This is a genomic window from Brevundimonas sp. (assembly GCF_035626975.1).
Taxonomy (GTDB): domain Bacteria; phylum Pseudomonadota; class Alphaproteobacteria; order Caulobacterales; family Caulobacteraceae; genus Brevundimonas.
This window is the reverse complement of sequence record NZ_DASPMQ010000054.1, coordinates 1-90,060: the sequence shown is the minus strand read 5'-3', so window position 1 is coordinate 90,060 and position 90,060 is coordinate 1. Positions and strand designations below refer to the sequence as shown.

General features: G+C 70.2%; 91 protein-coding genes, 1 tRNA gene and 1 riboswitch. Of the genes, 35 read left to right on the top strand and 57 right to left on the bottom strand.

The genetic code is table 11. The features are described 5' to 3' along the window. A partial coding sequence (locus VEB62_RS13905; protein ID WP_324800855.1) for an error-prone DNA polymerase occupies positions 1-2,069 on the top strand: 2,069 nt, incomplete at its 5' end. On the opposite strand, the gene VEB62_RS13900 is transcribed toward VEB62_RS13905, so the two are convergent. From VEB62_RS13900 to VEB62_RS13870, 7 genes are all read right to left on the bottom strand, one after another. Then, the gene (locus VEB62_RS13900) at positions 2,063-2,248 is read right to left on the bottom strand and encodes a hypothetical protein (RefSeq protein ID WP_324800852.1); all 186 of its coding nucleotides are present in this window, start codon (positions 2,246-2,248) and stop codon (positions 2,063-2,065) included. The two genes, VEB62_RS13905 and VEB62_RS13900, sit on opposite strands and share 7 nt — an antisense overlap. Beyond that, the gene (hppD, locus tag VEB62_RS13895; protein ID WP_324800849.1) at positions 2,241-3,341 is read right to left on the bottom strand and encodes a 4-hydroxyphenylpyruvate dioxygenase; all 1,101 of its coding nucleotides are present in this window, start codon (positions 3,339-3,341) and stop codon (positions 2,241-2,243) included. The genes VEB62_RS13900 and hppD overlap by 8 nt, the downstream gene beginning before the upstream one ends. A 98-nt stretch (positions 3,342-3,439) precedes the next feature. Beyond that, positions 3,440-3,853 (bottom strand): DUF6766 family protein, encoded by a 414-nt coding sequence (locus VEB62_RS13890; protein WP_324800847.1) that lies wholly within the window; start codon positions 3,851-3,853, stop codon positions 3,440-3,442. Between the two features lie 46 nt (positions 3,854-3,899). Then, positions 3,900-4,136, bottom strand: coding sequence for a hypothetical protein (locus VEB62_RS13885; protein ID WP_324800845.1), 237 nt, complete (start codon positions 4,134-4,136; stop codon positions 3,900-3,902). Positions 4,137-4,309: 173 nt separating this feature from the next. Then, a complete protein-coding gene (locus VEB62_RS13880) occupies positions 4,310-4,882 on the bottom strand; it encodes a hypothetical protein (protein WP_324800843.1) in 573 nt (190 codons plus the stop codon). 357 nt (positions 4,883-5,239) lie between these two features. Then, on the bottom strand, positions 5,240-6,055 hold the full coding sequence (locus VEB62_RS13875; RefSeq protein WP_324800839.1) for a DUF2461 domain-containing protein: 816 nt from the start codon (positions 6,053-6,055) through the stop codon (positions 5,240-5,242). A 168-nt stretch (positions 6,056-6,223) separates the two neighbouring features. After that, positions 6,224-6,835, bottom strand: coding sequence for a hypothetical protein (locus tag VEB62_RS13870; RefSeq protein WP_324800836.1), 612 nt, complete (start codon positions 6,833-6,835; stop codon positions 6,224-6,226). Between the two features lie 292 nt (positions 6,836-7,127). Between VEB62_RS13870 and VEB62_RS13865 the strand changes: the two genes are divergently transcribed. The 5 genes from VEB62_RS13865 to VEB62_RS13845 all read left to right on the top strand — a co-directional run bounded on the left by VEB62_RS13865 (position 7,128) and on the right by VEB62_RS13845 (position 10,534). Continuing rightward, positions 7,128-7,805: a DsbA family oxidoreductase gene (locus VEB62_RS13865; RefSeq protein WP_324800833.1), complete on the top strand. Its 678-nt coding sequence runs from the start codon at positions 7,128-7,130 to the stop codon at positions 7,803-7,805. 386 nt (positions 7,806-8,191) lie between these two features. Further along, on the top strand, positions 8,192-8,599 hold the full coding sequence (locus VEB62_RS13860; RefSeq protein WP_324800830.1) for a hypothetical protein: 408 nt from the start codon (positions 8,192-8,194) through the stop codon (positions 8,597-8,599). Further along, complete coding sequence (locus VEB62_RS13855) at positions 8,596-9,090, top strand: ImmA/IrrE family metallo-endopeptidase (RefSeq protein ID WP_324800827.1); 495 nt, start codon at positions 8,596-8,598, stop codon at positions 9,088-9,090. The genes VEB62_RS13860 and VEB62_RS13855 overlap by 4 nt, the downstream gene beginning before the upstream one ends. A 139-nt stretch (positions 9,091-9,229) precedes the next feature. Beyond that, the gene (locus tag VEB62_RS13850; RefSeq protein ID WP_324800824.1) at positions 9,230-9,733 is read left to right on the top strand and encodes a Panacea domain-containing protein; all 504 of its coding nucleotides are present in this window, start codon (positions 9,230-9,232) and stop codon (positions 9,731-9,733) included. 126 nt (positions 9,734-9,859) lie between these two features. Continuing rightward, entirely contained in the window at positions 9,860-10,534 is a 675-nt protein-coding gene (locus VEB62_RS13845; RefSeq protein WP_324800821.1) for a hypothetical protein, read from the top strand. A 4-nt stretch (positions 10,535-10,538) separates the two neighbouring features. Here VEB62_RS13845 and thiC read toward each other — a convergent pair whose 3' ends face one another. After that, positions 10,539-12,368 carry a phosphomethylpyrimidine synthase ThiC gene (gene thiC, locus VEB62_RS13840; RefSeq protein WP_324800864.1) on the bottom strand — a complete coding sequence of 610 codons (1,830 nt, stop codon included), beginning with the start codon at positions 12,366-12,368 and terminating at the stop codon, positions 10,539-10,541. Between the two features lie 135 nt (positions 12,369-12,503). Next, positions 12,504-12,612: riboswitch (TPP riboswitch) on the bottom strand. A gap of 53 nt (positions 12,613-12,665) precedes the next feature. On the opposite strand from thiC, the gene VEB62_RS13835 reads away from it, so the two are divergent. Continuing rightward, entirely contained in the window at positions 12,666-13,136 is a 471-nt protein-coding gene (locus tag VEB62_RS13835; protein ID WP_324800819.1) for a GNAT family N-acetyltransferase, read from the top strand. Here VEB62_RS13835 and VEB62_RS13830 read toward each other — a convergent pair. Genes VEB62_RS13830 through VEB62_RS13820 form a run of 3 tightly spaced genes read right to left on the bottom strand, consistent with a single transcriptional unit; the run spans position 13,109 to position 14,992 of the window. Next, the gene (locus VEB62_RS13830; protein ID WP_324800817.1) at positions 13,109-13,492 is read right to left on the bottom strand and encodes a hypothetical protein; all 384 of its coding nucleotides are present in this window, start codon (positions 13,490-13,492) and stop codon (positions 13,109-13,111) included. The two genes, VEB62_RS13835 and VEB62_RS13830, sit on opposite strands and share 28 nt — an antisense overlap. A gap of 2 nt (positions 13,493-13,494) precedes the next feature. Next, positions 13,495-14,319, bottom strand: a complete 825-nt coding sequence (locus tag VEB62_RS13825; protein WP_324800815.1) for a TIGR02587 family membrane protein — start codon at positions 14,317-14,319, stop codon at positions 13,495-13,497. A 40-nt stretch (positions 14,320-14,359) separates the two neighbouring features. Beyond that, complete coding sequence (locus tag VEB62_RS13820) at positions 14,360-14,992, bottom strand: TetR/AcrR family transcriptional regulator (RefSeq protein WP_324800813.1); 633 nt, start codon at positions 14,990-14,992, stop codon at positions 14,360-14,362. Positions 14,993-15,409: 417 nt separating this feature from the next. Here VEB62_RS13820 and cuyA point away from each other — a divergent pair, with 417 nt between their 5' ends. Beyond that, positions 15,410-16,420, top strand: coding sequence for a D-cysteate sulfo-lyase (gene cuyA / locus VEB62_RS13815; RefSeq protein ID WP_324800811.1), 1,011 nt, complete (start codon positions 15,410-15,412; stop codon positions 16,418-16,420). A 116-nt stretch (positions 16,421-16,536) separates the two neighbouring features. On the opposite strand, the gene VEB62_RS13810 is transcribed toward cuyA, so the two are convergent. Beyond that, positions 16,537-17,271: a Crp/Fnr family transcriptional regulator gene (locus tag VEB62_RS13810; RefSeq protein ID WP_324800809.1), complete on the bottom strand. Its 735-nt coding sequence runs from the start codon at positions 17,269-17,271 to the stop codon at positions 16,537-16,539. A 211-nt stretch (positions 17,272-17,482) separates the two neighbouring features. Here VEB62_RS13810 and VEB62_RS13805 point away from each other — a divergent pair, with 211 nt between their 5' ends. After that, entirely contained in the window at positions 17,483-17,671 is a 189-nt protein-coding gene (locus tag VEB62_RS13805; protein ID WP_324800808.1) for a hypothetical protein, read from the top strand. Positions 17,672-17,803: 132 nt separating this feature from the next. Continuing rightward, the gene (locus tag VEB62_RS13800; RefSeq protein ID WP_324800805.1) at positions 17,804-18,868 is read left to right on the top strand and encodes a sensor histidine kinase; all 1,065 of its coding nucleotides are present in this window, start codon (positions 17,804-17,806) and stop codon (positions 18,866-18,868) included. Positions 18,869-18,922: 54 nt separating this feature from the next. Here the strand turns inward: VEB62_RS13800 and VEB62_RS13795 are convergent, their stop codons facing one another. Further along, entirely contained in the window at positions 18,923-20,683 is a 1,761-nt protein-coding gene (locus VEB62_RS13795; RefSeq protein ID WP_324800803.1) for an ATP-binding protein, read from the bottom strand. 181 nt (positions 20,684-20,864) lie between these two features. Here VEB62_RS13795 and cuyB point away from each other — a divergent pair, with 181 nt between their 5' ends. The 4 genes from cuyB (at position 20,865) to VEB62_RS13775 (ending at position 24,000) form a co-directional block, all read left to right on the top strand. Beyond that, positions 20,865-21,527, top strand: coding sequence for a cysteate racemase (gene cuyB / locus VEB62_RS13790; RefSeq protein WP_324800800.1), 663 nt, complete (start codon positions 20,865-20,867; stop codon positions 21,525-21,527). Positions 21,528-21,595: 68 nt separating this feature from the next. Continuing rightward, entirely contained in the window at positions 21,596-22,126 is a 531-nt protein-coding gene (locus VEB62_RS13785; RefSeq protein ID WP_324800798.1) for a Rid family hydrolase, read from the top strand. Positions 22,127-22,169: 43 nt separating this feature from the next. Beyond that, positions 22,170-23,102, top strand: a complete 933-nt coding sequence (locus VEB62_RS13780; protein ID WP_324800795.1) for a nucleoside hydrolase — start codon at positions 22,170-22,172, stop codon at positions 23,100-23,102. 55 nt (positions 23,103-23,157) lie between these two features. Further along, positions 23,158-24,000 carry a ribokinase gene (locus tag VEB62_RS13775; RefSeq protein ID WP_324800792.1) on the top strand — a complete coding sequence of 281 codons (843 nt, stop codon included), beginning with the start codon at positions 23,158-23,160 and terminating at the stop codon, positions 23,998-24,000. Here the strand turns inward: VEB62_RS13775 and VEB62_RS13770 are convergent. From VEB62_RS13770 to VEB62_RS13760, 3 genes are all read right to left on the bottom strand, one after another. Continuing rightward, a complete protein-coding gene (locus VEB62_RS13770) occupies positions 23,997-24,668 on the bottom strand; it encodes a bifunctional 4-hydroxy-2-oxoglutarate aldolase/2-dehydro-3-deoxy-phosphogluconate aldolase (protein WP_324800790.1) in 672 nt (223 codons plus the stop codon). The two genes, VEB62_RS13775 and VEB62_RS13770, sit on opposite strands and share 4 nt — an antisense overlap. 167 nt (positions 24,669-24,835) lie before the next feature. Then, positions 24,836-26,140, bottom strand: coding sequence for a cation:proton antiporter (locus tag VEB62_RS13765; protein ID WP_324800788.1), 1,305 nt, complete (start codon positions 26,138-26,140; stop codon positions 24,836-24,838). A gap of 109 nt (positions 26,141-26,249) precedes the next feature. After that, on the bottom strand, positions 26,250-27,071 hold the full coding sequence (locus VEB62_RS13760; protein WP_324800785.1) for an alpha/beta hydrolase: 822 nt from the start codon (positions 27,069-27,071) through the stop codon (positions 26,250-26,252). 48 nt (positions 27,072-27,119) lie between these two features. Between VEB62_RS13760 and VEB62_RS13755 the strand changes: the two genes are divergently transcribed. The 7 genes from VEB62_RS13755 to VEB62_RS13725 all read left to right on the top strand — a co-directional run bounded on the left by VEB62_RS13755 (position 27,120) and on the right by VEB62_RS13725 (position 32,632). Next, the gene (locus VEB62_RS13755; protein ID WP_324800781.1) at positions 27,120-27,374 is read left to right on the top strand and encodes an Lrp/AsnC ligand binding domain-containing protein; all 255 of its coding nucleotides are present in this window, start codon (positions 27,120-27,122) and stop codon (positions 27,372-27,374) included. Between the two features lie 67 nt (positions 27,375-27,441). Then, positions 27,442-28,626 (top strand): acyl-CoA dehydrogenase family protein, encoded by a 1,185-nt coding sequence (locus VEB62_RS13750; RefSeq protein ID WP_324800778.1) that lies wholly within the window; start codon positions 27,442-27,444, stop codon positions 28,624-28,626. Between the two features lie 2 nt (positions 28,627-28,628). Further along, entirely contained in the window at positions 28,629-29,747 is a 1,119-nt protein-coding gene (locus tag VEB62_RS13745; RefSeq protein ID WP_324800775.1) for an acyl-CoA dehydrogenase family protein, read from the top strand. A 12-nt stretch (positions 29,748-29,759) separates the two neighbouring features. Continuing rightward, on the top strand, positions 29,760-30,116 hold the full coding sequence (locus tag VEB62_RS13740) for a hypothetical protein (RefSeq protein WP_324800772.1): 357 nt from the start codon (positions 29,760-29,762) through the stop codon (positions 30,114-30,116). Between the two features lie 57 nt (positions 30,117-30,173). Next, entirely contained in the window at positions 30,174-31,472 is a 1,299-nt protein-coding gene (hmgA, locus tag VEB62_RS13735) for a homogentisate 1,2-dioxygenase (protein ID WP_324800769.1), read from the top strand. Beyond that, positions 31,469-31,858: a hypothetical protein gene (locus VEB62_RS13730; RefSeq protein WP_324800767.1), complete on the top strand. Its 390-nt coding sequence runs from the start codon at positions 31,469-31,471 to the stop codon at positions 31,856-31,858. The genes hmgA and VEB62_RS13730 overlap by 4 nt, the downstream gene beginning before the upstream one ends. 39 nt (positions 31,859-31,897) lie before the next feature. Continuing rightward, entirely contained in the window at positions 31,898-32,632 is a 735-nt protein-coding gene (locus tag VEB62_RS13725) for a DUF1295 domain-containing protein (protein ID WP_324800764.1), read from the top strand. A gap of 49 nt (positions 32,633-32,681) precedes the next feature. Here VEB62_RS13725 and VEB62_RS13720 read toward each other — a convergent pair whose 3' ends face one another. The 13 genes from VEB62_RS13720 to VEB62_RS13660 form a co-directional block, all read right to left on the bottom strand. Then, positions 32,682-32,942, bottom strand: coding sequence for a hypothetical protein (locus VEB62_RS13720; protein ID WP_324800761.1), 261 nt, complete (start codon positions 32,940-32,942; stop codon positions 32,682-32,684). Between the two features lie 86 nt (positions 32,943-33,028). Continuing rightward, the gene (glk, locus tag VEB62_RS13715) at positions 33,029-34,006 is read right to left on the bottom strand and encodes a glucokinase (protein WP_324800759.1); all 978 of its coding nucleotides are present in this window, start codon (positions 34,004-34,006) and stop codon (positions 33,029-33,031) included. A 52-nt stretch (positions 34,007-34,058) separates the two neighbouring features. Next, a complete protein-coding gene (gene edd, locus VEB62_RS13710) occupies positions 34,059-35,948 on the bottom strand; it encodes a phosphogluconate dehydratase (protein WP_324800757.1) in 1,890 nt (629 codons plus the stop codon). Then, entirely contained in the window at positions 35,948-36,655 is a 708-nt protein-coding gene (gene pgl / locus VEB62_RS13705; protein ID WP_324800755.1) for a 6-phosphogluconolactonase, read from the bottom strand. Before pgl ends, edd begins: the two co-directional genes overlap by 1 nt. Then, positions 36,648-38,108, bottom strand: a complete 1,461-nt coding sequence (zwf, locus tag VEB62_RS13700) for a glucose-6-phosphate dehydrogenase (RefSeq protein ID WP_324800752.1) — start codon at positions 38,106-38,108, stop codon at positions 36,648-36,650. The genes pgl and zwf overlap by 8 nt, the downstream gene beginning before the upstream one ends. A 26-nt stretch (positions 38,109-38,134) precedes the next feature. Beyond that, positions 38,135-38,761, bottom strand: a complete 627-nt coding sequence (hisIE, locus tag VEB62_RS13695; protein ID WP_324800749.1) for a bifunctional phosphoribosyl-AMP cyclohydrolase/phosphoribosyl-ATP diphosphatase HisIE — start codon at positions 38,759-38,761, stop codon at positions 38,135-38,137. After that, a complete protein-coding gene (hisF, locus tag VEB62_RS13690) occupies positions 38,758-39,525 on the bottom strand; it encodes an imidazole glycerol phosphate synthase subunit HisF (protein WP_324800746.1) in 768 nt (255 codons plus the stop codon). Before hisF ends, hisIE begins: the two co-directional genes overlap by 4 nt. Continuing rightward, a complete protein-coding gene (hisA, locus tag VEB62_RS13685) occupies positions 39,522-40,256 on the bottom strand; it encodes a 1-(5-phosphoribosyl)-5-[(5-phosphoribosylamino)methylideneamino]imidazole-4-carboxamide isomerase (protein WP_324800743.1) in 735 nt (244 codons plus the stop codon). The genes hisF and hisA overlap by 4 nt, the downstream gene beginning before the upstream one ends. Further along, a complete protein-coding gene (gene hisH / locus VEB62_RS13680) occupies positions 40,253-40,855 on the bottom strand; it encodes an imidazole glycerol phosphate synthase subunit HisH (RefSeq protein WP_324800741.1) in 603 nt (200 codons plus the stop codon). Before hisH ends, hisA begins: the two co-directional genes overlap by 4 nt. Next, positions 40,852-42,291 (bottom strand): imidazoleglycerol-phosphate dehydratase HisB, encoded by a 1,440-nt coding sequence (gene hisB, locus VEB62_RS13675; protein WP_324800738.1) that lies wholly within the window; start codon positions 42,289-42,291, stop codon positions 40,852-40,854. Before hisB ends, hisH begins: the two co-directional genes overlap by 4 nt. Beyond that, positions 42,288-43,595 carry a histidinol dehydrogenase gene (gene hisD / locus VEB62_RS13670; protein WP_324800736.1) on the bottom strand — a complete coding sequence of 436 codons (1,308 nt, stop codon included), beginning with the start codon at positions 43,593-43,595 and terminating at the stop codon, positions 42,288-42,290. Before hisD ends, hisB begins: the two co-directional genes overlap by 4 nt. Next, on the bottom strand, positions 43,595-44,476 hold the full coding sequence (gene hisG / locus VEB62_RS13665) for an ATP phosphoribosyltransferase (RefSeq protein ID WP_324800733.1): 882 nt from the start codon (positions 44,474-44,476) through the stop codon (positions 43,595-43,597). Before hisG ends, hisD begins: the two co-directional genes overlap by 1 nt. A gap of 9 nt (positions 44,477-44,485) precedes the next feature. After that, positions 44,486-44,812 (bottom strand): YerC/YecD family TrpR-related protein, encoded by a 327-nt coding sequence (locus VEB62_RS13660; protein ID WP_324800731.1) that lies wholly within the window; start codon positions 44,810-44,812, stop codon positions 44,486-44,488. Positions 44,813-44,892: 80 nt separating this feature from the next. On the opposite strand from VEB62_RS13660, the gene VEB62_RS13655 reads away from it, so the two are divergent. After that, positions 44,893-46,101 (top strand): NAD(P)/FAD-dependent oxidoreductase, encoded by a 1,209-nt coding sequence (locus VEB62_RS13655; protein WP_324800728.1) that lies wholly within the window; start codon positions 44,893-44,895, stop codon positions 46,099-46,101. Between the two features lie 7 nt (positions 46,102-46,108). Here VEB62_RS13655 and VEB62_RS13650 read toward each other — a convergent pair whose 3' ends face one another. Next, on the bottom strand, positions 46,109-47,458 hold the full coding sequence (locus VEB62_RS13650; RefSeq protein ID WP_324800725.1) for a putative bifunctional diguanylate cyclase/phosphodiesterase: 1,350 nt from the start codon (positions 47,456-47,458) through the stop codon (positions 46,109-46,111). A gap of 132 nt (positions 47,459-47,590) precedes the next feature. Between VEB62_RS13650 and VEB62_RS13645 the strand changes: the two genes are divergently transcribed. Next, positions 47,591-49,933, top strand: coding sequence for a TonB-dependent receptor (locus VEB62_RS13645; protein WP_324800722.1), 2,343 nt, complete (start codon positions 47,591-47,593; stop codon positions 49,931-49,933). An 8-nt stretch (positions 49,934-49,941) separates the two neighbouring features. Further along, positions 49,942-50,619, top strand: coding sequence for a Fe2+-dependent dioxygenase (locus VEB62_RS13640; protein WP_324800720.1), 678 nt, complete (start codon positions 49,942-49,944; stop codon positions 50,617-50,619). A 121-nt stretch (positions 50,620-50,740) separates the two neighbouring features. Here VEB62_RS13640 and VEB62_RS13635 read toward each other — a convergent pair whose 3' ends face one another. The 7 genes from VEB62_RS13635 to VEB62_RS13605 form a co-directional block, all read right to left on the bottom strand. Beyond that, complete coding sequence (locus VEB62_RS13635) at positions 50,741-52,114, bottom strand: sulfite reductase subunit alpha (protein ID WP_324800717.1); 1,374 nt, start codon at positions 52,112-52,114, stop codon at positions 50,741-50,743. Continuing rightward, positions 52,111-53,124 carry an FAD:protein FMN transferase gene (locus VEB62_RS13630; protein WP_324800714.1) on the bottom strand — a complete coding sequence of 338 codons (1,014 nt, stop codon included), beginning with the start codon at positions 53,122-53,124 and terminating at the stop codon, positions 52,111-52,113. The genes VEB62_RS13635 and VEB62_RS13630 overlap by 4 nt, the downstream gene beginning before the upstream one ends. 74 nt (positions 53,125-53,198) lie before the next feature. Next, positions 53,199-53,999: a DUF4198 domain-containing protein gene (locus VEB62_RS13625; protein WP_324800712.1), complete on the bottom strand. Its 801-nt coding sequence runs from the start codon at positions 53,997-53,999 to the stop codon at positions 53,199-53,201. An 11-nt stretch (positions 54,000-54,010) separates the two neighbouring features. Then, positions 54,011-54,517, bottom strand: coding sequence for a DUF2271 domain-containing protein (locus VEB62_RS13620; RefSeq protein WP_324800710.1), 507 nt, complete (start codon positions 54,515-54,517; stop codon positions 54,011-54,013). 17 nt (positions 54,518-54,534) lie between these two features. Then, complete coding sequence (locus tag VEB62_RS13615; RefSeq protein ID WP_324800707.1) at positions 54,535-55,185, bottom strand: PepSY-associated TM helix domain-containing protein; 651 nt, start codon at positions 55,183-55,185, stop codon at positions 54,535-54,537. Positions 55,186-55,369: 184 nt separating this feature from the next. After that, positions 55,370-57,382 carry a TonB-dependent receptor gene (locus VEB62_RS13610; protein WP_324800705.1) on the bottom strand — a complete coding sequence of 671 codons (2,013 nt, stop codon included), beginning with the start codon at positions 57,380-57,382 and terminating at the stop codon, positions 55,370-55,372. Beyond that, positions 57,379-58,788 (bottom strand): UDP-N-acetylmuramate--L-alanine ligase, encoded by a 1,410-nt coding sequence (locus VEB62_RS13605; RefSeq protein WP_324800702.1) that lies wholly within the window; start codon positions 58,786-58,788, stop codon positions 57,379-57,381. The genes VEB62_RS13610 and VEB62_RS13605 overlap by 4 nt, the downstream gene beginning before the upstream one ends. A 42-nt stretch (positions 58,789-58,830) precedes the next feature. On the opposite strand from VEB62_RS13605, the gene VEB62_RS13600 reads away from it, so the two are divergent. From VEB62_RS13600 to VEB62_RS13590, 3 genes are read left to right on the top strand one after another with little or no spacing between them, the layout of a single operon-like run. Beyond that, on the top strand, positions 58,831-59,415 hold the full coding sequence (locus VEB62_RS13600) for an isochorismatase family protein (protein WP_324800699.1): 585 nt from the start codon (positions 58,831-58,833) through the stop codon (positions 59,413-59,415). Continuing rightward, on the top strand, positions 59,412-60,233 hold the full coding sequence (locus VEB62_RS13595; RefSeq protein WP_324800696.1) for an LD-carboxypeptidase: 822 nt from the start codon (positions 59,412-59,414) through the stop codon (positions 60,231-60,233). Before VEB62_RS13600 ends, VEB62_RS13595 begins: the two co-directional genes overlap by 4 nt. A 55-nt stretch (positions 60,234-60,288) precedes the next feature. Beyond that, complete coding sequence (locus VEB62_RS13590) at positions 60,289-61,236, top strand: aspartyl protease family protein (protein WP_324800694.1); 948 nt, start codon at positions 60,289-60,291, stop codon at positions 61,234-61,236. A gap of 4 nt (positions 61,237-61,240) precedes the next feature. On the opposite strand, the gene VEB62_RS13585 is transcribed toward VEB62_RS13590, so the two are convergent. The 7 genes from VEB62_RS13585 to VEB62_RS13555 all read right to left on the bottom strand — a co-directional run bounded on the left by VEB62_RS13585 (position 61,241) and on the right by VEB62_RS13555 (position 67,194). Next, complete coding sequence (locus VEB62_RS13585) at positions 61,241-62,482, bottom strand: glutamate-5-semialdehyde dehydrogenase (RefSeq protein WP_324800861.1); 1,242 nt, start codon at positions 62,480-62,482, stop codon at positions 61,241-61,243. Positions 62,483-62,499: 17 nt separating this feature from the next. Further along, positions 62,500-63,633, bottom strand: a complete 1,134-nt coding sequence (proB, locus tag VEB62_RS13580; RefSeq protein ID WP_324800691.1) for a glutamate 5-kinase — start codon at positions 63,631-63,633, stop codon at positions 62,500-62,502. Positions 63,634-63,672: 39 nt separating this feature from the next. Continuing rightward, the gene (gene ypfJ, locus VEB62_RS13575; protein WP_324800688.1) at positions 63,673-64,521 is read right to left on the bottom strand and encodes a KPN_02809 family neutral zinc metallopeptidase; all 849 of its coding nucleotides are present in this window, start codon (positions 64,519-64,521) and stop codon (positions 63,673-63,675) included. A 77-nt stretch (positions 64,522-64,598) separates the two neighbouring features. Further along, a complete protein-coding gene (locus VEB62_RS13570) occupies positions 64,599-64,982 on the bottom strand; it encodes a hypothetical protein (RefSeq protein ID WP_324800685.1) in 384 nt (127 codons plus the stop codon). A 49-nt stretch (positions 64,983-65,031) separates the two neighbouring features. Continuing rightward, positions 65,032-65,691, bottom strand: coding sequence for a class I SAM-dependent methyltransferase (locus VEB62_RS13565; RefSeq protein ID WP_324800683.1), 660 nt, complete (start codon positions 65,689-65,691; stop codon positions 65,032-65,034). A gap of 11 nt (positions 65,692-65,702) precedes the next feature. After that, complete coding sequence (locus VEB62_RS13560) at positions 65,703-66,248, bottom strand: hypothetical protein (RefSeq protein WP_324800680.1); 546 nt, start codon at positions 66,246-66,248, stop codon at positions 65,703-65,705. A gap of 4 nt (positions 66,249-66,252) precedes the next feature. Beyond that, positions 66,253-67,194 carry a fatty acid desaturase family protein gene (locus tag VEB62_RS13555; RefSeq protein WP_324800677.1) on the bottom strand — a complete coding sequence of 314 codons (942 nt, stop codon included), beginning with the start codon at positions 67,192-67,194 and terminating at the stop codon, positions 66,253-66,255. Between the two features lie 136 nt (positions 67,195-67,330). On the opposite strand from VEB62_RS13555, the gene VEB62_RS13550 reads away from it, so the two are divergent. The 3 genes from VEB62_RS13550 to VEB62_RS13540 are packed head-to-tail and all read left to right on the top strand — an operon-like array spanning position 67,331 to position 68,903. Continuing rightward, the gene (locus VEB62_RS13550) at positions 67,331-67,735 is read left to right on the top strand and encodes a hypothetical protein (RefSeq protein ID WP_324800675.1); all 405 of its coding nucleotides are present in this window, start codon (positions 67,331-67,333) and stop codon (positions 67,733-67,735) included. After that, on the top strand, positions 67,732-67,929 hold the full coding sequence (locus VEB62_RS13545) for a helix-turn-helix transcriptional regulator (protein ID WP_092306123.1): 198 nt from the start codon (positions 67,732-67,734) through the stop codon (positions 67,927-67,929). Before VEB62_RS13550 ends, VEB62_RS13545 begins: the two co-directional genes overlap by 4 nt. Positions 67,930-67,958: 29 nt before the next feature. Further along, positions 67,959-68,903: an alpha/beta fold hydrolase gene (locus VEB62_RS13540; protein ID WP_324800668.1), complete on the top strand. Its 945-nt coding sequence runs from the start codon at positions 67,959-67,961 to the stop codon at positions 68,901-68,903. On the opposite strand, the gene VEB62_RS13535 is transcribed toward VEB62_RS13540, so the two are convergent. The 4 genes from VEB62_RS13535 to VEB62_RS13520 all read right to left on the bottom strand — a co-directional run bounded on the left by VEB62_RS13535 (position 68,900) and on the right by VEB62_RS13520 (position 74,651). Next, the gene (locus VEB62_RS13535) at positions 68,900-69,769 is read right to left on the bottom strand and encodes a PdaC/RsiV family protein (RefSeq protein WP_324800666.1); all 870 of its coding nucleotides are present in this window, start codon (positions 69,767-69,769) and stop codon (positions 68,900-68,902) included. The two genes, VEB62_RS13540 and VEB62_RS13535, sit on opposite strands and share 4 nt — an antisense overlap. A gap of 11 nt (positions 69,770-69,780) precedes the next feature. Continuing rightward, positions 69,781-70,794, bottom strand: coding sequence for a UbiA family prenyltransferase (locus tag VEB62_RS13530; protein ID WP_324800663.1), 1,014 nt, complete (start codon positions 70,792-70,794; stop codon positions 69,781-69,783). Positions 70,795-71,376: 582 nt separating this feature from the next. Beyond that, positions 71,377-73,326 carry a M1 family metallopeptidase gene (locus tag VEB62_RS13525; protein WP_324800660.1) on the bottom strand — a complete coding sequence of 650 codons (1,950 nt, stop codon included), beginning with the start codon at positions 73,324-73,326 and terminating at the stop codon, positions 71,377-71,379. A gap of 65 nt (positions 73,327-73,391) precedes the next feature. After that, positions 73,392-74,651, bottom strand: coding sequence for a multidrug effflux MFS transporter (locus VEB62_RS13520; protein ID WP_324800657.1), 1,260 nt, complete (start codon positions 74,649-74,651; stop codon positions 73,392-73,394). Between the two features lie 137 nt (positions 74,652-74,788). Between VEB62_RS13520 and arsC the strand changes: the two genes are divergently transcribed. Then, positions 74,789-75,220: an arsenate reductase (glutaredoxin) gene (arsC, locus tag VEB62_RS13515; protein ID WP_324800654.1), complete on the top strand. Its 432-nt coding sequence runs from the start codon at positions 74,789-74,791 to the stop codon at positions 75,218-75,220. Positions 75,221-75,232: 12 nt separating this feature from the next. On the opposite strand, the gene VEB62_RS13510 is transcribed toward arsC, so the two are convergent. After that, a tRNA-Leu gene (locus tag VEB62_RS13510) sits at positions 75,233-75,317 on the bottom strand. Between the two features lie 219 nt (positions 75,318-75,536). Between VEB62_RS13510 and VEB62_RS13505 the strand changes: the two genes are divergently transcribed. Beyond that, positions 75,537-76,577, top strand: coding sequence for a S41 family peptidase (locus VEB62_RS13505; RefSeq protein WP_324800651.1), 1,041 nt, complete (start codon positions 75,537-75,539; stop codon positions 76,575-76,577). On the opposite strand, the gene VEB62_RS13500 is transcribed toward VEB62_RS13505, so the two are convergent. The 5 genes from VEB62_RS13500 to VEB62_RS13480 form a co-directional block, all read right to left on the bottom strand. Beyond that, the gene (locus tag VEB62_RS13500) at positions 76,574-77,581 is read right to left on the bottom strand and encodes a fumarylacetoacetate hydrolase family protein (RefSeq protein WP_324800649.1); all 1,008 of its coding nucleotides are present in this window, start codon (positions 77,579-77,581) and stop codon (positions 76,574-76,576) included. The genes VEB62_RS13505 and VEB62_RS13500 overlap by 4 nt on opposite strands. A 46-nt stretch (positions 77,582-77,627) precedes the next feature. Further along, positions 77,628-78,332, bottom strand: coding sequence for a hypothetical protein (locus tag VEB62_RS13495; protein WP_324800646.1), 705 nt, complete (start codon positions 78,330-78,332; stop codon positions 77,628-77,630). Between the two features lie 226 nt (positions 78,333-78,558). Further along, positions 78,559-78,831, bottom strand: coding sequence for a hypothetical protein (locus VEB62_RS13490; protein ID WP_324800643.1), 273 nt, complete (start codon positions 78,829-78,831; stop codon positions 78,559-78,561). Further along, a complete protein-coding gene (locus VEB62_RS13485) occupies positions 78,822-79,301 on the bottom strand; it encodes a methyltransferase family protein (protein WP_324800641.1) in 480 nt (159 codons plus the stop codon). Before VEB62_RS13485 ends, VEB62_RS13490 begins: the two co-directional genes overlap by 10 nt. Further along, the gene (locus tag VEB62_RS13480; protein ID WP_324800858.1) at positions 79,298-80,362 is read right to left on the bottom strand and encodes an isoaspartyl peptidase/L-asparaginase family protein; all 1,065 of its coding nucleotides are present in this window, start codon (positions 80,360-80,362) and stop codon (positions 79,298-79,300) included. The genes VEB62_RS13485 and VEB62_RS13480 overlap by 4 nt, the downstream gene beginning before the upstream one ends. Positions 80,363-80,625: 263 nt before the next feature. Here VEB62_RS13480 and VEB62_RS13475 point away from each other — a divergent pair, with 263 nt between their 5' ends. After that, the gene (locus VEB62_RS13475) at positions 80,626-82,569 is read left to right on the top strand and encodes a peptide MFS transporter (protein WP_324800638.1); all 1,944 of its coding nucleotides are present in this window, start codon (positions 80,626-80,628) and stop codon (positions 82,567-82,569) included. A 126-nt stretch (positions 82,570-82,695) separates the two neighbouring features. On the opposite strand, the gene VEB62_RS13470 is transcribed toward VEB62_RS13475, so the two are convergent. The 3 genes from VEB62_RS13470 to VEB62_RS13460 all read right to left on the bottom strand — a co-directional run bounded on the left by VEB62_RS13470 (position 82,696) and on the right by VEB62_RS13460 (position 86,151). After that, positions 82,696-84,795 carry a TonB-dependent receptor plug domain-containing protein gene (locus VEB62_RS13470; protein ID WP_324800636.1) on the bottom strand — a complete coding sequence of 700 codons (2,100 nt, stop codon included), beginning with the start codon at positions 84,793-84,795 and terminating at the stop codon, positions 82,696-82,698. Positions 84,796-84,918: 123 nt separating this feature from the next. Beyond that, positions 84,919-85,290, bottom strand: a complete 372-nt coding sequence (locus VEB62_RS13465) for a helix-turn-helix domain-containing protein (protein ID WP_324800633.1) — start codon at positions 85,288-85,290, stop codon at positions 84,919-84,921. 90 nt (positions 85,291-85,380) lie between these two features. Then, positions 85,381-86,151, bottom strand: coding sequence for a prepilin peptidase (locus VEB62_RS13460; RefSeq protein ID WP_324800630.1), 771 nt, complete (start codon positions 86,149-86,151; stop codon positions 85,381-85,383). 282 nt (positions 86,152-86,433) lie between these two features. On the opposite strand from VEB62_RS13460, the gene VEB62_RS13455 reads away from it, so the two are divergent. Beyond that, positions 86,434-87,939 carry a beta-helix domain-containing protein gene (locus VEB62_RS13455; protein ID WP_324800628.1) on the top strand — a complete coding sequence of 502 codons (1,506 nt, stop codon included), beginning with the start codon at positions 86,434-86,436 and terminating at the stop codon, positions 87,937-87,939. Between the two features lie 79 nt (positions 87,940-88,018). After that, the coding region (locus VEB62_RS13450) for a TonB-dependent receptor domain-containing protein (RefSeq protein ID WP_324800625.1) at positions 88,019-90,060 on the top strand (2,042 nt) is incomplete at its 3' end.

The following is a 90,060-nucleotide window of genomic DNA, read 5'->3' as shown; positions in this document are numbered from 1 at the left end:
TCATCCAGTGGATCTACGAGACCTACGGGCGCGCGCGCGCCGGCCTCTGCGCCACGGTGATCCATTACCGCCCGCGCATGGCGATCCGCGAGGTGGGCAAGGCCATGGGGCTGACCGAGGACGTCACCGCCCGCATGGCCGACACCGTCTGGGGTTCGTGGGGCGACGGGGTGAAGGGCGAGCACGTCGACCGGACGGGCCTCAGCCGCGACGACGCCCGCATGCGGCTGGCGCTGGAGCTGACGGCGGAACTGATCAAATTCCCCCGCCATCTGAGCCAGCATGTCGGCGGCTATGTGCTGAGCCAGACGCCCCTGCTCGAAATCGTGCCGATCGGCAACGCGGCCATGCCGGACCGGACCTTCATCGAATGGGACAAGGACGACATCGATTTCCTCAGACTGATGAAGGTCGACGTGCTCGCGCTGGGCATGCTGACGGCGCTGAGGCGCGGCTTCGACCTGATCTCCGAAAGCTACGGGGAGCGGTTCGAGCTGCACACGGTCCCGCAGGGCGACCCCCGGGTCTATGAAATGCTGCAGCGGGCCGACTCGGTGGGGGTCTTCCAGGTCGAGAGCCGGGCCCAGATGTCCATGCTGCCGCGGCTGAGGCCGGAGACCTTCTACGATCTGGTGGTCGAGGTCGCGATCGTACGGCCGGGCCCGATCCAGGGCGGCATGGTCCATCCCTATCTGAAGCGCCGGGCGGAACGGCGCGCGGCGGAGGCGAAGGGGCTGCCCTACGAGATCGATTTTCCCCATCCCTCGCCCGAGCACGGCGACAGGGACGAGCTGAGGCGGGTGCTGCACAAGACGCTGGGCGTGCCCCTGTTCCAGGAACAGGCCATGCGGATCGCCATGGAGGCGGCGAAGTATTCCCCGGCCGAGGCGAACAACCTCAGGCGGGCCATGGCGACCTTCCGGCACATGGGCACGATCCATGAGCACGAGGAGAAGTTCGTCGGACGGATGATCACGCGGGGCTACGACCCCGACTTCGCGCGCAGCTGTTTCGAGCAGATCAAGGGGTTCGGCGAATACGGCTTCCCGGAGAGCCACGCCTGCTCGTTCGCCCTGCTGGTCTACATTTCGTCCTGGATGAAGCATCACTATCCGGAGGTGTTCACGGCCGCGCTGCTGAACAGCCAGCCGATGGGCTTCTATGCGCCGGCGCAGCTGGTCCGGGACGCTCGCGAGCACGGCGTCGAGGTGCGCCATCCGGACGTCAACGCCAGCGACTGGGACGCCTCGCTGGAGCCTCGCGAAGGGGAGGTTCGCCACGCCCTGCGGCTGGGGATGCGTTCAATCGACGGGTTCCGCGAGGAGTGGGCGGAGCGGATCATGGAGATTCGGGAAGACGGCGCCTTCGCCGATCTGGAGGACCTGCGGGTGCGGGTCAGGCTGCCGCCGGCGGCGCTCGACCGGTTGGCCGAGGCGGACGCCTACGGCTCGCTGGATCTGACGCGCCGGCAGGGGCTGTGGGCGGCCCGGGGCGCGCCGCCGGCGGCGTCGGCACCGCTGTTCGAGGCCATGGGACTGGACGAGGCGGACGGCCGTCCACCGGGGGCCCTCCCCCGGCTTTCGGCGTCGGAAGAGGTGGTCGGCGACTACCAGACCATCCGGCTGTCGTTGAAGGGGCATCCAGTGGCCTTCCTGAGAGAGCGGCTGGCTCAGGCGGGCGTGATGACGGCGAAGGCCTATGACGGTCTGCCGGACGGCCGGCGGGTCCAGGTCGGCGGGGTGGTGCTGGTGCGGCAGCGTCCCGGGACGGCCAGGGGCGTCTGTTTCATGACCATCGAGGACGAGACCGGCATCGCCAATCTGGTGCTGTGGGAGACGGTGTTCGAGCGGTTCCGGCCGACGGCGATGGGCGCGCGGATGGTGGTGGCGAAAGGGCGGGTGCAGAGCGCCGAGGGGGTGACCCATCTGGTCGTCGAGGAGCTGGTCGACTGGACGCCGATGCTGGGCCAGCTGACCCCCGACCGGGCGCCGGGCTCGGCCCATGAGCCGGTCCGGGGACGGCACCCGCGGGACGTGAGGGTCCTGCCGGGGTCACGCGACTTTCACTGACCGCGGTGGCGCCGCCACACCCATAGCCGGTAGGCGAGGATCGGTGCGAAGCCGCCGATCAGGGCCGCGACCAGCACGGTCCAGAAGTCGCCGCCCAGGCCATAGCGACCGACCGCCGCCCCGACCCCGGCCGCAAGCGGCGGACCGAGGTACGGCAGCCACGCCGGGGGCCTACGCATCCACCTGGATGACGCCGCGCCGGATCTGGTCCAGCTCGATGGAGTCGAACAGGGCCTGGAAATTGCCCTCGCCGAAGGCCTGGTTGCCCTTGCGCTGGATGATCTCGAAGAAGATCGGGCCGAAGGTGTCCTGGGTGAAGATCTGCAGCAGCAGGCCCTCTTCATCCGAGCCGTCGATCAGGATGCGGTTCTTGCGCATCCGCTCCACGTCCTCGCCGTGGTTGGGCAGGCGTTTGTCGATCAGCTCGAAATAGGTCTCGATGGTGTCCTGGAAGGGGATGCCGCGACGCTTCAGCTCCTCGACGGTCTCGAAGATGTCGTCGGTGGCCAAGGCGATGTGCTGGATGCCCTCGCCGTTGTAGCGGCGCAGGAACTCCTCGATCTGGCTGTTCTCGTCCTGGCTTTCGTTGAGCGGAATGCGGATGGCGCGGTCGGGGGCGATCATGGCCTGGGAGAACAGGCCGGTCGCCTTGCCCTTGATGTCGAAATACTTCTGCTCCTCGAAGGCGAAGACGTCGCCGTAGAAGCCCGACCAGGTGCGCATCTGGCCGCGGCGCACGTTGTGGGTCAGGTGGTCGAGCATGAACAGGCCGACGGAGTTCTTGCGCTCGGCCTCCTCCCAGCCCTCGATCTCGTCCCAGCCGTCGTAGAGGGAGCCCTGCTCGCCATACTGGTCGACCAGGTAGAGCAGCGAGCCGCCGATGCCCTGCAGGATGTACGGATAGCCGTTCCCCAGCGCGCCGCCATCGGCATTCTCAGCGGGGCGGGCGCCGCGGGCCACGGCGCCGTCGAAGGCCGCCTTCGCGTCGGCGACGCGGAAGGCCATGCCGTTGGCCGAGGGGCCGTGCTCGCGGGCGAACTCCGCCGCCTGGCCCTTCGGCGACTGGTTGACCAGCATGGTGATGTCGCCCTGCTTCAGGCGGACCACGCCGGTGGCCGGGTTCACATGGGTGCGGGTGAAGCCCATCAGCTCGAGCCGGGCGGCCATGGCCTCGGGCTCGGGACCGGTGAACTCGACGAATTCGAAGCCATCCACGCCGAGCGGGTTCTCCTTGTCCAGCCGGGCGGCGGGGGTCTGGGTCGCGTCGGTCATGGGGCGTCTCCTGAAGGACTGTCGGCGTTCGCCGTCGTTGCGGCGGAACCTAGTGGTCGGGGACGACGAAGCCAAGGTTGGCGCCGGTCACAGGACCGCTATTCGCCCCCCTCGACCGTGCCCTGGGCGGCGTGGACGCGGGCGTGGCCGTGGTGGCGCAGGTGGCTGTCGTCGATCTCCTCGATCAGCTTCCTGCCCTTCTCCTTGCCGACGAACTGCAGGATGGCGTCGATCTTGGCCTCGACCCGGTCGTCGTTCTCCTTGGAGGAGGGCGAGCCGACGTAGAGGAAATAGGCCAGGCCGACGACTTGCCAGAGCAGCTGGAGGAACTCGGACTGCCAGTTCTCGAAGGTGTCGCGGCCCATCTCGACCAGATACGGCGACAGCTCGGCGGCCTGGCCGTGCTCGCGCGCCTCGTCGACGAAGGCGAACCAGCCGAAGATCCAGTGCAGCAGGATCGAGACGGTGAAGAAGCCCAGGGTGATCCAGGCGTAGGCGTATTTTTTCAGCATGACGGCGTTCCTCCCTTGGTGGCGTTTTGCAACGCCCGGGGGGGCGTCAGGCTCCGTCGGCGCCGTGGATGGCCGCCTGGGCCTCGAGGGGCGGGGCGGCGCCGCGTTCCAGCCGCATGACGAGTCGGTCGTCCTCGAACACCTCCACGCCCTCGCAGGTGTCGTGCTGCTGCAACTGGCCGAAGGCGACGCGCGCCGCCTCGCCGTCGTGGCGGCAGTCGGCGAAATCGAGCGCGGGACGGCGGCCGCGCCGGTCGAAGAAGTGGAACTGATAGATCCGCATGGCCCCGGAACCCTCCTTATGCGGGCATCCAGGACCGGGCTGGAAGATGCTGTCTGCTGGATTTCCGACATAACGGCGGGCACGCACGCGTTTGTGAGGGTTCGTGTTCCGGGACCGAAGGGGAGGGAGAGCGCGACCTCCCCCGGTTCAGCGCGGCGAGGCGCCGGGCAAGGTCACGGGCGGGGCGAGACCGTCGCGGCCGGACGAAAAACAGGGTCTGAATCGTCTGAACAGTCTGAACCGTCTGATCCGGCGGCGCCGGCCGGGGGGCCGGGATCCGGGGCCTCGCGCCGCGCCAGCAGATAGTCCTCGCGGCACACGAAGCGCTGCACCTCCTCCTCTTCCTGGTCCATGGCCAGACGCACGCGGCGCCAGCGCAGGGCCTCGGCGGCGTCGCCGCGCAGGGCCGCGCGCATCATCCGGCGGTGGGCGACGAAGGACAGTTCGCGCATCTCGATCCGGTCGAGATCGCCCCCGGACCGCTCCTCCAGCTCGACCCCCTCGTCCTGCGCATCCAGCCGGGCGGGCGGAACCCACGGCAGGTCGACGCGCCGCCAGCCGTGGCGCGCGGCCCGGTGGCGCAGCGTGCCCATGCGCACGCCGTGGCGGATGCAGCATTCGACCGCCGACAGCCCGCCCAGATAGTCCCGCCGCACCGCCGCCCAGACGTCATCGGGCGCGAACCGGGAGCCGGAGCGAGCCTTGGGGCGAACGGGGGGGCGGGTGATGGCGGGGGTCCGGGTCATGGGGCGGCGTCCTGTCCGTGGTGCGAAGGGGACAAGTCTGCGCCGGGCCGGCCCTGCGGCGGGAAGATCGGGTCGAGAAAAGGCCATGTGGCTGAACGGGCGAAGGATTTTTTGCTGAACTCGACTATAGATTCGCGGATTGTCAGCACAGCGTCACGCCTCACCTCTCCATCGGCGAAGGCCGATGGGGAGGACAGGTCGATGCGAAGCAGCGACCAGGAGGGGGCGGCGCCGGCCGATGCAGGTTCGCGCCAACCTCCTCGCCACCTGCGCCGCCCCCTCCTGACCGCTTGCGCGGTCTGTCCTCCCCATTCGCCTGACGCGAATGGGGAGGTGAAACGCGTTAGCTCCCCCTCCTCAGTCCAGCGCGCTCCAGCCGAAATGCAGCAGCGGGCGGATGTCCTCGACGAAGCCGGCGAGAGTTTCGGGGAGCTCCGGCGCGGCGATTTCGGCGCCGGTCAGGGGGCGGCGGGCGTACCACTGCAGGCGTTTCAGGGCCGGCTCGAGGGGGGCGCCGGCGTGGGCTTCGTAGCCCTTGGGCATGCGTTTGACGGCCATGCCGGGGGCGAGGCGCAGGCCCCGTGAGGTCAGGGCCTCTTCAACGGCGAGCCAGGCGTCGGGGTCGGCGGCGATGGCGCGGCGGACGCGCTCGCTGTTCTTGCGGTCGTAGAGATAGAAGCCGGCCGAGACGAAGGGGCCGCGGCCGTGGGCGTTCTCGAGGTCGCGGATGTCGGCCCGTTCCACCGGCGTGGCGTCGGCCAGCCGGGCGCCGGGGTGGGTCGAGGGATCGAGCGGGTCGATGGAGTCGTAGTCGAAACTGGCCTCCGTCACCCGAGAGCCGCCCTCGGGCTCGATGTGGATATAGGCCATGCCGGGCGACATCCGGCCGCCGCCGCGGGTCAGCACGGCGGAGATGTGGGTCTTGTAGGGGCTCTTGTCCTTCGAGAAGCGCACGTCGCGGTGGATGCGGAACTGGCTTTTGGCCGGATCGCCGGCCAGCGGCAGGCCGCGGGCGGCGCAGGCGGCGGTGGTGTCCGCGATCAGGGCGGCGAGGGCGGGCTTGAGCCGCTCGTCGTAGACGGCGCGGTGGGCGGTGAACCAGTCGCGCTCGTTGCGCGCGGCGAGGCTGGAGAGGAAGGCGAGGTCGGCGGGGGCGAAACCGGGGAAGGTCATGGTTCCATCTATGCCTTCTCCCCTTGAGGGAGAAGGTGGGCGGCGGAGCCGCTCGGATGAGGGGGCTGTTTGAGTCGGGCCGTCGGCCGGCGAGCCCAAAGCGGGCCTACCCCTCATCCGGCCCTCCGGGCCACCTTCTCCCTCAAGGGGAGAAGGAAGCGGAGCGCCCTAGTCCTCGCGTTCGGCGGCGCCGCCGGCGGCGGCCAGCACGTAGCGCTTGCGGGCCGCGATCTCGTTCCAGAACTGGACTTCCTGCTCTGACAGGTCGGACATGATCTTCGAACGGTTGCGGCCGAGAATGCCGCCGAACAGGCCGAGGATCATCTTCAGGATCTCGTCGATCAGCTGCACCAGGGTGTTGACCCACTCCGGCACGTCTCCGAACAGATCCCAGATGGCGAGGATGATCTTCTTGATTTCTTCCAGGTTGGATTCCAGCCAGGCGAAGATGCCGTCGCCGAACAGCCCCTTGGCGACGCCGGCCCGGAAGGTGGTGCGGGCGTTGCGGGCGAGGGTGGTCCCGGCCTGGGCCTTCATGAAGTCGTCGGCCATGCGGCGGCTTGCGGCGTTGCCGCCGGCGTAGCGGCCGCGGGTCGCCTCGACCAGCCTGGCCATCTGTTCCCTGAGCGCGACGCCGTGCGAGGCGATCAGCGGCGCGTCGTCGTTCGCGCCCACCGCCTTGGCGATGTCTTCGAGCATCGAGGCGACGAAGGTCTCGGCCTCCTTGAGAAATTCCGAAAAGGCGTCTCCGCCGGCGTCCGGCGTTTTGGCGTCGGCCATCCTCTGGTCCTCCCGTTTGACGGGAAGCTGGGCGCAATGGTTAACGGAGTCAAACCATTGTTATCCGAGATTGCGGTGGGGGAGGGAGTCCTTCTCCCCTTGAGGGAGAAGGTGGCCCGGAGGGCCGGATGAGGGGGCCGGTTGAGGCAGGCCGTCCGTCGGGTTGTCCGGAGCCGGCCTACCCCTCATCCGGACGGCTTCGCCGCCCACCTTCTCCCCCGGTGGGGAGAAGGAAGCGGAGGGGCGAACGCGCGCCTATATCCGCCGTTCACCTCTCCCGGAGAGCCCTGCCATGCCCAAGACCCTGCACATCGACTTCGTCTCGGACGTGGTCTGCCCCTGGTGCGTCGTCGGGCTGGGCGGGCTTCAGACGGCGCTGGAGGCGCTGAAGGCCGAGGGGATAGAGGCGAAGGTGCATTTCCAGCCGTTCGAGCTGAACCCGCAGATGGCGCCCGAAGGCGAGAACATCGTCGAGCACATCGGCCGCAAGTACGGCTCGACGCCGGAGCAGTCGGCGGCCAACCGGGCCATGATCTGCGAACGGGCGGCCGAGGCCTGGCCCGACTTCGCGGACGGCAAGCCGTTCGAGATGCGGATGGGGCCGGACAGCCGCATCTGGAACACCTTCGACGCCCACCGGCTGCTGCACTGGGCGGGGACGGTCGGGGCGGCGGAACAGAGGGCGCTGAAGGCGGCGCTGTTCGCGGCCCATTTCACCGAGGGTCGGGTGATGACGGACGCCGGGGTGCTGGCCGAGGCGGCGGCGGCGGCGGGGCTGGATCGGGCCAGGGCGGTCGAGGTGCTGGCCGACGACCTCTATGCGGCCGAGGTGCGGGCGGCGGAGGCGCTGTGGGTTTCGCGTGGGATCAATGCGGTGCCCGCCGTTGTGGTGGAGGGGAAGTGGCTGATCTCGGGCGGGCAACCGGCCTCTGTGTTTGAAGACGCCTTGCGGAAGATGGCCAGCGAATAGCCCTCCCCCTCGAGGGGGGAGGGTTGGGAGGGGGTGGAGGCAGACTGTTCGTTGCGGCCCGCCGAAGGGCGCCGACGCCTCCCGCGCCATGTCCGGACGCAGTGTGCCTCCACCCCATCCCCCGCCCCGTCGTCGGCCCGCCTTCGGCGACCCGCCTCCACCCCCTCGAGGGGAAGGGGAGAGGCGCGCGGGATCAACGGCGCGCCGGCGGTGGTGGTGGAGGGGAAATGGCTGATCTCGGGCGGGCAGCCGGCGGGGGTGTTCGAGGAGGCGTTGCGGGGGATGGCGGGGGAGGGGTGATGACAGATGTAGGTTGCCCACCGGCCACTAAGGGCTAGGGTTTACCGTCACGCTTTGTGACGGGGCTCGACATTTGGGGACTGCCTGTGGCCGCCAAGCCAGAAACCGTTCTTGAGTCTTGCTCGGCCCTTTATGGTCTCGCTGTGAAAAGCTGCGCCACTGCCGCGCCTCCGAGCAACCCTCCGACCGATACTGACGTATTGGCGGCCTCTATTGCGGCTCAGAGCAATGCCATGGCCGCTCAAGCCAACAATCTGACCTTATTCAACGTCTTTCTCGCAATCGTGACGGTGCTGGCTGTGATCGCGTGGGGCGCCTACATAAGGACCCGGGCCCACCGCATTGCCAAAGAAGCGGCGGACCAGTGGATGGATGCAAATGCGGCCGGAATCATCGCTGAACTCAATGCTAGGATGAACCCGGGTGTTTCGACCGCCGATCAACAGGCTGGAGCGTTAGCAGGCGACCCAGCGAAGAAGGAAGATAAGAAGTGATTTCGCCAGGCGCGGCGCTGGATGTGACCAAGCGGTACTGGAACAAGGTTCCGGTGGACGTTTTTGCGCTTGCTGCCGAACTGGGCTTGGGGCCGAAATTTGATCTTCTTCCAGACGAAATTTCTGGTCTCATTAAGCGCGCCCATGACGATCAGTGGCTGATTGTAATCAACGAAAATCACCATCGCGTCCGTCAACGATTTACCTGTGCGCACGAGATCGGCCATTTCATATTCCACCGAGATCTTCTGGCAGACGGAGTTAGCGACACGCTCGCCTACCGTGCTGACGTGGCTGAACTTCCCAATCCCCGCATTCAGCGCCAACAGGAGTGGCAGGCGAACAACTTCGCCGCCAATCTCTTAGTGCCCAGCGCTTGGCTTTCGGCGGCACAAGCAGCCGGGTGGAATGACCCAAAGGACCTAGCGAGACACTTCGATGTCTCTGAAACCGTGATCCGCATCAAACTAGGTCTTCCGCTGCCAGCGTGATCTCTGTGGCCGATGAATCACGGCGACTCAAACTCCGCCAGTGACCCCCTTTCATCGTCCCCTCGAACGGGCCTAGGGGAAAGTGCTTGAAGTTTCTCTCGCGAGAACATAACGAGAACATCAGGGCAGGGAGGCCGATATGGAAGATGCGAGTCCTCCGTATGCAGCGAAGGCTTTCGCGAACTTGGTTCTGGATTGGGCGGACGGTGTCGGTGTGCCGATCACGCCTCTCAAGCTGCAAAAGATGCTCTACTTCATTCATGCCGACTACCTGTGCCGGTTTGGTGAGCCTCTCATAAATGAAGAGTTTGAGGCGTGGGCTTACGGACCAGTGGTGCCAAGCGTCTACGCGCAATTTAAAGAGTTCAGCAGGCAGGCGATAACAAAGAGAGCTTCCACCTTCGACCCTATAAGTCGGAGCTCAGCGGTTCTATCGGCACGTCCTGGCCAGGTGATCCGCAGTCGGATCAAGCCAATATTCGATCTCTATATAGATGTGGACGCCGGGCTTCTGTCTGCGCTGTCACACAAGCATGGTGGACCTTGGGAGCGTGCCACCCAGCGGTTTGAGGCTCATCGGAATATCAATCGGGTGATATCTAACGAGCTGATTGTAACCGCCCACAACCTCGCCCCTTCATAGGGTAGACATACCCGAGTTCGACGTTCACGATATGTGCTCGGGTTCGGATTCGGCTGTTAGGTTGCAATGCCACGCTCAAGCTCTCCCCAAGCTCTGTCGATCGTCTCGGTCACTCATCCCGAGAGCGTGGAACTGACCACTCAGGAAATCCTGAAGTTCGACGATAGCAATTTCGGTTTCAGTCATGATCGGACTTGGCTGTCTCTGCCCTACTGCCTTACCGGCAAGTTTGAGGCCGAGGCCGTCGTTCGACAGTTTGGCTCCCGTACTCATCCACGAATTGCCGAGGCAATCGCCGGGCTCTGCGATCTCGGAAAAGCGAACCCACGGGAGACGTATCGCTTTCGGGACTTTGCAGATGCCGGCCTGAACGAGGTTCAAGGGTTGAGGTACGGGCCGGAGGTCACGATCCTCGCAAGGGCCTCGTGCTGGTCCGTCGAGAGCGGGGTGATCCGCATCCCTATTCTCCAGCCTCGCGTCAGCCCGCTTACCCTGCCGAAGTTGGGTGTCTATCTGGCCCTCGCCCGTAAGGCCTACTGCAGGGGCGATTGGAATGCGGCGCAAATCGAAGTCATCGATCTGTCCGAAAAAGACGAGGACGGAAAAGTAGTGGCGCGCGTCCTGCCCTCGGATGTGATTCCGGTCGCGACAGATGATGAAGTCGGGGACTTCTTAGACGTGTACCTCGCGGCGCGGCGCGACGCTGAAAAGGTCCGGGCGGAGCGGGGTGGCAAGAAGAAACCAGATCGTGGCCCGAGGCCGGGTGACACTCTGGACATGTTCCCAGACGGGCCCGGCTGAGCGCTCACACCTTCACCTCCACCACCCCGCCCCCGGCCCGGAACTTCGCGCTCATCTCCGCCATCCCGGCCTCGGCCTCGGCCAGCGATCCCCCCGCGTCGTTCTGCGCCTGGGCGTCCCGGCGGATGTCCTGGCTGATCTTCATCGAGCAGAATTTCGGGCCGCACATGCTGCAGAAATGGGCGGTCTTGTGGGCCTCTTTCGGCAGGGTGGCGTCGTGGTATTTGCGGGCCGTCTCGGGGTCGAGGCCGAGGTTGAACTGGTCTTCCCAGCGGAATTCGAACCGGGCGCGGGACAGGGCGTCGTCGTGCAGGCGGGCGGCGGGGTGGCCCTTGGCCAGGTCGGCGGCATGGGCGGCGATCTTGTAGGTGATGACGCCGTCCTTGACGTCCTGACGGTCGGGCAGGCCGAGGTGCTCTTTCGGCGTGACGTAGCAGAGCATGGCGGTGCCGAACCAGCCGATCATGGCCGCGCCGATGGCGCTGGTGATGTGGTCGTAGCCGGGGGCGATGTCGGTGGTCAGGGGGCCCAGGGTGTAGAAGGGCGCCTCGTGGCAGTGCTTCAGCTGCTCATCCATGTTGGCCTTGATCTTGTGCATCGGCACGTGGCCGGGGCCCTCGATCATGACCTGGCAGCCCTTGGCCCAGGCGATCTTCGTCAGCTCGCCGAGGGTGCGCAGTTCGGCGAACTGGGCCTCGTCATTGGCGTCGGCGATGGAGCCGGGGCGCAGGCCGTCGCCGAGGCTGAACGACACGTCGTAGGCCCGCATGATGTCGCAGATGTCCTCGAAATGCTCGTAGAGGAAGGACTCGCGGTGATGCGACAGGCACCATTTGGCCATGATGGAGCCGCCGCGGCTGACGATGCCGGTGACGCGGTTCGCCGTCATGGGCACGAAGGGCAGGCGGACGCCGGCGTGGATGGTGAAATAGTCGACGCCCTGTTCGGCCTGTTCGATCAGGGTGTCGCGATAGACCTCCCAGGTCAGGTCCTCGGCGATCCCGTTGACCTTCTCGAGCGCCTGGTAGATCGGCACGGTGCCGATGGGGACGCTGGAGTTGCGGATGATCCAGTCGCGGATGTTGTGGATGTTGCGGCCGGTCGACAGGTCCATGACGTTGTCGGCGCCCCAGCGGGTGGCCCAGACCAGTTTGTCGACCTCGTCGTCGACGCTGGAGAGGACGGCCGAGTTGCCGATGTTGGCGTTGATCTTCACCAGGAAGTTGCGGCCGATGATCATCGGCTCGACTTCCGGATGGTTGATGTTGTGCGGGATGATGGCCCGGCCGCGGGCGATCTCCTGACGCACGAACTCGGGGGTGACGAAGTCGGGGATCGAGGCGCCGAAGTCCTCGCCGTCGCGGATGCAGGGAGCGGTCTGTTCGCGGCGCAGGTTCTCGCGGATGGCGACGTATTCCATCTCGGGCGTGATGATGCCCGCCTTCGCATATTCGTACTGGGTGACCGGGCGGCCCTCGACGCCCTTGAAGACCTTGTGGTTCGAGGTGTCGAAGCGGGGGGCGAGGTTCTTGCCGGAGGCGTGGCCGTTGTCCTCGGGCTTGACCTCGCGCGGGTTCAGGACGGGGGCGATGTCGCCGCGGTCGAGCTGCCAGGACGACTTCACCAGGGGCAGGCCGCGCTTGATGTCGATGGTCACCGTCGGGTCGGTGTAGGGGCCGGAGGAGTCGTAGATGGTCACCGGCGGCTCATTGGCCGAAGGGTGGACGGCGACCTCGCGGAAGGGGACGCGGATGTCGGGATAGAGCTCGCCGGCGACATAGACCTTGCGGCTGCCGGCGCGTTCGCCGGTCGGGATGGTCCCGGTCTCCTGCATCACCGCCTCGCGGGCGTCTTTCAGAGCCAGATCGATGTTGGGCTCTTCGGGAAGGGCGGGCGGGGTGACGGCGATGTTCATGGCGGCCTCTGGCGTTGAGGTCCGCCGACGTCGGGCGAGGTGGTCCTGCAGCGTGGACCGAAGCGTTTCCCATCCCTTCGCCGGCATGACCCGGATCAGGTTCGACGGGTCAGGGGATCACCCCAATCTCAGCGCCTTGGGCGGCGCCCCCCGGAGAACGGCCGGAACCTGCGCCCGCCGCGTGGACGGGTCAAGCGGTGCATGGCAGGAGGGGGCATGGATGTCGCCCGGCCCTACGAAACCCGCGACCGCGAGGCGTGCCTGGCGCTGTTCGACGGCAACTGCCCGCGCTTCTTCGATGCGTCGGAGCGGGCGGGGTATGAGGCGTTCCTCGACGGACGGGACGGGCCCTATCAGGTGATCGAGCGCGACGGCCGGATCGTGGCCTGCGGCGGCCATACGATGGAGTCGGATGGGCGGACCGTCAGTCTGTGCTGGGGCATGGTCGAGGCGGGGCTGCACGGAGCGGGGCTCGGGACGGGGCTGACCCGGGCGCGGCTGGCGTCGGCGCGGGCGGCGCCGGGCGCGCGGACGGTGCGGCTCGAGACCAGCCAGCACACGCGAGGCTTCTATGAGCGGTTCGGCTTCGAGGCCGTCCGTGTACGTCCCGACGGCTTCGCGCCCGGGATCGACGCCTGCGAGATGCGGCTGGAGATGGATCAGGGTTCCGACCAGCCGCGGACCTGAAGCTGGAGGCCGGCGCGGGGGTCGGCGTCGAAGCCGAGCACGACGCGCTCGCGGCCGCCGGCGGGGAGGTAGTCGAGCGTGGCGGAGGCGGTCTCGTCGCCGAGCACGCCCTCGATCCCGACGGCGGCGGCGGTGGCGGAGCCGGTGTTGCGCACCTCGACCTCGGCCCGCCAGGCGCCGGGGCCGCCGTGGACCGCCTCGAGCCGGGGCTCGAGCACGGGCGGGCCGCCGGAGGCCAGGCCCTCGCGCAGGATCACCGCCAGGACGGCGACGGTCAGCAGCAGGCCGAGGCCGCCCATGATCCATTCGAGGACGGGCGGGCGCGTGTGCGGGGCGGAGGCGGGTTTCTTCGGCATGGCTACACCAGCAGGCGGGCGGCGGCGGCGCCCACGGAGCCGGGGAAGGCGAGGACGACGGCGGCGTCGACGATCTCGGTCAGGCCGTGGCCGTCGGTGCGGCCGAACACCCACAGCACATAGAGGCTGACCAGCAGCACCAGGCCGTAGCCCGCCAGGGTGAAGTGGAAGAAGGCCGTCACCGGATGGCCCTGCTCGTGCTCGCCCGCGAAGCCGGCGACGTAGACGCCCGCGTGCATGACGGCGAGGGAGACGGCGATCAGGGCCACCGCGTGCCAGGGCGTCATCCGGTAGGCGATCAGGATCATCTCCTCGGTCGGGGCGAGGTTGAGGGCGAGGAACAGGGCCCCGGCCACCATCAGGAACAGCTCGCCGGGATAGCGGGCCTCGCCCTCGTCGCCGTCGCCGCGGCCGGCGCTGAGCTGACGCCGGGCCAGCAGGGCGCCCATGGCGCCGGGCACGGCCTGCAGCGCGATCTGGCCGGCGGCATGGCGCAGCGGGCCGTCCGGTTCGAGAATGGCCATGACCGTCAGCAGCAGGGCGGCGGTCAGATAGCCGACGGCCAGCGCGACGAACGCATCAAGCAGGGCATGGGTGAAGCCGTGATGCCGGTGGCTGAAGCCGGCGAAGAAGGCCAGGCCGACCAGCAGCGGCACGGCTGCGACGAGGAAGACGGCGAGCCGGGCCGGATGCAGGCTGAAGCCGAACCACCACATCTCCATGGTCATCAGCAGCGGCAGGCTGAACAGCAGGGCCCCGCCGAAGGCGCGGCCGAGGTCGCGGGCGTAGGCGGTTTCGCGGCGCGGCTGGAGGGCGGCAGGGCTCATGGACACGGCAACGCCTGAGTCGGCGCTGCGCTCCCGTCGGCTACTCGGGGAAGGCGACCAGCAGGGCGTCGAGCGCGCCCTCTATGCGGGCCCAGCCGGCCTCGTCGAGGGGCACGCCGCCCACGCCTGGCCGGGTTCCGCCGGACAGGGCGAGGTGCTGGACGGCGGCGAGCAGCACGGCGTTGATGGCCACCGCGTCGCCCGTCGGCGGGGTGCGCAGGCGGGGCCGGCGCTCGCGCATCCACGCTTGCAACACGGCCGAACGCTCGGACTCCAGGCGGTTGAGCAGCGGCGAGGACTCGACCAGGGCCCAGGCCATCAGACGCAGGGTCAGGGGGCTGTCCCGCAATGCGCCGAGCCAGGCCGACAGGCTCTCGCGGGCGAAGGCGCGCAGCGACTCGGTTCCGGAGGCGGGAACGGCGTCGAGCGAACGGACCAGCGAGGCGTTGGCCCGGACGGCGATCCGCTCGACCACGCCGTCGGCGCCGTCGAAATATCGGTAGACCAGCTTTCGGTCGCAGCGGGCCTCGGCGGCGAGGGTCTGGACGTTGAGGCCCGGGAAGCCGTCGCGCAGCAGGATACGCTCGCCGGCCTCGACGATCAGGGCCTCGGTGGCGGCGCGGTCGCGCAGGCGGGCGGGTCCAGGCGATGGGGGGGCAGGCGATTCGGCCATGCGCACAGCATCACGCCCGCAGGGAGTCGCGGCAAGGGGCGAGCCCACCAGCTTTTCCGTCATCCTCGGACTTGATCCGGGGATCAGGGGTGAGGGTCGGGACTGTGCGACAGGGACGGCCCCGCGATCGAGACCGCCGCTTCCCCAACCGCGCACCGGACGGTCTGATCCTCGGGTCAAGCCCGAGGATGACGGCGGAAGGGGCGGATAAGTTGCGGCCCGGCCTGCGTCGGGGGGGCGTGGCAGAGGCCGGGCCGCGGGTGGACTAGTCGAGCGCGCATCGCCGCTTGGTCCGAGCGATAAACATCAGCCGATGCGTTCGGTTCCGGACGGTGCGCGAACTTTTCTCGTTTACGGGGGTGCGCTTGGGTGCTGACGGTGATCGCGCTAGGGACGAAGCGCACCAGGGAGTCCGTCATGCATCTCGCCCGCTTTCCGCGCGTCCGTCTGGCGCACCTGCCGACGCCGCTGGAGCCGCTGCCGCGGCTGAGTGAGGAACTGGGCGTCGAACTGTGGATCAAGCGCGATGACTGCACCGGGCTGGCGGGCGGCGGCAACAAGACGCGCAAGCTGGAATTCCTGCTCGGCGAGGCCTTCGAGCAGGAGGCCGACACCCTGGTGACCCAGGGGGCGGTGCAGTCGAACCATGTGCGGCAGACGGCGGCCGCGGCGGCGGCGCACGGGCTGGCCTGCGAGGTCATTCTGGAGGCGCGGACCGGCTCGACGGCGCACGACTATATGGCCAATGGCAATGTGCTGCTGGATCGGCTGTTCGGGGCGGGCGTCCGCTTCGTGGCCGGCGGCTCGGACATGGCGGCCGAGCTGGAGACGACGGCGGCGGAGGTGCGGGCGCGCGGCGGACGGCCCTATGTGATCCCGGGCGGCGGGTCGAACCCGGTGGGGGCGCTGGGCTATGTCGACTGCGCGCGCGAGATCGTGGTGCAGGCCGATGAATTGGACCTGCCGGTCGACCGGATCGTGACGGCGACGGGAAGCGCCGGGACCCATGCCGGACTGGTGGCCGGGCTGGCGGTGATGGGGGCGGACATCCCGGTGCTGGGCATCGGGGTGCGGGCGCCGAGGCCAAAGCAGGAGGAGATGGTGCTGAAGCTGGCGCGCGAGACGGCGGCCCTGCTGGGGCGGCCGGAGGCGGTGACGCCGGACATGGTGGTCGCCGACTGCGATTACGTCGGCGAGGGCTATGGCCTGGTCGACCAGGACGTGATCGAGGCGCTGAAGCTGGCGGCGCGGACCGACGGGATCGTGCTGGACCCGGTTTACAGCGGCAAGGCGATGAAGGGGCTGATCGCCCTGGCGAAGGCGGGACGGTTCAGGTCGGGATCGGGGGGCGAGACGGTGGTGTTCCTGCACACCGGCGGCGCGCAGGGGCTGTTCGGATATGAGAGCGTGGTAGGCGCGGGGCTGTAGCAGCGCCGGGCAAGGGCCGCGCCAGAAGCGGGCCGTGTTGAAGTCGTCGTCGGCTCGGATTTCAACGCCAACGGACGCTGCCCGAACCGCCGCGAGCAAAGGGCGCGGGATAGCCGCTAGACCAGATCGCCCGCCCGCTGGCCCACCGCCTGCCGGTCGTGCGCGCGATCCAGATGCAGATACTCCCCGCTGAACTGCGCCGCTTCCTTCAGCCTGGGGGCATCGAGGACGGCAACGACGCCTCCCGAGAAATCAACCAGACCATCGGCCTTCAGCCGTTTCAAGGTCCGGTTGGCGTGGACCGGCGTCAGACCGGTCGCGTCGGCAAGATCTGTCTGGGTGATCGGAAACCCGAACCGGTTGTCCTTCGCCAGCTCCACCATTCGGTATCGGACCAGGAGCTCATAAAGCAGGTGGGCGGTCCGGACGTAGGCCGTCCGCCGGCCATGGTCGATGATGCGCTCCCGCAGCACGCCCAGGTCCGTCATGGTGCCCCACCAGAGGGCTTCACCCAGGCTGCTCGTCTCCCTGAGCAAGCCCTTCATGTCTTCGCCAGACACCAGCGCGGTGCGGGTCGGAACGATCGCGGAGACGCCGTGGTCCATCACCTTGAGAACAAAAATCTCGGCGTCGCACAGGTCGCCGGGAATGAGGAAAGCCATGATCTGGCGCCGGCCGTCCGGCAGAATCTTGTAGCGGCAGGCGAGCCCGGACAGGACCACATGGCAGTTCGCCGAATGCTCGCCATCGCCGATGATGTCTTCCTTGGGGGCATGATCGATCTGGTTGCGTGACACGAGATCGTCGAGGCGGCGCTTCTCCATGTCCGAAAACGCGGTGAACTGCTCCATCTTGAGGGTCCACGGGTTATTCATGTCTCAGACCTCAGCGATACGGGTTCAACATAGCCGACTTCGGCCCCCGGCGCGCCAAGGGGCTTAACCTCCATCAGCCTGCCATTAGTCGATCGCCAAAAAACCAAACGAATCCGCCATATAAATCGATCCCTCGCTTGATGCGGTTAAGCGGAGATCGCCGTCCGGAACGTCATCATGAGGGATGATGTCCCCCCAGGATTGCCTGGACAAGGCGGCGACCTGCGACGCCCAGGCGCAGACAAACAAGGGCACGCCCGCGGCCGCCGACTGGGAAGATCTGGCCCGGCACTGGCGGCTGCTTGCCGCCGACAGGGATGAATCGGAGACCCTGGCCCGGTTGATGTGGCGCGCCCGGCCGCCGACACTGCCCTGATACGTCCGGGGTAGGAGAAACCCGCCCTTTCGCCCGGGCGTTCGTGCTAGAAGCGATGGCGCCGTTCGCGACGCATCCAGACCGGGAATGGCTTTCGCTTCGCGAGTCTCCGGATTTCATGAAGGCCCAGCCGTGGCCAGGCCGCCCCAGACAGACAGTTCCCTCCCCCTCACACTGGCGGTGGTCGGATTCTCATCCGTCCCCCTGCTGCTGCTCGACGACCGGCTGTCCATCATCGCTGGAAGTCATACGTTCTGGGCGGCGTTCGACCTTGACCCGGACATGGGAGCCGGCCGGCACCTCTCCCAGCTTGGGGACGGCGAGTGGAACGCGCCAAGGCTGCGCTCCCTGCTTTCAGCCACGATCAGCGGCGACGCGGAAATCGCCGCATATGAAATGGATTTCCAGGACCGGAAACGGGGCGTCAGGCGGCTGGTCCTCAAGGCCGAGAAGCTCGCCTATGGAGATGGCCTCGAGACGAGGGTTCTGCTCTCGATCGACGACGTCACGGACGCGAGGGCGGACAAGAAGGTCAACGAAGACCTGCTGCGCGAGAAGGCGATGTTGTTGCGGGAGCTTCAGCACCGCGTCGCCAACAGCCTGCAGATCATCGCCAGCGTCATCCTGCAAAGCGCGCGCAAATCCAGATCGGATGAGGCCCGGCTCCAGTTGAACGACGCCCACAATCGGGTCATGTCGGTCGCCTCGTTGCAGGAGCAACTCGCCCGATCCCAGATCAGCGACGTGGAACTGCGGGCCTACTTCACCAAGCTGTGCTCCAGCCTGGGCGCCTCGATGATTCATGATCACGACCTCATCACGATCGAGGTGGATTCCCAGGAGTCATATTGCGCCCCCGACGCTTCAATCAGCCTCGGACTGATCGTGACGGAGCTGACCATCAACGCGCTGAAGCATGCCTTCCTCGAGGGTCGGCGCGGCCGGGTTCTGGTTGGCTACCGCAGCAACGGGCCCGACTGGACTCTCACGGTCGAGGATGACGGCATCGGCATGCCCGAGCGCCCCGCGCCCGCGAAGCCAGGCCTGGGCACCAGCATCGTTGACGCCCTTGCCCGTCAGCTGGGAGCCCGGGTCCAGACAGAGAGCGCGACGCCAGGAACGCGCGTATCGATCACCCAGGCCAGGACGGGGATCGAGCCAGCCCGGGTCGGAGTTCCCGGGGGCGAGGCGGTCTAGACATTGGCCCCGGGGTCGGGAACGGGCTCCGCGTCGGTTGCGGGCGCGTGATCCTCAGGCCGCGACGCGGGCGGCGGGGGCGGCTTCCTGCAGCTCCAGCAGGGTCGAGATCAGCCGCCCGGCGTCGATCGGCTTGGCCAGGTGACGGTCGGCGCCCGCCGCGTGCGCCGCCTCGACATGCTCCGGCAGGGCGTTGGCCGTCAGCATGATGATCGCGGTCCGGGACCGCCCCGTGGCGGCCTCGAGCGCGCGGATGGCGCGGGTCGCCGCCAGCCCGTCCATCACCGGCATCTGCATGTCCATCAGAATGGTGTCGAAGACGCCGGCCTTGCAGGCCTCGACCGCCATCACCCCGTCTTCGACCAGCACGAGATCGACGTCCATCTGGCCGAGGATCAGTTCGATGACCTTCCGGTTGGTCGGGTGATCGTCGGCGGCGAGGATACGAAGAGGCCGCCCGTCGACGGGCTCGGCCACGCGGGGCGCGACCGCCGCGGGCGCGGCGGCCTCCGCGAGGGTCAGGCTGAAGTGGAAGATCGAGCCCTGGCCGGGGACGCTGTCGCAGTCGAGTTCCCCGCCCATGAGGTCCACGAGCTGGCGGCAGATCGCCAGGCCCAGCCCTGATCCGCCGAACCGGCGCGTCACCGATCCGTCGGCCTGCTCGAACCGGTGGAACAGGCGTTCCTTGCCCTCGGCGTCGAAGCCGACGCCGGTGTCCTCGACGGCGAACTGGAACAGCGAGGCGCCGGCGACGGCGGGCGCGGCGGTGCGCCGCGCGGTCAGCCGGACGTGGCCCTGTTCGGTGAACTTCACCGCGTTGGACACCAGGTTGGTCAGCACCTGTTTGAAGCGCACGACGTCGCCGAGAACGTACCCCTCGATGTCCGGGGCGAGGTCGAGCTGGAGCCGTAGGCCCTTGGCCTCGGCGGCGGGGCCGTGGAGCTGGACCGTTTCCTGAACGGCCCGGCGCAGGTCGAAGGCGGCGTTGTGCACCTCCATCTGCGCCGTTTCGATGCGCGCCAGATCGAGGATGTCGGACAGAAGCTGCTGGAGGGTCACGCCGGAGGAGGCGACCAGCGCCAGCATCTCACGCTGTTCCGTCGTCAGTTCAGTGCGGGCGAGCGCCTCGCTGACGCCGAGCACGCCGTTGAGCGGCGTGCGGATCTCGTGGCTCATATTGGCGAGAAACTCGCTCTTGGCCCGACTGGCGTCTTCGGCCTTGCGGGTCTGGTCCTTCAGGGCGGCGGCCGACCGGGTCAGCCTCAGATGGGTCTCCCAGCCGTGGGCCGCGGAGCTGACCGCGAACCCGACCAGCAGGGCGAGGGCGGCCAGCAGCTGGACCCGGTTCCACGGGCCGGCGTCGAGCAGGAACGGCAGGGTCAGCAAACAGACGGCCGGCGGGATGCCGCATACCAGCAGGTGGATCGGCGTCCGGTAGCAGGCCTTGATGATGTAGATCGAAACGCCGGTGAGCAGCGCCACCGCCATCACCATCGTCGTGACCGTGTCGTGGGACCACAGGAGCAGGCCGCACAGGACCCAGCCGCAGCTGGCCAGGAAGGAGGCGAAGAGGCGCAGGGTTCTGGCGGGCACCGGCGACCGCTCGATCAGGGCCGGGCTGGTGGAGCGCCACACCATCGCCTCGGCGGTCGTCGCGAACAGCCACCAGCCCAGGGCGGCGATCAGGCCGATCGACGGGGCGCAAAGCAGGAGGACGATGACCGACAGCCCGACCCGCTCCCGCGCCTTGCTGCGCGTGGAAGCCGCGGTCGCATCGAAATCGGCGTTGAAGCCGAGGGCGTTCAACCGGTCCAAGACGAGTCCTCTCCTGCTTTGCCTGTAACAGCGATAGGTGATTCCGACGTTAACCCGCGTCCGGCGACGGAAGGATGCGCCGCGCCGGAGCGCTTCGGGCGGCATGGCGTCCCCCTGTGGTTTCGGCGCATAAGGGCGGCTGAACTCCGGGCGGCGGACGCCGGCCGGGAGCGGAGGCGAGATGGGCAAGGTATTGGGCGTGCTGGGCGGCATGGGGCCGGCGGCGACGGTGGCGTTCCTCGCGCGGGTGCAGGCGCTGACGCCGGCGGAGCAGGACCAGGACCACATCCGCATCCTCGCCGACATCAATCCGCAGGTGCCGGATCGCCAGCGGGCGCCCGACGCGGCCGAGGCCATGCTGGGACGGATGGCGATGCGTCTGCGCGACGCCGGCGCCCAGGTGCTGGCCATGCCGTGCAACACCGCGCACGCGCTGACCGCGGGCATCCGCAAGGTCGGCCTGCCCTTCATCGACATGATCGCCGTGACGACCGAAGCCGCCGTGGCGGGCGGAGCCAGGAAGATCGGCGTGCTGGCCACGCCGGGCGGCGAGGCGCTGTACACCCGCACCCTGCAGGCCCGGGGCGCGAAGATCGTGCGCCTGACCGGCGCGGACCGCGAGGCCATGATGGCCTGCATCCGCGCGGTCAAGGCGGGCGACACGGGCGAGGGGCCGCGCGCGGAGATGCGGCGGCTGGCGGCGGCCCTGGTCGGGGCGGGAGCCGAGGTGGTCATCGCGGGGTGCACCGAGGTGCCCCTGCTGCTGGAGGCGGAGGAGGTTTCCGCGCCGCTGGTGGATTCGGCCGAGGAGCTGGCCGCGGCGTGCGTGAAGGCGTGCAGGTGACCAAAGCTTAAGTTGAGGCGGCGGCCATCGAGAGGCACGAAGGCGGCCTGAAAAGACGGAGACCCGCCATGCGCCTGCTGACCGCCGCCCTGATCCTCGCCGCAGCCCTGCCCGGGGCGGCCCTCGCCCAGACCGCGCCGACCTATCCCGTGCGCCTGCCGAGTTCGGGCGGAGAGGTGATCATTCCGTCGCGCGGCGGGCAGCACGCCCACGACGAGGTCGGCTACGCCCCGGCGCGGCGGGCGGGGGACACGCTGTATGTCTCGGGCGCGATCGTGTTCCGGGCGGAGGGCGAGGGGACCGACGCGGCGGCCTTCGAGGCGCAGGTGCGGCGGACGCTGACGAACCTGAACCGCACCCTGACGGCGGCGGGCGCCAGCTTCGACGACGTGGCTCTGATCAACAGCTTCCATGTCTGGGAAGGGCCGGACTTCGCGGGTTCGAGAATGGAGCAGATCGAGATCATCGCCCGGGTCTGGCGCGAGTTCTCGCAGGGACCCAGGCCGGCGTGGACGGCGGTGGGCACGACCGGGCTGCTGGGCCAGGGCGGCATCGTCGAGATCCAGCTGACGGCGCATTCGCCGGCCGCGACCGACTGACGGACCGCTTGCGGAGGAAGGCCGGGCGCGGCAGTGATGCCCGGTGAACAGACAATCCCTCATCATCGACTGCGACCCGGGCGTGGACGACGCCGTGGCGCTGATGCTCGCCTTCGGGGCGGGCGAGTTCGAGCTGCTGGCCGTAACCGCCGTGGGCGGAAACGTGCCGGTGGAGAAGACGGCGCGGAACGCGCGGATGCTGCGCCAGATCGCCGGGCGCGGGGACGTGCCGGTGTTCGCGGGCGCCGACCGGCCGTTGCGGCGCGAGCCGGCGGGGGCGGGTGAGTTCCACGGGGCCGAGGGGCTGGGCGACCTGACGCCGTTCGAGCCGGATGCTCCGTGCACGGAAGGTCATGCGGTCGACGCCATCGTCGAGCGGGTCATGGCGCGGCCCGAGGGGTCTGTCGCGATGGCGGTGATGGGGCCGTTGACCAATCTGGCGCTGGCCCTGCGCCGGGAGCCGGCGCTGGCGGCGCGGCTGGGACCGGTGGCCGTCATGGGCGGGGCGCGGTCCGAGGGCGGCAACATCACGGCCTCGGCGGAATTCAACATCTGGGCCGATCCGGATGCGGCGGCCGAGGTGCTGGCCAGCGGCTGCGACGTGGTGCTGTTCGGGCTGGACGCCACCCATCAGGTGCGGGCGACCGAGGGGCGGATCGCGACGCTGGAGGGCCTGGGAACGGCGAAGGCGGACACGGCGGCCTCGATGATGCGGTTTTCGCAACGGATCGAGCGCGAGATCGTCGGCTGGGACGCGCCGCCGGTGCATGATCCGTGTCCGGTGGCCTGGCTGCTGCGGCCTGGGCTGTTCGAATTGGCGTCGTGCCGGATACAGGTGGAGACGGAAAGCGAGCTGACCCGGGGGCATACGGCGGTGGAGTTCCGCGAGGAGATGGGGGGCGGGCTGCCGCACCGCTGGGCGACCTCGGCGGACGCGGACGGGGTGTTCGCCCTGATCGCGGAGAAGTGCGCATGAGGTGGGCGGCCTCCTCCACCGCTTCGCGGTCCCCCACGCCCTTGGGGGGAGGAAAATGAGGATCACCGTCGTCGGCTCGATCAACCTCGATCTGGTCGCCAGCGCGCCGCACCTGCCGCGGGCCGGGGAGACGGTGACCGGGGCGACGCTGGCGCGGCATCCGGGCGGCAAGGGGGCCAACCAGGCGTTGGCGGCGCGGCGGCTGGGGGCGGAGGTGTGCCTGATCGGCCGGGTCGGGGACGACGCCATGGCCGACGAGGCGACGGCGCTGCTGGAGGCGGACGGCGTCGACCTGTTGGAGGTGGACACCGATGCGTCGGCGCCGACCGGGGTCGCCCTGATCGCGGTCGATCCGTCGGGCGAGAACCAGATCGTGGTGGCGGCGGGGGCCAATCACCGGGTCGGAGCGGAGCAGCTTCCGGCGCGGATCGAGGGGCCGCTGATCCTGCAGCTGGAAGTGCCGATCGAAGCCGTGGAAGCGGCGGTCGGGCGGGCCACGGACTTCGTCTGCGTCAACCTGGCTCCGGCGGAGACGGTCTCGGATCAGCTGCTGCGGCGGGCCGACCTGATCGTGGTCAACGAGACCGAGGCGGCCTTCTACGGCGACATCCTGCACCAGGGCGGCGGCCGGGTGGTGACGACGCTGGGCGCCAGGGGCGCGGTGATGCACCAGCGCGGGGCCGAGATCGCCCGGGCCGCGCCGCCGAAGGTGACGGCGGTGGACGCGACGGGGGCGGGGGACGCCTTCGTCGGCGCGATCTGCGTGGCCTTGCTCGAAGGCATGGAGCCGGAGGCGGCGCTGCGCTTCGCCTGCGCGGCGGGGGCGATCGCGGCGACCCGGCCGGGGGCCCAGCCGTCGCTGCCGACCCGGGCCGAGGTCGAGGCGCTGCTGGGTTAGCGGGCCCGGAAGGCGGCGATGGCGTCGACGGTCTTGCGCACCTGGGCCTCGATGGCGGCCCAGTCGCCGGCCTTGACGGCGGCGTCGGTGACCAGTTTCGAGCCCATGCCCGCGGCGACGATGCCGGAACCGAACCATTTGGCGATCGAGGCCTCGTCAGGGTCGACGCCGCCGGTCGGCATGATCTTGGTCCAAGGCATCGGGCCGAGCACCGCCTTGACGAAGTCGGGGCCGCCGACGCTGGCGCCGGGGAACAGTTTGACGATCTCGCAGCCCAGTTCATGGGCCTGGCCGATCTCGGTGACCGAGCCGCAGCCCGGGAAATACGCGGTCATGCGCCGGTTGCAGACGCGGGCGACCTCGGGAACCAGGCAGGGGCTGACGACGAAGCGGGCCCCACGGTTGAGGTAGAGGGCGGCCGTGCCGGCGTCGACGACCGAGCCGATGCCCAGGATGATGTCGGGGTCGGTGCGCTGGAGTTCACGGGCGATGTCGCCGAAGAGGTCGACGGCGAAGTCGCCGCGATTGGTGAACTCGATCGCCCTGGCCCCGCCGCGGGCGCAGGCGCGGATGACGCTGAGGCTGACCTCGGGGTCCGGGTGGTAGAAGACGGGGGCCACGCCCTGGCTCTCGAGGGCGGTGAGGACGGCGAGGCGGTCGTGGCGCATGGGTTACCCTTATCCGCTCATCCCGGCGAAAGCCGGGACCCAGTGCTGTGGAGGACCGGTGTCGCCGGTGTCGGCCCCCTCCATATCCCACCCGACCGGCAACACGAAAGGACCGGGTCCCGGCTTTCGCCGGGATGGGCGGAACTTATTGTTTCGCCGCAGGCCGCTCAGGGCGCGGCCGAGGCGGGTTCGGCGCGAACGCCGTCCTCGACCTCGTTCAGGGCTCCGAGCTCGCCCCGTTCGCGGGCCTTGCGGCCGTAGACGAACTCGAACACCGGCGAGGCCATCAGGGTGGTGATGATGGCCATCAGCACCAGCATGGAGAACAGGGCGGGGCCGATGATGCCGCGCTGAAGGCCGATGTTGATGATGATCAGCTCCATCAGGCCGCGGGCGTTCATCAGGGCGCCGATGCCCATGGCCGTGGCGTTGTCCTGACCCGTCAGGCGGGCGGCGGCCCAGCAGGCGACGCCCTTGGCGAGGATGGAGCCCGCCAGGATCACGAGGGTCACGGCCAGGAGGCCGAGGTTGTTGACCATGGTCAGCTGCGTATTGAGACCCGAGAAGGTGAAGAACATCGGCAGCAGGACGACGACCGCGAACGGCTCGAGCTGCCGCTTCAGCTCGGCAGCCAGGAAGCCGCGCGGCATGACGCAGCCGAGGATGAAGCCGCCGAAGACCGCGTGAATGCCGATGGCGTCCATGGCGAAGGCGCAGAGCATGAACAGGATCAGCACGATGCCCAGCAGGCCGGGCGACAACTTCTGTTCGCGCTCGGCGATGCGCGCGAGCGGGGCCAGCAGGCGCGGGCCCATCGTGAGCATGAAGGCGACGAAGGCGAGGCCGCCGACGATGGCCTTGACCGCGACCATGGGCCCGGCCCCGAAGGTCGCGAGGACGATCGCCAGCACCGTCCAGGCGCCGGCGTCGTCGATGGCCCCGGCCGACAGCGACAGGGCCCCCAGCCGGGTGCCGCTGAGGCCGCGTTCATGGATGATGCGGGCCAGCATGGGGAAGGCGGTGATGGCGATGGCCGCGCCCGTGAACAGGGTGGCCTGCATGACGTTGATGCCCTCGCCGAACAGGCCAAGGCTGAGCAGCCAGGGTGCGATGGCGACGGCCACGAGGAAGGGCGCGGCCATCCCCGAGAGGGAGACGGCGGCGGCGCTGACGGCGTTGGTCCTGAAATGCTCGCGCTGGAAGCCGAGGCCGACCAGGAACATGTAGAGGCCGACGCCCATCTGGGCGCCGACGAAGAGGACGTCTTTCGAGTCTTTCGGGAACAGGGCGGCCTGGATGTCCGGGGCGAGCAGCCCGAACAGCGACGGTCCGAGGATGACGCCGGCGATCATCTCGCCGACCACCTGCGGCTGGCCCAGCCAGCGCTTCACCGCCCAGCCGACGGCGCGGCAGGCGGCGATGATCACCGCCATCTGGAGGAAAAAGACCACGCTGAGTTCGGCCGGCGTCATGACGGATACCCCCTATGCAGGCCGCCTCTGTCGAGCGGTCTGGCCACCGAAGCTATGCCTGGGGCCAAGGCACCGTCCAGCAGAATTGTCAGACAAATAGACGGTGCGATCAGCCCGGTGGCCGGGCCAGGTCCGCGATCCGCTTCACCAGCGCGCTGTCCTTATCGAAGAACGGGTCGAGCACGGTGAAATGATTGAGGCCCGGCAACGCCTCGTAGCGGGTCTCGACGCCCCTGGCGCCCCAGAGGTCGGCCATCATTTTCGACTGGCGCAGGAACTCCGGGCTCTCGTCGGCGCCGACGACGCAGTCGAGCACCGTGCCGCCGGGGGTCGAGCCGTCGGGGACGGGCCAGTGGATCGGGGACAGGGCGGCGGCTTCCGCCTGGTCGAGGCGCAGGGCGATGTTGAGCGAGGTCGGGATCAGGGGGGCGAGGTCGAAGACGCCGCTGATGGCGACGGCGGCGGAGGCGCGACCCTCGCTGAGGAGGCAGGCGGCCATGTGGCCGCCGGCGGAATGGCCGAAGACGGCGGGGCGGGCGCCTGTACGGGCGCGGACGGCGTCGGCGGCGGCGCGGACCTGACCGAGGATGCGGCCGAGGCGCACGGCGGGGGCGAGGTCATAGGACGGGATGGCGAGGCTGACGCCGCGGGCGAGGAGCGCCGGGGCGAGGCCGGAGAACCAGCTGCGATCCAGCGCCTGCCAGTAGCCGCCGTGCAGGAAGACGGCGACGGGCGCATCGTCGCCGGCGGAGAACAGGTCCATGACCTCGCGCTCGCCGGGACCGTAGGCGATCTCGAGCGGCGGCCAGGCGGCGCGGGCGGCCCCGGAGGCGTCCCGCCAGCGCAGCATGACGGCCTGATGGTCGGGCACGCGGGCGCGATTGTTGTACTCGGCCTCGAGATCGATCGCCGCTTCGCCCTTACCCGCCACGCTGTCATCCGCTAGACACGCCCTCAAGAAACCGGAGGGACCGCCGCCATGATGACCGCCATCTTCGTCTTCATCAAATGCGAGCTGGGCCACGCCAACGACGTGGCGGCGGACGTGGTGGACAATGTCGAGCACGTCTCTGAAGTCTATTCGACCTCGGGCCAGTACGACCTGCTGGCCAAGTTCCAGCTGCCGAAGGACATGGACATCGGCACCTTCGTGACCAGGTCGGTGCAGACGCGGGCGAACATCCGCGACACCTTCACGGTGATCACCTTCTCGCCGTTCCTGCCGACGAAGTGAAACCGATCCGGAGGTGACGCTACGTCACCGGTGAATCGCTGCTAACGTCCTCGCGACGGAGGCCCGGATGAGCGATCTCGAAACCTTTCGCGCGGAGACGCGGGCGTGGCTGGAGGCGAACTGCCCCGCCGAGTGCCGCGGGCCGGTGGCCAGCGACGAGGACCGGGTCTGGGGCGGGCGCAACGCGACGTTTCCGACGCCGGCGCACAAGGTCTGGCTTGAGCGGATGGGCGCGCGCGGCTGGACGGCGCCCGAGTGGCCGAAGGCATACGGCGGCGGCGGACTGAGCCGCGAGGAGGCCAAGGTGCTGGCCTCCGAGATGAGCCGCATCGACGCCCAGGCGCCGCTGGCCAGTTTCGGCGTTTGGATGCTGGGCCCGGCGCTGCTGGCGTTCGGGACCGAGGAGCAGAAGCAGCGCTTCCTGCCGGAGATCGTGCGCGGCGAAATCCGCTGGTGCCAGGGCTATTCCGAGCCGGGCGCCGGGTCGGATCTGGCGGCGGTGCAGACCCGCGCGGAGGATCGCGGCGACCACTGGATCGTCAACGGCCAGAAGGTGTGGACCAGCTATGCCGACAAGGCGGACTGGATCTTCTGCCTGGTGCGGACCGATCCGGCGGCGCCGAAGCACCTGGGCATTTCGTTCGTGCTGTTCGACATGACGACGCCGGGCGTGTCGACGCGGCCGATCACCCTGATCAGCGGCAAGAGCCCGTTCTGCGAGACCTTCTTCGACGACGTGCGGGTCGAGAAGGCCAACCTCGTCGGGACGCTGAACCGCGGCTGGGACGTGGCCAAGCATCTGCTGGCCCATGAGCGGACCATGATCGGGGCTATGGGCGAGGTCGGCGGCGGACGCCCGCTGGGCCAGGTGGCTACGGGATCGATCGGGCTGGACGACGACGGGCGGCTGGACGAGCCTATGCTCCGGGCCCGGATCGCCGAGCTGGAGGTCGACGCGGCGGCGTTCCGGCTGGCCATGGAGCGGGCGGGGGATCAGATGAAGGCGGGGCAGGCGCATCCGGCCATCGCCTCGATGCTGAAATACTACGGCTCGGAGCTGAACAAGCGGCGGCACGAGTTGCTGATGGCGGCGGGCGGATCGGATGCGCTCGAATGGGAGGGCGAGCGGTCCCGCGAGGGGGCGATGGCCCGCGACTGGCTGAGGACCAAGGCCAATTCGATCGAGGGCGGGACCAGCGAGATTCAGCTGAACATCATCGCCAAACACCTGCTGCAACTGCCGGGGGCGTAGGCATGCCGCTGATCCTGACCGAAGAGCAGATGATGCTGAAGGCGGCCGCGGACGGCTTCCTGGCGGAGAACGCGCCGATCGCGCACCTGCGCAAGCTGCGCGACAGCCGCGATGCGGACGGCGTGTCGCGCGAGCTGTGGCGGGCGTTCGGGGAGATGGGGTTTGCCGGGGTCGTCATCCCCGAGGAACACGGCGGCTCGGGCCTCGGGGCGGTCGAGGCGGGCGTGATCGCCGAGGCGCTGGGGCGGACGCTGACGCCGTCGCCGTTCCTGGGCTCGGGCGTGCTGGCGGCGAGGGTGCTGACGGGCGGCTCCGGAGAGCAGCAGGCGGCGTGGCTGCCGCGGATCGCGGCGGGCGAGGCCATCGTCGCGCTGGCCGTGGACGAAGGGCCGAAGCATGCGCCGGCGCGGATGGCGGCGACGGCCGAGCGGTCGGGCAACGGCTTCCGGCTCAACGGGGCCAAGGGGTTCGTGCTGGACGGCCATGTCGCCGACGCGCTGATCGTAGCGGCGCGGACGGAGGAGGGGATCGGGCTGTTCCTCGTCGATCCGTCCACGGACGGCGTGACCGTCGAGCGGACGGTGATGGTCGATGCGCACAATGCGGCGCGGGCGACGTTGACCGATGTCGAGGTCGACGCGGACGCGCTGATCGGTTCGGTCGAGGGCGGCGAGGCGCTGCTGGAGGGGGCGTTGAATCTGGGCCGGGCCTGCGCGGCGGCGTCGCTGGCGGGGGCGGGGGACCAGGCCTTCCAGACCACGCTGGACTATCTGCGGACACGCAAACAGTTCGGGAAATTCATCGGCGAGTTCCAGGCGCTGCAGCACCGGGCGGCGCATCTGTTCAGCGAGATCGAGATCGCCCGGGCGGCGGTGATGGGGGCGTTGCAGGCGCTGGACGAGGGGCGGGAGAGCGCCCCTCTGGCCGTGTCCGTGGCCAAGGCCAAGGCCGGACGCGTGGCCGAACTGGCGGTGCAGGAGGCGGTGCAGATGCACGGCGGCGTCGGCATGACCGACGAGTTCGATGTCGGCCTGTTCATGAAGCGGGTGCGCGTGCTGAACGAACTGCTGGGCGACGCGGGCTTCCATCAGGAGCGGATGGCGCGAAGCCAGGGGTTCTGACAGGATCAAGGGATGCTGTTCCTGGCCTTTGCCCTCGCCATCCTCGTTCCAGAGGACCCGCAGGTGGTCGATGGCGTTATCGTCCGGCCGCAATGGGTTCAAACACCGACGGCTGGGCAGATGACGCCCGATGTTGGCCGGACCGACTACAATCCTGTGGGCACGGTCGAGCTGACCTGTTCGGTCCTGGAAGGTGGCGGCCTGGACGATTGCCGCATCAACTCCCTCCCCGTCGCCTATCCGGAGTTGGGTAGGGTGGCGTTTGACGCGTCTGAGCATTTCCGACACGCGGCCCGGCTCGAGAACGGCGAGACGGCGGCCGGCCTGAGCGTTCGGCTGAAGCTGCGTTGGGAGCTTCCCGAGGACTGAGCGGGGTGGCTTGGCCGGAGCCGGGACGCTAAACCTGCCCACGGGAGACGACGCACCATGACGACGCGAGCCAACGCGCCTGCCTATATGCCGGGGTTCGGCAATCATTTCTCGACCGAGGCGGTCCCCGGCGCCTTGCCCGAGGGACGGAATTCGCCGCAGCGGACGCCGATGGGGCTGTATGCGGAGCAGCTGTCGGGGACCGCGTTCACCGCGCCGCGCGGCGAGAACCGGCGGTCGTGGCTGTACCGGTTGAGGCCGTCGGCGCAGCATCCGGCCTACAAGCCGTTCCGGCAGGGACTGGTGCGGTCAGGGCCGTTCCACGAGGCGCCGCCCTCGCCGAACCGGATGCGCTGGGACCCGTTGCCGATGCCGACCGAACCGACCGACTGGGTCGAGGGGCTGGTGACCTATGGCGGCAACGGCGACCCGGAAACGGGCGCCGGGACGGGCATCCATCTGTATGCCGCGAACCGGTCGATGACCGACCGGGTGTTCTATTGCGCCGACGGCGAGCTGCTGATCGTGCCGCAGCAGGGCGAGCAGGTCTTCGTCACCGAGATGGGGCGGATCAACGCCCGGCCCGGCGAGATCGTGGTCATCCCGCGCGGGGTGCGGTTCCGGGTCGAGGTGTCGGGGCCGGTGCGCGGCTATGTCTGCGAGAACTACGGCGCGGCCTTCCGCCTGCCGGACCTGGGGCCGATCGGCTCGAACGGCCTGGCCAATCCGAGGGATTTCCAGACCCCCGTGGCGGCGTTCGAGGACGTCGACCGCCAGACCGAATGCGTGCAGAAATTCGGCGGGCGGCTGTACGCCACGACCTTCGACCACAGCCCGCTGGACGTGGTCGGCTGGCACGGCAACAACGCGCCGTACAAGTATGACACGGCCCGGTTCAACACGATCGGCACGGTCAGTTTCGACCATCCGGATCCGTCGATCTTCACGGTGCTGACCTCGCCCAGCGACACGGCGGGCGTGGCCAACGCCGACTTCGTGATCTTCCCGCCGCGCTGGATGGTGGCCGAGGACACCTTCCGGCCGCCGTGGTTCCACCGCAACGTGATGAGCGAGTTCATGGGGCTGGTGCACGGCGAGTACGACGCCAAGGAGGGCGGGTTCGCGCCGGGCGGGGCCAGCCTGCACAATTGCATGAGCGGACATGGACCGGACCAGGCGTCGTACGACAAGGCGGTGGCGGCCGAGCTGAAGCCGGTGAAGATCGAGAACACCCTGGCCTTCATGTTCGAGACGCGGATGCCGATCCGCACCACGGAATGGGCGCAAAGCTCGCCGACCATGCAACTGGACTACGACGACGTATGGACGGGTTTCGAGAAGGGCCGCGTGACATGAAGCGTTTGATGATGGTCGCGGCGCTGTTGGCGGCGGCGGCGTGCCAGCCGATGCCGGCGGCGGACGGCGGCAAGACCGACCTGGCCGAGGCGGCGCCGGCGGTTCAGACCCAGGCGGACGAGGCGGCGGCCTGCGCGGCCCGGGGCGGCAAGATGCTGCCGCAGGGACGGATGCAGACGATGCGCTGCGTGGTCTCCTATACGGATGCCGGACGGCGCTGCACCGACGGCGACCAGTGTCAGGGCGACTGCCGGGTCGAGGACGTTGGGGAGGCGCCGCGCGCCGGGGCCGCCGCGGTCGGCCAATGCCAGGTCACCAGCAGCCGGTTCGGCTGCTACACCACCGTCGAGGACGGCAAGGCCCAAGCCACGATCTGCGTCGACTGAGCCGATGCATCCGGCGGCGAGCGGCGGCGTTGCCGTGACATGACCCTGCCCGAGATCGCGGCCCTGCTGGGCCTGAACCTGGCCTTGATCCTCGTGGCGATGGCGGCGCTGTGGGCGGCGGCCGGTCGGGGACGGCGGATCGGCTTCATCGACGGCGTCTGGCCCCTGGGAATGGTCGCGCTGGCCGGGACGACCTTTCTGCTCACCGAGGGCGATCCCGTCCGGAAGGGGCTGCTGCTGTGGCTGGTGGCGATCTGGGCCGCGCCGCAGGCGTGGCGGCGACTGTCGCCGGCGTCGCGCAGCGAGGCGGATGAACGGTACGCCCGGATGGTCGAGGTGCGGGCCGCCCGCTTCGGCTGGAGACGGGGCGTCGTGTCGCTGTTGCTGGTCTTCCTGCCACAGGGCGTGCTGGCGTGGCTGACCGCCCTGCCGGTACAGCTGGGGCAAGTCAGTTTCCTGCCGCCTGTGGGCTGGATCGGCTGGGCCGGGGCGGTGCTGGCGGTGGCGGGGATCGGGCTCGAGGGGTGGGGCGCTCTCAGGCTGGCGGCGCCGCGGAAGTCCCCCAACGCCGACGCGCAATCGGGCAAGGGGCCGCCGCGATGGCTGCGCCGTCCCGATTATCTGGGCGACGTGGCGGTGTGGTGCGGCCTGTTCCTGATCGCTGCCGAGACCGGGCCGGGCCGGTGGTCGGTCATCGGACCGGTCTTCCTGACGCTGGCCCTGGTTCACTGGGCCCGAACGGAAAACCCCCGCCGCGTGGGCGACGGGGGCTGACCGTTCCAAGGTTCGACACGCGGGTCATGAATCCCGCATGGAGAAGCCCTTAGTGCGACGGGTTGGCGGTCGACGGCGAGGTGTTCGGCGTGTTCTCGGTCGTCATGCCGCCGTCGGCGTTGCCGGCTTGTTGCTCGATCGCGTCGGCCTTCTCGTTGAGCGCGGTCTCGGCGGCTTCCGTCGGAGCAGCAGCGGCCTGCTCTTCCAGGGCGTCCGCCTGGACTTCAGCGGTCTTGTCGGCCTGGCTTTCGCAGGCGGCGACGCCGGCGAGGGCGAAGGCGGCGGCGGTGGCGATGATCAGCTTACGCATGGTGGGTTCCTTCCACAGTGGAGCCCGAATAATGCGTCGCTTCGAAATTGGTTCACGTCCGCGTGACTTACCCGTGAGAATCTTCGTCAGCCGGCCTCGGCGAAGGCTACGCGGGCCGCGCCGAGCAGGGCCGCGTGCTTGTGCAGGATGACGTGGGTGGGGATGGCGGCCATGTAGTCAGTGAACCGGCCCTTGCGCTCGAAGCGCTCGCGGAAGGGGCTGGCCTGCAGGAAGGGCAGGATGAGCGGGGCGATGCCGCCGGCGATATAGACGCCGCCGCGGGCGCCGGTGGTCAGGGCGATGTCGCCGGCCACAGCCCCGAGGATGGCGCAGAACCGGGCCAGGGTGGCGCCGCAGGCGCTGCGCGGATCGGCCAGGGCCTCTTCAGTGATCTGGGCCGGGTCCTCGATGTGGGTCTCGCGCCCGTCGATCTCGGCCAGGGCGCGGTGCATGTTGAGCAGGCCCGGACCGCAGATCAGCCGCTCGATCGAGACGCGGTCGTAGCGGCGGCGCAGGATGCGCAGGATCTCGTCCTCGATCGGGTCGCCGGGGGCGAAACAGGCGTGGCCGCCCTCGGACGGCATGGCCATCTCGCGTCCGTGGAAGTCGCGGATCAGGGCCGAGACGCCGAAGCCGGTGCCGGGGCCGAGCACGGCGATGGCGGATTCCGGGTCGCCTTCCTCTGGGCCGCCCAGCGAGGCCAGTTCGTCCCGGGGGACGACGCCCGCGCCCCAGGCGAGGGCCTCGAAGTCATTGATCAGCCGCACCGGATTGAGGCCGAGCGTGCCGAGCTCCTCCTCGGACACCCGCCACGGCGAGTTGGTCAGGTCGATGGCCCCGTCGGTGACCGGTCCGGCCACGGCGATGACCCCGGAGGTCGGCTTGGTCTCGCAGCCGTCGACGAAGGCCTTCACGCCGCTGAGGAAGGTCGGATGGTCCGCCCCCTTGAAGCTCTGGTGATGTTCGAGCACCGGCTTGCCGTTGACCATGTGGGCGATGGCGAAGCGGGCGTTGGTGCCGCCGACGTCCCCGACCAGCAACGTCTTGTCCCAGGCGATGGTCATCAGATTTCTTCCCTATCGTTCGCCACGCGGCGGCTCTCTGCTTGAGGGAGCATCAGGCGTCGACCGCGCGGTCGACGAGGTTCGGATCGGGCTGGCTGTCGTTCCAGGCCCCGTCGCCGGCGGGCGTGACGAAACAGACCGACGCGCCCTCCTCGGCCGTCGAGACGACGTGGCGGAAGGCGCCGAACAGCTCGCGGCCGTAGCCCCAGGCCGAGCCGGCGGCGTGCTCGCGAGACCGGATCGCGGCCGGACGGGCGGACAGGTCGACGTCGACGGTGGTCAGCACCCCGGCCTCGGGATCGAGCCGGATGACGTCGCCGTCGCGGACCCGGCCCAGCATGCCGCCGGCCAGGGCCTCGGGCGAGACGTGGATGGCCGCCGGCGTCTTGCCCGAGGCGCCGGACATGCGGCCGTCGGTGACGAAGGCGACCTTGAAGCCCTTGTCCTGCAGCACGCCGAGGGCGGGGGACAGGCTGTGCAGCTCGGGCATGCCGTTGGCCTTCGGGCCCTGGAAGCGCAGCACCACGACGACATCGCGATCGAGCTTGCCGTCCTTGAAGGCCTGCAGGGCGTCTTCCTGGGTTTCGAAGACGGCGGCGGGGGCTTCGACCACGCGGTTCTCCGGCTTGACCGCCGAGACCTTGATGACGGCGCGGCCGAGGTCGCCCTGGACCAGGCGCAGGCCACCCTCGCGGTCGAACGGATCGGAGGCCGGGCGGAGAATGTCCGTGTCCAGACTCTCGGCGACGCCGTCGCGCCAGACCAGCTGGCCGTCGACCAGCGACGGCTCCTGGAAATAGTGGTGGATGCCCGGGCCCATGATGGTCTGGACGTCAGTGTGGATGTTTCCGGCTCCGGCCAGTTCGCGGGCCACGAAGGCGACGCCGCCGGCGGCCTGGAAGGCGTTCACGTCGGCCGAACCGTTGGGATAGACCCGGGCCAGCAGCGGGGTCACCGACGACAGCTGGTCCATGTCGGTCCAGTCGATCAGCACGCCGGCGGCGCGCGCCATGGCCACAAGATGGATGGCGTGGTTGGTGGAGCCGCCGGTGGCGAGCAGGGCGACGATCATGTTGACGATCGCCTTCTCGTCGATGACGTCGGCCATGCGGCCCTCGCCCGAGCGGGCCAGCTCGACCGCGCGCCTGGCCGCCGCGGCGGTCAGGGCGTCGCGCAGGCCGGTCTCCGGATGGACGAAGGCGGTCGAGGGCAGGTGCAGGCCGCCGAGCTCCATCATCATCTGGTTGGAGTTGGCGGTGCCGTAGAAGGTGCAGGTGCCGGGCGAGTGGTAGGAGCCGATCTCGCTTTCGAGGAGCGTGGCCCGGTCGACCTTGTTCTGGGCGTAGAGGGCGCGGACGCGGGCCTTCTCCGCATTCGGAATGCCGCTGGGCATCGGACCGGCGGGGGCGAAGACCACCGGCAGGTGGCCGAAGGCCAGCGAGCCCATGAACAGGCCGGGCACGATCTTGTCGCAGACGCCCAGGGCGATGACGGCGTCGAAGGCGTCGTGGGTCAGGGCCACGCCGGTGGACATGGCGATGACGTCGCGGCTGAACAGCGACAGCTCCATGCCGGGGCGCCCCTGGGTGACCCCGTCGCACATGGCGGGCGTGCCGCCGGCGACCTGGGCCGTGGCGCCGAGCTCGCGGGCCGCCTCGCGGATGATGTGTGGAAAGCGCTCGAACGGCTGATGGGCCGAGAGCATGTCGTTGTAGGCGGTGACGACGCCGACGTTGGGGGCCTTGCCACCCATGGCCGTGAGCTTGTCGGCGATGGTCTGGCCGGCGAAGGCGTGGGCCCAGTTGGCGCAGCTCAGCTTGGCGCGGCCGACGCCGGACACGGCGGCGGCGTCCATGCGGCGCAGATAGTCGGTACGGGTGGCGCGCGAGCGCTCGACGATGCGGGCGGTGACCTCGGCGACGACGGGATTGAGGGCAGGCATCAGGTCTTCTCCGTCCACAGGACTTCGAGCGGGACCTTGTGGGCCAGCAGGGCCGCGATCGGCTGGATAGCCGGGTCGCCCGCCGCCTCGCGTTCGAACACGGAACGTTTGGCGGCGCCGGTCAGGGCCAGGACGACGCGGCGGGCGCCGGTCAGGTAAGGCAGGTTGATCGACAGGCGCTCGAGGCTCGGGGCCGCGCCGTCACGGCCCTGGGGCACGCCCAGCACCGTCGGCGGCAGGGCCGGGGAGAGCAGGGTCTTCAGGGTCGGGCTGTTCGGGAACATCGAACAGATATGGCCATCCTCCCCCATGCCGAGAAGGACCGCGTCCAGACGTCCGCCCTCGGCCGCGAGGGCGTGGCCGGCGAGGGCCGCGGACCGGTCGACGGTCACCGACGGATGGTAGAGCGGCGTGAAGCGGGCGGCGGCGGCGGGGCCGGTCAGCAGGGCCCGCTTGATCAGGGCTGCGTTGGAGTCCGGCGAACTTTCCGGGACGTAGCGCTCGTCGACGAGGGTGACGACGACCTTCGACCAGTCCAGCGGAGCCTCCGCGAGACGGGTGTAGATCGGCGAGGGGGTCGAGCCCCCGGAGCCGGCGAAGACGGCCTTGCCGGTTTCCGCGAGGGCGGTCGCCAGCGCGTCGGCGAGCCGGACAGCGCAGGCGTCGGCCCAACCGGCGGCGTCGGGGAAGGTTTCGATCTCACGCATCGCCCGAATTCCACGCGCGGCCGGTGCGGGACAACAGCAGATCGGCGGCTTCTGGGCCCCAGGTTCCGGCGACGTAGTCGTGCGGCTTGAAGGCGGCGTCGGACCAGGCCTCGGAAACCTCGTCGACCCATTTCCAGGCCTGTTCCGCCTCGTCGCGGCGGACGAACAGGGTGGAGTCGCCGGCCAGGGCGTCGAGCAACAGCCGCTCGTAGGCGATGCGCCGGCGGGGCGGGGCGGCGTTCCGGTCGTTCTGGCCCCACGACAGGCTCATGCGGATGGGCTGCAGCTGCATGCGCTGGTCTAGGCCGGGCTTCTTGTTCATCACCGACAGGGAGATGTCCTCCTCCGGCTGCAGCGCGATGACCAGCCGGTTGGCCTGGATCTCGCCGCGTTCGGCGCGGTCGAAGATGGAGTGGGGCAGCGGCTTGAACTGGATGACGATCTCGGTGCGCTTCTCGGGCAGGCGCTTGCCGGTGCGCATGAAGAAGGGCACGCCCGCCCAGCGCCAGTTGTCGATGTCGGCGCGGATGGCGACGAAGGTCTCGGTATCGGACGCCGCGCCGCGCTCCTCGTCATAGCCCTTGACCGGCTCGGCCTCGACCACCCCGGCGACGTACTGGCCGCGCACGGTGACCCGTTCGGCCTCCTCGTGCGTGATCGGACGGAGCGAGCGCAGCACCTTGACCTTCTCGTTGCGGACCGAGTCCGGGTCGAGATCGGAGGGCGGCTCCATGGCCACGAGGCAGAGCAGCTGGAGCATGTGGTTCTGGAGCATGTCGCGCAATGCTCCGTACTCGTCGTAATAGGGCCAGCGGTCGCCGACGCCGACGGTCTCGCCGACCGTGATCTGGACGTGGTCGATCGACAGGTTGTTCCACAGCGGTTCGAAGATGGTGTTGCCGAAGCGCAGCGCGATCAGGTTCTGGACCGTCTCCTTGCCGAGGTAGTGGTCGATGCGGAAGACCTGGTTCTCGGAGAAGGCGTCGGCCACCGCGTCGTCGATCTGGCGGAAGGTCTCGAGATCGCGGCCGATCGGCTTCTCCAGCACGACCCGGTCCTCGGGCTCGGCCAGGCCCGCGGCGCGCATGGCGGTGACGATCCGGGCGTAGAGAGAGGGGGACACGGCCAGGAAGGAGGTGCAGGCGCCCTCGCCGACCTTGTCCTTGAGCGGCTTGAGGCTTTCGGCCGAGGTGGCGTCGACGGCCAGATAGTCGAGCCGGGCCTCCATGCGGGCCCAGGCCGCGGCGTCCCAGGCATTGTCGGCTTTGGCCTTGGCTTCAACCGACTGGCGGACCTTGGCGACATAGTCGTCGCGGCTCTCCTCGGAGCGGGCCGCGCCGATGATCTTGAGGCCGTCCGGCAGCAGGCCGTCGTGCTCAAGGAAATAGAGCGAGGGCAGGAGCATCCGCATGGCGAGGTCGCCGCCGCCGCCAAACAGCACCAGGGCCGCCATCCGCTCTCCTTCTCTGTTGTCCAAGCCTAGCCGGCCGTTTGTCTGGCTGCTTCCGCCCGCTGAGCCAAGACGTCGAGGACGTCCTGAAACACCATGTTACGGGCGCGGAGCAGCACCAGCAGATGATAGATCAAATCCGCGGCCTCGGATGCGAGTTCCGCATCGGGTCCGGCGGCGCCGGCCAGGGCGGTCTCGACGCCCTCCTCGCCGACCTTCTGGGCCGCGCGCTTGGGCCCTTCGGCGAGCAGGCGGGCGGTCCAGCTTTCGGACGGATCGGCGGCGGCGCGGGCGGCGATGGCGGCCTCCAGTCGGGCGAGGCGGCCCAGCCCCGGGGCGTCCTCGTCGCCGAAGCAGCTGATCCGGTTCAGGTGGCAGGCGTTCCCGACCGGCCGGACCTTGAGCACCAGGGCGTCAGCGTCGCAGTCGGGCGTGATCGAGACGACGGACAGCCGGTCGCCCGAGCTCTCGCCCTTGCGCCAGCGGCCGCCGCGCGAGCGCGAGAAGAAGGTGGCCTCGCCCGAGGCGATGGTCTCGTCGAGGGCGGCGCGGTCCATGTAGGCCAGGGTCAGCACCTGCAGGGTGGCGGAGTCCTGGACGACGACGGGGACCAGGCCGTCGGACTTGTCCCAGTCGAGGGTGGAGGGGTCGATCATGGTCTCACCTCGATGCCCGAGCCGGCGAGGAACGCCTTGAGGTCCGCAATCGCCAGCGAGCCCGTGTGGAAGACGCTGGCGGCGAGGGCGCCGGAGACGCCGGCCTGCTCGAACACGTCGCGGAAATGCGCGGCCTCGCCGGCCCCGCCCGAGGCGACCAGCGGGATGATCAGGCGCTCGCGTGCGGCGGCGAGCTGGGCGATGTCATAGCCGCGGCGGACGCCGTCCTCGTCCATGCAGTTGAGGACGATCTCGCCGGCGCCGAGCGCCTGCGCCTCGATGATCCAGTCGAGGGTGCGGCGGCCCGAACCGCGGCTGGCGGTCGGATCGCCGGTGTACTGGTGGACGAACCAGTCGTCGCCGGTGCGCTTCGAATCGACGCCGACGACGACGCACTGGGCGCCGAAGCGGTCGGCGAGTTCGGAGATCAGTTCGGGGCGTTCGAGGGCGGGCGAGTTGACCGAGACCTTGTCCGCGCCGTGATCGAGGCAGCGCCCCGCCTGTTCGACCGAGCGAATGCCGCCGGCGACGCTGAAGGGGATGTCGAGCAGGCGGGCGATGTTCTTCACCCAGCCGTAGTCGAGGGTGCGGCGCTCGGGCGAGGCGGTGATGTCGTAGAAGACCAGTTCGTCGGCGCCCTGGTCGCGGTAGCGGGCGGCGAGGTCGGCCGCGTCGCCCATGTCGACGTGGCCCTGGAAGCGGACGCCCTTGACCACGCGCCCGCCCTTGACGTCAAGGCAGGGGATGATGCGCCGGGCGGTCATGAGCGGGCTGTCTCCAGCGCCTGTTCGAGGGTGAACCGGCCTTCGTACAGGGCCCGGCCGACGATGGCCCCGGACGCGCCGACGGAGCGGGCGCCCGTGAGATCTGACAGATCGGCGACGCCACCGGAGGCCTGCAGCCACAGGTCGGGGCGACGCAGGTGAATCTCGGCCAGAAGGTCGAGGTTGGGGCCGGTGAGGGCGCCGTCGCGGCCGACGTCCGTGACCAGCAGGTGTTTCGCGGACCCCGGTGGGTAGCGGTCGAGCGCGGTCCACAGGTCGACGGCGGCGGCCTCGGTCCAGCCCTTGAGCGCCGGGATGTAGCGGTCGCCGTCGGCCTTCACGTCGATGGCCAGGGTGATGCGGTCGGGGCCGAAACGCTCCAGCCAGGCCGCGACCGCGTCGGGGTCGGAGACGGCGAGGGAGCCGACGACGACCCGGCTGACCCCGGCGTCGAGCAGGCGCTGGATGTCGTCGGCCGAGCGGACGCCGCCGCCGGACTGGATGCGGATGTCGATGGCGGAGGCCAGTTCGCCGATCAGGCCGTGCTGCATGGCTCGGCCCGCCTCGGCCCCGTCGAGGTCGACGATGTGGGCCCAGTCCGCCCCGGCGGCGGCGAAGGCGGCGAGCCGGGCGGCGGGATCGTCGTCGTAGCGGGTCACGGCGTCGAACCGGCCGTGCATCAGCCGCACGCAGACGCCGTCCCTCAGGTCGATGGCGGGATAGACGATCATGCCTGCAGCTCCAGGAAGTTGCGCAGGATGCGGGCGCCGGCGGCGGCGGAACGTTCCGGGTGGAACTGGCAACCCCAGCGGTTGCCGCTGCGGACCACGGCCGGAACCGGGCCGCCGTAGTCGGCGCGGGCCAGGGTGGCGTCGCCGTCGGGGCAGACGTAACTGTGCACGAAGTAGGCGTACGCTCCCTCGTCGACGCCTTCCAGCAGCGGATCGGGCCGGGCCATCGAGAGACGCGACCAGCCCATGTGCGGCACGGGGCGGTCGGGGGCGGGCTCGAGGCGCCGGACGGTTCCGGGGATGAGGCCGAGCATGTCGACGCCGTCGCCCTCCTCGCTGGTCCCGAACAGCAGTTGCTGGCCGAGGCAGACGCCGAGCAGGGGGCGGGAGAAGGCGCGGACCGGCTCGATCAGACCCAGGTCAGACAGGCGCGCCATGGCGTAACCCGCCGCGCCGACGCCGGGCAGGACCAGCCGTTCGGCATCGGCGACCTCGGCCGGGTCGGCGGTCAACCGGACGGTCGCGCCGAGCCGCTCCAGCGCGAACTGGACCGAGGCGACATTGCCGGCGCCGTAGGAGAGGACGGTGACTGTGGTCACAGCACCCCCTTGCTCGAGGGAACGACCTCGCCCTCGACGCGGATGGCCTGGCGCAGGGCGCGGCCGAAGGCTTTGTAGACCGCCTCGGTCTTGTGGTGGTCGTCGTCGCCGGTGACCGAGACGTGGATCGCCGCGCCGAGGTGCTCGGCCAGCGAGCGGAACACGTGCGCGGTCAGGTCGGTGCGATAATCGCCGATGAAGGGCGTGCTGAAGGTTCCCTCGAACACCGGGAAGGGCCGGCCGGACAGGTCGATGGAGACGGAGGCCCTGGCCTCGTCCATGGGCAGGACGAAGCCATAGCGGGCGATGCCGCGGCGTTCCCCGAGCGCCTGTTTCAGGGCCTGACCGAGGGCGATGGCCGAGTCCTCGATGGTGTGGTGCGGGTCGGTGTGCAGGTCGCCCTCGCACGACAGCCGCAGCGAGAAGCCGCCGTGGACCGCGATCTGCTCCAGCATGTGGTCGAAAAAGCCGACGCCGGTGGCGATGGCGACGGGGCCGGCGGCGTCGAGATCGACGGCGCAGACGATCCGGGTCTCTTTCGTGTCACGGACGGCCTGACCGGTGCGGTGCGGCCGGGTCGGGCCCGGGGCGAGGTCCAGCGCGGCAAGCAGACGGTCGTTGACCTCCGCGCGGGCGGAGACGGGCAGGCGCAGGCGGCCGTCGGCCCGCTCGGCCGGAACGCCGTAGCGTCTCAGGGCGGCAAGGACGGCGTCGGAATCGGACGGGCGGGCCATGATGACGGGGCCGAAGCCGGGCTCGACGACCATGGCTCGCGACAGGGCTTTCGTCAGCCGTTCGCGCTCGCCGCGGACAAGGGCGATCCGCTGCTGCGTCTCCATCATCCGGGAGGGATCCAGCGCCTGCAGGGCGAGCCGGACGGAAACCTCCGGCAGGGCATAGGGCTCAAGCACCGAGATCAGCCGGGCCAGCGTCGCCGGTTGGGCGAGGGCGGCGCCGACCCGGGCGCCGGCGAGGCCCCAGGCCAGCGAAAGACTGCGCAGCACGACGAGGTTGGCGTGATCGTCGATGACGGCGGCGGCGGAGGGCGCGGCGGCGAACTCGGCCAGACCCTCGTCGATGACCAGCAAGGCGGGGGCGACGCGCGCGGCCATCTCGCCGACGGCCTCGGGCGAGCCGAGGGCGCGCAGGATGACGGCGCCGGTTTCCGCGCCGGGCGAGGGGCGGGCGTAGAGGGTGGCCAGCGTTGCGTAGGGCTCGGCGTCGGGAGCCTGTACGGCAAGGCCGTCGCGGGCGGCGAGGCGGATGACCAGCTCCAGTCCGTGGGTGAGGCCGCGCACGGGCAGGACGCGGTCGGCCGGGAGGGCGTAGACCTCGGCCATGCGGGCGGCGAGGGCGCGGGGCTCGGCCGGATAGCGGTCGAGGCCGTCGCCGCCGGAGACCAGCGGCGCGAAAGGAGCGGGGAGGTTGGTGATCATCCACCGCTCCTCAGATCGGCGGCCCGCGCGTGGGCCTCGAGGCCTTCCATACGGGCGAGCCGGGCGGCGACAGGGGCGAGCTGCCGGGCCCCCGCCTCCGTGACGGACTGGACCGACATCGAGGTCATGAAGCTGGCGGTGGTGATGCCGCCGAGGGTGCGGGCGGCGCCGTCGGTGGGCAGGACGTGGCTGGGGCCGGCGGCGTAGTCGCCAAGGGTCTCGGCTGCGTATGAGCCGACGAAGACCGCGCCGGCGGCTGTGATGCGGTCGACGAGGACGTCGGCGTCGTCGGTCTGCAGGGCGAGGTGTTCGGGGCCGTAGAGGTTGGCGACCTCGCAGGCCTCGGCCATGTCGCGGACGCGGATGGCGCGCCCCTCGGCGAGGGAGGCGCGCGCTATGTCGGCGCGCGGCAGGGTTTCGAGCTGGCGCTCCACTTCGGCGAGAATGGCGTCGATGTTGGCCCGACTTTCCGAGACGAGGATGACCTGGGCGTCGGGGTCGTGCTCGGCCTGGCTGAGCAGGTCGGCGGCGGCGATCTCCGGCTCGGCGTCGCGGTCGGCGATGACCAGCAGTTCCGACGGGCCGGCGGGCATGTCGATGGCCGGGCCGCCGGGCAGGGCCGCGGCCTGTTTCTTGGCTTCAGCGACGAAGGCGTTGCCGGGGCCGAACAGCCTGGCGACCGGCTCGATCTCGCCGTCGTCGAAGACGGCGCCGAAGGTCAGGGCGGCGATGGCCTGGGCGCCGCCGATCAGCCACAGGGCATCCAGACGGGCTTCGTCGGCGGCGACGATCATGGCCGGGTGAGGCTCGCCGTCCTTCGAGGGCGGCGTGACGGCGACGCGCCGCCCCACCCCCGCGACTTCCGCCGGAATCGCCAGCATCAGCAGGGACGAGAACAGCGGCGCCGTGCCGCCGGGGACGTAGAGACCGGCCGAAGAGATTGGCCGCCAGACCAGCCGCGAGCGGACGCCGGGCGTGGTCTCGACCCAGGACGTGTCTTCCGGGCGGGTCGCCTGGTGGAAGATGCGGACGTTCTCGGCGGCGATGCGCAGGGCATGGGTGGCCGAGGGCGGCAGGGCGGCGCGGGCCGCCGCGACGACCTCGGGGGTGATGGCGACGCGGCGGGGGGCGGCGCCGTCCAGCTTCAAGCTCCAGTCCGTGACGGCCGCGCCGCCGCGCGCCTGCACGTCGTCGAAGATCTCACGCACGACGTCGCTGACCCGCGCCTCGGTGCGACGGGCGGGACGGGCCAGCGCCTCGCGGCGGCCGGCGGCGTCGAGCGTGCTCCAGTCCATCCGTCTCATCACATCATCTTCTCGATCGGGAGGACCAGGATGGCCGACGCCCCGGCGGCCTTGAGCTTCTCCAGCGTCTCCCAGAACACCGCCTCCTGACAGACGGCGTGGACCGCGACGGCGTCCTCGCGGCCGGACAGGGGCATGACGGTGGGCGAGCCGGCGCCGGGCAGGATGGCGGTGATCTGGTCCAGCGCCGAACGGGGCGCGTTGAGCATGACGTATTTGGCCCCCTGGGAGGCGACGACGCCGCTCATCCGCTCGACGATGCTGTCCAGCAGGTGTTGGAGCGCGGGCTCGGGGACGACGGGCGAGCGGATCAGCACGGCCTGGCTTTCCAGCACCGTCTCGCGCGCGCCGAGGCCATTGGCCTCGAGCGTGGCGCCGGTCGAGACGAGGTCGCAGATGGCGGCGGCGAGCTTGAGCCGGGGCGCGACCTCGACGGCCCCGCGCATGGTGACGATCTCGGCCGTGACGTTCCGGTCGTCGAGGAAGCGGCGCAGGATCTTCGGATAGGAGGTGGCGACGCGCAGGCCCTCGAGCGAGGCCGGACCGTCGTAGGCCAGCGTCGGCGGGACGGCGATCTTCAGGGTGCAGCGGCCGAAGCCGAGCGGCATGATCACCTCGGCGAGGGGGCCGCCGTTGCGGGCTTCCTCCAGCACGTTCTCGCCGACGATGCCGAGGTCGCAAACGCCGTCGGCGACGAAGGTCGGGATGTCGTCGTCGCGCACCCGCAGCAGGTCGATCGGATAGTTCTCGACCCGGTAGAGCAGGTCGTTGTTGCCCTTGACCACGCGCAGACCGGCGTCGCGGACGAGATCGAGGCTGCGGTCGGCCAGACGGCCCGATTTCTGGACGGCGATACGCAGCCGTCCCTGAACTGTGCTCATGATGCTGACTCAGGCCTGGCTGTTCGGGTTTTTCTGGCGATCCAGCACGAGGCGGTAGCCCTGGTGCGGCATTTCCTTGAGGAAGCGGGCGACCCGCACCACCGTGGTCGGGCTGGCCTGGGCTTCGGCGGCGATCTCGCGATACGACTTGCCGCCCGCATCGAGCAGACGGGCGACCTCCCAGCGCTCGGCGAAGGCGCGCAGCTCCGCCGGCGTGCACAGGTCGGCGAGGAAGGCGTCGACCTCGTCGCGCGTGTTCAGCGACAGCAGGGCGTCATAGAGGGCGACGCGGCTGCGGGCCGTCGCCCCGGCGTTGCGGGGGAGGGTGTTGATCATGGCGTGTTCCACTATGCTGTAACGGTGGAACGGTCAAGGGGCCTGTGGCGGAGCGCCGCGGTTCGATCTATCTGCCTGTCATGACCAAGGTTGTGATCATCGGCGCGGGCCATGCGGGGGGTACGGCGGCGGCGTTGCTGCGGCAGTACGGGCATGAGGGGCCGATCCTGCTGGCGGGCGAGGAGCCGGCGCCGCCGTATCAGCGACCACCCCTGTCCAAGGCGTGGCTCAAGGGCGAAGCCGATCTGGAGGCGCTGCTGCTGCGGCCGGAGGGCTTCTACGCCGAACACGACATCGAGCTGCGCAAGGGGGTGACGGCGACGGCCGTCGATGCGGCCGGGAAGACCGTGACTTTCGCCGACGGGACGGTGGAACCGTATGACGCCCTGATCCTGGCGACGGGGTCGACGGCGCGGAAGCTGGCGCTGCCGGGGGCGGATCGCCCGGATTTGCTCGAGCTGCGGACGCTGGCGGATGCGGAGCGGCTGAAGGCGGCGCTGGGACCGGGGCGGCGGCTCGCGGTGGTCGGCGGCGGCTATGTCGGCCTTGAGGCGGCGGCGTCGGCGCGGGCGCTGGGCGCCGGGGCGGTCATCATAGAGCGGATGGATCGGGTGCTGGCGCGCGTCGCGTCGCCCACGCTGTCGGACTTTTTCACCGGCTATCACCGGGCGCATGGGGTCGAGGTGCTGACGTCGGCCGAGGTCACGGCCTTCGAGGAAGGCGGCGTGCGGCTGGCCGACGGCCAGCTGATCGAGGCGGACGCCATCCTGGTCGGGGTCGGAGCGCAGGCCTGCGACCAGCTGGCGGCGTCAGCGGGGCTGGCGCTCGGGAACGGCGTGGTGGTCGACGAGACGGCGCGCACCTCGGACCCGGCCATCTGGGCCATCGGCGACGTGGCCTTCCGGCCGGTCCCAGTGCACGGCGGGGCGCGCCATCGGCTGGAGAGCGTGCCCAACGCGCTGGAGCAGGCGAAACAGGCGGCGGCGGCGATCACCGGTCGCACGCCACCGACGCCGGAGGCGCCGTGGTTCTGGTCGGATCAGTACGATGTGAAGCTGCAGATCGCCGGTCTGCCCACGGACGCCGACCGGCAGGTGCTGCGGGGCGACCCGGCCGCGGCGGCCTTCGCGGTGTTCCATCTGGCGGGCGACCGGATCGTCTGCGTCGAGGCGGTCAACGCGGCGGCGGAGTTCATGGGTGGGCGGCAAATGATCGGTCGGGGGACCGCCGTGGATGCGGAGCGGCTGGCGGATCCGAACGTGTCAATGAAGGCGGTGGCGGCGGACTGAAGCGACCTCAGGCGGCGCTCGTGGCCTGATGCACCGGGCCGCCCAGCCGCTCGACCAGGACCGGCAACGAGACGGGGCGGCCGATCAAATAGCCCTGCGCCATGTCGCAGCCCATGCCGCGGAGAAGGGCCAGGGCGGTCGGGGTCTCGACCCCCTCGGCGGTGACCTTCATGCCGAGGCCGTGGGCCAGGTCGATGGTCGACTTGACCAGCAGGGCGTCGCGGGCGGAGTCGTCGAGGCCGAGGATGAAGCTCTTGTCGATCTTCAGCTCGTCGGCGCGGATCTGTTTCAGATAGGTCAGGGACGACAGGCCGGAGCCGTAGTCGTCCAGCGACACCGAAATGCCCGCCTCGGCGAAGCGGTCGAGGAGGTGCAGGGCGACTTCCGGATTACCGACCACGGCGGTCTCGGTGATCTCGAAGCACAGGCGCGCGCCGGAGGCCTTGACCGCGGCGAGGGCGAAGTCGGCGAAACTCTCGTCGGAGAGCAGGCGGCCGGATACGTTCACCGACATCATCAGATCGTGACCGGCGCGCCCGAGCTCGGCCTGGTCGTGAATGGCCTGGTGGATGACCCACTCGGTGAGCGGGCGGATGTGGCCGGTCTCCTCGGCCATCACCACGAACACGTCGGGCGAGACGCAGCCGCGTCGCGGATGGGTCCACCGGGCGAGCGCCTCGACCGCAGTGACGCACTCGGCGCGGAAGTCGTATTTCGGCTGGTAGTTCAACGAGAACTCGCCGTTGTCGAGCGCGGCCATCAGTTCGCTGATCAGTGACAGATTACCGGCGGGATCGCCGTAGCGCACTGCGTCGAAGAGGGCGGCCTGACGATGGGCGGCGCGGGCCTGGTCAACGGCGATGGAGGCGCGGTCGACGGGAGAGGCCACGCTGCGGCTGGTTTCTCCGGTACGGGCTATGCCGGCGGTCAGGGCGATATCGACGGGCGCGCCGTTCAGTATCACGGGTTCCTGGGCCGCTTCGCATACGCGGGCGGCCATATGGACCGCCTCATCGTCGTCTTCGGCCTGGAAGACCAGGCCGAGCACGCCTGCCCCGACCCGGGCGACGCTTCGGCCGGTCAGGCCGGACAATCTCTGCCCGAGCGTGGTCAGCAGGCGGGCCATGGAATCATAGCCGATGGCGTTACGCAGCACCTCGAACCGGTCGACGCCGAACAGAACCACGTAGACCGGCTCCCCACCGGCCGCGAGCCGCTCGAGCGACAGGCGATTACCGAGGCCGGTCTCCTGGTCGTGGAGGGCCATGTGGGTCAGGCGCGCGTCGTGGTCGTGCGAAACCGACCGGCCAGGGGCGGGGGAAAGCAGCGCGGACAGGAACGCGAACGGACTGCGCATCCCTCGCGTCTAACGCAGGGTCATGAAGCGGGCGTAAACCGTATTCAGTTGCGAATAAGTCGCAGAATGACTTGCGCGGGACAGCGAAGCTGCTAATGCGAGCGCATCGCAATATCAGCAAGGCCCTCCGCCATGTCGCTTTCCGGTTCCGAAGCCCTCCGCGCCCTCCTGTTCGCGTCCAGCGCGGCGGGCATGCTGATGGCGGGACCCGCCCTGGCCGATCCTCTGACCGAGCGGACCGATCCGCAGGATGCGACCAACCTCGGCACGGTCACCGTCAACGGAGAACCGGTCCGGCGGGAGCCGCAATCGCCGGAGTTCGTCGCGCCGCTGGTGGATACGCCCCGAGCCGTGACCATCATTCCGCAGCAGATCATCGAACAGACCGCGGCGACTTCGCTGCAGGACATCCTGCGCAATTCGCCGGGGATCACCTTCGGCGCGGGCGAGGGCGGCCAGCCGCTGGCCGACCGCCCGTTCATCCGCGGCCAGTCGTCGGGCAACAACATCTTCGTCGACGGCATCCGCGACAGCGGCGGCCAGCAGCGCGAGGTGTTCAACCTCGAGCAGGTCGAGGTGGTGAAGGGGCCGGACGCGGTCTACTCCGGGCGGGGCTCGGGCGGGGGCAGCATAAATCTGGCGTCCAAGGCGCCGCGCCTGGCCGACTTCACCCATCTGGGCCTCGGGGTCGGGACCGACGGCTACCTGCGCGGCACGATCGACCAGAACTGGGGCCTCGGCGAAACGGCCGGCCTGCGGCTGAATCTGATGGGGTCGCAAGGCGATGTGCCCGGCCGCGACGCGGTGGATTTCGACAAATGGGGTCTGGGTCTGTCGCTGGCGGCGGGGTTGGGCACGGCCACCTCGGCGAGGTTCAGCTACTACCACCTCGACAGCAACCAGATGCCTGACTACGGCATCCCGCTGTTCACCAAGATCGGGGTGCGGACCACCGACAGCGGCATTCTGGACGTCCCGTACGACAGCTTCTACGGGCTCGACGACCGTGACTACCTGACCAACACGGTCGACACCTTCACCTTCGATTTCGAGCATGCGCTGACCGACAGGCTGACGCTGCGCAACGTCAGCCGCTATTCGGAGACGCTGAACGACTACATCGTCACCAATCCCGGCGACGGCGGCGCGGCCCAGTTCGTGGCGGGCGAGTGGTGGATGAAGCGCGCCACCAAGACCCGCTGGAACCCGGTCACCACGATCGCCAACGTCACCGACCTGCGCGGCTCGTTCGACGCCGGCGGCATGAAGCACGAGTTCGACGTGGGTCTGGAGCTGAGCCGCGAGAAGAACCTCAACGCCGCCTATTCGACCTTCACCACCTCGGGCGCGGCCTGCCCGGCGGGCTACGTCATGTCGGCGTCGAACCTGAACAACCTCGGCGCGGGCGATTGCACCCGCGTCTATGCGCCGTCGACGGACGACGCCTGGGCCGGCGTGATCAACCGTGGACCGGTCAGCAGCAACACGACGGAAAGCGTCGGCGTCTACGCCATGGACAGCATCTCGCTGACCGACCGCCTGCTGCTCAATCTCGGCGTCCGCTGGGACCGGTACGCGGTCGAGGGCGTCAACGGCGTCGCGACCACCATCGGCGGCTTCACCCAGTCCAACGGTGTCTGGAACCCGGCGACCTACACGGCCGTGCCCGAGCGAGACTGGGAATTCGTCAACTATCAGGTCGGTCTGGTCTTCAAGCCGACGGCCGATTCCAGCATCTACGCCTCCTGGGCCACCTCCTCGACTCCGCCGACCGTCTCGGCCGGCGACCAGAACGCCAGCGGCGGCATGGGCTCGGGCGGGCTCAGCTCCACGATCCTTGACCCGGAGGAGACGACCAGCTGGGAGATCGGCGCCAAGGCCAATCTGTTCGGCGATCGCCTGGCGGTTTCGGGCGCGGCATTCATCCTGACGCGCGAGAACGCCCAGATCCTTGTCGGCCCCGGACCCGCCGACTTCGAGCAGGCGGGGGAGGTCGAGGTCCGGGGGATCGAACTGGGCGTCTCGGGCAACATCACCCGCGAATGGCAGGTGTTCGGCGGCTACACCTGGATGGACTCCGAACTGGTGAAAGGCGCTGTGACCATAGTGAACGGCGTACCGGTCCCCAATCCGTTTGAAGGCCAGCCGCTGGCCAATACGCCGGAGCACAGCTTCAGCCTGTTCAGCACCTACCGGGTCACGCCCAGGCTGAGCCTGGGCGGCGGGGTCTACTATGTGTCCGACAGTTTCGGAGGCAACCAGGGCGGGGCCGGGGGCGGGGTCAACCGGGTCTATGCGCCGGAGTACACCCGGGTGGACCTGTTCGCCTCCTACGACCTGACCGACAGCGCCTCGCTGCAGCTGAACGTCCAGAACGCGGGCGACGAGGAATACATCATGCGCACCAACGGCGTGCACCACGCCGACGTGGCGCCGGGGCGGCAGGCTATCCTGACGCTGAATCTGCGCTACTAGATCGGGTCATGCTGCTCCACATCCCCGGCGTCTTCAGCAAGGACGAGGTCGCGACGCTGCGATCGCGCCTGGACGCCGGGCCGTGGGTCGACGGCAACGTCACCTCGGGCCACCAGTCGGCGACCGCCAAGGTCAATCGCCAGCTGCCCGAGGACAGCACCGAGGCGCGCGAGGTCGGGGCGCTGGTGCTGCAGGCGCTGAACGCCAATCCGATGTTCGTGTCGGCGGCCCTGCCGCACACGATCTTCCCGCCCCTGTTCAACGCCTATGAAGGCGGGGAGCGTTTCGGAACCCACGTCGACAATGCGATCCGGCAACGGGGCGACGTCCGCATCCGGAGCGATCTGTCGGCGACGCTTTTCCTTGAAGAACCCGAGGCTTACGACGGCGGAGAGTTGATCGTCGAGGAGATGTACGGGCCGCAGTCGGTCAAGCTGCCGGCGGGGGATCTGGTGCTGTATCCGTCGAGGAGCCTGCACCGGGTGACGCCGGTGACGCGGGGCCGACGGGTGGCGAGTTTCTTCTGGATTCAAAGCCTTGTGCGGGACGACGCCGACCGGGAAACCCTGTTCCGCCTGGACGTGGCGATCCAGCGGGTCAATGCGGAGAAGGGGCCGAAGGACGCCGCGGTGCTGGAACTGACGGCGGTCTATCACAACCTGCTGCGGCGCTGGGCCGAGGTCTGAGCGCGACGATTTCGACCACGAAATCCGGCGATTACGACCACTGGAACTGAAGAAAATCAGGCCATTTCAACCAGCTCGACCATGAAGTTTCGGGAAATCGCCTGACGAAGACCGATCGGGGCTAGTAGACGTCGCGGCGGTAGCGGCCGGTCTCGGCGAGGGTCAGCAGGCGGTCGGCGCCGAGGGCGGTTTCGAGCGCCGCGTGGACCCCCGTCGACATGCCCTCAAGGCTGCCGCAGACGAGGAGGACGGCGCCGCGGTCCACCCAGGAAACCAGTTCGTCCGTGTTCTGAGCGATCAGGTCCTGGACGTAGCGTCCGTCGCCGGGATCACGAGAGAAGGCGCGGTCGAGGCGGGTCAGCAGGCCGGAGGCGAGGGCGGCCCGGAGTTCCTCGTCGAGGAATGCGTCGTGGGCCGATGCGCGCTCGCCGAACATCAACCAGACGCCGCCGTGAGACCCGCCCGCCCGGGCCTTCCAATGCGCTCGCAGTCCGGCGAGGCCGGTGCCGTTGCCGATCAGGATCAGCGGGACCTCCGGGGCCGGGCCGTGGAAGCCGCGGTTGGTCCGGACGCGCATGTCGACCGCATCGCCGACGGCGAGGTCGCGGGTCAGCCAGCCCGAGGCGAGGCCGGGAGAGCCGTCGGGGCGGGTCATGCGGCGGACGATGAACTCGACGCGGCCATCGGCGGGCAGGGAGGCGACGGAGTATTCGCGGCTGCCGGGCGAAGGAGAACCCTCCGGGGCGGGCAGGCCGATCTCGGCGATGTCGCCTGCGACCCAGTCGGGCTGGTGATCGACCGGCTGGAAGGCCAGCAGCCAAGCCTCGCCGCCGGGACTGCCGGGGTTCAGATGGGTGCGGGCGGCGAGCCGCCAGCGGTCGAAGGCGGGCGGAGTCCAGTCGGCCTGGACGGCGTGGCCGGTGACGACGCCCAGCTGGTGCTGCCAGTGGCGGATGGCACCGGCGTCGCCGTCATCCACCTCGACACGGTCGAACAGGGGCGCGGCGCCCGAGCGCTGCAGCCAGATGTCGAGGGCGCGCCCGAAGCCGCAGAAGTCGGCGTAGGCGCGGTCGCCGAGGGCGAGGAGGGCGTAGGACAGGCCCGAAAGGTCGACGGGGGCGGTCATGTGCCGGCGGGCGAACCACGACATGGCGTCCGGTCCGTCGCCCTCGCCGGTGGTGGAGGCGATGATCAGCACCCGGCCCGCCGCCTTCAGCTCATCGGGCTCGAGGTCGCCGAGCAGGGCCACGCGGGCGGGAACGCCGGCGTCGGACAGGCTGGACGCCGTCATCCACGCCAGCTCCTCGGCCTGGCCGGTCTGGCTGGCGAAGGCGACGAGCAGGGCCTCGGAGCCCTCGGCCGGGGCGAGAGCCGCCGCCCGGGTCGCGGCGGTGCGACGGGCCAGGGTGCGCGCCCACGCGACCGCGGCGACGACCAGCAGCCACAGGGCGATGGCGACGGCCGCCCACAGCCAGCGAAGCGGATCGGCGGTCACGCGCCCTCGTTCAGCATGGCGGCGAAGGCGGGGCTGACGGTCTCGGTCATGCCGTCCTCGCCGCGCACGACGAAGGCGGCGGCGATGTTCATGGCCTCGGCGAAGGCGGGGCCTTCGTCCGGGCCCATGACGGTCAGGGCCGTGGCCATGGCGTCGGCGTAGAGGGCGGTGTCCGCCAGCACGGTCACCGAGGCGACCCCGTTGTCGACCGGGCGGCCGGTGCGGCCGTCGATGGTGTGGCTGTAGGCCTGGCCGTAGACCTCGAACCGGCGGACCCAGTCGCCCGAGGTGGCGACCGCCATGTCGAAGAGGGCGGCGACGGTGCGGGGCGCGGGCGCGCCCGGCGCCTGCTGCAGCTCCGCCCACCACGGCTGGCCGTCGGGCTTGACCCCGGCGCCGCGCAGTTCGCCGCCGATCTCGACCAGATGGTGGGTCGCGCCCATGGCGGTCAGCCGTTCGGAGACCTTGTCGACGGCGTGGCCCTTGGCGATGCCCGACAGGTCCAGCTTGACCCCGCCCAGCTGCTGGACGGCGCGGGCGTCGCGGTTGAGGCGCAGCCGGCCCCAGCCGCTGACGGCGCGGGCGGCGGCGATCTCATCCTCGAAGGGCACGGTGAAACCCTCGCCGAAGGAGTCGCGCGGGCGGGGGCCGGGCGGGCCGAAGCCCCACAGATCGACGAGGGCTCCGAGAGTCGGGTCGACCGCGCCGTTGGTGTTGTCGGCCAGGTCGAGGGCGGCGTTGAGCAGTGTCCAGAACGGCTCGGACACGGCCCAGAAGCCAGGCGGAGCGGCGTTGAGGCGCGACAGCTCCGAGCGGGGCTCCCAGTGGCTGAACAGCAGGATGATCCGCCCCAGCTCCTCCTCGATCGCGGTCTGGACAGCGGCGCTGTCGAGACCCGGCGGAAGCACGAGGCGGACGGCCCAGGTCGTGCCCATGGTCTCGCCGGCGAAGTCCCGGATCAGATCGGACGGGGGACGCGTGGGCGCCTTGCCGTGAGTCGGGATCAGCACCCGGTTGTCCACGCGCGGGCCGTCCTCGCCGATCAGGATCGGCGGCGGGACGGGCCGGCTGGAAGGGCGGTCGGTCAGGGCAGAACTTCCACGACGCCGTTGTACTGGGCGGACGAGGCCAGCTGATCACCCGAGGCCGGCGTGCGGACCGAGGCGTTCATCCAGTACATGCCCGGCTCGGGCCAGGTGACGGTGAAGGCGCCGTCGGGGCCGGTGCGGACGGTCATCTCTTCCGGGTTGTCGCGATAGCGCGTGCCGCCGCGGGCGATGGTCACCTCGAGATCGGCGGCGGGCTGGCCGTCGCGGACCAGTTTGAAGGTGGCGGCCTCGCCGGCGACCACGTCATTGGGATGGGTGACCGGGACCAACTCAATACCCTGGCCGGTGGGGGTCAGCGCCGTCGTGGTGGGTTCGCCAAGGGTGACGAAGGTTTCGGTGCGGCTGTTCGAGCGGGTGGCGACGACGTCGGTGGCGTCGGCCGGAATGTTGGCGGCCATGTCAGCCTCGGCCCCGCGCCAGCGCTTCTGCTCGCCGCCCTGCTTGTAGCTGACCGTGACGCCGCCCGAGACGTTGGCGATGCGGTAGGTGCCCTGCTGGGTCAGGTGCAGGTCGAAGGTCGAACGGTAGCGGGCCTTCATCCGGTTCTCGTCGCGGACGGTCGAGCCGTCCGGCGCTGTGATGACCAGGCCGTCGAGGTTCAGGGCGTTGTGGTCGGCGATGAACACGCCGTTCGAGGCGCCGGCGTCGAAACCGACCCAGGCGTCGGTTCCCGACAGGACGGTCGAGGTCGGGGCCAGCCAGGCGCGGTGGGCCTGGGCCGACATCGGCACGGCCAGGGTGGCGATGGCGACAAACAGGGCGAGCGACTTCTTCATGGCGATGATCCTTAGCGGGTGACGGTGACGCTGACAGCGCCGAGTTCGGTGGCGCCGGCGGCGCGGGCGGTGTTGGCCGCGCCCCAGCGGAAGGGCACGCGCACGGTCTCGCGGCCGCCGAGTTCGCGGGCCGCCTCGACGACCAGGACGTAGTCGCCGGCGGGCAGGTTCGAGAGGCGGGCGCCGGGCACGGCCACCGTGTGGCGGCCGGGCGCCTTGGTGGCGCTGGACACGCCGTCGGCGGGCAGGGTCAGGGCGCGGCCGCCGCGACGCCACCAGGTGCGCATGTCCTTGAGCCAGTCCTTGCCCTCGGCGACGTTGGAGACCTCGTACCAGACGGCGAGGGTGCGCACGGCGGTGTTGTCCGGGCGCTCGATCCACACGGCGACATAGGGGCGGTGGTAGGCGGCCACCGACAGGCGCGGGATCTCGACCGAGACGCTGAGATCGGCGGCGAAGGCCGGCGCGGCGACGGCCCAGGTCGTGGCGGCGGCGGCGGCGAGGGTGAACTTACGCATGGGGCACTCGTGCGGGGTCAGTGAATGAACAGCAGGGCGATGACGGCGGGGATCAGCAGGCCCAGTCCGAGCAACGGCCAGGTCGAGGGACGCTGGCGGGCGTGCAGCCAGGTGAGGCCGAAGCCGGTGATCGCGAAGACCACGCAGGCGGCGGCGAAGACGTCGATGAACCAGTACCAGACGGGCCCGGTGTTGCGGCCCTTGTGCAGGTCGTTGAGCCAGGCGACCCAGCCGCGCGTGGTGCGCTCGCGCAGGGCCTCGCCGGTGGCGCGGTCGATGGTCAGCCAGCCGTCGCCGCCGGGCTCGGGCAGGGACACGTAGATCTCGTCGGCGGTGGTTTCCGTGGGCCGGCCCGCGATGCGGACCTTGAAGGCGTCCGAGGCCCAGCGGGCGACAGCGTCGGGGACGGGGTCGGTGGTTTCTTCGGGGAAGGCGGCCAGCCGCCCCAGCAGGGGCGCCGGCAGGACGCCGGTCTGCTCGACGGTGACCGGCTCGGCGGGAATCTGGGCGGCGTGGTTCAGAGTGATGCCGGTGGCGGCGAAGAGCAGCAGGCCGATCAGGCTGAGCGCGGCCGAGATCCAGTGCCACTGGTGCAACTGCTTGAGCCAGAACGAACGGCTGGCGTTCAGGGCCTTCTGGGGCCTTGCGGGGGCGGCGGCTTCGGTCACGCACGGCTTGTGCCGAAGTTGCGAACGGTTTGCAATAGCGGCCTCGCCTTCGCACTGATCCGCTCATCCCGGTGAATGCCGGGACCCAGATCAGGGGCGCCGCCCGCGGCCGGAGTCACACCGTATTCTGCTCCGGGGGACGAGAATTCGCATCTGGGTCCCGGCATTCGCCGGGATGAGCGGCTTAATGGCTGAGTCTGACGCCAAGACTGAGCGTTCGCGGCGGGCCGAAGCCGGCGACGCCGGTGGCGGTTTCGGACACCTCGACCCGTTCGTCGAACAGGTTGTCGGCGGCCAGCCAGAGGGTGGCGGACGGGGTCAGGGCCCAGTCGGCGCGGAGATCGACCGTGGCGGCGGCCTCAAGCACACGGCTGTTGAGGTCGTCCTCGAAGCGGCGGCTCTCCCAGCGCAGGTCGGCGGCCAGGGCGAGGCGGTCGACCGGGCGCCATTCCAGCCCGGCCGTGGCGCTCCAGATCGGGGCCTGGGCCGGGCGCAGGCCGGTCAGCTGCGGGGCCAGGACGCCGCCGTCGAGGCGGGCGTCGGTGGCCGACAGGGCGGCGCGGAAAAGGAGGGCGTCGGTCAGGTCAAGGCGGCCGTCGAGCTCCAGGCCGGTCGCCTCGATGGTCCCGGCGTTCATGCGCTGGCGCAGCACGCCGCCGGCGGGGACGAAGCCGGCGCGGGGGAAGACGCCCGGGCCCTCGCCAATGGTGACGTTGACGATGGCGTCATCGAGCCGGGTCCAGAAGGCTGTGGCGGTCAGGGTCGCGCGCTCGCCGGTCCAGGCCCAGCCGGCCTCGACGCCGGTGAGCCGCTCGGGTTCGAGGGCGGCGTTGGCTTCGGTCAGGTCGTTGCCGACGCGGAAGGGGCGGTGCAGCTCGTTCAGGGTGGCGGGGCGGAAACCGGTGTAGCCGGCGAGGCGCAGGGCCTGCCCCTGACCGATGTCGCGGCGGATGGCGAGCCGGGCGCTGGCCACCTCGCCGGAGCGGTCGGGGTCGGCCTCGTCGAGGGTCGGCACGCCGGTAGCCAGGTCGGTCTCGAGGCGGCGGCCGTTCCCGTTGCGCCAGCCGTCGTAGCGGACGCCGCCAGCGACGAGCCAGTCCCCGGACGCCCAGGCGCCCTCGGCATAGACGCCGGCCACCGAGGTCTCGCCGCCGGCGACGCGGCCGCGGGTGAAGCCGCCGCCGAGATTGCGGAACCGTTCCCGGGTTTCGCCCTCGTTGAAGCGGGCGTCGGCGCCGAGCTCCCATTCGACGCGGGCGATGCCGCTGACGACGATCCGGCGCAGGGCGGCGTTGAGGCCCCAGCCGGTCGCGGGGGTCTCGTACTGGTCGTTGGCGGGGGTGGTGGAGGCGCGGTCGGCGGCGACGGCGACGGAGCTGTTGGCCAGGTCGCTCTCGCGCCGCCAGGCCTGCAGTCGCCAGCCGGGGCGGTCGGCGCGGGGCTGGACGGCGGCGGTGGCCGACAGGGCGTGGCCGGTGGCGGTGGCGCGGGCCCCGGCGAGGCCGGAGCCACGGTCCTCCTCGAAGGCGGAGGCGCGCAGGGATAGGGCGGCCTCGCCGAGCGGGAGGTCGGCGCGCAGGGCGGCGCTGCGCACCTCGAGATCCAGCGGGGTGTCGGCGGCGCCGGCGTCGGGTCCGCGCACGGGAGCGTAGCCGTCGCTGGTCTCGTGGAGGCCGGAGGCGACGATCCGGGCGGGACCGACGTCCGCCGCGGCGGACGCGGCGAGACGGGCGCCGCCGCGTTCGGAGAGCGAGGCGTCCAGCACGGAGCCGGCGTCGCGCTCGCGCAGCTGGATCACCCCGGTCAGCGCCCCGGCGCCGTAAGGGCCGGCCCCGGAGCCACGCAGGATGTCGAGGCCGGACAGGCTCTCCGTCGGGACCTGCGACCAGATCACCCAGCCGCCGAACGGGTCGTTCAGGGGCACGCCGTCGAGGGTGACGAGGGTGCGGCCGGCGCCGGACGGGGCGATGGCGCGAAGGCTGATCCCCTGGGTGGTCGGATTGGCCGACTGGCTGGAGGTGCGGCGGAACAGTGAGACGGCGGGGACGGAGGCCAGCGCCTCGTCCAGCCGTTGCCGGTCGCGCAGGTCGGCCTCGTCCAGACGGATGACGGAGAAGGCGGCCTCGCCGGCGGCGGGCGGCAGACGGGCGCCGGTGACGACGACGTCAGGCAGTTGCGGCGGCGCGTCCTGGATCATCCGCCCGAAGCGCGCAGACGCTCGAGAAGCTCCGCCGCGAAGGTCGACAGGGTGTCGTCGCGGGCGCCCATGACGACGATGCGGTCGCCGGGACGGGCCAGGTCGACGAGGCGATCGCCGCAGGCCTCGCGGGTGGGCAGGGCCTCGGCGGCGCGGCCGGCGGCGCGAATGCCCGAGGCGATGTCCTCCGAGCCGACGCTGCGGTCCGTCGTGCCGCCGTAATAGACCGGCTCAGGCATCAGCAGGACGTCGTCCGGGCGCAACAGGCCGGTGAAGCCGTCGATGAACTCGTCGCGCATCAGCCTCAGCGGGCCAAAGCCGTGCGGCTGGAACAGGATCAGCAGGCGGCCGTCGAAGGCGTGCAGGGTCTTCAGGGTGGCGGCGATCTTGTCGGGGTTGTGGGCGAAATCGTCGATGACGGTGATCCCGTTCGCCGTGCCGACCACCTCCATGCGGCGGCGGATGCCGGTGAAGGTCTCCAGCGCGGCGACGGCCTGATCGAGCGGCACGCCAATGGCGCGGACGGCGCCGAGGGCGGCGAGGGCGTTGGCGACATTGTGGGCGCCCGGGACGTTGAGGGTGACGGCGTGCTTCGGCCCGCCCGCCTCGGTCAGGGTGAAGCGCATGCCGGCGGGGCGCGGCTCCAGGTCGTGGGCGTTGAGGGACGCGGCCTCCTCGCCAAGGGCGAAGGTGATGACCTTCTCCGGCGGCAGCGACTGGGCGAGGGCGGCGGTCTCGGGGTTGTCGAGGTTGAGCACGGCGGTGGTCGAGCGGGCCGTGAAGCCGCCGAACAGGTCGCGCAGTTCCTCGATCGACTTGTGGTCCAGCGAGACGTTGGAGACCACGGCCACGGTCGGGTCGTAGCGGGCGATGGAGCCGTCGGACTCGTCGACCTCGGCCGCGAACAGGTCGGGGCCGCCGATCAGGGCGCTGGCGAACGGGTGGTCGGCGTCGACGAAATTTCTCATCACCGCGCCGTTCATGACGGTGGGCCTGCGGTCGGTCTCGTGCAGGATCCAGGCGATCATGCCGGTGATGGTCGACTTGCCGCTGGTGCCGGCCACGCCGATCGAGGTCGGGGCGGCGTTGAAGATCCGGCTGAGCAGTTCGGGGCGGGTGACGATGCGGGCGCCGGCGCGGCGAGCGGCGCCGATGTCGGGGACCGTGTCCTCGATGGCGCCGGTGGCGACGACGATCTGGTCGGGGCGGGTGACGCCGGAGCCGTCCTGGGGGTGCAGGGCGACGCCGTGGGCCTCGAGCCAGGCGAATTTCTCCGGGGTGCGGCCCTGGTCGCGCGAGCGGTCGGATCCCTCGATGCGATGGCCCTGGGCCTGGACGATCATGGCCAGAGGGAGCATGCCCGAGCCGCCGATGCCGCAGAAGAAATAGGAGACGTTGCCGGTCATGGCGCCCTAAACGGTGAGGATGACTGTGCGAGAAGGATGCCCATGCCGCTGAGCCTCGACCCTGCCCGGACCGCCGTGGTGCTGATTGACCTGCAAACGGGCATTCTGTCCATGCCTCTTGAACCGCAGTCGGCCGAAACGGTGGTGGAGCGGGGCGTCGCCCTGGCGCGGACCGTGGCGGCGGCGGGCGGTCTGGCCATCCGGGTCAACGTCGACTTCGAGGCCGACCTTTCCGACCGGCCGCAGGGGCTGGCGGATACGCCGCCGGTGGTTCCGGCGGGCGGCCTCGCGCCCGACTACGCGCGGTTCCATCCCGATGTCGCGGCGCTCGACGCGACCACGGTGACCAAGCGCCAGTGGGGCGCCTTCCATGGGACGGCGCTCGACGATCTGCTGCGCCGGCGGCGGATCGCTACCGTCGTCGTGACCGGCGTCGCCACCAATTTCGGGGTCGAGCAGACGGTGAGAGAGGCCTGGCAATCGGGCTATTCGGTCGTGGTGGCCGGGGACGCCTGCGCAACATCCGACGCGGCCATGCACAGCTTCGCGCTGGACAAGGTCTTCCCGCGCATCGCCCGGGTCCGGTCCACGGCCGAGGTCCTCGGGGCCTTGGGAAGCGCCCAATGAAGATCGGCATCGTCAACGCCAGTTCGCGCTTCAATCGGGAGCGGGCCGACGCGGTTCATGAATGGTTCGCCACCCATGTCCCGGACGGGTCGATCAAGGTGGTGTTCCATCCGGCCAGCTTCGGCAAGCACGGCCATTTCGGGGGCGACGACGCCAGCCGGGCCGCCGCCTTCGTCGACTACGCCAACGATCCGCGGCTGGACGCGGTGTGGTTCGCGCGGGGCGGCTACGGCTCGTGCCGGATCGCCGAGGCGGTGCTGCCGCGGCTGGAGCCGGCGGCGCGCAAGAAGCGGTATCTGGGCTATTCGGACGCCGGGACGCTGCTGGCCGGGCTCTACAAGGCGGGCTTTCCGCATGTCGCGCACGGACCGATGGCCTCGGATGCGGTGCGCAATGATGCGACGGCGTGGCGGGCGCTGAACTGGCTGAAGAGCGGCGATCCGGCGTCGTGGGAGCCGTCGCTGCACGAGGACCCGCGGCCCGCCGTCGCCTTCAACCTGAGCATCATCGACGCCCTGGTGGGGACCAGCCTGGAACCGGACCTGTCCGGCCATGTGCTGATGCTGGAGGATGTGTCGGAGCCGCTGTACCGGGTCGACCGGATGATGTTTCACCTGACCGGCCAGGCCTCGATCCGCAAGGTGGCGGGCATCCGGCTGGGACGGGTGTCGGACATCGTCGAGAACGACCCCGACTTCGGCCTGACGCCGGAGGAGATCGTCCGCTACTGGTGCCAGCGGTCCGGCATTCCGTATCTGGGCGCGGCGGACATCGGCCACGACCGCGAGAACAAGGTCGTGCCGTTCGGGCCGAGGTAGGGCGCGACAGCGCGACGCTGGCGCAGGGGCCAGGGCCGCGCCATGTTCGTCGGGCATGAACCGCCGCAACTTCCTGATCCGCACCGCCGGACTGGCCGCCGTCGTCGGCGCCGCCTGGTGGGCCCGCGAGACCCTGCTCTGGCCCGCGCCGAAACTCATCTTCGCCGGCGGCGGGGCGACGCCGTGGCTGCCCTATGCGCGGCGGGCCAATGTGCCGACGGTGCGGGTGCGAGTCGCCGGCCGCGAGGTGATCGCCCTGATCGACACCGGGGCGCAGTATTCGGTGATCGACCGGGCGCTGGTCGAGGCCTTGCCGGCGCAGCAGCGGTCGATCTTCGAGATGCCGCTGGTCGCCTACGGGGTCGGCGGCGGGACGCAGATGGGGCGCGGCACGACGGTCGAGGTGACCCTGCCGGGGCTGACCATCGGCAAGCTGCGGGCGGCGATCCTCGACCTGGGGCCCCTGGCCTCGGCCGGCGGGCTGAACACGCCGCTGATCCTCGGCCGCGACATCCTGGAACATCTGGTGCTGGCGCTCGATCCGGCGCGGCGGCACGTGCGGCTGATCCGGCGCGAGGTCTTCGCGCGCCCCCCCGACCTCGCCGCCGCCGTGGTGCGGCGCTCAAGCGGCGGCCTGATCGCCGAGGTCACGGTCGAGGGCGTCGCGGTGGACGCGGTGATCGACACCGGCGCCTCGTCGCTGCTGGCCCTGGACAAGGCGACCGCGCAGGCGACCGGCCTGCTCGACGGGCGGCCGCAGCAGGTCGGGACCAGCCTCGTGCTCGGCGGCGCCATGCGAGCCGCGGTGGTCGAGGCGCGGACCGTGACCTTCGCCGACCACCTGTACCGTCGCGTGCAGGTCGGGGTGTTCGACCAGCCGCCGCTGCCGAATTTCCCGGGCGCCCTGGTGGGAATGGAGGCCTTCGCCGCGCGCCGGGCCGCGTTCGATCTGGGGGCCGGCACGCTGCACCTGTCCCGGCCGCTGGACCTCACCGTCGGCTAAACGGTCAGGGCCGGGTCTGGCCGGTCCCGCGCACGACGTATTTGTAGCTGGTCAGCTGTTCCGCGCCGACCGGGCCCCGGGCATGGAGCCGGGAGGTCGAGATGCCGATCTCGCCGCCGAAGCCGAACTCGCCGCCGTCGGCGAACTGGGTCGAGGCGTTCCACATGACGACGGCGCTGTCGACCGCGTCGAGGAAGGCGGCGGCGGCTCCGGCGTCCTCCGTGACGATCGCCTCGGTATGGCCCGTGCCATAGCGGCGGATGTGGTCGACGGCGGCGTCGAGGCCATCGACGACGCGCACGGCCAGCACCGGCGCGAGATATTCCGTGGTCCAGTCGGCCTCGTCGGCCGGGGCGATGTCAGGGAGAAGGGCGCGGGCCGCCTCGTCGCCCCTGAGCGCGCAGCCGGCGGCCTGGAGGGCGGCGGCGACCGGCGGTAACAGGGTCGAGGCGACGGCCCGGTCCACCAGCAGGGTCTCGGTGGCGCCGCAGACGGAGACCCGCCGCATCTTGGCGTTGAGCACGACGGCCTGCGCCATGGCCGGGTCGGCGGCGGCGTGCAGATAGGTGTGGCACAGCCCCTCGAGGTGGCCGAGCACCGGCACGCGGGCCTCGGCCTGGACGCGGGCGACGAGGCTCTTGCCGCCGCGGGGCACCAACAGGTCCACGCTTCCCTCCAGCCCGGTCAGCAGGGCGCCGACGGCGGCGCGGTCAGGGGTCGACACCAGCTGGACGGCGTCGGCCGGAAGCCCCGCCTCGACCAGGCCCGCCGTCATGGCGGCATGGATGGCCAGCGACGACTGCAGGCAGTCGGAGCCGCAGCGCAGGATGGCGACATTGCCCGAGCGCAGGCACAGGGCCGCCGCGTCCGCGGTGACGTTGGGACGGCTTTCGTAGATCACGGCCAGCACGCCGATCGGGGTCGAGACCCGGGCGATGTCGAGGCCGTTGGGCCGGCTCCAGCGGGCCAGCTCGCGGCCGACCGGGTCGGGCAGGGCGGCGACCTCGGCCACCGCATCGGCGACCGCGGCGAGGCGCTGCGGGGTCAGGGCCAGCCGGTCGATCAGGGCCTCCGACACCCCGGCCGCGCGGGCGTTGGCGATGTCGCGCCCGTTGGCGGCGAGGATCGCGTCGTCCTGGTCGCGCAACGCCCGCGCGGCGGCCTCGAGCGCCCGGGTCCGGACCTCGGGCGGTGCGGTCCGGACCGCCTCGGCGGCGGCGCGGGCGCGGCGGCCCATGGCCAGCATGTCGGCGGCGATGTCGCTCACGCGGAAGTCTCCAGCACCATGTCGTCGCGGTGGATGGCCACCCGGGGTCCGCGATAGCCGACCAGCGCCTCGATCTCACCGGTCTGACGGCCCTGGATCAGCGTCATCTCCTCGGCCGACCATGCCGAGAGGCCGATCCCGGCGCGCCGGCCGGCGGTGGTGACGATGAGGACGCTGTCGCCCTTGCCGAACCGACCCTCGACGGCGCGCACGCCGGACGGCAGCAGGCTCTTGCCGGCCCGCAGGGCGGCGACGGCGCCGTCGTCGACCACCAGCCGGCCGGCGGGCTCGACGCTGCCGGCGATCCAGGCCTTCCAGGCGGCGACCGGGCCGCCGGGCGCGGGGATCAGGGTGGCGCGCGCGCCAGCGGCGATCGCCGACAGCGGCCGCTCGACCAGGCCGGAGGCGATGACGGTGGCGCAGCCGGCGGTGCGAGCGATGCGGGCGGCCTCCAGCTTGGTGCGCATGCCGCCCGTGCCGACGCCCGCGACCGGGTTGGCGTCGCCCGCCATGGCCATGATCTGCGGCGTCAGCGCCTCGACCAGAGGCAGGTGGGTCGCGCCCGCGACCGTGCGCGGGTCGGCGTCATAGAGGCCGTCGACATCGCTGAGCAGGATCAGCAGGTCGGCGCGGGCGAGCTGGGCGGTGCGGGCGGCGAGCCGGTCGTTGTCGCCGTAGCGGATCTCCTCGGTCGCCACCGTGTCGTTCTCATTGACCACGGGCGCGGCTCCGAGCCGGAGCAGGGCCTCAAGGGTGGCGCGGGCGTTGAGCCAGCGGTGACGCTGTTCGGTGTCGTCGCGGGTCAGCAGGATCTGGGCCGGGGTGACGCCGTGCGGGCGCAGGGCCGCGTCCCAGGCCTGCATCAACAGGGACTGGCCGGCGGCGGCGGCGGCCTGTTTCTCGTCCAGCCGGGCCGACCGGGACAGGCCGAGACGGCCCCGACCGAGGGCCACGGCGCCCGACGACACGATGACGACCTCCGTCCCCGTCTTGCGGAGGCCGGCGATGTCCTCCGCCAGGGCCAGCATCCACGCCGCGTCGGGGCGGTCGTCGCGCACCAGCAGGGCCGACCCGATCTTGACGACCAGACGACGGGAGGCGGCGAGAGCTGTGGCGGCGGAGAGGGTCACGCCGCGACCATGCCGCGACGTGTGCACTGCAACAAGCTTTTAGAGGGCCGAGAAGGTGTCGCAGGCCGCCGGGTCGCCGGCCTCGTAGCCGCGCCGCAGCCATTCCACCCGCTGGGCGGAGGAGCCGTGGGTGAAGCCGTCGGGCACGACGCGGCCGCCCTGCCGGCGCTGCAGGGTGTCGTCGCCGATGGCCGAGGCGGTGCGCAGACCCTCCTCGAGGTCGCCCGCCTCCAGCGCCACTGCGCCATTGGAGACGGCGGCGGCGTTGGCGGCCCAGACGCCGGCGTAGCAGTCGGCCTGGAGTTCGAGGGCCACGGAATAACGGTTGGCCTCGGCCTCGCCTGAGGCGCGCTGCTGGGCCCGTTGCACCTGCTGCGAGGCGCCGGTCAGGGTCTGGACGTGGTGACCGTACTCGTGGGCGATGACATAGGCGCGGGCGAAGTCGGCGGCTGAGGCGCCGAGCTGACTTTCCATCTGCTGCCAGAAGGACAGGTCCAGATACACATGGCGGTCGCTGGGGCAGTAGAACGGACCCATGGCGGACTGGCCGAAGCCGCAGCCGGTCGAGGTTCCCTGCTCGTACAGGGTGACGGTCGGCGGCTGGTAGCCCGGCAGCTTCGTCTTCCAGACGTCGTCGACGTTCGTGCCGATGACGTCGACGAAGGCGCCCGCCTGGTCCTCGGGACTGCCCCGTGTGCCCTGTTCGGCGCTGCCAACGCCGCCGAGCTGGCTCGTGATCTGCTGGGTGGTCTGGGGGTCGATGCCGAAGACGAAATAGCCGATCGCCGCCAGGACGAGGGCGCCGATGCCGCCGCCGGCGATGCCTGCGCCGCCCAGGCCCCGCCGGTCATCGATATTGCCGCCGCGTCGTCCGCCCTGCCAGCGCATGATCCGTTCCCTCGTCCCTCTGATCGAAGCCCAGCAGGAACGCGGCCGTCACCGAAGGGATGCAGGGCCCGGGCTGTTCAGCGGGCGGAACGGTCCAGCCAGGCGTCGATCTGGGTGACGCCGGCGGTCGTCGCGAGGCGGCGGCGGGTGGCCGACTCCCGCAGCGCGCGCTCTTCCTCGGGCGAGCGGAGGACGCGGTACGGCGGCGGCGGGGCCGGCTCCGCCTGACGGGCGGCCTCGATCTCGAGCCGGTTCAGCCGGGTCTCGAGCTGGAGCTGGCGGGCGAAGGCCTCGCGCTGGTCGGCGCGCGCGCGCAGGCGGTCGATCTCATGGTGGTGCTGATCGGCCTGGTAGCGATGGAGGTCGACGCCTGGCGCGAGGTAGGGCGGCGGCGTCTGCGCCTGCGCCGAAGGGGCGGCGGCGAGGGCGGCGGCGGCGAGCAGGGCGCGGGCGACGATCATGTCGACAAGATGGGCCCGATGCCGTCCGTCGCCAAGCGTGGCCGGAGCTTCAGGGCCTCGCGGACAGGGTCCACACGCGGGTGCGCTTGACGGCTGAGTCCTCCAGTTCGCGCGTGGTGGGAACCTCGTACTCGGCCAGGAGGTCGAAGCCGGACCTGGGGAAGTAGGTCCGCAGCGGGTCGCCGACGAGGACGCGCGTTCCCTGCCCGGCGGCCGTGGAGAGCCAGGCCAGCACCCGTTCGGCCATCGGCTTCTCGTAGAAGACATCGCCGGCGCAGAGCACGTCGACATCGGGCGGCGGGGCGTCGAGCAGGTCGGCGTCGATGAAGGCGAGCGAGACGTGGTTGGCCGCGGCGTTCAGCGCGCCGGCGGCGGCGCAGAACGGGTCGATGTCGGCGCACAGGACTGAAGTCGCGCCGGCCCTCATGGCCGCGATCCCGACCAGGCCCGAGCCGGCGGCGAAGTCGAGAACGCGTTTGCCCGCCACCTCGTGCGGGTTGTCGAGCAGCCAGCGGGCGAGGCCCTGACCGCCGGCCCAGGCGAAGGCCCAGAACGGCGGCGGCAGGCCGAGCTCGCCGAGTTCCTCCTCCGTCAGCTTCCAGATCGGCGTGACCTCGTCGGCCAGCCACAGCGAGATCTCCGGCGCGTGCGGCACGGGCTGGAGGCGGGTGTTGGCGAGGATGAAGGCGGCGGGGTCGGGGATCGGCATCGATCCCCGGCTTACAGCGTGTGGGCGCGGCGCCAATCCTCATTCCCGCGGTCGGACTGCGACGTCGGCTCCAGGAAGCCCAGCCGGCGCAACTCCGCGATCGAGGCCGCGGCGGAGGTGTGGGGGATGAAGACGCCGCCCTCCCGCTCCCACAGGTGGCGGAACCTGACTGTGTCGTCGACGAGGGCGTCGCCAGGGTGGCAGTGCTCGCGCTTGAGCGCGGAGGAGGTGGTGATCACCTCGACCCCGGGGAAATGCCGCGCGGTCCAGCGCCGCTTCTGCGGCTCGGCCCAGGCGCCGCGCGGCAGACCGGTCAGGATGACGGGCTCCCGGTGACGCACGGCCTCGAACAGGTCCATGGCGTCCGGCATCAGTTCGAGGGTGTTGAAGAAGTCGGGGGCCGAGGCCAGCCGGGCCCAGAAGGCCTTGAGGCCGAACCGCTGTTCGAACTGGCGCGGCGGCATGCCGAGCACCGCCTGCGCGCCCGTCCCGAAATCGGCGAGCACGCCGTCGCAGTCGAGGTAGATACGGGCTTCGGGCCGGGGCTGGCGGGGCATGCGGTCAGCCCCCGGCCCGGCCGCTGGCGGTTCTCAGCACATCGATGTAGCCGCCGGCCACCTCCATCCGCCCGCCCTGGGGTTTGCCGTGCACGGCCCGGTGCAGGGCCGGGAGCTTCCAGCAGGGCACATGCATGAACAGGTGATGCTCGGCGTGGAAATTGACCCAGTAGGGGGCGATGAAAGCGCGCTCCCACCAGCTGGCGCGGGTGGTGCGGGCGGCGCGGAAGGCGTCGTCGGCCGAGCCCTCGACGCAGGCGTGCTCGGCGATGTTGCGCAGCCGGGTGACCATCGGGAACCAGGTCGCCAGCGGCAGAAGCCACAGGGCGGAATACGCCCACCAGACGCCGGCTGCGGCGGCGGCCAGCAGAAGCCCGGCGTTGAAGAGCAGGAAGGGGGCGACGCTGCGGCCGGTGACGACCGCCCCTTCGGCCATATCCTCGTCGCGGTCGCTGCCGAACGCCTTGAAGAGGTACAGGACGCGCTGCTTGAAGAAAGTCTGGCCGGTCAGGTCGCGGATGATCTTGCGGCGCAGCGAGGCGCGGGTGACCGGGAACGGGGCGGACAGGACGAGGTCGGGGTCCTCGGCCTGCTGGGCGTATTTGTGGTGGCTGAGGTGATAGGGCCGGTAGAGCGCCAGCGAGGCGCCGACGGGGACGGCGCACAGCCAGTGGCCGAGAAAATCGTTGAGCTTGCCGTTCGGAGACAGGCCGCCGTGCGCCGCCTCGTGCATCAGGATGGCGAGGCCCAGCTGACGCGTGCCGACGACGGCGACGCAGAGCGGGATCAGGAACGGCCAAAGCACGCCCGTGACGGCGGCCAGCAGGATCACCGCCCAGCAGTGCAGGACCAGCACCGGGCCGACCCAGGCGGGGCGCGTCTGGAACGGCGCCCACTCTTCGGGGGTGAACAGGTCGGTGGGACGGGCGCGGGGAGCGGCGGGCATGCCGCAGGATACGCCTCCCCGTGGGCGGCGCAAAGCGAGGCGGAGGTGACTGTCAGGCAATGCTGACGAAAAGTCAGGTTGACATGACATACGCACGATGTCAGGTAAGCATGACATCACGTCAGGAGGACTTGTCATGTTGGCGATCGCGAAAACAAACACCTCGGCCAATCGGCGCTACGTCGTGCGGACCATGGCCTTCATGGGCGGCTATGTGGCGATCAACGTCCTGGCCATCTTCGGGGCCTTCGACCACATCACCTCGCCGGTGGCCGCCTGGGGCCTGGCGCTGGCCGTTTCGGCGCCGGTGATCGGACAGATCTGGGCGACGCTGTCGCTGATGCGGGAGTCCGACGAATACGTCCGGGCGGTCACCGCCAAACAGTTCATCCTCGCCGCGGGCATGGCCATGGCCATCGCCAGCGTCTGGGGGTTCGGCGAGAGCTACGCCGACGCCTACCACCTGCCCGGCTGGATCATCTATCCGCTGTTCTGGGCCTGCTTCGGCCTGACGGCGCCGTTCGTGAGGAACAGCCGGTGAAGAACCGGCTGAAACTGCTCCGCGTCGAGCGCGGCTGGACCCAGGAACAGCTGGGGCAGGCGCTGGGCGTGTCGCGCCAGGCCGTGAACGCGCTGGAGACCGAAAAGCACGATCCGTCGCTGGACCTGGCCTATCGCATCGCCGTGCTGTTCGCGCGGCCGGTGGAAGACATCTTCGAGAACCCGCACGCCTGACGCGGTCAGGCCCTTTCAAGGGACATCCCATGCTGCACCTCCGCCACCTCGTCGCGGGTTCGACCCTGCGCGCCTTGTGCCTCGCCTCTGCGTCATTGCTGGTCGCAGGCTCCGTGGTCCTGGCCGCCCGGGCCGAGGCCGCGCCGGTTTCCGCCGTCGTCCAGACCGCCTTTGCTTCGGACCGGTTGTCGGTCGAGGTGGTGGGCAGCGGACCGGACCTGATCCTGATCCCCGGCTTCGCGTCGTCGCGGGAGGTGTGGCGGGCGGAGGCGGACCGGCTGTCGGCGACGCACCGGGTGCATCTGGTCCAGCTGGCCGGGTTCGCCGGCGAGCCGTGGACGCACGGCGACGGACCGTTCGTGGCCCCGGTGGTCGAGGAGCTGGCCCGCTATGTTCGCGAGGCGGGGCTGGAGCGGCCGGCGGTGATCGGCCATTCGATGGGCGGATTGACCGCCCTGCTGCTGGCGCAGGCGCATCCGGAGCGGGTCGGGCGGGTGATGAGCGTCGACAGCCTGCCGTTCTTCAGCGCCATGTTCGGGCCGCAGGTGACGACGGAGACCGCGCGGCCCTTCGCGGCCCAGGCGGCGGCGGGCATTCTCGCGGCCGACGAGGCCGGCTTCCGGGCCCAGCAGGCGCAGACCGCGGCGGGCATGGTCCGCGACCCCGCCACGCGGGCCGCGATGGTCGAGTGGTCGATGGCCTCGGACCGGCAGGCGATGGCGGCGGCGATCCGCGACGTGATGACCACCGACGCCCGGCCGGGGCTGGCGGCGATGACCACGCCGGTGTGGGCGATCTACGCCTCGGACGCCGACGGCGGCGCGCCGGCGGCGATGGCCGACGCGGTGTGGGGCCGGGAGTATGCGGCCCTGCCGGGGGTGGAACTGATCCGCGTCGACGGGACGCGGCATTTCATCATGGCCGACCAGCCGGCGCGGTTCGCCGAACTGGTCGATCAGTTCCTGGCCGACTAGACGGCGGGGGCCGGGGTGACGTCGCCGGTCCGGGTCAGCTGGCCGCCGAACTCGCCGGCGTAGGCGGTGGCCAGCAGGGAGCGGAACACGGTGGCCGGAATGGCGATCTCGTAGCCGCCTTCGGCATAGGGCCCGGCCTGGTAGGGACCGATCAGGAAGGTCAGTCCGGCGGCCTTGCCGGACGCGTCGCCGGGCGTCAGCACGAAGGCCGTGGCGGCCGCGCGCGGACAGGCGAACGGCTTGCTGTCGAAGGTGATCGAGTCGCCGTCGGGCACGCGGGCGCGCTTGGCGGTGTTGAGCGCCGAGCACAGCGCCTGGTCGACGGCGGTCAGGTCGGCCCCGCTCCGGAACAGGTCGGCCAGGCCGATCTGGCGTTTCAGCGCCTTGTCCCACAGCAGGCCGCTGGTCAGGGTGTTGCCGTGGGCGCCGCCGGAATAGTCGTAGGCCGTGCGCTTGAGGCTGAACAGCTTGCCGGTTTCGGCGGCGGCGGTGATGGCGACGGTGTTCTCATACTTGGGCCGCCCGGTTTCGGCGCCGGCCTCGGTCAGCTCGCCCTGCGCCCCCTCGGTGAACTGGCGCAGCTTGCGCACCTCCTCGGCGTAGAGACGGGCGTGCAGATCGGTCTGGGCCTTGAGCGCCTCGGGCAGGGTCAGCTTGACGTCGGCCCAGGGGGTCTTGTCCTCGAAGCCCATGGGGGCGGCGGCGTCGGCCGGGGTAACGGCGGCGTCCGGTCCGGCGGAGGCCGCAGCCGGGGCGTCGGCCGGCTCGCGGTCCCGGTTGCAGGCGGCGAGGGTGGTCGCGGCGACGGCCGTCAGGAGCAGCAGGCGCCCCCGGGTCGAGCCCGGGGGTGACGAAAGACGGATCATGCGAATCTCCTTCACAGCGGAAGCTGTACCGAGCCGAGAATGATGGCGACAAGCAGGATAGCACCGGCGTCGCGGTTCGACCTGAACAGTCTCAGGGCGAGGGCGGGATCGTCGGGGCGGACGTCGCGGGCCTGCCGGAACAGATGGGCGGCCCAGGGGAGGAGGGCGACGTAGAACAGCGGGCCGAGGCCGGCGGTCAAGCCGGCGAGGACGGTCAGGCCGACGGTGAGGAGGTAGAACAGGCCGACGCCGCGGCGAACGTTGGGGCCGAGGCGGCGGGCGGAGGATCTGACCCCGACCATGGCGTCGTCCTCGATGTCCTGCAGGGCGTAGATGGTGTCGTAGCCGAGGGTCCAGAACACGCCGCCGAAGTAGAGGAGGAGGCCCGCGACCGCGAGATGGCCGGGCAGACCCCAGTTGGCATGGAAACCGACGACGTCCGGATTGCTCCAAGCCCAGAGCGTCGCGTGCCAGCCGAAGTTGCTCGTGGCCGCCGCGAAGCCCATCAGGGCGCCCCAGTTGAAGGTCAGGCCGAGCCAGGCCTGGGGCCACCAGGTGATGCGCTTCATGAAGGGATAGGCGGCGACGAGGGCGAGGGAGGCGACGCCGAGCGCGACGGCGATCAGGTTCAGGGTCAGCAGGATCAGCAGGCTGGCGAGGCTGCAGCCGATGACGAAGGCCCAAGCCTGTTTGACGCTGATGCGGCCGGATGGAATGGGGCGCAGGGCGGTGCGGGCCACCTTCGCGTCGATGTCGCGGTCGACGATGTCGTTGAAGGCGCAGCCGGCGGCGCGCATCAGGCAGGCCCCGATCGCGAAGCCGAGGAAGAGCCAGGCGTCGTAGACGTCCGGCGTCCTGCGGTACTGGCTGAGCGCCAGGGCGATGCCCTGCCAGCCGGGCAGGAGCAGCAGCCAGATGCCGATCGGCCGGTCGAAGCGGCCGAGCCTGAGCCACGGCTTGAGGCGCTCCGGCGCGTGGCGGTCCACCCAGTTCGATCCGGCGTCGGGAAGCGGGGCGGAGGTCATGGTCGAGGTTGTAGCGGGTTCCGGGGGCGGGGGTGAAGGGCTGAACGGCGTCCGGAACCGACGGGGCCGGTCGGCCGGGGCTGAAGCGAGTCAGACTCAAAATGGGGTCTGAACAGTCTGACGAGTCTGACTCCGGCCCCGGAGCGACCCGGACGAAAAACAGAATCCGGGGGGGGCGACGGGCCTCGGCGGCGCGTCGGGCGGTTCGACTGTCAAAGACCGGAGGGCATTGTGCGCGCGCCGCTTCCTGTGGCGGGGAGATCGCGTCGAGAATAGCCGAAGAGATTGAAAGGGCGGGATGTTTTCCGCTGAACCCGACTATGGATTCGCGAATTGTCAGCACAGCGTCATGGCGATCCGTCTCCTCCCTGTTGCGAAGCGATGGGGAGGTGGATCGACGGCGCAGCCGGCGAGACGGATAGGCGGCGGCGCGGCTTCCTCGTCGGATCGCATGCAACGTGCCCGTCGGCCCATCGCATGCAACGTGCCCGTCGGCCCATCGCATGCGATGGGCCTCCACCCCTCCACCGCTTCGCGGTCCCCCTCCCCATTCGCGAAGGGCGAACGGGGAGGAGACGAGACTCAGGGCCGGCCCACCACCGCATCCACCGAGTTGGTGGTGACCGGGTGATACCCCGGGCGGGCGCGGGCGTAGATGCGGGTGGCGATGGGACGGCCCCAGTCGCCTTCGGCCCACAGGCTGGTGAACAGCGGCAGGACGAATTTGCGCCGGCCCATGGTGGTCAGGAATTTCTCCAGCGTCGGCACGGCGGGCTGGTAGCGGTGCGCCACCGCGATCTGCAGCCACGAGAACACCACCTCGGCGTTGCCTTCCTGGCGCAGGTTCAGCGTGGCCTCGAGGTCGGCCAGTTGGGCGGCGGTGAGCCAGTCGGCGCCGGGGCGCAGGCCGTCCGGACGCCAGGCGAGGAAGCGCTGGCGTTCCTGGGTCGACCAGCCGGACCACGGGATGGCCGAGGCCGGGCCCTTGTCGGCGAAGAAGGCGCGGGCGGCGGCGTCGACCGGGACGAAGGCGTCCGACACCGGCGGGACCCAGTTGGACGGCATGCCCGGCTGGTAGATCCACGCGTCCATCATCAGCTGCCGCTCCAGCTCCGGCGTGGTGACCAGATGGGCGCGGATGTCCTCGAGGAAGCGTTCGGTGGTCATCGGCCGGAAGGCGTTGCGGTCGAAATAGCCCTTGAGCCAGGCGTCGAACCGTTCGCGGCCGACGATGCGCTCGATGGTGCGCAGGAAGGCGGCGCCCTTCTCGTAGGCGACGTCGGTCAGGCCCTCGTCCGGGTCGCGTCCGGCCAGGTCGATCTTCAGCTTCGTGTCCGCGGCGGGCAGGTCGGCGAGGGTTGACTGCAAGTCGCCCCAGCCGAGCGACTGGAGCATCAGGGCGCGCTCGCGGCCGTACAGCTGCTCCATGATCCGGTTCTCGAAATAGACGGTGAAGCCCTCGTTGAGCCAGAAGTCGGACCAGGTGGCGTTGGTGACGAGGTTGCCGGACCAGCTGTGCGCCAGCTCGTGCGCCACCAGCGAGACCAGCGAGCGGTCGCCGGCGATGATGGTCGGGGTGGCGAAGGTCAGGCGCGGGTTCTCCATGCCGCCGAACGGGAAGGACGGCGGCAGGACGAGGATGTCGTAGCGGCCCCAGCGGTAGGGGCCGTAGAGCCGCTCGGCCACGTCGACCATTTCGGCGGTGGGAACCAGCTCGTCATGCGCGGCGCGGAGCATCGAGGGCTCGGTCCAGACGCCGGTGCGCTCGTCGATGGCCTGGAAGGCGAGATCGCCGACGCCCAGGGCGATCAGATAGGGCGGCACCGGATTGGTCATGCGGAAGCGCCAGGCGGTCTGGCCGGGGCCGGCCGGTTCGCCGCCGCCGAGGGCCTCGGCGCTCATCGCCACCCTGAGGTCGGAGGGGGCGGTGATGCGCGCGTCCCAGGTCTGGCGGATGCCGGGGCTGTCCTGGGTGGGGACCCAGGTGCGGGTCAGGATGGCCTGACCCTGGCTGAACAGAAAGGGTTTCTGGCCGCCGGCGGTCTGGGCCGGGGTCAGCCACTGCAGGGCGGCGGCGTCGGGACGGGTGGAATAGCGGACGACGATGCGGCGCCGCTCGCCCGGGGCGAAGGCGGGAAAGCGGATGGTCAGCGGCTGGCCGAGAATGGGGTCGTCGGGGCCGGTCTCGAACTGCAGCGGGTTTCCGGCGGCGTCGCGGACGTCCTGGATGTCGAGGTTGCGGACGTCGAGGACGATCTCGTTGGCGCCCGGCTCGGCGGTGACGTCGAGGGCGGCCGTGCCCGACAGGGTCATCGCCGCGAAGTCGGCGGCGAGGTCGAGGGCGACATGGGTGACGCGGGCGATCCCGGGCAGGGCGTAGGAATGGATGTCGCGGACGTAGTCGACCGGCGCGATCGCGGGCACCGGGTGAGGGGGGATGAGCGTCTCGGAGCCGGTAGCGGTCATGGCGGCGCAGCCTCCCAGGGCGGTGGTCAGGGCGAGGGCGGATACGAGGCCGATCTTGCGGATCATCGGGGCGTCCTTTGCGAGTGTGCGCGGAGAACGCCCCGGAAGGCCGGAAAGATCAAGCCCCCGGATCAGCCGCCCGCGGGGACCGGGGCCAGATGGCGCGCCTTGAACAGGCGGCCGCGCTCGGCGACCAGCACGAAGCCGAGGGCCGTCAGGCCCAGGGCGGTGAAGCCGAGCGCCATCGGGGCCACCGAACCGTTGAACTGCTGGCCGATCAGGAAGCCGAGCAGGGAGCCGAAGGTGGTCGAGATGAAGCCCTGGGCCGAGGAGGCGGTGCCGGCGATATGGCCCATCGGCTCCATGGCCATCGAGCCGAAATTGCCGGCGATCAGGCCGAAGCAGAACATGGTCAGGCCCTGCAGGACGGCGAAGGTCCAGATGGTCTCATGGCCGGCCAGGGTCACGGCCGAATGGATGGCGGCCATGGTGATGAAGCCGAGCAGGGCGGCGTGGGAGATCAGCCGCGAGCCGAGCTTTTCGACCAGGCGGGCGTTGAGCAGCGACGCCACGGCGATGCCGCCGGCGACCATGGCGAAGACGGTGGTGAACAGCTCCGGCGCCTCGAACACGTCGAAGAAGATCTGCTGGCTGGAGTTGATGAAGCCGAACAGGGCGCCGGTGATGGCGGTCATGGCCAGGGTGTAGCCGATCGACTGGCGGTTGGTGACGGCCTCACGGAAGGCGCCGGCGATGCGGCCGATCCGGATCGGCATGCGGTTCTCCGGATGCAGGGTCTCGGGCAGGCGGATGGCGGCCCACAGCATGAAGGAGCCGCCGGCCAGCGCCAGCACGCCGAAGATCCACGGCCACGGGGCGACGGTCAGGATCAGCTGGCCAAGGGTCGGGGCGATGATGGGAATGCCGAGGAAGACCAGGAAGCTGAGCGACATGACCCGCGCCATGGTCCGGCCGCTGTAGCGGTCGCGCACGATGGAGACGGCCAGGACCCTGAGCGCGGCGGCGCCGAGGCCGGTGCCGACGCGGGCGGCGATCAGCAGCTCGAAACTGGGGGCGAAGGCGGCCAGCACGCTGAACAGCACATAGAGCGACAGGCCGATCATCAGGATGGGCTTGCGGCCGTAGCGGTCGGCCAGCGGGCCGTAGACGATCTGGGCCACGCCGAAACCGAGCAGATAGGCGGTGATGACCCACTGGCGGCTGTTCTCGGCCACCACGTTCAGGGCGTCGCCGATGGCTGGCAGGGCCGGCAGCATGGCGTCGATGGCCAGGGCGTTGAGCGCCATCATCATGGCGATCAGGGCGACGAACTCGGGGAAGCCGGGTCCCTTGACGGCGGGCGCGGGGCGGTCTGCGACGGGGGCGGTCATCCGGGCCCAGATGCGAACGCGAACGGCCGGGCGCAACCGGCGGGGCTTGAAATAGCGGCGGCGAAACGTGAAGTGAGCCCGGCGGCGCCCGGTGTTTTCGCGGGGCCGGACGCCAGGCCCCGGCCGAGGAGACCCCCATGACCGACTTTCCCGTCACCGTGTTTCACAACCCCGCCTGCGGCACCTCGCGCAATGTGCTGGCCATGGTCGAGGCGGCCGGATACCGGCCCGAGGTGGTCGAATATCTGAAGACCGGCTGGGACGCCGACCAGCTGCGGGCGCTGTTCGAGGAGGCGGGGCTGAGCCCGCGCGAGGCGCTGCGCGAGAAGGACACGCCGGCGGCCGCGCTGGGGCTGCTGGAGGCGGGGGTCAGCGACGAGGTCCTGCTCGCCGCCATGGCCGAACATCCGATCCTGGTGAACCGCCCGATCGTGAAGACGCCGAAGGGCGCGGCCCTGTGCCGGCCGTCGGAGCGGGTGTTCGACCTGCTGGAGCGGACGCCGGAGCGTTTCGTCAAGGAAGACGGGGAGGTCGTCGTCCCGGCCTCAAGCAGCGCGACCGCGCGGTAGGCCGACAACAGTTGGTGCGGGCGGTCGGGCTCGAACCGACACTCCTTTCGGAACCGGATTTTGAGTCCGGCGCGTCTACCAATTCCACCACGCCCGCAGGGTCGTCGGCGGCCCTTGCCCTAGCGAGTCCGGGCGCGGACGACAAGCGGGTCCGGTTCAGCGCATCCGGTAGACGGTGCGGAATCCGACCCGCCACGGTCGGCGCCGGTTCGGCGGAGCGCCGCCGCATGAGGGGCGCGAACCTGTCGAAAGCTTAATCCGCGCGGCGCATCCGCTGCGCGCCGTCGCCGCCTCCTGATCGGGCAAGGAGACGACGATGACGCTGAGACATGTGATGACGGCCGCCCTCGGCGCGGTGGTGCTGTCCTGCCAGGGACCGGCGGCGGTGCTGGCCCAGGAGGCGGCGGCCAACGGGGCCGCGAGCCCGCACGCGGCGATCACCGGGGCGCACCGGGCCAGGGCGCTGGACACGCTGGACCGGCGGCTGGCCCACTATGTGATGCACGAGCGCACGCCGGCGATCCGGGCGCGGCTGGCGGCGCGGCGCGAGGCCTATCTGGAGCTGACCGATCCGGAAGCGTTCCGGCAGGCGATCAACGCCGACCTGCTGGCGGTCTCGGGCGACCGGCATCTGCAGGTGTGGATCGAGCCGCGCAGCCGCGACGACGTCATCGCCGGGGGCCCGCCGCCGACGATGGAGCAGATGTCGGCGCAGGAGGCGACGAACGGCTTCGGCGTGCGCGAGGCCCGGGTGCTGGACGGCGGGGTCGGCTATCTGGACCTGGCCTATTTCAGCGGCCACCCGGACGCGGGCGCGGCCATCGACGCGGCGCTGGCGAAACTGGCCGGGTCGCGGGCCCTGATCCTCGACCTGCGCAACAACGGGGGCGGCGGCGAGGCGGCGCTGAGGCGGCTGATGGGCCATCTGGCGGGCGAGCCGATGCGGCTGGAGGACATCCAGATGCGCCGCTGCGCGCCCGATCCGGCGGATCCCGAGGGCTGCGTGCAGGACGGCACGCGCGACGTGCAGGAACGGTATGCGGACGCGGTGGCGGCGCCGGCGTTTCCGGACCAGCCGGTCTATGTGCTGACCTCGGGCGGCAGCTTCTCGGCGGCGGAGGCGGCAGCCTACGGCCTGCAGGCGACGGGGCGGGCGACCGTGGTCGGCGAGGTCACCGGCGGCGGGGCCAACCCCTCGATCCTGATGGACCTGGGGCCGTGGTTCAGCGTGGTCATGCCGATCGGCGAGGCGCGGCACCCGGCGACAGGCGCGAACTGGGAAGGCGTGGGGGTTCGGCCGGACGTGGCCGCGCCGGCGGACCGGGCGCTGGAGGAGGCCTTGCGGCGGATCGGCTAGGCCGTCGCCACCGTCTGTTCGATGGCGCCGAAGATGGAGTGGTGATGGTCGTCCAGCATCTCGATGCGGACGGTGTCGCCGTGCTTGAGGAACGCGGTCTCCGGCTTGCCGTGGAGGATGGTCTCGACGGTGCGGACCTCGGCGATGCAGGAGTAGCCGAGGCCGCCCTCGCTGACCGGCTTGCCGGGGCCGCCGTCGGCGTCGCGGTTTGAGACCGTGCCCGAGCCGATGATCGTCCCGGCGCACAGGTTTCGCGTCTTCGCGAGGTGGGCGATCAGGGTTCCGAAGTCGAAGGTCATGTCGACGCCGGCGTCGGCCTTGCCGAAATCCCGGCCGTTGAGCTGGACGGCGAGTTCGCCCTTCAGCTTGCCGTCGGCCCAGCGGTCGCCGAGCGAGTCCGGGGTGACGAAGACGGGCGACAGGGCCGAGGCCGGCTTGGACTGGACGAAGCCGAAGCCCTTGGCCAGTTCGGCCGGGATCAGGTTGCGCAGCGACACGTCGTTGACCAGGCCGACGAGGCGGACGTGCGACAGGGCCTCCTCGCGCGACACGCCCTGCGGCACGTCGCCGGTGACCACGACGACCTCGGCCTCGAGGTCGCAGCCCCAGCTCTCGTCGGCGAGCGGGATGGGATCGCGCGGGGCGAGGAAGCCGTCGGAGCCGCCCTGATACATCAGCGGATCGGTCCAGAAGCTTTCGGGCATCTCGGCCCCGCGGGCCTGACGGACCAGGGCGACGTGGTTCACATAGGCCGAGCCGTCGGCCCACTGGTAGGCGCGGGGCAGGGGCGAGGCGGCCTCGCGCTCGTGGAAGCGGCCGCGCGGCACGCCGCCGTGCTCGAGGCTTTCGGCCAGCGCCCGGAGATCGGGCTCGACCCGCTCCCAGTCGTCAAGCGCCGCCTGCAGGGTCGGGGCGATCAGGAAGGCGTCGGTGAACCAGGCGAGGTCGCTGGAGACGAGGACGAGGCGACCGTCACGGCCGTGCTTCAGTGAGGCGAGTTTCATGCCTCAGGCTTAGGCGGTTTCCCGGCCGGGGGGAACAGGCTGCGTGTCAGTGATGGCCGCCGCCGTGGCTGAGGCTGGGCCGGCGCGGGCCGGGGTCCGACAGTTCGGCGACGACGCCGTCCATTTCACTCACCCGCGCGGCGCGATGGCGCCAGTAGTCGTTGAAGGCGGCGACGGCGAGACGCAGGGCGGCGTTGCGCTCCCGCAGGGTCATCGGCCGCTTGCCGGGTTTCGGCGAGGGGTGCGGCGGGCGGCCGGGCGTCGGCGGGTGAATCGAGATGGTCACGTTGGCGGCCGCGGGAGAGGCCGGGGCGGCGGCTTCGTGGTCCGCCTCCGGCTCATGCTTCTCCGGGGCGTGGTCATGGCCGCCGTGATCGGCCTTGTCCTCCAGATCGCCCTTGAGGGCGAGGGCGAGGGCGTCGACGCAGCCGGTCAGTTCGCCGCCGAAGTCCAGCGTCCGGCCGAGGCGGGCGCGCAGGACGCGATGAAGGTCCGCGGCCTGGGCCGGCAGGGTGTCGGTGTCGGCCTTCATGGCGGCCTTGGCGGCCTCATCGATGGCCTCCCAGATGGCGCCGGCGGCGTCCCCGCGTTTCGACCGCGCGCCGCTGCCCATCAGCCAGCCGATCATCGCCGCGACCAGCAGCGCCAGCAGGATCGCGCCCCAGACCAACGGGTCCGCGCCGATGAGAAGGGGCGCGTCCAGCGGCGCATTGGCCGGATCGGCGGTGGCGAAGTCGGCGCCGTAGGACATGCTGCTCCCCGCTGGAACGACCGCCGTTCGCGGACGGCGCATCTTGCTCCGAAGGCTCCGCTTGGCAACGGGAAAGGTTAACCTCACAGTGGATTCGCGCGAGGGGCGAGCGCCCAGACCATTTTTGTTTCAGGTCGAATCGACCTGAATCCAAAAAATGGTCCAGTTTCAATGTGGAGCGAAATCTGAGCCCCGACGGACTGCGTCCATCGGAACCGATTTCGCTCTAGTCGGGCGTGATCAGCGCCTTGGCCTCGGCCCCGGTGCGGGCCCCGACGTCGCGCACCTCGATCTCGACCGAGACGGCGCCCTCGGGCTCGTGGGCCCACAGGTAGCGGCGCTCGATCTCGACCTCGCGGCCGGACGGAGCGAAGCCGGTGAAGCTGTCGCCCCAGGGGGTGATGGCCTTGATCTCGGGCCAGGCCAGGGCGCAGGCGGCGTCCAGCTCCTCCATGGCCATCAGGGACAGTTCGTCGCGCGGGTCGGGGGCTACAGCCATCGGCGCACCCGGGCCCGGTAGGCGTCGTACTCGGCGCCGAACTTGCCGGACAGATAGCGCTCCTCGCGCTGCACGACGAAACGGTCGACGACGACGAGGCAGGGCAGGATGAAGGCCAGGGCGATCAGGCTGTCCATGGCCACCGCGAAGCCGAGGTACATCAGGGTGAAGCCGACGTAGATCGGGTTGCGGCTGACGCGGTAGAGGCCGTCGGTCGTCAGGGCGGTGGTCGGCTTCCACGGCTCCACCCGCGTGCCGAGACGGCGGAACTGGTTGGCGGCGGACCCCTCGAGGACCAGGCCGCCGACGATCAGGACGAAGGCGGCGACGCGCCGGATCTGCGGCTCCAGCCCCAGTTCATCCGGACCGCCCAGCGCCTTCGACAGAAGCCAGCCGGCGAGCAGGAAGCCGAGATAGATCAGCGGCGGCGGGGCGATGACGCCGGGATTGTCGCGGGGCGTATCGCTCACGGCCGCAGTTCCTCGTCACCGTAGATGGCCACCCGCGCGGGCGCGCTCGACGAGACGGCGCCGCGGTACATGCCGGAGGTGTTCAGGGCGAAGGCGGGCGCGCCGTCGAGACCCATGACGATGACTCCGCCGTCACCGCCGATCGAGCCGACATCGGCGATCTCGGCCTCGGCGGCGGTCTGGACGTCGGCGCCGGCCGCAGTGCGGTGGCAAATGTCGCGGGCGACGGTGGCGCGGATGAAATACTCGCCCGAACCGGTGGCCGAGACGGCGCAGCCGTCGGCGTTGGAGGCGTAGGTGCCGGCCCCGATCACGGGCACGTCGCCGACCCGGCCCCAGCGCTTGGCGGTCATGCCGCCGGTCGAGGTGCCGGCCGCGAGGCGGCCCTGGCTGTCGAGGGCGACCGCGCCGACCGTGCCGAATTTGCGCTCGTTCAGCGGCGGCTGCGGCAGACCGTTGGCCGCCTGCGGGCCGGGGGCGCCGGCGGGGCGCGCGGGGATCGGCTGGTTCTGGTCGCGCAGGGCCCGCTCCAGCCCCTGCCAGCGGCGTTCGGTGAAGAAGAAGGACGGGTCGACCTGCTCCAGCCCGACCGAGGCGGCGAAGGCGTCGGCGCCCGGGCCGATCAGCATGACGTGCGGCGACTGCTCCATCACGGCGCGGGCGGCGGCGATGGGATGGCGGGTGGTGGTCAGGCCGGCCACGGCGCCGGCGGTGCGGTCGGCGCCGTTCATGATCGCCGAGTCGAGCTCGTTCCGCCCGGCGGCGGTGAAGACGGCGCCGCGGCCGGCGTTGAACAGCGGATCGTCCTCCATGATCTGGATCGCGGCCTGGACGGCGTCGAGGGCCGATCCGCCCTCGGCGAGGATGGCCGAGCCGGCGTCGAGGGCGCGCTTGAGGGCGGCGCGGTAGGCGGCGTCCTGTTCGGGCGTCAGGCTGTCGCGCTCGATCACGCCCGCCCCGCCGTGGATGGCGAAGGACCAGCCGGCGGGGGCCTGGGCGGCGGCGGGCCCCGCGATCAGGGCGAGGGCGGCGGCGAAGGGGAGAAGGCGGGTCAGGATCATGGCCGCAGGGTCGGCCAAGCGCCGCCTCAACTCAAGGCCTGACCGCAGGAGGGGCGGCGCGACGCCTCGCGGGAGAACCGGGCGGCGATGCGGCGGGGTCGAGGGAAGGCCTTCACGGTTTCGTCCGGAGCCGCTCACGATCGGTTACGGCTTGTAAAGCCCGCCGCCCGGTGGTCCTATCGCCGCCTCGTCAGGGGAGGCGGGGTGCGCGTTTTCGCGCGCCATAATCGAGGGCGGTGCGTCCCTGCAATCAAAGGCTTGGCATGAACATAGTCATCTTGCTGGGGGTGATAATCACCCTCGTCACGGGCATTCCCGTACTTCTTCAAATCCTCAAGACCCACCCGAAAGGGCTGCTGGTCTGCTTCTTCGCGGAAATGTGGGAGCGCTTCTCGTTCTACGGCATGCGCGGCCTGCTGATCTTCTATCTGACCCAGCATTTCCTGTTCGATGACGGCTTCTCGTCCGGGCAGTACGGGTCGTACGCCTCGCTGGTTTACCTGCTGCCGCTGATCGGGGGGATCGTGGCGGACCGCTACATCGGTACGCGCAAGGCGATCATGTTCGGCGCGATCCTGCTGGTCGCCGGTCACGGCCTGATGGCGTTCGAGGGCAGCCCCGCGACCCAGACCCTGACCTATGGCGGCTCAAGCTATGAGGTCCAGATCGAGGGCCGCGGCGACAACCGCACCACCCAGGTCGTGGTGGGCGGACAGGCCTATAACTACGGGCCCGCCGAGGGCGGTGGTCTGGCGATCGCCGACCTGCCCGCCGGCTCCGCCGTTCCGGCCACCCTGGCCGAGGGGAGCTATGAGCTGGAGACCGCCCGCGACCCGTTGGGGGTAAACGTCTTCTATCTGGCCCTGTCGCTGATCATCATGGGCGTGGGCTTCCTGAAGCCGAACATCTCGACCCTGGTGGGACAGCTGTATCCGCAGGGCGATCTGCGCCGGGATTCCGGCTTCACCCTCTACTACTACGGCATCAACCTGGGGGCCTTCTGGGCCGCCGTCCTGTGCGGCATCCTGGGGCAGCGGTTCGGCTGGGGCTGGGGCTTTGGCCTCGCGGGCGTCGGCATGCTGGCCGGCCTGATCGTCTTCTGGCTTGGCAAGCCGTGGCTGCAGGGCAAGGGCGAAAGCCCCTATCCCGAACTGATCAGGAAGCCGGTCTTCGGCCCGATCAACCGCGAGTGGCTGATCTATATTCTCGCCTTCATCGGCGTCGGCGCCCTGTGCTTCATCGTCCCCAACCACAATGTGGTGGGCACCGGCCTGATCATCTCGACCATCGCGGCCCTGGCCTTCGTCATCTGGTTCATCATCTTCAAGTGCGACAAGGTTTCGCGCGAGCGGATGATGCTGGCCATGGTGCTGGTGTTCGGCTCGGTCATCTTCTTCACCCTGTTCGAACAGGCCGGCACCTCGCTGAACCTGTTCGCCGACCGCAACGTCGACCTGTCCCTGACCACCCAGGCCTACACATTCCTCGGCCTGCCGATGGGGTCGCCGGCGCAGGTGGCCGCGGCCGGAATGGACACGACCAACTGGTGGGGCTGGATCGACACCTCGATCACCGCCGCCCAGACCCAGTCGTTCAACGCCGGCTTCATCCTGATCTTCGCGCCGGCCTTCGCCGCCCTGTGGGTGTTCCTGGCCAAGCGCAAGATGGACCCGAACCCCGTGATCAAGTTCGGCCTGGGCATCATGCAGGTGGGCCTCGGCTTCCTGGTCATCGTCTGGGGCGTGAACTCGGGCATGGTCGACGACGCCTTCCGCACCCCGATCGTGCTTCTGGCGCTGCTCTACATGCTGCACACCACCGGCGAGCTGTTCCTCAGCCCGGTCGGCCTGTCGGAGATCACCAAACTGTCGGTGCCGTCCATCGTCTCCTTCATGATGGCGGTGTGGTTCATGGCCAGCTCGATCGCCCATTTCGTCGGCGGCATCATCGCGGGCGCGGCCGGGACCGAGACGGTCGGCGGCCAGGTGCTGGATCCGTCGGCGGCGCTCAACAGTTCGCTGGAGTCCTTCAACGCCCTGGGCTGGTGGGGCGTCGGCATCGGCGTCGGCTTCATCGTGGCGAGCTTCTTCATCGCCAAATGGTCGAACGGCGTGAACGATGCGGACAACCACCCGGGTCCGAGCGTCACGGACCGCGGCACCGAAGACGGCAACGTCGCCAAGCCTGGAGCGACCACGCCCAGCTAGGCCTCGCGCCCGGCTGAATCGGAAAGGGCGGGGCCTCGCGGCTCCGCCCTTTTTTGTCGGCCTTCCCGGCCTTCCCGGCCTTCGGCCTGGTTGAGCGCGCCATGAGCCGTCCGGCTTGCCCGGCGGTCAGAAGCTCTTGCGGATCTGCAGGAACAGCCACGGGCTCATCTTGGTGCGGCGAACCTCGCGGAAGGCGACCGGGGCGACGTCGCGCGGACCGGCGTAGATGTCGCGGTTGTAGCCGCTCTCACGGTCGGTGGCGTTGCCGACGTCGAGGCGGATCGTCGTGTTCGAGGACGGCTTCCACTGGCCGTACAGGGTCACGAAGGGCTCGTTGTAGAAGGCCCGGACCTCGCGGACGCGGAAGAGCCGCCCCTTGTCGACATTGCAGCCGTGCTCGAAGCCGTAGGAATACTTCCCGCCCTGCAGGTCGTGGTTGAAGTTGACGCCGCAGCCGAAGGCCTGGTTGCCCTGGAAGCGGCGGGTCTCGCCGGTCACCGGGTCGGTGACCTCGGTGTGCACCCAGCTGGTTCGCGCCTGCAGCCGGGCGTTCGGGACGCCCAGCTTGTCCAGCGGCAGGGTCAGGCGGGTCTCGAACAGGTCGAACGAGCCGTCGCCGATATTGCCGACGCCGTCGAAGCCGCCGGTGAGGGGGATGATGTCGACGACGTCCTCGACCTCGCCATGCTGGGCCGTCAGGGTCAGCACGCCCTCGCCCCAGAAACGGCGCTCGTAGACGGCCTCGACGATGGTGGTCTTCTCGGGTTCGAGATCCGGATTGCCGCCCTCGACCTCGCCGATGTCGATGTCGGCCGAGGCGACGAAGTCGCCGAAGTCCAGCTGGCCGACCTGACGCTCGGCGCGGAAGCGGAACTGGTGCCCGGTCCATGGGGTCCAGGTCAGCTGCACCCGCGGCTTGGGATAGACGAAGGACTTGGTCAGGTCGCTGTCGCCGGACTGGCTGATCTCCGAGACCTCGACCCGCAGGCCGCCCTCGAGGGTCAGCGTGGGACCGGGCCGCCAGGTGGCCTGGCCGAACGCCTCGCCGCGCAGCTCCTCCACCTTGACCGAGGACGACGGCAGCGGAATGGCCACGCCGTTCTCCTCATAGGCCGTGGCGCTGTCGAGGAAGTTGTAGGCCACCTCGCCGCCGCTCTCGAAGGCCCAGCGGTCGTTGGGGCGGAAGCGCAGCACGGCGCGGCCGATCGATTCGCCCGACGTCGCGTCGGAGGTGAAGGTCGAACTGTTGGGGCCGCTTTCGGAGACGCCGACATAGTCTTCGGTCGACCAGCGCTGCAGGCCGACCAGTTCGAGGCCCATCCGGGGCGACAGGTCGCGGGTCCAGTTGACGCCCAGTTCGCTGTTGATCGAATCCGACTCCTCGTTGCTGAAGCTGTCGATGCCCGCGCCGGAGCGGATCAGCACGTCCTGCGAACGCTCGTTCCCGAACCAGCCGAGCAGGCCGTTGACCTTCAGCTTGCCGCCGGCCAGCGGGCGCTGGATCGCCCCCGTCGCGCGGACGTTGCGGATGCGATCCCACAGCACCAGGTCGGCGTCCTGGATCAGGGTCCCGGACGGGTCGTAGCGGCGGCGGAAGCCGTCGCTGGTGCCGTCGGTGCGGTCGGTGGTGGCGCTGATCGACCCCTCGATCGAATTGTCGCCCTCGCGGCGGGAAAACTGGCCGGCGAGGATCGGACCGACGTAGCCATCCGGGTAGATGTAGGTGTTGAGCTCGAGCACCCGCTCGACGGTGACGGTGCGGCGCAGGACGACGTTGGCGATGACCGAGCGGCCCTGCATGTCGATGCCCGGCGCGCCGCCGCGGATCAGTTCGATGCGCTCGACGCTGTCGGCGGAAATGCGGCGCAGGACCTGGTCGAGGCTGTCGCTCTTGGAGGAGGGCCGGTCGCCGTCGATCAGCACATTGCCGGCCGCGCCGGCGAAGCCGCGCGTGTCGGTGTCGCCGGTGTCGAGGCCAAAGCCGGGCAGCCGGGCGATCATGTCGAGGGCCGTGTCGGGCCGGGAGTCGGCGAAGAAGGCCGGTTCGAACACCAGCACGCCCTGCTGGGCGGCGTCGACTTCGGGCGCGGACTGCGCCGGGCCGGTCGGGACCGGAGCCTGCGCGGCGCTGTCGGGGTTCGGCGACTGGTTCGGCGTGGTCTGGGCCATGGCCGGAACGGCCAGCACGGACAGGGCGGCGGTGGCCAGCCAGATGGTTTTCGTCATAGGTCCCTCTCCCAATTGGGCGGACCGTGCCCCGGCGCCCGGGGCGGCTCCAGTTACAAGCCGGACAGGTGGATTAATTCGCGGACAGGCTTGCGGCGGATGCGTGTCGCCCCCGCTCCGCGGCTACGGCCGGCCCAGTTCCCGCGCCAGGGCGACCAGCACCGCGCGCTTGGGCGGCGGGAGCCGACCGGCGATTCGGGCGATCTGGAGGACGACGCGGCCATCCGGATCTTCATCCGCGCCCGTATCGAAGGCGTCGCCGATCAGGGTCTTCAGCGGCATGTCCAGCGCCTGTGCGATCTGCACCAGACGGCCGAAAGGCACCGCCATCTCTCCGCTCTCGTAACGCTGGATCAGCTGATGGCCGCCGCCGACGATCGCGGCCACGTCCGCCAGCGTCATCCCCTTGGCGGAACGGGCCAGGGCGAGGCGTTGCCCCAGCAACCGGTTGTTCCGGGCCTCGGCTGCTCCATCGGATTTTCGCCTGGTGGTCATCGTCGCCAGCGCCCCTGTGTTGGCAACTAGCTCACCTGCAACGCAGATTTGTGTCTCTTCGCTGAAGCTTTTGCCGATGGCGGATGGCGCTCAACGGGCCAGACCCAGGGGGCCCAGAAGCCAGGTCAGCCAGACGCCGACGGCCAGAAAGACGCCGAACGGCAGGCGGTCCGCGCCCGAGACCGCGCGCCCCGTCAGGATACGGGCGGCGATGACGCTGAGGCCGGAGAGGGCGGCCCAGAGCAGGACGCTGGGCAGGCCGATCCATCCCACCCAGGCGCCGCCGGCGGCCAGCAGGAAAGGATCGCCGCCGCCCAGCCCCTCGCGCCCCCGGACCCGGCGGTAGCCGCGGGCGAGCAGCCACAGACCGCCGAACCCCGCCGCCGCCCCGGCGACCGCGTCGGGGAGAGGCAACCGGTCCAGCATCGCGGCGGCCGCGACGCCCGTGACCAGCAGGGGCAGCGTCAGGGGGTCGGGGAGCCAGAAATGCTCGGCGTCCACCACGGCGATGAGCAACAATTGCCAACCCAGCAGGGCCGTGATCACCGCCGCGACCGCCGAGGGCTGGCTGAGGGCGGCCCAGACGCCGATGGCCGCGCAGGCGGACTCCATCAGCGGATAGCGGAGGGGAATGGCCGTTCCGCAGGCGGCGCAGCGGCCTCTCGAGAAGAGGTAGCTCAGCAGCGGGATCAGGCGCCAGGGCGGGAGCGGCCGTCCGCATCCACCGCAGCGGGAGCGGCCGGCGACGATCGGGTCGCCCGCCGGGAGGCGCAGGCTGACGAGGCCGAGAAAGCTGCCCGCCAGAAGCCCGGCCCCGGCGAGCGTTGCGGCCAGCAGGGCGGCCGCCGTGTCGAAGGTCATCGCCACTCTCCGAGCGTGGGCCGTTGGCGGCCTTATGCGGATCCCGGCGCGCCCGCTACCGCGACCTAGCGGGGAATTGTGACGATCGCGCCGTACCGGGAGGGTGTTTCATCGAACAGCCAAGACAAGTTCACAGAGGTGCGCCGCAACCGTCACGGTTCGGCGTCCGCCGTGTCACATCCGGCTTCTACGAGGGCCCCGGGCAGGGGCGAGGTGTCGTCGACGGGGCGGTGCGTCCGGTCTCTTGCCGAATGATCCTTTGGACCAGACACGGTGGAAACGATGACCGGCCTTCGACTGACAACCCTGCTCGCGATTTCCGCCAGCGCCCTGACCCTCGCCGCCTGCGGTTCATCCGAGGTCGCCTCGCCCGGCGAAGGCGATTTCGGCGGCGGCGGCGGCGGCGGCGGCGGACCCGTCACCCCTCCCCCGGGGACGCCGGCGGCGGATTGCCCGACCGGTTTCGCCAATGTCGGCCTGGTCGCGGCCAACACCCTGCGCGTCTGCCAGCTGCCGCAGCAAATCCTCGGCGCCCTGACCGTGCCGCTGCGCGCCGGCACCATCTATTCGATCAGCGGCCGCACGGAAGTCGGCACCGATCGCGGCATCGACGCCGCCTCGCCGACCCCGGGCAGCGCCCAGGGCATCCTGACCATCGAGCCCGGTGTCCGCCTCTTCGCGTCGGGCGGTTCGGACTATCTGATCGTCAACCGCGGCTCGCAGATCTTCGCCGAAGGCACCGCCACCCAGCCGATCATCTTCACCAGCCGCCAGAATATCGAGGGCACCACCACCGAGACCTCGCAAGGTCAATGGGGCGGTCTCGTCATCGCCGGCCGCGCGCCGCAGGCCAACTGCCAGCTGACCGCGCCGGTCACCTGCACCGGCACCGTCGAGGGCACCAGCGCCTTCTACGGCGGCAACAGCCCGGCCGATAACTCGGGCCGCATCCGGTATGTGCAGATCAAATACTCGGGCTTCGAGATCGCGCCCGGAAACGAGCTGCAGGGCCTGACCATGGCCGGCGTCGGCTCGGGCACCACGGTCGATCACGTCCAGATCCACAACAGCTCGGATGACGGCATCGAGATCTTCGGCGGCAACGTCAATCTGCGCCACCTCGTCATCACCGGCGCCGACGACGACGGGCTGGACACCGACACCGGCTGGCGCGGCGGCGCCCAGTTCGGCATCGTGACGCAGCGCCCGCCCAACGCGACCAGCCGCAGCGCCGGTTTCGAGTTCTCGGCGGCTCCGGCCTCGACGCCGCTGGCCTCGCGCTACGTCTCGCAGCCGAAGATCGCCAACTTCACCCTCGTCGGCCGCAACTCGCCGACCGACGCGCACACCGTCGCTCACTTCGACACGGGCACGGACGCCACGGTGATCAACTCGGTCTTCACCAACGTGGCCGGCTCGACCGCAGGCTGCCTGGCCATCGCCGACGCAGACACCGAAACCAGCATGCCGACCTTCACCTCGGTGTTCATGTCGTGCGGCATCTCCTATCGCCCGGCCAACGCCGCGCGGTCGCAGACGGTGTTCACCGCCGGGACCAACAACACCGCAGCCGGAACCTCGACCCTGACCGCTCCGGCTGGGACGAGCCTGAGCAACCAGGTGCTGACCTTCATCAACGGCGCCAACGAGACCGCGGTCCCGGTGGCCAACGCCCCGGCGGTCTATCCGTTCTTCACGGCCACGACCTACATCGGCGCCGTCCAGAACGCCTCCGACACCTGGTGGCAGGGCTGGACCTGCGGCCTGACGGCAGGCGCGACCTGCTGACCACGGACGCGCGGCGGCGGCTCACCCGGGCCGCCGCCGGCTTTCGCTCCGTCCGTTGAACTCCTCCAAGGCGCAGATCATGAAGACCGCTTCCCTGACCCTGACCGGGCTCCTGCTGGCCACCAGCGCGCTGATCGCGCCCGGTGTCGCTTTCGCCCAGACACCCCCCGAAGTGACACCCGAGCCCGACGAGGCCGCGCAACTCGGCGAGATCGTGGTTCTGGGACGGCACATTCCCGAACCGAACCGCGAGAGCTCGGAGGTCGCCGCCTTCCTGACGCAGGAGGATCTGGAGCGGACGGGCGATTCGAGCGCCGCCGCCGCCCTGACACGGGTGACCGGCCTGACCATCGTCGAAGGCCGGTTCATCTATGTTCGCGGCCTGGGTGAGCGCTATTCGTCGGCCTTGCTGAACGGCTCCCCCCTGCCGAGCCCGGAACCGCTGCAACGCGTTGTGCCGCTGGACCTGTTTCCCGCGAGCATCCTTGAGAGCGTGACGGTCCAGAAGACCTACTCCTCGAACTTCCCGGGCGAGTTCGGCGGCGGCGTGATCGATCTGCGCACCGTCGACGCTCCGAGCGAGCCCTTCTTCACCCTGTCCTCGTCGATCGGGGCGAACAGCGAGACCACCAACGAGGAAGGCCTGATCTATTACGGGTCGCGCACCGACTTCACCGGGTTCGACGACGGTACGCGGGACGTGCCGGGACCGATCGCCCTGGCCTTTGGGTCGGGCCAGCAGATCAACCGGGCGAATTTCTCGACCGACGAGCTGCAGGTGATGGGCCAGGCGCTGGTCAACGCCCCGCTGCGCCTGCTGCAGCGCGACACGACGCCGGTGAATTTCGGTTTCGACGCGGCGGGCGGTTTCTCCAGCGACAGCAGCCTCGGGACGCTCGGCCTGATCGGCGTCGCCGGCTACAGCAACACCTGGAGCACCCGGCGCGGCTTCCAGGAGGAGGGCCAGTTCTCGGGTGACGTCCTCGTTCCGGTCACGAGCAAGGCGTTCGAGTCGAACCAGAACGACATCCAGCTGAACCTGCTGGCGGGACTGTCACTGACCAATCCCGACCATGAGCTGAAGTGGACCAACCTCTATGTCCGCAGCACCACCAAGGAAGCTCGCATCAGCGCCGGGCCGGACCTCAGCGTGGGCGGCGGCATTCTGCGCGACGACTACACCGAGTGGTTCGTGCGTCAGCTGTTCTCCAGCCAGCTGGCCGGCGAGCATTTCTTCATGGACGGCGCGCTGGAGTTCGACTGGCGCGCGGCCTGGGCCCGGACCTCGCGGGACGCGCCCTATGAATCCCGCTTTCAGTACGGGGTGAACGCCGACGGCGACTACATTCACAACCCGTCCAACCTGATCTCGTTCAGCGAGCTGGACGAGGATGTGCTCTCGGGCGGCGCGGACGTCAGCTACGCCCTGCCGCTGTCCGACGCGCGGGAGGCCGTGTTCAGCCTCGGCGTGGCGTATACCGACAGCAGCCGCGAGGCGACCCGCTACGACCTGCAATTGGCGGCGGTCAGCGGCCTGACCGACGAGCAGCGCCAGTCGCGGATCGACTTCCTCTACTCGGACTTCAACATCAACCCGACCACGATCGAGCTGCGCCAGGTCGCGGGCACGAACGGCGCCGGCGCCTATGACGCCTCTCTCGAGGTCGGCGCCGTCTACGCCCAGGTCGACGCCGAGATCATCCCGCTGGTCCGCACCACGCTCGGCGTCCGCTTCGAGGACAGCCAGCAGTCGGTCACGCCGCGCGACCTGTTCGGCGGGTCGACCACCTTCCCGGCCACGGAGATCGAGGAGCAGTATTACCTGCCCTCCTTCACCGCGACGTGGAATTTCGCCGAGGATCAGCAGGTCCGGCTGGGGGCCTCGCAAACCATCGGCCGGCCCCAGTTCCGCGAACTGGCGCCCCAGTCCTACATCGATCCGGAAAGCGACCGCGAATTCACCGGCAACCCGTTCCTGGTGGACACCGAAATCCTCAATCTCGACGCCCGGTACGAGTGGTATTTCGCCCGGCAGCAGTATCTGACGGCCGGCGTCTTCTACAAGGATCTGGACAAGCCGGTGGAGTCGGTCGTGGTGCTGACCGGCGACCAGCGCCAGCA

Coding starts and splice junctions, on each gene's coding strand:
- VEB62_RS13830 (WP_324800817.1), bottom strand. CDS start 13,492: ATGCCGAAGAAACCCGCCTCCGCCCCGCACACGCGCCCGCCCGTCCTC.
- VEB62_RS13470 (WP_324800636.1), bottom strand. CDS start 84,795: ATGACGAAAACCATCTGGCTGGCCACCGCCGCCCTGTCCGTGCTGGCC.
- VEB62_RS13765 (WP_324800788.1), bottom strand. CDS start 26,140: ATGACGCCGGCCGAACTCAGCGTGGTCTTTTTCCTCCAGATGGCGGTG.
- VEB62_RS13885 (WP_324800845.1), bottom strand. CDS start 4,136: ATGCGGATCTATCAGTTCCACTTCTTCGACCGGCGCGGCCGCCGTCCC.
- VEB62_RS13525 (WP_324800660.1), bottom strand. CDS start 73,326: ATGATCCGCAAGATCGGCCTCGTATCCGCCCTCGCCCTGACCACCGCC.
- VEB62_RS13835 (WP_324800819.1), top strand. CDS start 12,666: ATGGATGTCGCCCGGCCCTACGAAACCCGCGACCGCGAGGCGTGCCTG.
- VEB62_RS13660 (WP_324800731.1), bottom strand. CDS start 44,812: ATGATCAACACCCTCCCCCGCAACGCCGGGGCGACGGCCCGCAGCCGC.
- VEB62_RS13490 (WP_324800643.1), bottom strand. CDS start 78,831: ATGGCTGTAGCCCCCGACCCGCGCGACGAACTGTCCCTGATGGCCATG.
- VEB62_RS13550 (WP_324800675.1), top strand. CDS start 67,331: ATGTTGGCGATCGCGAAAACAAACACCTCGGCCAATCGGCGCTACGTC.
- VEB62_RS13505 (WP_324800651.1), top strand. CDS start 75,537: ATGACGCTGAGACATGTGATGACGGCCGCCCTCGGCGCGGTGGTGCTG.
- VEB62_RS13810 (WP_324800809.1), bottom strand. CDS start 17,271: ATGGAGCAGTTCACCGCGTTTTCGGACATGGAGAAGCGCCGCCTCGAC.
- VEB62_RS13865 (WP_324800833.1), top strand. CDS start 7,128: ATGCCCAAGACCCTGCACATCGACTTCGTCTCGGACGTGGTCTGCCCC.
- VEB62_RS13480 (WP_324800858.1), bottom strand. CDS start 80,362: ATGATCCTGACCCGCCTTCTCCCCTTCGCCGCCGCCCTCGCCCTGATC.
- hisIE (WP_324800749.1), bottom strand. CDS start 38,761: ATGATCGACCCCTCCACCCTCGACTGGGACAAGTCCGACGGCCTGGTC.
- VEB62_RS13570 (WP_324800685.1), bottom strand. CDS start 64,982: ATGATCGTCGCCCGCGCCCTGCTCGCCGCCGCCGCCCTCGCCGCCGCC.
- VEB62_RS13825 (WP_324800815.1), bottom strand. CDS start 14,319: ATGAGCCCTGCCGCCCTCCAGCCGCGCCGCGAAACCGCCTACGCCCGC.
- VEB62_RS13720 (WP_324800761.1), bottom strand. CDS start 32,942: ATGCGTAAGCTGATCATCGCCACCGCCGCCGCCTTCGCCCTCGCCGGC.
- hisD (WP_324800736.1), bottom strand. CDS start 43,595: ATGAGACGGATGGACTGGAGCACGCTCGACGCCGCCGGCCGCCGCGAG.
- hisF (WP_324800746.1), bottom strand. CDS start 39,525: ATGACCGCCCGGCGCATCATCCCCTGCCTTGACGTCAAGGGCGGGCGC.
- VEB62_RS13745 (WP_324800775.1), top strand. CDS start 28,629: ATGCCGCTGATCCTGACCGAAGAGCAGATGATGCTGAAGGCGGCCGCG.
- VEB62_RS13725 (WP_324800764.1), top strand. CDS start 31,898: ATGACCCTGCCCGAGATCGCGGCCCTGCTGGGCCTGAACCTGGCCTTG.
- glk (WP_324800759.1), bottom strand. CDS start 34,006: ATGACCATCGCCTGGGACAAGACGTTGCTGGTCGGGGACGTCGGCGGC.
- VEB62_RS13805 (WP_324800808.1), top strand. CDS start 17,483: ATGTCCCCCCAGGATTGCCTGGACAAGGCGGCGACCTGCGACGCCCAG.
- hmgA (WP_324800769.1), top strand. CDS start 30,174: ATGACGACGCGAGCCAACGCGCCTGCCTATATGCCGGGGTTCGGCAAT.
- thiC (WP_324800864.1), bottom strand. CDS start 12,368: ATGCAGGAGACCGGGACCATCCCGACCGGCGAACGCGCCGGCAGCCGC.
- VEB62_RS13750 (WP_324800778.1), top strand. CDS start 27,442: ATGAGCGATCTCGAAACCTTTCGCGCGGAGACGCGGGCGTGGCTGGAG.
- VEB62_RS13625 (WP_324800712.1), bottom strand. CDS start 53,999: ATGAAGAAGTCGCTCGCCCTGTTTGTCGCCATCGCCACCCTGGCCGTG.
- VEB62_RS13475 (WP_324800638.1), top strand. CDS start 80,626: ATGAACATAGTCATCTTGCTGGGGGTGATAATCACCCTCGTCACGGGC.
- VEB62_RS13610 (WP_324800705.1), bottom strand. CDS start 57,382: ATGATCCAGGACGCGCCGCCGCAACTGCCTGACGTCGTCGTCACCGGC.
- VEB62_RS13640 (WP_324800720.1), top strand. CDS start 49,942: ATGCTGCTCCACATCCCCGGCGTCTTCAGCAAGGACGAGGTCGCGACG.
- hisG (WP_324800733.1), bottom strand. CDS start 44,476: ATGAGCACAGTTCAGGGACGGCTGCGTATCGCCGTCCAGAAATCGGGC.
- VEB62_RS13465 (WP_324800633.1), bottom strand. CDS start 85,290: ATGACCACCAGGCGAAAATCCGATGGAGCAGCCGAGGCCCGGAACAAC.
- VEB62_RS13605 (WP_324800702.1), bottom strand. CDS start 58,788: ATGACCGGCAACGTCTCCTATTTCTTCTGCGGCATCGGCGGCTCGGGC.
- VEB62_RS13785 (WP_324800798.1), top strand. CDS start 21,596: ATGCGCCTGCTGACCGCCGCCCTGATCCTCGCCGCAGCCCTGCCCGGG.
- VEB62_RS13890 (WP_324800847.1), bottom strand. CDS start 3,853: ATGCTGAAAAAATACGCCTACGCCTGGATCACCCTGGGCTTCTTCACC.
- VEB62_RS13730 (WP_324800767.1), top strand. CDS start 31,469: ATGAAGCGTTTGATGATGGTCGCGGCGCTGTTGGCGGCGGCGGCGTGC.
- VEB62_RS13755 (WP_324800781.1), top strand. CDS start 27,120: ATGATGACCGCCATCTTCGTCTTCATCAAATGCGAGCTGGGCCACGCC.
- hisA (WP_324800743.1), bottom strand. CDS start 40,256: ATGATCGTCTATCCCGCCATCGACCTGAGGGACGGCGTCTGCGTGCGG.
- VEB62_RS13460 (WP_324800630.1), bottom strand. CDS start 86,151: ATGACCTTCGACACGGCGGCCGCCCTGCTGGCCGCAACGCTCGCCGGG.
- VEB62_RS13585 (WP_324800861.1), bottom strand. CDS start 62,482: ATGCTGGCCATGGGCCGCCGCGCCCGCGCCGCCGCCGAGGCGGTCCGG.
- VEB62_RS13540 (WP_324800668.1), top strand. CDS start 67,959: ATGCTGCACCTCCGCCACCTCGTCGCGGGTTCGACCCTGCGCGCCTTG.
- hisB (WP_324800738.1), bottom strand. CDS start 42,291: ATGATCACCAACCTCCCCGCTCCTTTCGCGCCGCTGGTCTCCGGCGGC.
- VEB62_RS13820 (WP_324800813.1), bottom strand. CDS start 14,992: ATGGCCGAATCGCCTGCCCCCCCATCGCCTGGACCCGCCCGCCTGCGC.
- VEB62_RS13530 (WP_324800663.1), bottom strand. CDS start 70,794: ATGACCTCCGCCCCGCTTCCCGACGCCGGATCGAACTGGGTGGACCGC.
- VEB62_RS13740 (WP_324800772.1), top strand. CDS start 29,760: ATGCTGTTCCTGGCCTTTGCCCTCGCCATCCTCGTTCCAGAGGACCCG.
- zwf (WP_324800752.1), bottom strand. CDS start 38,108: ATGGCGGCCCTGGTGCTGTTTGGCGGCGGCGGCGACCTCGCCATGCGG.
- VEB62_RS13875 (WP_324800839.1), bottom strand. CDS start 6,055: ATGACCTTCCCCGGTTTCGCCCCCGCCGACCTCGCCTTCCTCTCCAGC.
- VEB62_RS13500 (WP_324800649.1), bottom strand. CDS start 77,581: ATGAAACTCGCCTCACTGAAGCACGGCCGTGACGGTCGCCTCGTCCTC.
- cuyB (WP_324800800.1), top strand. CDS start 20,865: ATGGGCAAGGTATTGGGCGTGCTGGGCGGCATGGGGCCGGCGGCGACG.
- VEB62_RS13590 (WP_324800694.1), top strand. CDS start 60,289: ATGAACCGCCGCAACTTCCTGATCCGCACCGCCGGACTGGCCGCCGTC.
- VEB62_RS13495 (WP_324800646.1), bottom strand. CDS start 78,332: ATGTCCTACGGCGCCGACTTCGCCACCGCCGATCCGGCCAATGCGCCG.
- edd (WP_324800757.1), bottom strand. CDS start 35,948: ATGCCTGCCCTCAATCCCGTCGTCGCCGAGGTCACCGCCCGCATCGTC.
- VEB62_RS13650 (WP_324800725.1), bottom strand. CDS start 47,458: ATGCGCAGTCCGTTCGCGTTCCTGTCCGCGCTGCTTTCCCCCGCCCCT.
- VEB62_RS13620 (WP_324800710.1), bottom strand. CDS start 54,517: ATGCGTAAGTTCACCCTCGCCGCCGCCGCCGCCACGACCTGGGCCGTC.
- cuyA (WP_324800811.1), top strand. CDS start 15,410: ATGCATCTCGCCCGCTTTCCGCGCGTCCGTCTGGCGCACCTGCCGACG.
- VEB62_RS13880 (WP_324800843.1), bottom strand. CDS start 4,882: ATGACCCGGACCCCCGCCATCACCCGCCCCCCCGTTCGCCCCAAGGCT.
- VEB62_RS13600 (WP_324800699.1), top strand. CDS start 58,831: ATGCCGCTGAGCCTCGACCCTGCCCGGACCGCCGTGGTGCTGATTGAC.
- VEB62_RS13555 (WP_324800677.1), bottom strand. CDS start 67,194: ATGCCCGCCGCTCCCCGCGCCCGTCCCACCGACCTGTTCACCCCCGAA.
- VEB62_RS13775 (WP_324800792.1), top strand. CDS start 23,158: ATGAGGATCACCGTCGTCGGCTCGATCAACCTCGATCTGGTCGCCAGC.
- VEB62_RS13655 (WP_324800728.1), top strand. CDS start 44,893: ATGACCAAGGTTGTGATCATCGGCGCGGGCCATGCGGGGGGTACGGCG.
- VEB62_RS13645 (WP_324800722.1), top strand. CDS start 47,591: ATGTCGCTTTCCGGTTCCGAAGCCCTCCGCGCCCTCCTGTTCGCGTCC.
- arsC (WP_324800654.1), top strand. CDS start 74,789: ATGACCGACTTTCCCGTCACCGTGTTTCACAACCCCGCCTGCGGCACC.
- VEB62_RS13560 (WP_324800680.1), bottom strand. CDS start 66,248: ATGCCCCGCCAGCCCCGGCCCGAAGCCCGTATCTACCTCGACTGCGAC.
- hppD (WP_324800849.1), bottom strand. CDS start 3,341: ATGACCGACGCGACCCAGACCCCCGCCGCCCGGCTGGACAAGGAGAAC.
- VEB62_RS13455 (WP_324800628.1), top strand. CDS start 86,434: ATGACCGGCCTTCGACTGACAACCCTGCTCGCGATTTCCGCCAGCGCC.
- VEB62_RS13535 (WP_324800666.1), bottom strand. CDS start 69,769: ATGATCCGTCTTTCGTCACCCCCGGGCTCGACCCGGGGGCGCCTGCTG.
- VEB62_RS13595 (WP_324800696.1), top strand. CDS start 59,412: ATGAAGATCGGCATCGTCAACGCCAGTTCGCGCTTCAATCGGGAGCGG.
- VEB62_RS13870 (WP_324800836.1), bottom strand. CDS start 6,835: ATGGCCGACGCCAAAACGCCGGACGCCGGCGGAGACGCCTTTTCGGAA.
- VEB62_RS13520 (WP_324800657.1), bottom strand. CDS start 74,651: ATGACCGCCCCCGTCGCAGACCGCCCCGCGCCCGCCGTCAAGGGACCC.
- pgl (WP_324800755.1), bottom strand. CDS start 36,655: ATGCGTGAGATCGAAACCTTCCCCGACGCCGCCGGTTGGGCCGACGCC.
- VEB62_RS13850 (WP_324800824.1), top strand. CDS start 9,230: ATGGAAGATGCGAGTCCTCCGTATGCAGCGAAGGCTTTCGCGAACTTG.
- ypfJ (WP_324800688.1), bottom strand. CDS start 64,521: ATGCGCTGGCAGGGCGGACGACGCGGCGGCAATATCGATGACCGGCGG.
- VEB62_RS13565 (WP_324800683.1), bottom strand. CDS start 65,691: ATGCCGATCCCCGACCCCGCCGCCTTCATCCTCGCCAACACCCGCCTC.
- VEB62_RS13900 (WP_324800852.1), bottom strand. CDS start 2,248: ATGCGTAGGCCCCCGGCGTGGCTGCCGTACCTCGGTCCGCCGCTTGCG.
- VEB62_RS13770 (WP_324800790.1), bottom strand. CDS start 24,668: ATGCGCCACGACCGCCTCGCCGTCCTCACCGCCCTCGAGAGCCAGGGC.